We start from the raw sequence: 115,343 nt of genomic DNA on the forward strand, positions 1-115,343 counted from the left end.
TGCGGTGGATGCCCCCAGTGGTGCCATGGTGACGCTGCACAGCGCAACCACCACCAAGGCGGGCAACCACAGGTAGCCAAAGCTATGGTCAGGCAAGTTTTGCACACGTTGGCCGCTGACAATGTAACCCGCCACATTGGCCAGTGCAATCGGAAAACCCAGCGCTGCACTGGTGGCCACTGCGTTGTGAATGGCCACATTGCACCAGGTCATGAACGGCACGCTGATGAAGCCGCCACCAGCGCCCACCAAGCCGGAGAGCAGGCCAATCAGGCCACCGATGCCCAACTGACCCGAAAAGCCCGGCATTTGCCGCGTTGGCGCAGGCTTTTTGTCCAGAAACATCTGGGTCGCAGAAAAACCGACAAATGCCGCAAAAAAAAGTGCCAGCCATGACCCTTTGGCGAAAGCAAAAATAGCCAGACTGCCAATCAGGCTGCCGATCACGATGCCCGGTGCCAGCCCTTTGACCAGATCCCATCGAACGGCTTTTTTCTGGTGGTGTGCACGTACGCTGGAGACCGAGGTGAAGATGATGGTGGCCATGGACGTGGCAATCGCCATCTTCACGGCCAGATCAGGACTCACGCCTCGCTGACCGAGCAGATAGGTGATGACCGGCACCATGATCAGTCCACCGCCAATGCCAAGCAAGCCCGCCAGAAAGCCGGTGCACAAGCCAAGAACAGACAGTTGGGCCAGAAGCACAGGTTCGATGATCATGTGGGGGGGAGGTGTGAAAAAGGTGTCTGCGAGTGCCACCGGACCGGCATCCTGAACCGGGGGTTCAGGTGGGCGAGGGCAGACTGGCGTTGGGTTCATCTGACGCGAGATGATCACGCTCACCAGCCAATGTTCCAAGCCCGGGCTCTAAGAGCATTGGTTCAAGGAAATATAAAGCCCGGCATGCACCGCAGACAGGGCCATTGTAGGCGTTTTGTCATTGCGTGCTTGGCCCGGTGTTGCAAGCTTCAAATCAACTGACCATCACGCTTAATGACTTGATCAAGGCGCGCCAGCAACTTGGTCAAACGCTCTTGCGATGGCTGGGGCAGATCGGCAACAGATGCGCTGCTTGAATGAATGCTCGCGACCAGTTCAGCTTGGTCAAAAGCCAGGTTCAAAGCGGCCAGGACTGCAATGCGGTCGCGTGCCTTGATCTTGCCTGCATCGCGAATTTTGCACATGGCTGCATCCACTTTATGAACGGCAGTCAGCAGGCGCTCTTGACCATCAGCAGGACAGCCCAAAATGTAACTTTGGCCCATGATCTGGACCTCTAATTGCTCGGTACTCATGAGGATGTCTCTGAAGAGCTTGTCGCGCTGGATGTCGGTAAGCGCTCAATCAGCGCGTCGACACGGGCTCTGGCTGCCGCCAATCGTGACTTGAGTTGGTCGCGCTCTTGTGCGAGGGCTAGAACTTGCTGGGACAACAAGGCGTTGGTCCTTTGCAGCTCTTCGTGACGCAGCAGCAGGTGATCCACACGCTCGGCGATCTGATCGATGGTGTCGGAATGGGCCATGGCAAACGGTGAAAGTGATGGCCCGATTGTAGGCGGTGTACTGGTCTTTGTAGGCTTGAAGACAGTTTGCAGACAGTTTGCCCCATAGAATACAGCCCAGTTGGTGCTCGCGAAGACGGTTCACGGTTCGCAGTTCAACGGGAAGCAGGAGGGAAAAGCCACCACGGCCGACCTAACCTGCGCTGCCCCCGCAACGGTAAGCAGACGGGTCTTCATTTGCGTGAAGACCTCGCTTTCATCTGATGCCACTGGTCGCCCTGAAACAGGCGACCGGGAAGGTGATGAAGGTCGCATCTGCCAGCCCGGATACCGGCCAACAAGGTGACCTGTCGCAAGACGGGTTGTAAAGCCCATGCACTGTCGGGGAAGGCGGTGAGGGCGTATTTCTGTTGGTGTTGCATCATGAAAAAATCTTTTCGTTTACGTGCGCGTGCTTTTTCGCGTCTTTCAGTCCCAGCGATTTCTGTTTTGTCATTGACCATGACCTCTTGGGCGCAGGCTCAGACCATTGAAATCAATCCTGTGGTGATTTCTGCGACCAGAGTCGAGCAAAAGCTGTCAAACGTCATTCCTTCTGCGACAGTCATTACCCGCGCGGAAATTGAACGTGCGCAAGCCCCCACCTTAGTGGACTTGCTGCAGGGGCAGCCTGGTATTGAAATTGGCCGTAATGGCGGTCCTGGCACGTATTCCTCTATCTTTATGCGCGGCCAAAACAGCAACAACGTGGCTGTTTACATTGATGGTGTGCGTGTCCAGACAGACTCAATTGGTGCTTTGAGGTTAGTTGATATGCCACCGAATCAAATTGAAAAGGTAGAAATTCTGCGTGGCAATATGGGGGCAGTGTATGGCGATTCTGCTGTGGGCGGTGTGATCAATATCTTCACCCGTGCAGGTGCCGGCAGCTTCGGTCCAACGGCCTCAGTCTCGTATGGTTCTAGAAATACATCAGACGTTGGGTTAGGCTACAACACCAAAGGCGAAGATTTTCGCTTAGGTATATCGGTTCACAAATTTGATACTGACGGTTATTCAGCTATGCAGCACAGTCAGAATCCCACCACAGTCAATCCAGACAAAGATGCTTTTAAACGTCATTCAATATTTTTGAATGGCGAAAAAATGATTGGTAAAGATTTGGCCATTGGCTTTCAAATAAACAATATTGAAAGTAAGGCTGACTACGATAGCACTTCCAATCCTAAATGGGGTCCTGCATCGACCAACGATAAACAAAATAACAAGCAAAATTCATCTGATGTGACTGGCTACAGCAAGTTCAATCTGTCCACGGCTTGGTCGTCTCGCGTGGGACTTACTGAATCAAAATTTAAAAATAGTGATTTTTATAACGGCGCTGCAAATGGTCAATTTGATGGTGAGCAACGCAACATTCAATGGAGTAACGTTTACCGCCTTGGACATGGTAACGTTACGTTTGGTGCTGATGGCACAAACACTAACTTCAAAACGACCACTGAGTACAATCGAAAATCACTTGGATATTATGCAGGCTACAGCGGTTTGTATGAAAAGCTTGACTACCAAATTAATTTGAGACATGACCAAGTCAAGTCTAAATCCACCTCGACCTCTATCGACAAGTCAGCAAACACTTGGCTTTTGGGTTTGGGCTATCTGCTAACTGAAAAGTTCAAACTTACGGGTCTTGTATCAACGTCTTTTCGCGCTCCGAACACAGCCGAGCTGTTTGATGTTCCTGCGTGGGGGACAACGGGTAATCTCAATTTAAAACCTGAAGAGCACAAGGGTCTCGAGTTGGGAGCCAGTTATGCAACAGAGTTGGGCACTTTACGTCTGGTTCGATTTGAAAGTAAAACCACCAATGCGATTGCCTACAAGTCAGGAACGCCTTCCTATGAAAACATTGGCTTAGTTGAGAACAAGGGGTACGAAACCGGTTTCTCTGGCGTTAGCAATGGTTGGGTGTACAAACTCAGTGCTGTTCACCAAGATCCGATCAACGCCCAAACTGGCGCTCGACTTGCGCGTCGTGCCCGGGAATACGGCTCGATTTACGTTGGTAAAACTTTGCTCGGTATAGATTGGGGTACTCAAATCGTGGCTTCGGGTAATCGCGTAGATGAAACAAGATCGTTGGAGTCTTACACATTGGTTCATTTTTCTGCAGCGAAAAAGATGACACCCGAATGGACGGGGCGCATCAAAATTGAGAATGCTTTCGACCAAAAATACCAACTAGCATACGGTTATGACACACCTCCCCGTGGCGTGTTTGTGTCTATGCAATACCAGCCTAAGTGAACGTTATTGATGCGTCTGATGACTTCGTTCTTGCGAATGTTCAGTGTATGGGGCTTTTATCTGTGCGCGGAGGTTGTTGCGTTTACAAACCCCATGCCGCGCATCGTTTCGTTGGATTTGTGTTCCGACTGGCTACTGGCTCATCACGCGCCGGATAGCCAGTCGATTGTTTTTTCACCCATGGTGCGACGTTACCCTCTGCCAGTTGGTGCGGTTCAGCGGATGTCGCACGATGGTTCATTGGAGCAGGTGTTGGCACTTAAACCAGACGTAGTGCTTGTCGGTGAATTCAACGCGTTCATGTTGCGAAAGCGCTTGGCATCGCTAGGTGTTCGAGTGGTGATTACGCCTTTGCCGCAAACGCTGGTCGATTTGGAGTCGCTAGACCACGTTGTTCAAACTGTCCTAGAAAAATCTAATGCCCCCAACGGTATTTCTGTTTCACATACAAAGTTGAAACAACCGCATGGTCGATTGCTATTGATAGGTCCGAATGGCGAAGGGATGGGACGCAAAACCTTTGAAGACAACCTCATTACTCGCGCAGGGTGGGTCAATTACGTTGAGAGCATTGGTCGCGTGAAGCTAGACCTTGAGGCTATTGCCGTCAACCCGCCCGACGCTCTTGTTTTGTCGGTTCCTCGCCACGCGGCCTTGGCAAATCTATTTGTGCAACACCCGGTGCTCAAGCATGCGATACCGCCAGAAAGGTGGATCCAGACGGATTATTGGCGCTGGCAATGTCCCGGTCCGTGGATGCACGAACTGATTCAACAACTTCAACCATGAATGCCTGGCTTAGCCCTCTGCTCGCGTTACTGCTTTTGCTGTCTGTGAGCGTGTCTTTGACAATTGGGTCGGTGCCACTGGATGTATGGAGTGGTTTGCATGACTGGCTGATTCAAACGCCATCGCCTGAGGCCATTGTGGTGGGTGAGATTCGTCTGCCCCGTACATTGTTGGCCTTGTTGGTGGGGGCGTCACTAGGCTTAAGTGGCGCTGCGCTGCAGGGCTTGCTACGCAATCCGTTGGCGGATCCTGGCCTGACTGGGGCTAGCCAAGGTGCCGCCTTGGGTGCGGCGACGGTTTTCTATTTTGGTTTCTTTTCTGCCGCTGGGGTGCTGGCACCAGCTTTGGCTGGGTTTATGGGTGCGGTCATGGCTATGGTTTTCATGCTGTGGCTTGCTGGTACGGCACAAGCGTCGATGGTTTTGCTAGCAGGCTTGGCAATTTCCACCATCACTGGTGCATTGTTGGCTACCGTGCTTAACTTTGCGCCCAACCCCTTTGCCATGCAGGAGCTGGTGTTTTGGTTGTTAGGTTCGGTGTCAGACCGTGGCATGCAGCACGTGTTGCTCTTGTTGCCTTCGGTGGTTTTGGGCCTCGCCTTGCTGTGGCGTGAACGCCCTTTTTTAGCGGCCATTAGCTTGGGCGAGCAAGTGGCACATAGTTTGGGCTATCGTTTTGCAGTGCATAGCCGTTGGGTCGTGTTAGGCGCCGCACTGTTGGTCGGCTCGGCGGTCTCGGTTGCGGGGTCGGTTGGTTTTGTGGGTCTTATAGTCCCTCATTTGCTCAGGCGATGGGTGGGACACCGGCCTGATCGCTTGCTGATTCCCTCTGCACTGTTGGGCGCTTGTTTGGTGTGTGTGGCAGATACACTGGTTCGCCTTTTGCCCAGCGGGCCCGAAATTAAGCTGGGCGTCATAACCGCTCTGATCGGCTCGCCTTTGTTTATTCGGCTCATCTGGAATGATCGTAAGCAATGGCAGGGCTAAGCATTCTTCAGGCATTGGTACCGGGGCGTTTGCATAACGTATCGTTGCAAGCCCATGCTGGTCAAATGTTGGGCCTGATTGGCCCCAATGGTTCTGGTAAATCGAGCTTGCTGCACACCATGGCTGGTTTGCTGCCCAGCACTGGACAAGTGTGGCTGGGTAAACAAAGACTAGAACATATGCCCCTTGATGATCGGGCGCGCCGCTTGGGGTTGTTGCCCCAGCGCAACCAAAGCGCATGGGCTTTGCGCGTCCACGATGTAGTTAGCTTGGGTCGTTTACCTTGGCACGATGACAATCCAGAGGCCATCGACTGGGCGATGCGGCAAGTTGGAGTGCAGGCTTTCGCCGAAAAGTCTGTTGATCAACTGTCCGGTGGTGAACAGGCTCGCGTTTGGCTTGCCCGAGTGTTGGCGGGTTGCCCCGATGTATTGTTGGCCGATGAGCCGATGGCCAGTTTGGATTTGCTTTACCAACATCAGATTGCCCAAGCGCTGCAAGCTTATGCGCGGCAAGGTCACACTGTGGTGGTGGCTTTGCACGATTTGTCGTTAGCCGCTCGTTACTGCGACCAGTTGGCCTTAATGCAAGAGGGCCGCTTGGAGGTGATTGGCAGTGTGCACGAGGTGCTAAATGCCCAAGTGTTAAGCCGCATCTATGGCGTAGATGTGATGGTTGATTTGGCGGCCCAACCGCCTGTGGTTTTAGCGAGGTGATCAAATGAAACCAACACGCGATTTGGACGAGCTGTGTTACAGCTTTATTTACGAGACATCTTGGTTGTGTGATTATGAAGTCGCGACCGATGAGTTGTGCGGCCATGTAGGCATGGCCTGTGTTGCGCTTGCTCGCGACATGCCGGATCTTGCGGCCGATCTCGACTGGCTTCAACCGCTGGTGTTTCACCTCAATGGTTCAGTGCGGGGGAAAATGGCAGTGACTGAGGCTGATATCGATCAGCTGAAAGCCTGCTTGCAACGCTATCGTGTAGAAGTGGCGGGTGCAGTTAAAGGCTTTGTTTTGCCACGCGGTGAACCGCCCATTTCAAACCTGCACTTGGGGAGGTCGGCAGCCAAAAAGGCTATACGTGCATTGGTGAGGGTTGAACAAGAAGGGCGTGAAATTCCATCAATTGTTGTGCGGTTTTGCAATGTGATTTGCAATGTCTTATTTGCCATAACCTTAGTGATCAATCACCGACGTCAGGTGACAGAAATGCCGTTCGAGAGTCTTTCTTACACGATCAAACGACCTAAAACAGTGTATGGCAATGATGCACCCATCCACGAGTGACTCGATTTTGCAAGGATAGGCTAGATGACCACGGTTCACACACTACACCGGCTCGCATGTGAGCAAGGGGCCGATACTTACTGCGACCCTGCCACGGGCTATCGGGTCTTCACAGAGCACGCCTTGTTCAAAAAAGGCGACTGCTGCGGCAATGCCTGTAGACATTGCCCATACGGTCACATCAAGGTCAGCAAACCCGGACACGAGCCGAGCATCAAAAAACCAGTGGTATTGGGTCGGGACCTGATTGAAGATGCCCAAGATGGCTTGGATGTGCTGTTTTGGTCGGGGGGTAAGGACAGTTTTTTATGTTTGTCGTGCCTGCTTGAAAAGCGCAAAAACGTGGCATTGCTGACAACTTTTGACACCGTTACTAATCGCGTGCCCATCCAAAACATTCCGATCAAAGACATTGTTCATCAAGCCGCGTATTTGGAGGTCCCTGTGTGCTTGGTGCCGTTGTCACCTGATGTACGCTACCAAGACGCTGTATCGGCTGGGTTACTGACCCTTGAAGAGCAGCTGGGCTCACGCATCAACCGTATCTGTTTTGGAGATTTGCATCTTCAAGACTTGCGTAATTGGCGAGTCAAGGCCTGGCCTCAGTATGAAGTCTTTACTCCGCTCTTTGGGCAACCCTATGCTGCGTTGTTGGAACTGTTGTGGAAGAGCATCCATCGGTACGATGTCAGTGTCCATTTGTCGACCGAATTGCATTTGCCCGATGCCGTGTTGCCCATTGGCACACCCTACGACAAAACGTTGGTTGAGCGCTTACAACGCGCTGGTGTTGACGTCATGTTGGAGCTCGGTGAAGGTCATACGCGCGTGATGCCCCGTGCATCACGATCCCTCCAACCTATGTCCATTGAGGACGGAGGCTTGTCATGATGTCTTACGGCCCCCAACGCATCGTCTGCCTCACCGAAGAGGCCACGGAGTGGCTGTATCTGCTGGGGCAGGAGCAGCGCATCGTGGGCATCTCGGGCTACACGGTGCGTCCGCGCCGGGCTCGGGAGGAAAAGCCCAAGGTCAGTGCTTTTTTGAGCGCCAAGATTGACAAGATCCTGGCACTCAAGCCGGATTGTGTTTTTGGGTTTTCCGACCTGCAGGCCGAGATTGCGGCTTTGCTCATCAAGGCCGGCGTGCAGGTCACCATCTTCAACCAGCGCAGCGTGGACGAGATTTTTTCGATGCTCTACCAGGTGGCGGCCATGGTGGGGCAGGCTGAGCAGGGTTTGCAAAGGCTTTCGGCCATGCGTGCTGAACTGGACGCCATTGCGCTGAAGGCGGCGAGTTTCAAGCGCAGACCGAAAGTGTTTTTTGAAGAGTGGGACGAGCCGCACATCAGCGGCATCCGCTGGGTGTCGGAGTTGATGGGCATCGCAGGCGGTGACGACGTGTTCCCCGAATTGGCTGTGCAAGCGATGGGCAAGGATCGCATCATTGCCGACCCGCAGACCATCATTGACCGTGCACCCGACATCATCATCGGCTCATGGTGCGGCAAGAAGTTTCGTTCTGAAAAAGTGGCCGCCCGTGCGGGTTGGCAAGACGTGCCTGCAGTGCGCAACGGGCAGTTGTTTGAAATCAAGTCGGCCGACATCTTGCAACCCGGTCCTGCGGCGCTGACCGATGGCGTGGCGCAGTTGCACCGCATCATGAGCCAGTGGGAGGCTCAGCATGCGTGACGGTTGCTTGACAACTGCGCTGAAACAGACCGTGCGCCCAGCCGATGCCGCACATCTGAGCCTGCGTTCGCCTTGGGCTCAATCGGTGCTCGTGTTCATGGCCTTGCTGTTGTCGGCCACCTGTGCTTTGGCCGTGACGGTACAAGATGACCGCCAGCAAAAAATCGAGATGGCCAAACCGCCGCAGCGAATTGTGAGCTTGCTGCCTTCACTGACTGAAACTGTGTGCGCATTGGGTGCCTGCCAGCGTTTAGTCGGCCTGGACCGTTATTCCAACTGGCCCGCATCCATTGCGCAGTTGCCCCGCGTGGGCGGCGGCCTTGATCCGAACATTGAAAGCATCATCGCGCTCAAGCCCGACCTGGTGTTGGCGGCGGGCTCGACCCGTGGTGCAGACCGTTTACAAGCCCTGGGCCTGACGGTGTTGCGCCTGGAGCCGCGAACCCATGCCGACGCACAGCGTGTGCTGCGCACCGTGGGCGATGCCTTGTGGGTGTCCCCCGCCGAAAGCGAACGCGTTTGGCGCGGGATCGAGGCGGGCGTGCAAGCCGCCTCCCAATCGCTCAGTCCGCAGGCGCGCCAACAGCGGGTGTATTTTGAAGTCAGCTCTGCCCCATATGGTGCCAGCGAAGCGTCCTTCATTGGTGAAACGCTCACGCGCATGGGGGTGGGCAACATCCTGCCTGCGGCCATGGGGCCGTTTCCTCTGGTCAATCCCGAGTTTGTGGTGCGCGCTCAGCCTGATGTGATCATGGCTGGCGACAGCAGCCGCACCAGCATGGCGCAGCGCCCGGGCTGGTCCACTTTGCGCGCCATGCAGGCTCAACGCATTTGCGTGTTCAAACAGGCTGAATCCGAAGTGCTGGTGCGTGCGGGTCCGCGCATGGCCGAAGGTGCCAAGCTCATGGCCGATTGCCTGAACAAAGCCGCTGGGGCAGGGCGATGAGCGATCAGACCCGCGCGCACCGCTGGGTTGGGCTGTTGCTCTTGATCGGTGTGACGACGGTGCTGCTGGGCACCGTGGCGGGCAGCCAAGGCTGGCATGCCTGGTGGTGGTCTCAGGCCGATGAGGTGTCGCGCCAGATTGTGTTGGACATCCGGCTGCCACGCAGTCTGGGGGCCTGGTTGGGCGGTGGCTTGCTGGGCTTGGCTGGGGCCGTGGCGCAGGGGCTGTTTCGCAACCCTCTGGCCGATCCGTATTTGCTGGGCAGCGCTTCGGGGGCGTCATTGGGTGTGGGCACGTATTTCAGTTTGTTTGGCGGCAGCGCCTGGGTCATGACCTGGTGGCTGGGTCTGGGCCTCACGGGTGCAGCTTTTGTGGGGGCGGTGCTTGCTGTCATCTTGACTTTGCTCTTGGCGCGTGGCGTGCAGCAGACCCTGCGCTTGCTGCTGGCCGGTGTGGTGGTGGGTGTTGTGCTGGGTGCCGTCACGTCGATGATGTCTTTGCTGCAGCCGCAGGTGCTGCAAGCCATGCAAGGCTTCATGCTCGGTTCCACCGCTTTTGTCGGCTGGACGGCTTGCGCCACCATGGCCATGGTGTTGATCCTTTGCGTGGCCTTGGCCTGGACTTTTGCCCGCGTGCTGGATGCCTTGACACTGGGCGAGTCCACGGCTCAAACGCTGGGTGTGCCGCTGCGTTCAGCCCGACTCGTGTTGGTGGGCGTGATTTCTCTGGCCACGGGAGCTGCCGTGGCGCACATCGGGCTGGTGGCTTTTGTGGGTTTGGCTGCGCCGCATCTGGTGCGTTCGCTGGTCCGTTGCACCCATGCTTGGCGCTTGCTGCTGGCCGCGCTCATGGGCGGCGCTTTGTTGTCCTTGGCCGATGTGTTGGCCCGTGTGCTGTTTGCTCCGCAAGAGTTGCCGGTGGGGGTGCTCACGGCGGTCTTGGGTGGTGGCTATCTGTTGTGGCGCGTGTATCGGGACACGGATCAAAGCTCGGGTGCGGGAGCTGTGCGATGACCCCCGCCCTGGAAACCCGACAACTGCAGCTTGAACTCGGTGGCCGCACCGTGTTGAACGGCCTGGACCTTCAGATCGCCACGGGTCGCTGGACTTGCGTTGTCGGACCCAATGGAGCGGGAAAATCCACCTTGCTCAGGGCGCTGGCCGGTTTGTTGCCTTACAGCGGGCAGGTGCTCTGGCAGGGCCAGGCGCTCGAAGCCATCTCTCGCCGTGACCGTGGTTTGCTGCTGTCCTGGCTGGGCCAAGGCGAGGTGAGCACGCTCGATCTGCGCGTGTGGGACGTGGTCATGCTCGGCCGACTGCCTCATCAAGGCTGGCTGGGGGCTCCGAGTGAACTGGACCATCAAATGGTCGAAGCAGCCCTGAAAGCCACACAGGCCTGGGATTGGCGCGAACGCACGCTGGGTGAGCTCTCGGGCGGTGAGCGGCAGCGCGTGCTGCTGGCACGGGCCATGGCGGGCAATGCGCCACTCATGCTGATGGACGAACCACTGGCCAACCTCGACCCGCCGCACCAGGTGGACTGGCTGGAGCAGGTGCATTGCCTGATCGCGCAGGGCACCACGGTGGTCAGCGTGCTGCATGAAATCGGCATGGCGCTGCATGCGCACGAAGTGGTGGTCATGGATGCGGGGCGAGTCGTGCACCATGGTGCTTGCAGCGATACCGACACGCACGCGGCGATCGAATCCGTGTTTGACCACCGCATCCGCATTTGCGCGCTGGAGGGTCAATGGGTCGTGTTGCCGCGTTTGTGAACTCTTTTTTGCTTCATGCGGACCTGTCTGATCTTTCAGTTCGATCACAGAAGCTGGATTGCCACGCTTCGCTCGCAATGACGAAAATGGGATGCATTTCCACGCATCGCTCGCAACGCCCGATAAAGTATCTTGTCATTGCGAGGAGCTTGCGACGCGGCAATCCAGTTGGGGTGCTGTAAGAGGCTCAAGCGCTGTTTCGATCACAGAAGCTGGATTGCCACGCTTCGCTCGCAATGACGAAAATGGGATGCATTTCCGCGCTTCGCTCGCAATGACGGGAATCGGTTGGGGGATTGCCTCACGTCGCTCGCAATGACGGAAATGGGAGGGGCCACGCTTTGCTCCCCATGACGGAGTCTGGGGCTTGAAGGGGCGAGGGGGCCTGTGATCACGATAATTGCACATGCACACCCATCAGTTCATCCCTATGACCTCTCCAAAAAAAGCTGTCTGCATCATGGTGCTGGGCACGTCCAGCGGCGCTGGCAAGAGCTGGCTGACCACGGCGCTGTGCCGCCATTACGCCCGACAGGGGCTCAAGGTGGCCCCCTTCAAGGCACAAAACATGAGCAACAACGCCCGCGTGGTCGCCAGTGCCAAGGGGCTGGGCGAGATCGGCAGCGCCCAATACTTTCAGGCACTGGCCGCCCAAGCTGAACCTGATGTGCGCATGAACCCGCTGCTGCTCAAACCCGAAGCCGACACGCGCAGCCAAGTGGTGTTGCTCGGTCAGGTGAGTCAAGCCTTGAGTGACACGCCCTGGCGCGGTCGCAGCGAAAAAGTCTGGCCCCAGATTGCTGCCGCACTTGACGAGCTGATCGCCGAAAACGATGTGGTCGTGATCGAAGGCGCAGGCTCTCCCGCTGAGATCAACCTCATGGCCAGTGACATCGTCAACCTGCGCGTGGCACGGCATGCGCAGGCCCAATGTCTGCTCGTGACCGACATCGACAAAGGCGGCGCCTTTGCCCACTTGTATGGCACTTGGGCGCTTTTGCCGCCTGAAGACCAGCAGTGCATCAAAGGTTTTGTGCTCAACAAGTTCCGGGGCGATGCCAGCTTGCTGGCCCCCGCGCCCGATATGCTGCAAGCCTTGACCGGGGTGCCCACGGTGGCGGTGCTGCCCATGTGGTGGCAGCACGGTTTGCCCGAAGAAGATGGCGTTTTTGATGACCGCAGCCGCGCCACGGGCGCAGTCACCCAAACCGTCGCGGTGATTGCATATCCCCGTATCAGCAATCTGGATGAGTTTCAGTCGCTCAAAAACGTGCCCGGTGTGCGCCTGCTTTGGGCGCGCAGTCCGGCCGATTTGGCGGGCTTGCAAGCCCATGATTGGGTGATTCTGCCCGGCAGCAAGCACACCAGCAGTGACCTGGCCTGGCTGCGAGAACAAGGGCTGGATGCGGCCATTGCCGGGCATGCACGGCAGGGTGGGGCGGTGCTGGGGATATGCGGCGGTCTGCAAATGCTGGGCGAAGCCCTGATCGACACACATGGCATTGATGGCAATGCGCCCGGTTTGGGCTTGCTGCCTTTGGTGACCCGGTTTGCTCCGGTGAAAACCGTGATGAAAACGCAGGCCCGCTTCGGGCAGTTACGTGGCGCGTGGTCGTCCTTGGGTGGCGTGGAGGTGTCGGGCTACGAAATACATCACGGCCAGACGCAACTCCACAGCGACATGTTGGGGGCAGGTGCAGCGCTGCACGAAGTCATGCCTGGTCTGGCCTGGCAAAGTGGCGACGGACAGGTGTTGGGCACTTACCTGCATGGCCTGTTCGAGTGCCCGGCGGTGCTGCAAGCTTTATTTGGCGCGCAGGTGCCCACGCTGGAGACGGTGTTTGAGGGCCTGGCCGATTTCATTGCGCAACACATCCCTGCGGACGTGTTGCGACAACTGATGGCACCTGCTCCCTTCAGTGACCGCTGACGACCACAGGGATTTCTGTGGCAGGAGGCGTGTTGCGGCTGCGGCCGCAACGCACGATGCCGTCGATCATGACCATGCCAATGCCTGGAATGTCCCCCAACTGAACGCTCTCCAGCAAGGTCTTGCCCGCCGTGTGCTGTGCACGGTCCATGAAGACAAAATCGGCGGCACGCCCGACTTCGATCAGGCCGCAGTTGAGCTTGCGGATGCGTGCCGTGTTGCCGGTGGCAAAACAAAACACCAGCTCGGCAGGGATGTTGGCCAGGCTCGACAGCAGCGACACCATGCGCAGCATGCCCAGCGGTTGCACACCAGAGCCCGCCGGGCCATCGGTGCCCAAAATGATGCGGTGCGGGCACTTGAGTTCGAGTGCTGCACGCGCCGCCGCAATCGCCACCCGTTCATTGCCGTTGTGCACGATCTCGATGGCGCGCGAAGATTTTTCGCACAACTCACAAACGTGGGCTTCGGGCAGCGAGGTATGTCCGCCGTTGATGTGGCCGATGACGTCGGCGTCAGCTTCCAGCACCACATCCTTGTCGATCATGCCTGAGCCCGGAATGGAAGGGCCGCCCGTGTGGATCGTGCTCTGGATGCCATGCTTGCGCGCCCAGGCCACCATTTGCTGGGCCTCATACCCGGCCTTGACGGAACCCAAGCCCACCTCACCCAGCAGCGTCACGCCCGCATCGGCCATGTCCTTGAAGTCTTGCTCGGTCATGCCTTTTTCGATGATGGGTGCACCCGCAATCACCTTCACGCCACCGGGGCGGAAATTGTCAAAAGCGCGCTGCGCCGTGATGGCCAGGGCTTTAAGGCCCACGATGTCTTTGGGGCGGCCTGGCAAATGCACTTCACCGGCCGAGACCATGGTGGTCACGCCGCCGTTCATGGTGGAGTCGATCCAGCCGATCTGGTTTTGGCGCGGGGTCCAGTCACCAAACACCGGGTGCACATGGCTGTCGATCAGGCCGGGGCAAACGCAGGTCTGGCGTGCGTCGATCACGGTTTGCGCGCCTTCCAGATCGCAATCCTTTTCGCGGCCCACGGCGGTGATCAGACCATCGTGGATGACGAGGGTGTCCGCCTGCAAGATGGGCTGGTCCAGGTCGCCCGAAAGCAACAGGCCGATATTCTTGATAACGACTTTGCCGGATACACCGGAAGTGCTGATGTCTGCCATGTGAAGAGTCTCCTTATTGTGAGGATGAAAGGGGTGGGTTGACCACACGAAACACGGTGTCGATGACAAAGGCTTTCCACTGCGCCACTGCTTGCGGGGCGTCGATGTTTTCGCCCAGAAAAGCCGACAGCGTGTGGCGGTTGGACATGTAGAAGTAGCCTGTGGCGGCAATCAGCAGGTAGACATCGCGGGCCGATACATCCTGGCGGAACAGGCCTTGCGATACGCCTGCGCGCAAGATGTCGCCAATCACGGCAATGGCTGGAGAAGAATATTCACGCGCCCGCAGAGATTTGACGATGTGCTTGCCTTTGTGCAGGTTTTCGGTGTTGAGCAGGGTGACAAATTCCGGATGTGCCCGGTAATAGTCGAGCACGAAGTGAACCACCTGTTCCAGCGCGGCCTTGGGTTGGTTCACATCAAGAGCCAATTTCGACTCGGCATCGTTCATGCGCCGATAAATCGTCTCGAGCACTTCGATGAATAAGCCTTCCTTGCTGCCGAAGTAGTAATAAATCATGCGGTCATAAGACTTGGCCTGGCGCGAAATTTTTTCGACACTGCCGCCGTCATAACCATGCTTGGCAAACACCTTGATCGCTGCTCGCAAAATGCTCTCGCGCGTTTGTTGGGCAGCGTGTTCACGCACCCCCACGGCGCGGCGTGCACCAGGATTTATGGGCGTTGTTTTGGCTGGACGTGCAGTGCTCACCATGGGTGAATCATAGGTGGATGAATGACAAAGGTCTGTGACCACAGGGCGCTTGAAACGCGCACTTCATGAATTGCGCTCATGATCCATTCACATCGGGTTGACCACCATGCACGCCTTTCGGGCAAGTGGATGGCAGATGGGAAAAACACGCTTGCACAGCAAAACAGGATGCGCTATATTGATTTTCAATGTAGCAGATGCTACATTTTTGTTTGGTGAATGCTACACAGATTAAAACTGCCGTGCAAGCGCGTGTGCAGACTTTTTTGGGACACGGAATCCTGGATGACTGAACACTCCAAAACCGATGGACTTCCTGGCCTGCAAGCCCCTGCAATGCCAGCGGTTCTTGAGCGCGCCAAGCCACGCAACGACCGCATGGCTGGTGCCAAAATCGAATGCAATGCCTGCCCGGTGTTGTGCCAGATTTCCGAGGGGCGACTGGGCGCATGTGACCGCTACGCCAACCGCGACGGGCAACTCTTGCGGGTTGACCCGGTGGTGTTTCTGCGCCGCACGCTGGCGCAAGATGAACCTCGCTTGGTGCCGTTTGCGCCGAGCGGCGACAGCGATGCACCGCAGTGGAATGGTGATGTGCTGGGCACCGATCAGGTCTTCGTCACGGGCGTGGGCTCGTCCACCACCTATCCAGACTACAAGCCTGCACCTTTCATCGTGTCTTCTCAGGTGGATGGGGTGGACATGGTGACCGTGGTCACCGAGGGCATCTTCAGTTATTGCAGCTTCAAGGTGAAGATCGATACGGACCGATTCCTGGGGGCCGAGCAAGCCAATGTGCGCATGAGTGGCGAGGTGGTGGGGCATGTCAGCACCGCCGAATATGGCTCTCAAATGTTGTCACTGGGTGGGGTGCATCACTTGACCGGTGGCAGCAAAAAAGAAGGCCGTGTCACCGTGGAGATGATGGAAGCCTTGGGCAACAAGCAGGCTGTCGAGCTGACCATTGATGGCGGCGCGCAACTGGTGATCCAGGCCGGGCGTGCCCCCATCGTCAATGGCGTGCAGGAGCAACGCATGCGTGTGGGCTGTGGTTCTGCGGTGGTGGGTATTTTTGCCCGGCAGTTTTTGGGTTTGGCCGACGAGGTGGTGGTGCTCGATGACCACATCACCGGTGTGCTGACCGAGCACCAGGCGGGCCGGTGTCTGGACATGAAGCCCTCGGGCATTGACATGCGGGGGCGCAAATCGACGCCGGGGCGGTATTTTCAGGTCGCCAATCCGGGCAATGGCTGGGGCGGCACCGACATTGCCGATCCTTTGTCCATCATCGAAGGCTGGGACGCGCAGGTGGCCTGGCCGGGCTTGCGCCTGCTCATGACCTCGACCACCGGCGAGCATGCCGCCTGGTATGTGCTCAACGAGCAATTGCAGCCCGTGCCGCAAGACATGCCCCAAGCGGTGCGGGCCATTGTGGATCGCATTGGCGAGAACTGCGAGCCCTCGCTGTGCAGCGTGATGTTTCTGGCCGGTGCGGGTGGCAGCTTGCGGGCCGGCGTCACTGAAAACCCTGTCTTGCTCACCCGCGCCATCAAGCAGGCTTTGGTCAATGTGACGTGTGGCGGTGCGCCCGCATTTGTCTGGCCCGGTGGGGGTATCACCGTCATGTCCGATGTGCTGCGCATGCCAGATCGCAGCTTTGGCACCGTGCCCACACCCGCCATCATTGCCCCGATTGAATTCAGCATGCGCTTGTCTGACTATCAGGCACTGGGCGGGCACATGGCTTATGTGCGTTCGTTGCAAGAGGTCGTGAGCCAGGGTGCCTGGCACAAGGAAGGCGCACCCACTGCGCTGCAGTGGCAGGCCCAGCCCGATGCCAACTCCTGGCCGCTCGGGCAAGCCCCGATGCTCGGATGAGGTGCCCAGCGTGAGTGCATCCCGTCACCTTTTGCCCAATGGCCGCTGGCATTTTCAGCATGGCCCCATGGACATCGTGATCGGCGCTGATCCAGATGTCGGGGCGGGCGCTCAAGTTGCGGTGGACAGCGCGCATGAAGCAGCCTGGGCGCGCTTTGTGCCCATGCTGGCGCAGTTGATGCAGGAGTGGCCGGCGTTGCGCCTGCCGGTGCAGCCGGGTGCGGTCTGTCCCTTGCAAGGCGAAGTGGCGCGATGCATGTGGCAAGCGTGCGCGCCTTGGGCTGCGCAAACTTTCATCACCCCCATGGCGGCGGTGGCAGGCAGCGTGGCCCAGGCCTTGCTGGCCTGCTATGCCCGTGCCGGGGTGGCGCGGGCCTGGGTGAACAACGGCGGCGACATTGCCTTGCACTTGTTACCAGGTCAGTCGGTTCGGGTAGGCTTGTATGCTGACCTGGCGCGTTTGCAAGTGCAGGAGTTGATGCAGGGCTTGAAGCTCGATGGTGCATTCGAGATTGCCCACCCCATGCCGGTGCGCGGTGTGGCCACCAGTGGCTGGCGTGGGCGCAGTTTTTCCTTCGGCATTGCCGACAGCGTCACGGTTCTGGCCGCCACCGCAGCGCAGGCCGATGCCGCCGCCAGCATCATTGCCAATGCGGTGAATGTGGCGCACCCGGCCATCGTGCGCCAGCCCGCCAACAGCTTGCGCGATCACACCGATCTGGGCGATTTGGCGGTGACGGTGGATGTGCCCGCCTTGCCTGCCGAGATGGTGCAACAAGCCCTGCAAGCGGGGTTGCAACGTGCGAGAGAATGTCAGGAGCGAGGATTGATCGAGGCCGCCGCGCTGGTGTGCCAGGGTCAGTCCTTGCTGCTGCCGATGGCCTTTGGCGCTGACCCTGAACCTGTCCCCTTATGCTGTCCAGACCCCGTGGGGGTTTGGGCCTGAAAAATACTGATGGTGATGAAATGATTGAAATACGACGCGTGTTCACCCAGGTGGAAGAAATCTTCCATGAGTTTGGTCCGGCACCGGCCCAGCCGCTGCTGCGCGGAGCCATTGGCGCGGTGCTGACCAACCCCTATGCCGGACGCTACGAGCCCAACATCCTGCCCATGATGGATGCCTTGCAGGACGTGGGCATTGACATGGCGCGCCAGTTGCTCAGTGCCATGGCGGTGCCCGCCGAACGCATGGCCACGTACGGCAAGGGTGCGATTGTGGGCGAGTTCGGTGAACTGGAGCACGGAGCGCTGTGGCATGTGCCGGGAGGCTATGCCATGCGTGAATTACTCGGCTGGAAGGGCGACCGCGCCGCTTACAAAGCAGGCAAGGTCGATGACAAACCCACGGGTCAGCCAGGCAACGCGCTGGCCATCGTGCCCTCGACCAAAAAAGTGGGCCCGCCCGGTGCCACGCTGGATGTACCGTTGACCAACATCAACGCCTCTTATGTGCGCGGCCAGTTTGATGCCATCGAAGTGCGTGTGCCCGGTGCGCCGCTGCCCGACGAGATCGTCTTCATCCTGGCCATGAGCACCGGCTACCGCATCCATGATCGTGTGGGTGGTTTGCGTGCCGAAGACATCAGCCAGTGGAACGGCCTGCGCTGATTCCGCACGACCACCCTACAACCCCTCAAGGAGACGTCTTCGATGACCGCACACATTCGAAAAATCATTGTTCAAGTGGACGAGACACGCCTGGAAATGGGCCGTGCCGTCAATCCCCCGACACGCCGCGCCCTGGCCATGGCTGTGATTGCCAACCCCTATGCTGGGCGCTACAGCGAGAACCTGGACGAGCTGATCGCCATTGGCGAAGAGCTGGGGGCCTTGCTGGGGCAAAAATGCGTGCAGGCTTTGGGCATTGCGCCCGGCCAGGCGCAAAGTTACGGCAAAGCCGCCATAGTGGGTGAAGCCGGTGAGCTGGAACACGCCGCTGCCATCTTGCACCCCAAACTTGGTGCTCCGCTGCGTGCGGCGGTTGAAAAAGGCGCTGCACTGGTGCCTTCGGCCAAAAAGCGTGGCAGCATGGGCACCGCCATTGATGTGCCCTTGGGCCACAAGGATGCGGCTTTTGTGCGCAGCCATTTCGACGCCATGGAAGCGCGCGTGAGTGACGCCCCGCGTGCGCAGGAAATCGTGGTCGCCGTCGTGGTCACCGACAGCGGCCGTCCGCTGCCGCGCATCGGCGGCTTGCAAATGCATGAAATTCAAGGTCAAGACGGTTTGCGCTGAACGGCCAACCCTTTGTTTCGCGTTCGTTTTTTAACCCACCTCAGGAGATCTTTCATGAAAGCAGTCAATCCTTTGCGCCGCGCTGTGGCGCTGGCGGCCCTTGCCTGGGTCGCCGTCCCCGCGCAGGCCCAAAACACCTTCAAGATCGGGGAGCTCAACAGCTACAAAGCCCAACCCGCTTTCCTGGAGCCCTACAAAAAGGGCATGGAGCTGGCCATTGACGAGATCAATGCGGCCGGTGGCGTGATGGGCAAAAAGTTCGAGCTGGTCACACGCGACGACAACGCCAACCCGGGTGATGCCGTGCGCGTGGCCGAAGAGCTGATCTCACGTGAAAAGATCGATGTGCTGACAGGCACCTTCTTGTCCAACACCGGTTTGGCCGTGGCCGACTTTGCCAAGCAGAAAAAAGCCTTCTTCCTGGCCGGAGAGCCGCTGACCGACAAGCTCACCTGGCAGGGCGGCAACGCCTACACTTTCCGTCTGCGTCCGGGGACCTACATGCAGGCGGCCATGCTGGTGCCTGAGGCGGTCAAGCTCAAGAAAAAGCGCTGGGCCGTGGTCTACCCCAACTATGAATATGGCCAGTCGGCCGTTGCCGCATTCAAGACATTGCTCAAAGCTGCCCAGCCCGATGTGGAGTTTGTGGCCGAGCAGGCACCACCGCTGGGCAAGCTCGACGCGGGCAGCGTGGTGCAAGCCCTGGCCGATGCCAAGCCCGATGCGATCTACAACGTGTTGTTTGGTGCCGACCTGTCCAAGTTTGTGCGCGAAGGCAACACCCGTGGTTTGTTCCAAGGGCGTGAAGTCGTCAGCATGTTGACCGGCGAGCCCGAGTACCTGGACCCCCTCAAGGACGAAACCCCGAACGGCTGGATCGTGACGGGTTACCCCTGGAACAATCACAACACCCGAGAGCACAACGCGTTCTTGCAGGCTTATCAAGCCAAGTTCAAGGACTACCCCCGTTTGGGCTCCGTGGTGGGTTACGCCATGATCAAGTCGGTGGCCGCCGGTGTGGCCAAGGCCCAGAGCGCCGATTCTGAAAAACTGCGCGTGGCCTTCCGTGGCCTGCAGGTGGACACACCGTTTGGCAAGATCACCTACCGCGCTGAAGACCACCAGTCCACCATGGGCGCCTTTGTGGGCCGCACCAAGAACGAAGGTGGAAAAGGCGTGATGGTGGATGCACGTTACCTGGACGGTGCGCAGTTCCAGCCCTCGGCTGCCGAAGTCAAAAAATCGCGCAACGCCGATTGATCGATTAGATTCACGCTTGAGTGATGGACATCCCTTGGGGCCGTGCCCCATGGGATGCCACGACCGGGCTTTTCTTGAAATGATTCCCTCATGAGCTTTTCCGGATTTCTCGTTCAACTCCTCAATGGACTGGCCGCGGCGTCTTCGCTGTTTTTTGTGGCCGCCGGGCTGTCGCTGATTTTTGGCGTCACGCGCATTGTCAATTTTGCGCATGGCTCGTTTTTCATGGCAGGCATCTACATCGCCTACAGCGTGGTGGAGCGCTTCGCTGGCAGCATTGGCTTTTGGCCTTCGCTGGCGGTTGCTGCGCTGGCAGTGGGCGTGCTGGGAGCGCTGATCGAGATGCTGCTTTTGCGCCGCATCTACAAAGCCCCCGAGCTGTTCCAGTTGTTGGCCACATTCGCCTTGGTGCTGGTGCTCAAGGATGCGGTGCTGTGGCTGTGGGGCCCTGAAGAGTTGCTCGGGCCACGCGCGCCGGGCCTGGCTGGTTCGGTCTCCATTTTGGGGCGGCAGTTTCCCATGTACGACCTGTTTTTGATCGTGGCGGGGCCGGTGGTGCTGGCCTTGTTGTGGCTGCTGCTCACCCGCACCCGTTTTGGCACGCTGGTGCGTGCGGCCACGCAAGACCGCGAAATGGTCAGCGCCTTGGGCGTGAACCAGGCCTGGTTGTTCACCACCGTGTTTGCGCTGGGCGCTTTGCTGGCCGGACTGGGTGGCGCTTTGCAGTTGCCCCGCGAGCCCGCCAACCTGGAGATGGACCTGAACATCATTGGCGCGGCCTTTGTCGTGGTGGTGGTGGGCGGCATGGGCTCGATCCCCGGGGCGTATCTGGCAGCCTTGTTGATTGCCGAAGTCAAGGCCGTGTGCATTTGGCTGGGCGTGGTCGATGTGTTCGGGGTGTCCGTGTCGTTTTCCAAACTCACTTTGGTGGTGGACTTTTTGGTCATGGCGGTGGTGCTGGTGTGGCGGCCCTGGGGGTTGCTGGGTAGGCCGCAGGCTCCCAGCCGCTATGTGGGCATGCGTGAAGAGCCTTTGCGCCCCGCCAGCAAGGCCTACCTGGTGGCCGCATCGATTTTTGGTCTGTTGATGGTGGCCATGCCGCTGCTCACGGCCAGCTCGCCCTACACCACGGTGCTCTTGATTGACCTGCTGATTGCCGCTCTCTTTGCGGCCAGCTTGCACTTCATCATGGGGCCTGCGGGCATGCATTCCTTCGGGCATGCGGCTTACTTCGGGCTGGGGGCTTACGGCGCGGCACTGCTGGTGCGCGCTTTAGGCTTGCCCATGGAGGTGGCGCTGCTGGTGGCACCGCTGGTGGCGGCCTTCGGCGCTTTGATCTTTGGCTGGTTTGCCGTGCGTCTGTCAGGTGTTTACCTGGCCATGCTCACGCTGGCTTTTGCACAGATCACCTGGGCCATCACCTTCCAGTGGGACAGTTTCACCGGTGGCAGCAATGGCTTGACGGGTGTTTGGCCTTCCGAGTGGTTCAGCGACAAGCGCGTTTACTACTGGCTCACTTTGGGCCTGGTGGCTGCGGGTGTGCTCTGGCTGCGCCGTGTTTTGTTCTCGCCTTTTGGCTATGCCTTGCGCGCTGGGCGTGATTCTGAATTGAGGGCTGACGCCATTGGCATCAATGTCAAATACATGCAGTGGCGGGCCTTCATTCTGGCAGGCGGTGTGGCTGGTCTGGCGGGGGCGCTGTATGCCTTTTCCAAGGGCAGCATCTCGCCCGAATCCCTGAGCGTGGGCAAGTCGGTGGATGGTCTGGTCATGGTCTTGCTCGGGGGTATCCAGACCCTGGCAGGGCCGGTGGTTGGCGCTTTCACCTTCACCTGGTTGCATGACGTGGTGGCGCGCAACACCGATTATTGGCGCGCCATGCTGGGCAGCGTCATCCTGATTTTGGTGTTGTTGTTCCCCCAAGGCATTGCCGGTTCGGTGCAAGGGCTGTGGGAGCGTTGGCGGTCCAGATCGTCGGCCACATCTTCGGGGACATCTTCGACTGCAGGGGGGGCTGCATCATGAGCACACCTTTGCTGCAAGTGAACAATCTGGGCAAGTCCTTTGGCGGCGTCAAGGCCGTGGACGGCATCAGCTTTGATCTGTCCCCGGGCGAACTCTTGGCCCTGATCGGCCCCAACGGGGCAGGCAAGACCACCACCTTCAACATGGTCAACGGCCAGCTGCGCGCCGACCAGGGCTCCATCCTGCTCAAGGGCCAAGAGCTGTTGGGCCGAAAGCCCCGCGACATCTGGCGTCAGGGCGTGGGGCGGACCTTTCAGATTGCTGAAACCTTCGCCTCGCTCACGGTGGTGGAAAACGTGCAGATGGCCTTGCTCTCGCACGATGACCTGCTGATGTCCATGTGGCGTCGAGCTGCGAACCATCGCCGTGACGACGCACTGGCCTTGCTCGATCAGGTGGGCATGAAGGCGCAGGCCGACCGGCCTTGCAATGTGCTGGCCTATGGCGATGTCAAGCGGGTGGAGTTGGCGGTGGCCATGGCCAACAGCCCCAAGCTGTTGTTGATGGACGAGCCCACCGCAGGCATGGCACCCAAAGAGCGCAACGAACTCATGGCCTTGACCAAAGACCTTGTCATCCAGCGCGGCATGGCGGTGCTGTTCACCGAGCACAGCATGGACGTGGTGTTTGCCTATGCCGATCGCATGATCGTGCTGGCCCGGGGCCGCTTGATTGCCGAAGGCAAACCTCTGGAAATTCGCGACCACCCCAAGGTGCAGGAAGTCTATTTCGGCACCGGCAAGACATTTGAAAAGAGCAAGGCATGAGCACTTCAGACATTCTGCTCGACGCCAAAGGCCTGGCCGCCTGGTATGGCGCAGCGCAAATCTTGTACGACGTGGACCTGCAAGTCAGGCGTGGTGAGGTGGTGGCGCTCATGGGGCGCAATGGCGCGGGTAAATCCACCACGCTCAAGGCCTTGATTGGCATGCTCGCACGCAGACGCGGCCAGATCACCTTCATGGGGCATGACCTGTCGCACAGCGAACCTCACCATGCCGCCCGACTGGGCCTGGGCTTTGTGCCGGAAGACCGCCGGGTGTTCACCGATCTCACCGTCATGGAAAACCTGGAGGTTGGCCGCCAGCGCGTGCGCCAGTGGCCCGATGGCACGGTTGCCCCGCACTGGACGCCTGAACGCCTGTTTGAGCTGTTTCCCAACCTGGGCGAAATGCCCCAACGCCCGGGTGGCCGCATGAGCGGTGGCGAGCAACAAATGCTCACTGTGGCCCGCACCCTCATGGGCAATCCGTTTTTGGTGCTGCTGGACGAGCCGTCTGAAGGCGTGGCACCGGTCATCGTGGAGCAGATGGTGCAGATGATTCTGGCCCTTAAGGCCCAGGGCGTGAGCATTTTGCTGTCCGAACAAAACATGCATTTCGCCGAGCTGGTGTCTGACCGGGCCTATGTGCTCGAAAAAGGTCAGATCCGCTACCAAGCGAGCATGCAGGAATTGGCCGCCAATGAAGAGGTCCGGCGCTCTTACTTGAGCGTGTGAACCCAGACTGATGGTTTTTAACGCGGAGTAGCCAATGAGCACACATGCACGCAGACAATTTCTTCAAACCTCCGCAGCCCTGTTCGGGGCGGCCGCCTTGTCTCAGGCTTGGGCGCAAGCGGTCATCCGCCCGAATGAGCGCTCGGCGCTGATCGTGGTCGATGTGCAAAACTGCTTTGTGCCGGGCGGCACCTTGCCAGTCAACAACGGCCATGAGGTGGTGCCGGTGATCAACCGCATTGCCCCCGTTTTTGAAAACGTGGTGGTCACGCAAGACTGGCACACCCCTGGCCATGCCTCATTTGCCAGCAGCCATCCAGGCAAAAAACCGTTTGAAACCACCCAGCTGAGCTACGGCCAGCAGGTGCTGTGGCCGGACCATTGCGTGCAGGGCAGTGAGGACGCTGCGGTGCACAAAGACCTCAAAGTCCCCCAGGCGCAAGTGATTTTGCGCAAAGGCTTTCACAAGCACGTCGACAGTTACTCAGCGTTTGAAGAGGCCGACCGCAAGACCGCCACGGGCTTGGCGGGCTATTTGCGTCAGCGCGGCATCCGCCAGGTGTTTGTCACCGGCCTGGCCACGGATTTTTGTGTGGCCTGGACGGCGCTCGATGCCAAGCGCCTGGGCTTTGACACCTATGTGATTGAAGACGCCTGCCGAGGCATTGACCTCAATGGTTCGGTGGCTGCTGCTTGGAAGCAAATGCATGCCAAGGGCGTCAAACGCATCCAGTCCAGCGATCTGGCGCTGAGCTGATCTGATCTGGTCAGTGCATGCGTGCCGCCTACTCCTTGCAAGTCAACCAGGCATGGCATGCAGTGCCAGAGGCGGCAGCTCGTGCCACCTTGCTGCAGGTGCTGCGCAATGACTTGCAGCTCAACGGCCCCAAATACGGCTGTGGGCTGGGCGAGTGCGGAGCCTGCACCGTGTGGGTGGATGGGGTGGCTGCGCGGGCCTGCGTGATCCCCGCTCATGGGGTGGCTCGACGCAGCATCACCACGCTGGAAGGCTTGCCCGCATTGCACGGGCAAGCGGGCACCTTGCACCCTGTGCAGCAAGCCTTTGTCGATGCCCAGGCCGCTCAGTGCGGTTATTGCCTCAATGGCATGGTCATGATGGCGGCGGCCTTGCTGGCCCGAAATCCGAACCCGAGTGAGGCCGATGTGCGCAAAGAGTTGTCCGGAAATCTTTGCCGCTGCGGCACGCACCTTGAAATCATCCGGGCGGTGCTGTTGGCCGCCGACCGCATGCGCAAGGTGCCCGCATGACCCGGCGCGCCGAGGGGCCAAAACGCCGCGCTGATTTTCACGCCGCGCAAGGCGTGTTGCTGATCACGCGTGAGCCGCCACCGCCTGCGCCCCCCGTCAAAGGCCAGCCCATGGCCGTGCCCGGCAATCCGGCCGAGGGGGTGGAGATTTTGTTGGCGGTGTGGGACGACGGCAGCGTCACCGCGCTCAACGGCCATGTGGATTTGGGCACGGGCATTCGCACCGCACTGTCGCAGCTGGTGGCCGATGAGCTGGATGTGGCCCTGGCCGAGGTGCACATGGTGCTGGGCAGCACCACGCTGGCGCCCAACCAGGGGGCCACCATTGCCAGTGCAACGCTGCAGATTCATGCCCTGCCTTTGCGAGCTGCTGCGGCGCAGGCCCGCGCCTGGTTGCTGGTCCAGGCCGCAGGCAGGCTGGGTGTTTCGGTCGATGACCTGCAGGTGCAAGGCGGGGTGGTGTCCTCTCGCTCCGACCCATCACGGCAGTGCCCCTATGGTCAGTTGCTGCAGGCACAACACGTCGCGCTCACCCTGGAGCTGGCGACGCCGTTGAAGCCGGCCAGTGAGCACCGCCTCATTGGTCAGCCGGTACAGCGGGTGGACATTCCCGCCAAAGTCAGCGGTGAGCAGGTCTTTGTGCACGACATGCGTGTGCCCGGCATGCTGCACGGGCGCGTGGTGCGGCCACCTTATGCCGGGGCTGACCATGGTGACTTCATCGGCAACACGCTGGAGTCGGTGGACGAGTCTTCCATTGCGCACATCCCCGGTGTGCGTGCGGTGGTGGTGATCCGTGATTTTGTCGGGGTGGTCGCCGAACGCGAAGAACAGGCCGAGCAGGCCATGCGCGAATTGCGCGTGCAATGGAAAGACTGGCCTGGACTGCCTGCTCTGGACGATGTGCAGCAAGCCCTGCGCAACAACCCGTCCACCCAGCGCCGACTGGTGGACGAGGGCGATGTGGACGCTGCACTGGCCCAGGCTTCACAAAGTTTGTCGCGCACCTATGTGTGGCCCTACCAGTTGCATGGCTCGGTGGGCCCGTCTTGTGCCGTGGCACTGTGGCAGGGTGAGGCGACAGATTCTGCTGATGCGGCACCTTCAAACCAGCCGGGCCTCATCGTCTGGGCGGGCACGCAAAACCCGCATGTGCTGCGCGCCGACCTGGCCCGCCTCATGGGCCTGGCCGACACCGCCATTGATGTGGTCCGCATGGAAGCGGCCGGCTGCTATGGCCGCAACGGCGCTGACGATGTGGCCGCAGATGCCGCCTTGCTGGCCCGCGCCGTGGGGGTGCCTGTGCGGGTTCAACTCACCCGCGAACAGGAACATGCCTGGGAACCCAAGGGCGCAGCCCAGCTCATGGATGTGCGTGGCGGGCTGAACGCCGATGGTTCGGTGGCGGCCTATGATTTTGAAACCAGTTACCCCTCCAACGGCGCGCCCACTTTGGCGCTCTTGCTCACCCGCACGGTGGAGCCTTTGGCACAGGCCTACGAAATGGGTGACCGCACCGCCCGGCCGCCCTATGACTACAGCAACTTGCGCGTCAGTGTGAACGACATGGCCCCCATTTTGCGGGCCTCCTGGCTGCGCGGCGTGTCGGCCTTGCCCAACTCCTTTGCCCACGAAAGCTACATCGACGAGCTGGCGGCAGCCGCCGGGGTGGACCCGGTCGAATTCCGTTTGCAGTACCTCAAAGACCCGCGTGCCGCCGAGCTGCTGGCGACCACCGCCGAGCGCGCAGGCTGGCAGGTGCGCACAGGCCCCCGGCAGCAAGCGGTGCCGGGTACAAACGGTGACGTGGTACGGGGCCAGGGCGTGGCCTATGCGCGTTATGTGCACAGCAAATGGCCGGGTTTTGGTGCGGCCTGGGCGGCCTGGGTGGCCGATGTCGAGGTCAACCGGCGCACAGGCGAGGTGCATGTCAGCCGCGTGGTGGTGGGCCATGACGCCGGCATGATGATCAACCCTGCAGGCGTGGAGCACCAGATCCATGGCAACGTGTTGCAGACCACCAGCCGCGCATTGCATGAGCAAGTGCAAATCGAGCCGCTCAAAAACACCGTGGCCACACAAGAGTGGGGCAGTTACCCGATTTTGAGTTTCCGCAACGTGCCGGTGGTCGAAGTCGTCACCATGCCCCGCCAGCATGAAGCTCCCCTGGGCTCAGGGGAGTCTTCTTCGGTGCCCGGCACTGCGGCCATTGCGAATGCGATTTTTGACGCCACAGGCGTGCGCTTTCGTGAGCCACCATTCACCCCCGAGCGTGTGCGTGCGGCCTTGCACGGGGACGCACCCCCCACCGAAGCGCCAACGCCCCAGCCCGCACACGCGCCCACGGTGATGCCGCAAAACGTGCGCTGGCCAAAGCGCTGGCCTGTCTGGTCGCGTGCCGGTGCGGTTTTGGTGGGGGTTTTGGGCACCGCTTTTGCGCTGCTGGGCGGGCGTGCGGCCATTGCGCCGGTCAACTACAGCCCCGGCACTTTGTACACCGCTGAAACGATCGAGCGGGGCCGTCAGTTGGCGGCCGCAGGGGACTGCGTGGTGTGTCATACCGCACCGGGCGGCGTGCCCAATGCCGGGGGCCGTGCCATGAGCACGCCGTTTGGTACCGTGTTCAGCACCAACCTCACCCCTGACCCCGAGCACGGCATTGGCCAATGGTCGTTCAGCGCCTTTCAGCGGGCCATGCGCGAAGGCATCTCGCGTGATGGGCGGCATCTGTACCCGGCCTTTCCTTTCACCTCGTTTGCCAAAATGAGCGACGACGACCTGATGGCGCTGTATGGCTACCTGATGACCCAGCCTGCCGTGGCGTCGGCCCCGCCCACCACATCGCTGGCCTTTCCTTTCAACCAGCGCGCCTTCATGGCGACCTGGAACGGCCTGTTTCACGATGCACAGCCCTGGGTGCCCGCCCCGGACCGATCTGCCGAATGGAATCGCGGTGCTTATCTGGTCAATGGCGTAGGCCACTGCGGCGCTTGCCACACGCCGCGCAATGCGTTCGGCGCAGAGCGCATTGGCCAGGCGTTTTTGAGCGGTGCCATGGTGGACGGCTGGGAAGCCCCGGCCCTGACGGCTTTGTCGCGCGCGCCCGTGCCCTGGAGCGCCGAAGAGCTGTACCGCTACCTGCGCCATGGTCACACCGAACACCATGGCATGGCCGCAGGTCCCATGGCCCCGGTGGTGCAGCAACTGGCCCAGGTGCCTGACAGCGACATCCGCGCCATGGCCACTTACCTGGCCAGCTTCAACCCACCCGATACAGACAGTGCCAGCTTGGCCAGGCAGGTGGTGCAACAAGCGGCCGAGCAGCGCACCCGGCTGGTGGGCAGCACCGGTCAGCGACTGTTTGATGGGGCCTGCAGCGCCTGCCACCACGAAGGCGATGGCCCCAAGCTGCTGGGCGTGAACCGGCCGCTGGCGCTGAACACCAATCTGCACAGCGAACGGCCTGACAACCTGCTGCGCATCATTCTGGATGGCGTGCAAGACGTGCCCGGTCCCGAGCTCGGCTTCATGCCCGGTTTCCGGCATGCGCTCAATGACCAGCAGATCGCCGATCTGGCCCGCTACATGCGCCAGCGCTACGCCCCGGGCAAACCCGCCTGGCCCGACCTGGGGAGCGCCGTGGCTCGTGTGCGCGCCACGGCCAGCGGGCATTGAAAAAAGGTGTCCTTGGGGGCAGTTGCCCACGGTGACAACGTCGGAGTCTTCGACCACCGACCTACGCGATGCCATTTCCTGTAGGTCGACACTCGCAGAGTCCGACAAGGGACCACGGCGAAGGCGAGAGTGCCCATGGCACCGATGCGCCCCACATGGCTGGCTTCGGCACAGGCACCATGTCGAGGCTGAAGCCGCCGACCTGCGCATACAGCAAAGGCAAATTGCAAGGGGGTGTGCCTTGGCGTTTACTTTTTTGATTTCGCCGCAGCCGCTGATTTGCCGGGTGCGTGCTTGGCCTGACTTGCTTCGTCCAGACACAGCAAGGTGTCCACATAGAGCATGAAGCGGTTCAGGTAATCCGGGCAGATGTCACGCATCAGGCCCAGTGAGCGCAGCACCAGCATGTGTGAGTTGATAGGGCCTGCGTTTTGTGGGGCCTGGGCGATGGCCTGGGTCACCGACTTTTGCACGCTGATCTTGTGCAATTGCTGGCGAAACTGCTGAACCCGAAGGTTTTCCGGGCGGCTGCTTGGGGGCTTGTCGCCGGGGCCTGCCAAAGACGTGTGGCGGGCCATTTCGTTGAGCAAAGCGGACAGGGGCGAGCCACTGGTGGTGGCTTGGCTTTCGGGTTGTTCGTTTTGAAGCTTTTGAACATTGGCATGGCCCATCTGCGCCTGCATTCGTTCCAGCTCGTCACGCAGCTTGCGGTTCAGCAAGGGCTGCACGGCGGCGGACTGTGCGCCTTTCCGTTCGGCCAGGGTTTCGATGTAATGCCAGCCGATCGGGTCGACTCGCGCGGCGTCACGGCTGCGCAATGCGGCCATCAATACAGCCACGCAGTCGGTCTGAACGGCGGGTGTGTCGCTCATGGCTTTTGGTCGGGGACTACGCTGCTGCTGGCTTTGGGCACCGGGGCCATTTCCACGCGGCGGTTCTGGGCCCGGGCTTTTTCGTTGCTGTTGGGCACGAGCGGCTGTTCTTTACCGAAGGCGGCGGCAAACAGCATGGAGGACGGCATGCCTTCTTCGATCAGGGTGCGCGTCACGGTCAGGGCGCGTTGGGCCGAGAGTTCCCAGTTGTCTTCAAACTGGCGGTTGCGGCTTTTGATGGTCTGGTCGTCGGTGAAGCCGCTGACCATGAGCATTTCGTTGCGCGACTGCAGGTAGCTGCGCAGGGGCAGCACCAGGCTTTTGAGCAGCTTGCGGCCTTCGGGCTCGAGCTTGTCGGAGTTCAGTTGAAACAGCAGCTTGCCGCTGATGCCGATGCGGCCATTGTTCAAAGTGATGCGCCCGCTGGCCAAAGGAATGGCCAGGGCTTTTTCCAGTGACTGGCGTTTTTGTTCTTCGGCCTGGCGTTTGTGGACTTCGGTTTCGAGCTGCGAGGCCATGTCCAGTTGCGCCGCCATCACACCCACCAAGAGCAGCACAAAGGCGCCCAGAAGACCCGTCATGAGGTCGGCAAACGAGATCCAGGTCGGTGCGGTGGCTTCGACATCTGCGTCGTATTCGCGCATCAGACGGCCCCCTCGGTGGCTGCCACCGCGTGCTTGTGCAGCGTGTCGAGCACGTCTTTTTGCGAGGTGATGCTCAGGTCGATGATGTCGCGGGCCTGGGCCACGTAGTAGGCCAGTTGTTCGTCGCTGCGTGTCATGGACTTGTCCATCGCTTGCTCGATGCGCTGCAGGCTGGCCATGAGTTTTTCATTGCTGTCGTTGAATGAGCGCACCGCAAAGCCAAAGGTTTCTCCCAGGCTGGCCACGTCCACGGCGCTGGCGGTGACTTGTGCGGCGATGTCGCCCAGCTTGGCCGATTCGCTGCTGACGTGCGCGACGAACTGGTTGTTGGCTTTCTCGAGCGTGGCGGCAGACGCTGTCACCAGGCTGTCGATCACGCTGCGCTGCTCGGTCGATGCGTGGTTGATTGCATCCAGCAAGCTGCTGAGCGTTGCCATGATGCGGGTGCGCTCATCGAGCAGCGCGTTGTCGCGTGCTACGCTGACCGAGATTTCCTGGCGCAGCTGGCCAATGACTTCGGCCGCCGCCTTGGGCGCCTCGGAGGCGGTTTCGATCAGGCGCGTGATCGGCGCTTCCAGCGCGGTGCCCAGGGTGCTCAGGTGCATGGTCACAGCGGTCTGCAATTCGCTCAAGCGGGCCACGGCGGCTTGGCCGCGTGCGTCTTCGGCCTCGCGCAGGGCCGACAGCTCGCTGCGCAGCAAGGCGCTGAGTTCTTCGGCGCGCTGACTGTGCTGGGCGGCCCACTGCGCCTCAGAGGCGATGCGTGCTTGCATCAGCTCTTCGCTGCCGGCCATGAGGCGGGTCACTTCGGCCAAGGTCTGCTGGGTGTGGGTCTGGACCTGTTCGGTGACTTGGCGGGCGGTGTGGGCCAGCGTGTCGCAAATCGCTTGTTGCTGCGCCAGGGTTTGGTCGCCCGCTGTTTGCCACTGGTTGTGCAAGGAGGTGGCCACGCTGTCCAGGGCCGTTGTCCAGGCGTCCAGGCGCTGCTGGTCCGCAGCGCTTTGTAAGTCTTGCTGGCGCGTTTGGTCGGCCAGAGACTGGCTGGCGTGCACCTGCATTTGCTGGGTGATGGCTTGTGTGGTCTGGGTCAGGGTGTCGCAAATGGTTTGCTGCTGCGCCAGGGTCTGCGTGCCCGAGGCTTGCCATTGCTCGCCCAGCGAGGTGGCCACGCGGTCGAGTGCGCCTGTCCAGGCGTCCAGGCGCACTTGCTCGGCACTGCTGTGCTGCGCCTGCTGCTCAGCGTGCGCGTGGTGGAGGGTGGTGATCAGGTCCTGGCTTCGTGTTTCAAAGGTCTGGCTGAACGCGTCCAGCGTCTTGCCCATACCTTCGAGCAGGCCGGTGCTGGCGGCGTTGTTCTGGGTCAGGGCGCTGGTGTAGGTTTGGGCCATGCTGGCTGCGGTGGCGCTGAACTTCTCGTTCAGTGTGCCCAATTGCTGCTGTGTGTTTTGCAACAGCTGCGCGTTCATGCTGTGGGCCTGCTCGGCCAGCTGCGTCATGGTGGCCTGCACCACGGGGCGAATGCCGTCACTGGCCACTTGCATGCTTTGGCTCAGGCTGGTGCGCAGGGATTGGTCCACCGATTGCGCCAGTCCCATGTAAGCCGCATGCACTTCTTGGTGAAAGCTTTGCTGTTGGGTCAGCAACTGCGCCTGCGTCTGCTCGCTGTTCTGGGCCAGCTGCGCCATCAGGGTCTGAAGCTGTTGCACCACTTGCGGCAAGGCCTGCGTCTGTTGCTGCAGCGCCTTGAAGGCTTCCTGGCGCTGGTGCGTGAGCGAAAAGCCACGCAGGCTGGTGGCGATTTGGGTGTCCAGTGACTGGGCCGCTTGTGCGCGTTCGCGTCGGGCCAAGCTGCTCATGAGTCCCAGCATGGCCGAGGTGGCAACCCCGGCGACCGAGGTGCCAAAGGCCAGGCCCAGGCCTTTAATGGGTTCGGAAAACGCTGCCCGAATGCCCGCGAGGTTGCTGGAGCCTTCGAGTGCGAACACCGCGCCGTTGAGGGTGACCACCATGCCCAAAAACGTGCCCAGCATGCCCAGCATGACCAGAAGGCCCACCAGATAAGGCGTCAAAGCCGGGCCGGGCAGGCCCACGCGCTCGCCTTCGACGCGCTGGCGCACCGCGTTGTGCAGCGAGGCGGGCAGGGTGATCAGCCAGTCGTTCAGCACGATCAGGTCTTGCGGGATGCCCGCCAAGGCCTGTCGCAAGGCATCGGTGGTGGCCCGGTAGTGGCGCAACTCCAGGGCACCAAAGACATACACCCCGCCAATCAAGGCGGTCATCACCAGGACGAGCAGGTGGCTAGAGGCCACAGACGCTGCGACCCAAAGGACGGCCAATGCACCCAGCCCGAAGGCGGTTTCGAAGGAATAGCGTTTCATGGATTCAGGTGTTTTCTGCATTGAAGGCATCAAGAAGGCCCAGCGTGGGCTGCAAACGCGTGTCCAGCTCGGCCAGCAAAGCGCTGCGCAAGCCCTGGCGCAGTGGCATGAGCCAGGCCAGGGGCTGCACCGGCGTGGCCTCGTCGGCGGCGCTGTCGGCTTGTTTCTTGAGGTGTTGTTTGAGGGCTTGCGCAAAGCGTTTTTCAAGCAGCTTGGACACTTTGCCCAGCAAAACCGCTTCGCGCTCGCTCAGGATGTTTTCAAAAGCCGCGTCCAGCGTGGCCAGTTGCTGCAAGGCGCTGGAACTTTTGCTCAGTTGCCCGCGCACTTGCGAGCGCAAGCTGCGGATGACGGTTTCCATTTGTCTTTGGTGCGCCGCATAAAAGCGGCGATAGGGTTCATAAGCCGTTTTGGGGTCAGGCGGCTCGTCCAGTTCGGCCGGGGGCATGTCAATGCGCGTGAGGCCAGAGCCTGTGGGGGCACCTTGAGAGATGGATTGCACCAGCTGCAAGCGGACCTTGTCCACATGCCGCGTCAGTGCCTCTGCACTCAATACCGCCGTGCCTTGTGTGTGGGCCGCTTGTTCAACGGGGGCTTGCGGGTTGAGCACGCCGTGCAAGCTGATGGCCTGACGAAAGTCCAGCCAGTCGCCCAATCGCGGTGCCACATCACCGATGGCCACGGCCGTATCCACCATGCCTTGCTCGGCGAGCAAGCGCAAAAGTAATGATTGGTGCAAGTGGGCGTGCACTGGGGCTGGCGTCATGGATGGGGTCGGAGCATCCGCCTCAGGGGGCTGAGGGGCCGTGCTCCTTGGGGCAATCAAGTGGGCGGGGAAGTGGGCAGAAAATTGGTTCGGGACGACGTTCAGGAATGCGACGGAGAATAAAAAAAGCTGCCTGAGGCAGCACCGTCTTGGAGCATTTTAGCGGCTTGACAGGGTCAGCTAGCGCCCTATGAGACCGGCAAAAACTTGATCTTTTCTCAGGCCTCCAATGTATGCGCGCTGTGCGCAGCGTAACTTTCGATCAAATGGCTGGCGTTGGCCATTGAACGGCAGCAGGCAGTGAGCCCACCACAAGGCAACTTGCGAGTGTTTCAACCAGTACAAGGAAGTCCTTGTATTTTGGGTCGCTTAGCCGAAGCACTGAAGTGGACCCTGAACGTGGTTCATCGTCTCGGCTTTCATAAAAACCCATTTGTAAATGTACGGTCCTTCGTGTGTTCGTATAGATGTGTGAAGGCACACAGTTGTTGTTGGCGTGAAGCAAGGCGAATTTGTGTAATTTGTACCTCTGGAGTGTTAATTTCGCTCCTGAAGAGGACCTGTGTGCCTTTCAGGGCTCCAAGCTCCAGCCCAACCATCGCTGGGCTCCATGAAGACGATACCTTCGTGAAAACTTTTTGCATTTTCGGATTTGAATGAGAATGATTCTCGTTTACAATATTTTCCAAGATGAACTTTGACCCTCGATCACGGCGCAAAGAGCCACTTTTTTTGGGGGGGGCGTGTCAATGGCTGATCTTTTGTTGAGATACGCAGTGAAGTTTTCGAAGACAAGGACAACTGATTTCCCGTTAGCAGCATGGATAAAAAAATTGAACAGACATCAATGAAAAATGAATCAACATTTTTGAATTCTTGTTTGTCATTAAGGAAAAAAATGAACGCGATCTTGAAGTCCTTTGATGGGGCGACCTTTTCGGTCCCGACGCCTTGTGCTGAGCAATCGCTACACGAAGCCAGGAAGCGTGGACTGCAAAGAACCTTACAGGCTTTATTCAGAGAAAATTTATGCATCAAAGAGCATTTGATCGTGGAAGGGTCAATTGCCTGGCTACCACTTTGGTCGCAGCAAGCTCTTTTGCGTTTTGAAGGTCTTCAGATCGGACGCATCGGGAACTGCCTGCTATCAGGGTCTATTTCGTACTATAAAACAGGCGAAAGACCTCAATCAGTTTCAACAGCTTCCGCGCTCCTGCATTGCATTGCTGACTCCTTACCCGGTTGGACTCGAGATGACCTGCAACGGCTCATCAGTGAACTGGAAAACAGCATGCAAAACGATGTCCTCTGTCTGAATTACAGGCGGAACTGGGCGCAGCAAATCAGGTCCCAGCTCGGAGCAAAACGGACATGTTTCATCGCAGCGGTCAGGAGTGCTGCGCTAGCGAATCCGGCACTTTTTTTGGAGCAATGGGGGACGTTGGGACATCCTTGGCATCCGGCCTACAAGACCAAAATTGGTTTGAGTAAGGACGAGGTGATCGCGTACTCACCGGAATTTCAGCCCGTGCTTCAGGTTCCGATCGCAGCCATCAAGTCGGCTAAAGCACATGTCGCTTTTTCCGATGACTGCGGCAATTACCAGCATTGGTTTGCGACGACGTTCCCGCAGTCATGGTCCAAGTGGGAAGCTTCGCTGAATCAACGACAGCTAGATCCCCGCGTATGGCTGCCGTTGCCGCTGCATCCGTACCAAGTTCAGCATTTGATTGAACAAAAATTCTCTGCAGAAATTGCGGCGGGCGATTTGCTGTTGCTGCCCGATGTCTACCTGCCCGCATCGCCGACCATGTCTTTTCGCACCTTGGTCCCCGAAGGCTCTGCGCAGTTGCCGCACATGAAGCTGCCGGTTTCTTTGCGCTTGACCAGTGTCCAACGCACTCTATCCCCCAAGTCCGCAGTGATGGGGCCGCGGCTGACGCGGCTTCTCACAACAATGATTCATCGTGAAAGCGGGTTTGGCGGCACGCTTGACATCCTTGCAGAAGATGTCGGTTTGCACTATGTCGACTCTGACCGTAACGATGAACGTGCCAAGCACTTGGCAGTTTTGTTTCGGGCCAATCCGATGTCCAAATGCACGGATGCGCTATTTCCAGTGCCTGTAGGCAGTTTGTTCGCCGACTCGCCGCTGAATGGGCGACCTATTGTCACGGACCTGGTCAGTCTTTCTTTCGGCGATCACCCTCGGGGCGCTCAAGAGTTTTTTGAGCACTACGTCAGAACGGTCGTGACCGCGGCGCTGAGCGCCTATCTGTTGTACGGCATCGCTTTCGAGGCGCATCAGCAAAACAGTTTCATCATGCTCAATCAGCAATACGAGCCGACGCAGTTGTTGGTGCGGGACTTCGGTGACGTGCGGGCGCATGGACCGACCTTACGGCGAACTGGTCTGGAATTGGAGCTTTACCGGCCGGGGCATACAGTTTTTGAATGCGCTGAGCCAGTGCGAGACAAGTTGCTGCATGCAGTCATGTTGTGCCACCTTGCTGAGCTCGCACTGCTGTTGTCGCGAACCTATAACCATCCGGAGGCAGACTTTTGGCGTATTTTGAGGCGTGAGACCGAGTCTGTGTTCGACCGTCTGCAATCGCGCACAGAACTGCAGCGCTGGGACGTCGAACGCCGCGCGATCTTGGAAAACGATTGGCCAGCGAAGTCCTTTATGCGCATGCGACTGTCCAATACCTCTGACGATGTGCATGGCCAGATGCCCAACCCACTGAAAATGGCGGCACTCTGATGGCTGTTTCTGTCATCAGCAACCGCGCAGCGCTGCGCTCGTTGTTCGTTATCCAGTTGCTGTCGATGGGCGCAATGGAAATGAGTGCACCGTTTTGGCCCCAGCATCTGCGCGCACTTGGGCATTTGACTTCGCACGAGCTGGCATTGGCGAGCGGGATTGCATATGCCGGCCCGATGTGGATGGCGATGTGCTTGACACCTTGGTGGGGGCGTTTGGGTGACCGCATCGGTCATAAGCCGATGCTGCTGCGCGCATTGCTTGCATTGGCCGTGACGCAGCTATGGATCGCCAGTGCAGACGATACCGTGACCATTCTCGTTGCTCGGCTGGTGCAGGGTGCATTGGCCGGTTTCATCGCTGCGGCACAGGCTTACGGCGCGTGTCTGGTGCCAAGCGACAAGCGTGGCAGCTTGATGGCGAAATTACAGGTGGCGACAGCAGTCGGCGCAATGACGGGTCCGTTGGCAGGCGGGTGGATATTCGATGCACTGGGATTTCGCACACTGAATGTCGTGGCTGCGGCGATTTGCTTGGTCTGTGCGATCGTTGCTTCAAGGGTGCTGCCGACCGCATTGCCGCTTGCTTCCAATCCAAGTTTGGGCATGAGCCCGCAAAAGCCGTTTACCTTCGGCGCAGTGTATGGGCTTGTGTTCGCGATCGTTTTGGTGCAAACGGGAAAAATGATGCCGCAAACATTTTTCGGACTGTTTGCAGAGCAGGTCCTGCACACACCGGCATGGGTGACTGGCTTGTGTTACGGCGCACCAGCGTTGGGACTGTGCATCGCTGCACCGTTCTGGGCAAAAAGATTCGAAAACAAGCCCCGCGCAGTCATATTGAGCCAAGTGCAGTGGATTTGCTGGGCGTGCGCGGCAATCGTCGCCGTGCAAGCGACAAGCCGCGAGTTAAGCCTATTTGTGCTGGCGAGAGTGCTGTGGGGCGTTTGCATGGCAGCACTTCTACCCGTGTTTTTTGGATTGCTTTCGCGCGAAGCGGATACGCATCAACAAGGCCGTGTGCTGGGCGTCGGCAACAGCGCTGCAAAAGCTGGCGCATTGTTCGGGGCCATTGCTGGCAGCCTGATTCTGGCGTGGATTCCCATTCACTACGCCTTCTGGCCGGTTGTCGCGATTTATGCAATGGCCGCCATGGGTTTGCGTGCCATGAGAAAAAGACCAGGACCCATTCAACAGCAGCGCACAACTGGGCTGCACAAATCCAAGCTTTCTCCCATTCAACCCATCAACCAAGGAAAACAATGAAACCCAAGCTTCGCAAATTGTCATTTTTCGTCGCAGCGGCGTGTGCTGCAAACGCACAAGGCGCATATGCTGAAACTGTATTGAAGGAGGTCGTTGTCAAGGAACAAGCCGATCAGGGTGGTTCCTACGAGGCGATTGAATCTGCTGCCGCGACGAAGATCGCGGTGCCATTGCGTGATGTACCGCAGGCAGTCAACGTGGTTCCCAAGGCCGTCATGCGCGATCAAAACGCCTTGTCGGTGCAAGACGCGTTGCAAAACGTGCCTGGATTGAGCTTCAGCGTAGGCGATGGGCAGCGTGATCAAGTGACAATTCGTGGCTTCATGGCCATCAATGATCAATTTGTCGATGGCGTGCGTGACGATGCTTTGTACTTTCGTGATCTGTCGAACATTGAAAGAGTCGAAGTACTCAAAGGACCGGCTTCTGTGCTGTATGGACGCGGTTCTGCTGGCGGCCTGATCAACCGTGTGACCAAGAAGCCGTCGGAAAAACCGATCATGGAAGTGGGGGGGACCCTCGGATCACAGGGGCAAAAGCGTGGGGAGTTCGATATCGGCTCCACGAGTTCCGACAAGCAGACGCAGTTTCGTCTGACCGGCGCTTTGGAAGACTCGACGGGCTTTCGTCACCAGTATTTCCTTGAACGACAGGTTGTTGCGCCATCGGTCACTTTCAAGCTGAAACCGACAACAACCTTGACGTTGCAAGCGGATTATTTGAAAGACAAGCGATTGGCCGATCAGGGTGTTCCGAGTTTTCGCGGTCGACCGGTCGAGGTTCCGATAGAAACCTATTACGGTGCAGCAAATGGGCGAGAGCGCGCTTTTGTTCAATCCGAAGTTGCCAGCACCACCGTCACGCTGGACCATGCATTCCACTCGGGTCTGAAGCTGCACTCTGTATTGCGCGGCTACAACTATTCCCTCGATCGCAATTACACAACCATCAATAAAGTCACCGCAAATCCCACTGCGCGAGTGACTATCGCCCAAACACGTCGCTTGCGTGATGAAGATGGCTATTTCTTTCAAAACGAAATATCGCAGAAGGCGCAATGGGGCGGAACACAGCACCAAATTCTCTACGGTCTGGAGTTGGGTCAGCAGCACAAGAGCGAGTTGCTGTCTTCGCGCAACAATGCGGCGACTTACGACTTGTTTAATCCCGTCCTCGTGACCTTGCCACCGCTTCCTGCGACCATTATTCCAAGTGCCGACAACAAGAGTCGCATCAACATTGCGGCGCTGTACCTGCAAGACCTCGTGACGCTGAGTCCGCAATGGAAAGTGCTGGGCGGCCTTCGCTATGACCAGCTCAGACAGAAGCGGGACGATCGCACTGCGCGCAATGTCGATCTTGAACGTACAGACAACACCTTGTCGCCACGCCTCGGCGCGGTCTATCAACCCACTGAGCAAGTTTCTCTTTATACGGCCTATAGCCGTTCATTCCAACCCATCTCCGATTCATTCGTGTTCAATGCGAACAGCGACCAGTTCAAGCCGACGCAGACGCAAAACAAGGAAGTCGGCATCAAGCTGGACATAGGCGCCAAGGCGAGCTTGACCGCGGCCTTATTCGACATGTCGCAGACCAATATTCAGGTGGCCGATCCAGCCAATCCTGGCTTCGCACTGCCCGTTGGAAAACAGCGCACGCGCGGACTCGAACTGACTTTCACCGGTGAGATTGCCCCGCAGTGGGAGATGATCAGCGGTTATTCCTACATGGAAGGCCGCATCACCGAGTCAACCGAGCGCACATCTGCCGGTACACCATTCCAGGGCAATACGGCCGCATTAACGCCGCGACACAGCCTGAACCTGTGGGTCAAGCGCAAATTCAATGACGGGTATTACGTTGCGGCAGGCGGTCGTGCGGAGTCGGCGAGGTACGCCTCACCGGACAATCTGACCGTGCTGCCGGGTTATGGCGTGATCAATCTCGGTGCCGGCCACGAGGAAAAAAAATACGACGTTGCCATCACGCTGAAAAATCTCTTCAACCGCAAGTACTATGTTGCGGCGCACAGCGGTGCCAATGACTACAACATGCCCGGTGAACCGCGTTCACTGCTTGTCAGTGCACGTTACCGATTCTGAGCTGGGCTCTTGCAGAATGATTCGCTGGAAAACGCGCTCTGTCTTTCGACAGATCCACTTGTATGCCGGGCTGTGCTTCGGCAGCTTGTTGGTGTTGTCCGGACTCACAGGGAGCGCCATCACCTGGCTGCACGAGTTGGACCGTATGCTCAATCCAGACTTGTTTCATATCGCGCCTGCCCCCGGCGTCATCGCAGATCGTCCCGCATCGATCACGCCAGTGCAGGTCCAGGACATGTTTGAACGGCTATCAACCGATCCGCAATACGGAATACCCACGCAGATCACACTGGCGCCACATGCCAATGAGCCACTCATCGCGTGGTATCGCACAAAGCCATCCCACAAGGATTCGCCGTTGGCACTGCAAACCGCCCGTCAGGTGATGGTCAACCCATTGACGCTGGAGATCTCAGGTGAGCGAAACTGGGGAGAAATTGGGGTTTCAAGGCGTCTCTTGATGCCGACACTGCTGCATCTGCATCGGTATTTGCTTGCGGGTGATCTCGGCAAGACCGTGATTGGCATTTCCGGACTGGTCCTGCTCATCACGTCCATGACGGGTGTCGTGCTGTGGTGGCCCAAACGCAATTTCAAAGCGTTCAGGCAAGCGTTCACGATTTCCCATCAAGGCTCGTGGCCACGCTTTAACTACAGTCTTCATCGGACAGTCGGCTTTTTTTCCGCCCCTGTGTTGATAGTGCTTGGATTTTCGGGGTGGTATTTCAACATGCCCCATTGGGTGCTCCCAATTGTCAGCAGCGTAGCGACCGTGTCGGTGTCTGAAAAGAAAACCAACCAAGCGCCCATCCGAGGCACACCGATCTCGCCTGGACAGGCGATGCAAGCCGCTCTGGCGCATTACCCCCATGCCCGGGTCTCGCGCATCGCCTTACCTGCCAAGCCTTTGATGCCTTACGAAATCCGCGTACGGCAGCCAGGCGAAATACGCCAAGGCGACGGCGCGACACGCTTGACGATTGATGCCTACAGCAGTCAACTGCTGCAAGTGCGAGACCCTCTGCGCGCAAGGGGTGGCGATACGTTTTTGAATTGGTTGTTCCCCTTGCACAACGGCGAAGCGTTTGGATGGGCCGGCCGTATTTTCATCAGTTGTTTCGGTCTCGTGCCCTTGTTGTTCTTGATGACCGGTATGGGCATTTGGTTGAAGCGAAAAAATTAATGGGGAGTAAATATGTTTCATCGCATCGTTTCATGGCTGTCGACTCTTGTGCTGGCGCTGTCCGGCATGGCGCATGCCGCCGAGCCGACCCGCACTGTGCTGCACCTGCTCGACTACATTGCCGTGGATTACGCGGGTGCGGTCGAGGACGGCAAGATCAAGAATATCGATGAATACAAAGAGATGATCGAGTTCTCTGGTCAAGCGCAAGCATTGCTCAAAGGCTTGCCTGCCAACCCGGTGCAGACGGCGTTGATCGTCGAAGCAACGGCGCTCGCACGAGGGATTGAAGCCAAGGCCCCCGGTTCGGACATATCTGCCAAAGCCAATGCGCTGCGCTGGGCGGTCATTCGTGCTTACAAGGTCCCGGTGATCCCGAAGAGCACACCCGATCTGAAACGCGGCGCTGGGCTGTATGCCACGCAATGCGCCGCCTGTCATGGGCACACGGGAAGGGGCGATGGTCCGGCGGCAACAGGTCTTGACCCCAAGCCATCCGATTTTCACGATCTCAACCGTATGGCGCAACGCAGCGCTTATGGCCTGTACAACACAGTCACCTTGGGCGTAAGCGGCACAGCCATGGCACCCTTCGACCAACTGAGCGAAGAAGACCGCTGGGCGCTGGCCTTTTTTGTCGCTCAATTACCCGTAGATAAGGCGCTGCAGACAAAGGGAGCTTCGCTGTGGCACGAGGGCAAGGGGCGCGAGCTTTTCCCGGATTTGGTCAACGTGTCCACACTTTCCATGAATGAGGTGAAGGCGCGTTACGGTGATGAGGGTGTCGCATTGCAGGCTTTCCTGGCAAGTTCACCGCAAACGCTCACCGCCAGCAAACCCGCACCCATCGACTTTGCCGTGGCCACGCTCGCCCGGAGCCTGGAGGCTTATCGTCAAGGCAACCGGGAGCAGGCCTCGCAGCTGGCGATCGAGGCCTATCTCGAAGGTTTCGAACTGGTTGAAACCAGTTTGCAAAACATCGACGCCGCGCTCATGGCTAGGGTTGAGCGCGAGATGATGTCCTACCGCCGCGCGCTTGAGGCGCAAGCGCCGCTGAGCCAGATCGAACTGGAAGGCACCATCGTGTTGGCCTCACTCGAGCAGGCGCGTACAGCGCTGGCAGATACGCAACTGTCACCGGCGACGACCTTTGTCAGCGCACTGGTGATCCTTCTGCGTGAAGGTGTCGAAGCGATCCTGGTCGTGGCCGCGATTCTCGCCTTCACCGCTCGGGCCGGACGCAAGGATGCACGCCGATGGATTCATGTCGGCTGGGTCGCCGCGCTCGCGCTGGGTCTGGTCACTTGGGCAGTTTCCAACTATCTGATGGAGATTTCCGGTGCCAGCCGCGAGATTACCGAAGGTGTCACCGCGCTTGTCGCAGCAGCGATGTTGCTGTATGTTGGCTTCTGGCTGCACAGCAAATCGCACAGCCAAGCCTGGCAGCAATTCATCGGAAACCAAGTGACCGGCAAGCTTTCAAGTGGAAAGGTGTGGACGCTGGGCCTGGTTTCGTTTTTTGCAGTGTACCGAGAAGCGTTCGAGACGGTTCTTTTCTATCAAGCACTTTCGACCCAGGCCGGGCCGCAAGGTCACGCTGCACTGCTTGGGGGCCTGGCTGTTGGTGCGGCACTGCTGGTGGCCGTGGCTTGGGCAATTTTGCGCGCCAGCGTGAAGCTGCCGATGGGCTTATTCTTTTCGGCGTCGGGCATCTTGCTTGTGGTACTGGCCGTGATCTTCACGGGCCAGGGCATCGCCGCGTTGCAGGAAGCCGGCAAGATCGGAAGTGACGCCATCAGTTTCATCAGGTTGCCATTGCTCGGAATTTATCCCACGCTGCAAACGATGACCGCGCAAGCAGGGACCATCGTGGTAGGCGTTTTAGCCCTGTGGTGGGCTACACGAACAAGGAGGGCCGTTGTGGTCGACTCAAAGGGTGGAGGTGCCATCTGATGGCCAGCTTTTGCGGTTCTCACCTGTTTTGTTGGGCAACCCTGGCAGACCTTTATCGGCTGTCTCAATGACACGACTTAAGTTGGGATGAGGCATCCATGAAGTGCGTGACGTGCACTGCGACGTTGACATCCTGTTCGATCCCGAAGGCGCGCTGGAGCCGATCAAGCCACAGCACAAGTCCTCGCATGCGCCACCGATTGTCGATGGCTTGCATGTTCTCAATGCGATCGATGACTCCAGCAAAACACTGCTCGAAGATACCCACTTCCTGTCTGATCCGCGACCAGCTTTTTTGATTTGAAGCAGTAAAAACTAGACGCGGCGCTTGGGCGAGAGCACGCATCCCTTTGATGCATTTCCCCCGAGAGAATTAATCAATCAAAGTGACAGCGAACGTTCGGGCGTGCAGGCCAACCCGTACCAAGTTGGCAGACATGCAAGGAATCGAACCATGAATTCAAGAAGAAACAAGGCCATCTTGTTCAAGCGGGAAGCCGCAGCTTGGAACCCACTGAGTCGGGCGCTGCTGATGACCTTGACTGCAGCTTGCTTGGCTGCTGTGTGCGCATCACCTGCCTTGGCTGAACCCGACGAAGAAGCACTGGGCAAATCGCTGGGCTATCCCAACGGGCCGCGCTGGACGGCCATGGAAAACAGGGTAGGTGCCTGGTCAGCGCTTGACCGTGTGCCTGGCGTTTTGACTGAAGCTGTGGCGCGGGGCAACAGTGTCTTGCCTTTGCCACGGGCCAGCGTGCCTGCCTTGATCAAATACCGCTACCGCAACCTGGGCTATACCCTGGACGAGTACCTGGAGCGCCGTCGCATCACGGGTTTGCTGATCCTGAAAAATGGCGAGATCGTGGCCGAGCGTTACCGTTACGGACGCAGCGAAGACGCCCGGTTCTTGTCGTTTTCAATGGCCAAAAGCGTCACCTCGATGTTGATCGGGGCCGCCTTGCAACGGGGGCTGATCGCCTCGCTCGATGACCCGGCCGGCCAATACGCCAAAGACCTGCAGGGCAGCGCCTACGGCCAGACCCCGATCCGGCATTTGCTGCGCATGAGCTCTGGCCGGACATTCACCGAACGCTACGACGGGCAGGACGATGTCTCAAAACTCTCGCGAAGTTTCGCCACGGGAACCCCAACGGTTGCCAGCGTGCTGCGCTCGTTTTCAGACCGCCACAGCCTATCGGGGCAAAAATTTGTCTATGCCAGCTCCGAAACCGAAGTCTTGGGCCGCGTCCTGACGGGGGCCACGGGCCGCAGCATGGCCGAGTTGACCAGTGACTGGCTCTGGAAACCCATGGGGGCCGAACGTGATGCCTTTTGGTGCAACGGTCGGGACCGGCAAGCTGGGGCGTATTTTTGCTTCAACGCCAGCTTGCGCGACTGGGGGCGGCTGGGTGTCTTGATGGCCAACGACGGCAAGTTGGGTGAGCAGCAAATACTGCCCGCAGACTATTTACGCGAGGCCACTGATGCAGCGCTGCAGCCCGCCGCTTTTGCACCCTACAAGGCCACGCCTTACTTTGGCTACGGCTACCAGTTCTGGCTGCACCCCTTGAAAGAGCGCAGTTTTGCGTTCCAGGGTGTACATGGCCAATCGGTGTTTGTGCAGCCTGCCACGGGGATCGTGATGGTGCAAACCGCCGTCTATGCCCAAGCCAGCGGCCACCAGGACCCAGAGCCTTATGCGGAAAGAGCGGCATTCTGGATGGGGGTGCTTCAGTCGCTGGGCGGGCGCACTGAGCGGTATTGAACAGACATGAAGGGTTCGACCTTGTGAAGTATTGAAGGGGAAAATGTCTGCAGGTCGGCACTCTCAGCGTATGACGCTTACTGGCTTGGGCGCCGATCCTGGGGGGCAAAGTGTGAGGGCTTCACCGGGCCCACGTCGGGGTCTTCGACCACCGACCTACGAGGGGGCTGCCTTGTAGGTCGGTACTCGCAGGGTCCGACGTTGGCAGGCTTGGGCGCGGTTCGGGTGCAAAGGTTAGAGGGCTTCACCGGGCCCACGTCGGGGTCTTCGACCACCGACCTACGAGGGGGCTGCCTTGTAGGTCGGTACTCGCAGAGTCCGACGTTGGCAGGCTTGGGCGCGGTTCGGGTGCAAAGGTTAGAGGGCTTCACCGGGCCCACGTCGGGGTCTTCGACCACCGACCTACGAGAGCGCTGCCTTGTAGGTCGGCACTCGCAGAGTCCGACGTTGGTGCGCCATGTCCCATCATCTTGTTCAATGCGTGGAGGCACTCGTCTTGGGTTTGAAATCACAAAACGCGGCCACCGCGCACTGCCCACACAGCGGTTTGCGCGCCTGGCACACATAGCGCCCATGCAGGATCAGCCAATGGTGGGCATCGACCAGGTATTTGGATGGAATGCGCTTGAGCAGCTTTTGCTCCACTTCCAAAGGTGTTTTGCCCGGGGCCAGGCCCGTGCGGTTGCCCAGGCGAAAGATGTGGGTGTCTACCGCCATGGTCGGCTCGCCAAAAGCCGAATTGAGCACCACATTGGCCGTTTTGCGGCCCACACCGGGCAGAGCTTCGAGAGCTTCGCGGGTGCGGGGCACCAGGCCGCCGTGTTGCTCCACCAGAATCCGGCAGGTTTCCATCAAGTGTTTGGCTTTGCTTCGGTACAGGCCAATGGTCTTGATGTCATTCTCCAGCCCCTCCAAACCCAGATCCAGAATCTTTTGGGGCGTGCCCGCCACCGGGAACAGTTTGCGCGTGGCCTTGTTCACACCCACATCGGTGGCTTGGGCTGATAACAACACAGCGGCCAGCAGCTCAAAGACGCTGGTGTATTCCAGCTCGGTCACGGGCATGGGGTTGGCGGCTTGCAGGGTGGCAAAAAAAGATTCGATCTGTGCGGTCTTCATGGGGTGTAGATGTTGGCAAAATGGGGGCCAATTCAACCCGGGAAGATACACCATGCCTTTGCAATTTGCCGACCGCCTGAACAACGTCGAAACCTCCGCCATCCGCGAGCTGTTCAAGCTCCTGGGCAAACCCGGCATCATCAGCTTTGCGGGCGGCTTTCCTGACAGCGCCATGTTTGACGTGGAAGGCATCCGCGAAGCCAGCAATGCAGCCTTGAGCCAAGACCCGGGTGCAGCCCTGCAATACGGCGCGACGGAAGGCTATGGCCCGCTGCGCGATCAACTGGCTCAATTCATGCGCCAAAAGGGCGCCAAGGATGTGGCGTCTGACCAACTGATCGTGACCACCGGCAGCCAGCAGGCGCTCGATTTGATCGGCAAGACCATGATCAGCCCCGGCGACAAGGTGATCGTGGAAGGCCCGACCTTTTTGGCCACCATCCAGTGCTTTCGCTTGTATGGGGCTGAACTCATCAGCGCCCCGGTGGACGGCCACGGCGTGAAAACCGACGATCTGGAAAAGCTGATCGCCGCGCACAAGCCTAAGTTTGTGTACCTGATTCCCACCTTTGGCAACCCCAGCGGCGCTTTGCTCAGCGCCGAACGCCGCAAACAGGTGCTGGAGATGGCCGTCAAGCACCAGACCTTGATTGTCGAAGACGATCCTTATGGCGATTTGTATTTTGGCGAAGCCCCACCGCCCAGCCTGTTGGCCTTGAGCAGCACCGTGCCCGGCAGCCGTGAGCTGCTGGTGCATTGCGGCTCGCTGTCCAAAGTGCTGTCTCCCGGCCTGCGTGTGGGCTGGATGATCGCCCCGGCCGAATTGCTGGCCCGCGCCACCATGTGCAAACAGTTCAGCGACGCGCACACCAGCACCTTTGCCCAAGCCACGGCAGCGCAGTACCTGCTGGCCGGTCGCATGCCCGCCACGCTGGACAAAGTGCGTGCTGTCTATGCCCAGCGTGCCCAAATCATGGGCGATGCGCTGCGCCGTGAATTGGGCGATGCGGTCGAGTTTGTGCAGCCTCAGGGCGGCTTGTTCGTCTGGGCGCGCCTCACGGGTGCAGGCGGAAAGGTGAATGACGGCAATGTCTATGCCAAACGCGCCATCGAGCAGGGCGTGGCCTTTGTGCCGGGTACGCCGTTCTTTTGCGCCAACCCCGATCACGCCACCTTCCGCCTGAGCTTTGCCACCGTAGGCGAAGACAAGATCCTTGAAGGCGTGGAGCGATTGGCCAAGGCGGTTTGATCGGCAATCTATTTCGGGCGGTTGATCTAGGCTTTGTCGCCAGCTTGACCGCAGAAGCTGGATTGCCACGCTTCGCTCGCAATGACGGAAGTGTGGGCAATGACGGTGGTGTGGGTAATGACTGAGGTGGGTATGGGTGTCATTGCGAGGAGCTTGCGACGCGGCAATCCAGCTGGGGTGTTTGTTCGGGGCTTTGTTGCCAGCTTGACCGTTTAAGCTGGATTGCCACGCTTCGCTCGCAATGACGGAAGTGGGGGCAATGACTGAGGTGGGTATGGGTGTTATTGCGAGGAGCTTGCGACGCGGCAATCCAGCTGGGGCGGTTGATCTAGGCTTTGTCGCCAGCTTGACCGCAGAAGCTGGATTGCCACGCTTCGCTCGCAATGACGGAAGTGGGGGCAATGACTGATGTTGGGCGCAATGACTGAAGTGAGGGCGCAATGACGGGTGGATGATTCACAATGGAGAAATGGGATGACTTCGATTGATTCGTTTTACAGAGACCCCAAGATGTTGATTTCTGCTGAATACGCCATCACTGTCAACGGCACCGAAGTCTGGCTGCAAGGTGAGGGCGATGAGGTGATCCTCATGCTGCACGGATGGCCCGACACTCGAGCCCTTTGGGATGGCACCGTGGCTGCTTTGCAAGACCGTGCCACCTGCGCCCGACTGACGCTGCCAGGTTTTGAAACCGGCCCCTCTGCCACCAGCCTCGACGACATGTGCCGGTTGCTGCGCCAGATCGTGGACCGCATCAGCCCTCACAAGCCCGTGACCCTGATGCTGCACGATTGGGGCTGCATTTTTGGTTATGAATTTGCCATGCGCCACCCTGATCGTGTGGCCCGCGTGGTGGCGGTGGACGTGGGTGACCACAACTCGGGAGCCTTGTTGCGCAGTTGGAGCGCCAAGGAAAAACTGTCTGTGATGGGCTACCAGGTTTGGCTGGCCCTGGCCTGGAAGCTGGGCGGCCGCATCGGCACCCGCATGACCCGCGCCATGGCGCGTTGGTTGCGTTGTCCGGCCGTGCCAGAGCGCATCACCCACAAGATGAACTACCCCTACGCCATGCAGTGGTTCGGTACTGCGGGCGGCTTCAAAGGCGCGGCGCAAATTCAGTTGCCCATGCCACTGTTGTTTGTCTATGGCGAGCGCAAACCCTTCATGTTCCATTCTGCCAAGTGGCTGGAAAAAGTCGCCGCCTCGCCCGGCTGCGCGGTTCAAGGCCTGCCCTGCGGGCATTGGGTCATGATTTCGCGGCCTGAAGCTTTTCATGAGCGGGTGCGCAGCTGGCTGTGGGGCCAGGAGTGAGGGGCTGGGCATGAACCCCGAAGACCTGATGAAACTGGTCACCATGCCCATGCCATTTGGCAAGCACAAGGGTATGCTGATCGCCGACTTGCCCGGCAATTACCTCAACTGGTTTGCACGCGAGGGTTTCCCCAAAGGCGAGGTCGGCCGCTTGCTTCAGCTGATGCAAGAGATTGACCACAACGGTTTGAGCGATTTGCTCAAGCCCTTACGTCCTCAGTAGGTCGGCGGCTTCAGCCCCGATATGGGTCTGTTGCAAAGCATGCAGCGTTGGAGCTGAAGCTCCAATCTACAGTCATCCTTCAGGGCTTGACGACTTCCAGCAGGCGGTCCAGTCCACCCGTGTGAATGGCGACCATGGCCTGCTCGCGCACCTTGGGTTTGGCGTGGTAGGCCACCGACAGGCCACCCGCGTCTGAACACGCGCCCATCATGGGCAGGTCGTTCGCGCCGTCCCCCATGGCGATGCACTCGTGGGCCTCAATGCCCAACAGCGAAGCCACTTCCAACAAGGTGCGACGCTTCTCGGTGCCGTCGCAGATGTCGCCCCAGCTTTGCAAGACCAGGCCGCCCGTGAGTTCGCCATTGACGATCTCAAGCCGGTTGGAGCGGGCGAAGTCGATGTTCAGGCGGGCTTTGACGCGGTCCGCGAAGAAGGTGAAGCCGCCCGACACCAACAGCACCTTCATGCCCGCTTTCTGGCAAGCGGCAATCAGCTCGGCCGCGCCGGGGTTGATCTTCAGGCGCTCGGTGTAGACACGCTCCATGTCGGCCAGCGTCACGCCCTTGAGCAGTGCCAGGCGGCGGCGAAGGCTTTCCTTGAAGTCAGTGATCTCGCCGCGCATGGCCGCCTCGGTGATGGCCGCCACCTCGGCCTTGCGGCCCACGGCGTCGGCGATCTCGTCGATGCACTCGATGCTGATGAGCGTGGAGTCCATGTCAAACGCAATGAGTTTGAACTGGGACAGTGACAGGGGGGCGGTAAAGCCTTGAATGGCGAGGCCGGGGGCGAATTCGGTAGCGGTGGTCATGCGGAAATGGATGAAAGAAACGAAAGGGTCCCAAGCCTGTCGGCTTGGTGTGCTCAGGCCTGCGCGCCCATCAAATAATCGACCTTGCCCACTTCCACCCCGTTGTGGCGCAGGATGGTGTAGGCCGTGGTGATGTGGAAATACATATTGGGCAGCATCCAGCCCATGAGGTAGTCCTGACCCTTCAAGGTGCGGGTCTTGCCCGGGCCTGCGGGAAAGGTGATGTCCTTGGCTTCGGTGCCGTCCAGCGCAGCGGCGGGCACGGTGGCGATGAAGGCCAGGGTTTTCTGGATGCGTTCTTGCAGTTGGGCCAGGGTGGTTTCGGTGTCGTCGAATTTGGGCGCTTCTACACCAGACAGGCGGGCCACGCCGTTTTTCACCGCATCGCAGGCGATCAACACCTGTCGTGTGAACGGGAACATGTCAGGTGCCAGTCGGTAGGTGGTCAGCGCCGTGGGGTCGATTTTTTTGGCTTCGACAAACTGCTCGGCCTTGGCCAGGATGTGGCTCAGGTTGCTCAGCATGCGGGTGCACACGGGCAGGCTGGCGTTGGACATGGAAAGGGTCATGAAGGTCTCCGGTTGTTGTTGAAATTTCAGGCGTTGGCCACGGGCAGGGCACTCACCGGCTCGCCAATGGCATAAAAGTGGCCGCCCGCCACATGGTGCAGGCTGCGCAATTCGGGTGGGGCATTTTCAAAGTGCCAGCGGCCTGCTGTGAAGACACGTTCGTCAGCCCAGGCGGCGATCACTTCGGCCAATATCAAGTCGTGCGGCCCGGCCACATGGGTGGTGGCAGGCAACACGCGGCATTCGAGTTGCGCGATGCAGCCATGCACCAGCGGCACGCCGGTGTGTGCTGCGGCCTGGGTGCTGATCTTGCAGCGGGCCAGTTTGTCGGGGTGGTCCTTGCCGCTCATGCCGCCAGCGGCCATGACCTGGTCTTTCAGGGCCACGGTGGGCACGTTGATGCTGAGCACGCCCGAGGCGTCGATCAGCTCCCGAGTCAGTGTGGCCTTGTCGACAACGACTGCAATCTTGGGTGTGTCAAAGTCCAGCGGCATGGCCCAGGCAGCGGCCATCACATTGGTTTTGCCTGCATGTGCACTGCCCACCAGCACGGTGGGTCCGTGGTTGAGCAGGCGGTAGGCGTGTTTCAGTTCAACAGTTTGCATGCGGTGTTCAGCGGGTTTCAGGTGAGAGTGCAGAGCGCTCTTTTTGGTATTGATCGTAAGGCGGCAGCTTGCTGCCTGGTGCGCTGGCGCTGCCCACCGCCTTGGCTGTTTCCTGAGCACGGATTTCTTCGTAAACGGCCTGAGTCGACACCAGGCCGCAGCCCGAGATGGCGACCAGAAGCGGCAGAGTGACGACTGTCATGTTCATGCTTTGCGCTTGTTGAATTTTTGCCAGTACTGAAATTCGTCTTCGCGGATCTCGTATTCCAGGTCCTCCACGCGCCTGAGCATGCGCTCTTTGGCATCGCTCACAGCGCGGTTGTAGATGCTGGGGCCAATTTCTTCCAAAACAAAACCGAGCAAGGCACCGGCAGAAATGTTGCCGATCTTTTGCTCGAAGTTGACTTCAAAGTAGCGCTCGATGCTGGCAATGGCCTGAGCCCGGTCTTCTTTGCTCAGTTCAATGGGCATGGCCGCAGATCAGCCGATTTCGGCAATGAGTTCGATCTCGACGCAAGCGCCCATGGGAATTTGGGCCACGCCAAAGGCGCTGCGGGCGTGTGCCCCCGCTTGAGGGCCAAACACTTGACCCAGCAGTTCGCTGCAGCCGTTGGTGACCAGGTGTTGCTCGGTGAAGTCACCGGTGGAGTTGACCAGGCTCATCACCTTGACGATGCGCTTGACCTTGTTGAGGTCGCCCACGGCGGCGTGCAGCGTGCCCATCAGGTCAATCGCCACGGCGCGGGCCGCTTGCTGGCCTTCGGCGGTGCTGATGTTTTTGCCCAGCTGGCCTGCCCAGACTTTGCCGTCTTTTTTGGCGATGTGGCCAGAAAGGAAAACCAGATTGCCGGTCTGCACAAAGGGCACATAGGCCGCAGCGGGCACAGCCACCGGAGGCAGTTCGATGTTCAGGGATTTCAGGGTGTCGTAAACGCTCATGGCAAGGGCTTCGGTGATGGGTTTTCGAAATGATTGGCCACAGGCGCAGCCAAACAAGAGTGCAGATTGTCGCTGAAGAGTGAGGCGGCGTGTTTGCACAGCGGCACATGCAAAGTCTGTGATTTGACCTTGCGGCCCACCGTCTCCATGAGCGCCTGGTCGGTCAGTCAAGGCGTGTTGAAGCCTGCGCCCCCAACTGACAAAACCACCCGGATACACCCAACACAGCTGCAGGAGTGGGCAAGCTGTATCGACATTTTTCAGACTGCGCAACAGGGGCTGCACGCATGACAAGAGCCGCTTGGGCGTTTACAAGGTACAAAACACACGCCAACTTCAGCTGCCGCCGCTTGCGGTAAATCTGGGGTCAGGCACCAGCACAGCCAATTCAGGGAGGCTGCACAGGATGACCAAGCACCACGCGCCAAGATTGAGCGCCCCAGCAGGGCCGCTGGCATGCAGTCCATGAATTGGGCCCGTCGTTTATGGCTGGGCCTCCTGGCGGGGGGCGCAGGCCTGGCACTGCAACTGCATCAGGTGGCGCTGTGGCCAACGCAGGCCTATGGGTGGGCTTTGGCGGCTGCTTGTCTGGGGGCGGCAGGCCTGTCTGCCCGATGGGGCGGGGCCAGGGGTGGGCGCAGAACCACGCTGTGGACTGCTGCACGCTTAGGGGGCCTGCTGCTGGCCTGTGGCTTGTTCTCGTTTGCGGTCACTGGTTTGCATGCGTCCATTCAGGTCGGGCAACTGGACAGCGCGCTGGAAGGCCAGGACCTGGATGTGGTGGGCGTGGTACAGGCCATGCCGCAAAGGCAGGACTTGGGCTGGCGATTTCGCTTTCAGGTGGAAAGTGCCAAGCGGGCGGGCAAGCCGGTGTCTGTGCCTGAGCAGATCTATCTGGGCTGGTATGGGCAGGAGGGCCACGACAGTGGATGGCGCCTGACGGCCTTGCCCGAGCCGGTGCAAGCCGGTGAGCGCTGGCGGCTGCGGGTGCGCCTGAAGGCACCGCACGGCCACATGAACCCTCGCGGTTTTGACTATGAGCTCTGGCTGTTCGAGCAGGGTGTGGGGGCCACGGGCTATGTGCGCACGGGCGGGCGCGACCCATTGCCCCAGCGCTTGGCCCAAACCTGGGCGCATCCGGTGGAGTGGTGGCGGCAAACGGTGCGAGACCGATTGCTGGACCGCTTGGCACCCTGGGGCGACGGTGCTGCCCCGGGGCCGAATCTGGCGGGCATCGTCGCGGCTCTGGTCACCGGCGATCAGGCCGCCATTGACCGCAGTGACTGGGACGTCTTTCGGGCCACGGGCGTGGCCCACCTCATGAGCATTTCTGGCCTGCATGTGACCATGTTCGCCTGGTTGGCGACGCTGTGGGTGGGGTGGTGTTGGCGCATGTCGGCCTTGTGGGGTTTTCAGGGTGCCTTGCGTTGGCCTGCCGCCCATGTGGGGGCCTGGTCCGGCTTGGCCTTGGCGGCTTTGTATGCCGTGTTCAGTGGCTGGGGCGTGCCTGCGCAACGCACGCTGTGGATGTTGACCGTGGTGGTTGTGCTGCGGGTGTCAGCGCGGCAATGGCCGTTGGCCCTGATTTGGTTGTTGGCCGGGGCCGTGGTGTTGGTGATTGATCCATGGGCTTTTTTGCAGGCGGGGTTTTGGTTGAGCTTTGTGGCGGTGGGTGTGCTGATGGCCAGTTCGGGGCAGGGGCCAATCAAGGCGAGTCAGGCCATGAGCAGCCCATTCATGCCTGAGCGCCTTGATGCAGCCAATGACGGTGTCAAGGCGTTGCGCTTGGGGATGGGCTTGGGGTCGCTGCGCCTGCAGGGTGCTGGTGCTGGTGTTTTGGGCTTGTTCAAGACCTGGATCAGCGGCCCTTTTGGGGGGCGTGTGCTGGGCTTGTTGCGTGAGCAAGCGGTGGTCACCTTGGCCTTGGCACCCTTGACTTTGTTGTTCTTCGGTCAGTTGTCCGTGGTGGGGCTTTTGGCCAATTTGGTGGCCATTCCCTGGGTGACCCTGGTGGTCACACCCTTGGCACTGCTGGGGATGATTTGGTCGGAGGCCTGGGTTTGGGCCGCCTTGTGTTTGCAGCCCTTGGCCGCCTGGCTGTCCTGGCTGGCGTCTTGGCCGCTGGCCAGCCTGAGCACCGCCATGCCGCCCGTGGGCTTGGCGCTGCTGGCGCTGGTGGGGGCTGTGTGTTGGGTCTTGCCTGCACCACGGGCCCTGAAGGTGCTCAGCTTGCCTCTGCTCTGGCCAGTGCTGTTTTGGTCGCATCCCCGGCCGCCGCCAGGCACATTTGAGCTGCTGGCCGCCGACGTGGGGCAGGGCAACGCCGTGCTGGTGCGCACGGCCAGTCACAGTTTGCTGTACGACGCAGGCCCCCGTTATTCGGCCGAAAGTGATGCGGGTCATCGTGTGCTGGTGCCGCTGCTGGCGCAGATGGGTGAACGGCTGGATCGCCTGGTGCTGAGCCACCGCGACAGCGACCACACCGGCGGCGGCGCAGCCGTGTTGGCCATGCAACCTCAGGCCGATTTGTGGACCTCGCTCGAAGACGATCACCCCCTGCACCGCTTGCGCAGCCCCTGGACGCGCTGCCAGGCGGGTCAGTCATGGGTCTGGGATGGCGTGCGTTTTGAAGTGCTGCACCCTTTTGCAGATGGGCCCAATAAGTCGCCAGAAGCTGGACCGGGTGAGGCGAGTCGCCAGCGCCTGCCTCGGATCAAGCCCAATGCCGTGAGCTGCGTGCTGCGCATCTCTGATCAGAATGCGTCTGCCTTGCTGACAGGCGACATCGAAGCGCCTCAAGAGGCTCAGCTGGTGCAATCGGGTTTGTCACGCGTGGATGTGCTGCTGGTGCCGCATCATGGCAGCAAAACTTCGTCGAGTGCGCCTTTTTTGGAGGCCTTGCAACCCCGGCTGGCGCTGGTGCAAGCCGGTTACCGCAACCGTTTTGGCCACCCGGCCGCGCCTGTGCTGGCCCGCTATGAAGACATGAACATCACGGTGGTCGACAGCGCTCACTGCGGCGCTGCCACCTGGCGCAGCCAGGCGCCTGATCGGTGGGTGTGCGAACGCGAACGAGCCCGCCGCTATTGGCACCACGCGCCACCCTGAACTGCGCTTATTGATCCGGCCCTGTGAAGTTTGCAGGGTGACTTCAATCTTGTACTTTGTGGGCGCTGGCCCTGCTGGCGATCGGACGCTTGTGGACCGCAGGCTTTTCGCTTGGCTGGCAAGCTCCCACAAAATCCTCCCAACGGGCAACACACGGCTCAGACTCGCAGGTCGGCGATCGAAGACCCCGACATGGGGCCTGTGCCAAAGGCTGAAAACGTCGGACTCTGCGAGTGCCGACCTACGAGATGGCGGTGATTGGTAGGTCGGTGGTCGAAGACCCCGACGTTTGCGTGATTTGCCCGTACCGCCCTGACATGGGCATGTGCTTGTTCGGACAAATGTCGGACTCTGCGAGTGCCGACCTACGAGATGACATTTCTCACACATTTCAAACTTCAGCGTGCCGAATCAATAGGAATCCGGCACACTGAAGTTTGAAATGGTTGAGACATGTCAGTTATTGATCCGGCCCTTTGAAGTCTGCAGGGTGACTTCAACCTTGCACCTTGTGGGCGCTGGCCCTGCTGGCGATCGGACGCTTGTGGACCACAGGCTTTTCGCTTGCAAGGCAAGCTCCCACAAAATCCTCCCAACGGGCAACACACGGCTCAGACTTCATCGGGCCGAATAAATGGTCAGCAGCAGAGACGCCATCGTCTTTTGGGATCACCGACTCGAAAGCGTTTCGGCGGCGCGCTTGCAGGTCGGCACTCAAAGCGTCCGGGGGGCGCCTGATCAGGCCAGCGTCAACACCACAGGCGCGTGATCGCTGGGTCGTTCGTTTTTGCGCGGCGCACGGTCGATCACGCAGGCAGTGGCTCGGTCCTTGAGGTTCTCAGAAATCAGGATGTGGTCAATTCGCAGGCCCCGGTTACGGCGGAAGGCGAATTCGCGGTAATCCCACCAGCTGAAGCTTTTTTCTGGCTGCTCAAACAGGCGGAAGCTGTCGGTCAAGCCCAAGCTTGTCAGGGCTTGGAGTTTCTCGCGTTCGGCATCGGTGCAGTGAATCGTGCCGGCCAGGCCCACCGGGTCCCACATGTCCAACTCGTCATAAGTGATGTTGTAGTCGCCCATCAGCACCAGATGGGGGTGACGCGTCATCTCCGCTTTGACCCAATCGCGCAGTGCGTCGAGCCAGCGCATCTTGTAAACAAATTTGTCGCTGTCCGGCGCTTGGCCGTTCGGAAAGTAGGCCCCGATCACCCGCAATTGACCGCCTGTGCCATCGGGGTAGGTGGCTGCGATCACGCGGGACATGTCGTCTTCAAAACCGGGGATGTTCTTGACCACATCGGTACCGGGGGCTTGGGAGATCAGGGCCACACCGTTGTAGGTTTTTTGCCCGAACCATTGCGCCTGGTAACCCGCTTCGGCAAAGGCCGCAACGGGGAACTTGTCGTCGGTGAGCTTGAGTTCTTGCAGGGCCAGCACGTCGGTGGGGTTGGCTGCGAGCCAGTCCAGCACTTGGGGCAGGCGCACCGACAGCGAGTTCACATTCCAGGTGGCAATTTTCATGACGGTCCTTAAATGTGAGCTGCCGCCAGACCACCGATCACCAAGCCAACAGCGCCAGCACCGTACATGACGTATTCCAGCCATTTACGTTTGGACAGCAGTGCAATGGCCGCCATGGCAATGGCCACTTGAAGCACGGTGGTGGCTTGCGCCCAGCGGTGGTGTTGGTGAATTTGCTCGTCGGATTGCTGATCCCAGGCTTTGGCTTCGGCTTCGAGCTTTTCTGCGGCCAGCTTGATTTCGGCTTTTTCGCCTTTGTAGCGTTTGATCTCGTCGGTGTAGAAGTCTTTCTTGGTCGCTGGTGCCAATTCAATGGCCAGCTCGCTGAGGTTTTGTTTGTTGCTTTTGGCCTGGTAGTAATTCCATTGGTTGGAGGCTTCTGTTTTTTTCAAAGCAGCATTGTTTTTGTAAAGCCCGGCGTTGGATTGGGTGGCACCCCCCATGTATCCAAACAAGGCTCCCACCGTGGCGATCAAGGCGGTGAACATGGCGATGCTGTTGGTGTGGCTGCCGCCGTGGCCTTGCGCGGCGTGTTCCAGTTCGTGGTCGTGCGGGCCGTGGACGTGAAAACCGTGTCCTGACATGTGAGGATTCCTTAAAGAGTGTGGTGGTAAGTGACGAAACTGAAGGGCAAGCCCTGGGCCGAAACATGCGGTTCTCGCTGGACTTCATGCCACGAGGTGCCCAGTTCAGGGGCGAATGCATCCCCATCGTAATCGCGCTCAATTTCGGTGACGACGGCACTGCTGGCGTGCGGTTCGGCTTGGCGGTAGAGCTCTGCGCCGCCCATGATCCAGGCGTCGGGCACATCGCCGCACAGTCGCTTGGCCTCTTCGATCGAGCCGGCCCGCAAGGCACCCTCAGCTTGCCAGTCGTTTTGGCGGGTGACGACGATGTTCAGGCGGCCGGGCAGGGGGCGAAAGCGTGCAGGCAGCGAGTCCCATGTCTTGCGTCCCATGATGACGGGCTGGCCGAGCGTGACGCGCTTGAAGTGCGCCAGGTCTTCGGGCAGATGCCAGGGCATCTGATTGTCTTTGCCGATCACGCCATTTCGGGCTCGGGCGTAAATGAGGTGGAGTTTCATGTGGGAAGTGGTACTGAAAAGACGGCATGCGTTTGACTTGCCCCATCCAATGCACTGGAGGGCCAGGTCGCTGCGCTCCTCGCCATGACGGGCGAGATCACCGTCATGGCGAGCGAAGCGCGGCAATCCATGTTTATTTGGGGTTCAAACAGCCACCGGTGCCTTGATGGCGGGGTGGCATTCGTAGCCAACGACCTCGAAGTCCTCGAATTCGTAGTCAAAGATCGAAGCGGGTTTGCGTTTGATGTTCAGGGTCGGGTAAGCCATGGGCGAACGGCTCAACTGAAGCTCGACTTGCTCGTGGTGGTTGCTGTAAATGTGGCAATCACCACCCGTCCAGATGAAGTCGCCCACATCCATGTCGCACTGCTGGGCCACCATATGGGTCAGCAGCGCGTAGCTGGCGATGTTGAAGGGCACGCCCAGAAAAATGTCGGCGCTGCGCTGGTACAGCTGGCAGCTCAGGCGCGGCTTGTCACCCGCCTTTTGGGGCGGCGTCACATAGAACTGAAAGAAAGCATGGCAGGGCATGAGCGCCATCTGGTCGAGATCGGCCACGTTCCAGGCGCTCACGATGATGCGGCGCGAGTCGGGGGTGTTTTTCAGCGTGTCCATGACCTGCTGAATTTGGTCAATGTGGCCGCCGCCCGGGGTGGGCCAGTTGCGCCACTGCACGCCATACACCGGGCCCAGGTCACCGTCTTCTCGGGCCCATTCGTCCCAGATGGTGCAGCCGCGTTCTTGCAGCCATTTCACATTGCTGTCGCCGCGCAAAAACCACAGCAGCTCCACGATGATGGCCCGCAAAAACACCTTCTTGGTGGTGACCAGCGGAAAGCCCTCGTTCAGGTCAAAACGCATCTGGTGGCCAAACACGCTGCGCGTGCCAGTGCCGGTGCGGTCGCCTTTTTGCACGCCGGTCGTGTAGACGTGGCGCATGAAGTCTTCGTATTGGCTGCGGATGGGGCGGGGGGCTGCGGTACTCATGGGGTGTCAGTTTACGGCATTGGCAAAAGGAGCTTTCATTGTTCAGGCAAGGCTGTTGCGGCTTCTTTATAGATGTTTCTCTCATTAGGAAATGATTAATCAGTCGTTTGAGTTTTAAGCGTTCGATTTCAGAATCCGCTCCATCGTCAAAAAGACGAAGCCAATTCGGAGGCCGAACATGAAAAACCAACGCCCATTTTCCCGACTGATTTCGCCACTGATCGCCGCCGCCCTTCTGGGCCTGAGCGGTCTGGCCGCCCAGGCCCAGGTCAGCCTGCTCAATGTGTCCTACGACCCCACCCGCGAGCTGTATGTCGAATTTAACCAGGCCTTTGCCAAGCACTGGAAAGCCAAGACCGGTCAAGACCTGAGCTTCAAGCAGTCGCACGGCGGCTCGGGCAAACAAGCCCGATCCATCATTGACGGTCTGGATGCCGATGTGGCCACCCTGGCCCTGGCCGGTGACACCGACGCCCTGCACGACAACGGCAAACTGATCCCCAAAGACTGGCAAAAACGCCTGCCACACAACAGCTCGCCCTACACATCCACCATCGTGCTGGTGGTGCGCGAGGGCAACCCCAAAGGCATCAAAGACTGGGACGATCTGGTCAAACCCGGCATCAAGGTCATCACGCCCAACCCCAAAACCTCGGGCGGTGCCCGCTGGAGCTACCTGGCCGCCTGGGAGTTTGCCAAACGCAAATTGGGCGGTGACGTCAAGGCCAAAGACTTTGTGGCGGCGCTCTACAAAAACGTGCCCGTGCTCGACACCGGCGCCCGAGGTTCGACCATCACCTTTGCCCAGCGCAACCAGGGCGACGTGCTGATCGCCTGGGAGAACGAAGCCTACCTGCTGGAAAAAGAGTTCTCCGCCAAATTCGATGTGGTCTATCCCTCGCTGTCCATCCTGGCTGAGCCTGCGGTGACCGTGGTCGACAAAAACGTGGACAAGAAGGGCACCCGAGCTGTGGCCCAGGCCTATCTGGAGTACCTGTACACCGACGAAGGCCAGAACATTGCGGGCAAGAACTTCTACCGCCCCATCTCGCCCAAGGCCCAAGCCAAATACGCCAAGCAGTTCCCCAAGCTCAATCTGGTGACGATCGATCAGGCCTTTGGGGGCTGGACCAAAGCGGGCAAGGACCACTTTGCGGATGGTGCGAGCTTTGATCAGATCTACAGTGCGCGTTGATATGACCCAGAACGCAAAGATCGTCATCGTTCCCGGCTGGAAAGATTCTGGCCCCGGCCACTGGCAAAGCCTGTGGGCCCATCGCCTGCCGGGTGCGGTGCGTGTGGCCATGGCCGACGATGACTGGCAGCGCCCCAAGCAAGCGGTGTGGTTGCGTGCCATCGCGCAGACCCTCTTGGCGCAGCCGGGGCCTGTGGTGGTGGTGGCGCACAGTTTGGGCTGCATTGCCACCACACTGTTGCCGCCAGAGGTGGCCGGCCGCATCAACGGTGCATTGCTCGTGGCGCCGGTCGATCCGGAGCGCCGTGGCCCCTTGGCGGACTTTGCGCCTGTGCCTTACCAGCCATTGCCTTACCGCAGCATCGTGGTGGCCAGCACCAACGACCCCTTTTGCCCCGTGCGCACCGCAGGCGCTTATGCGCGTTCCTGGGGCAGCGAGGTGGTGCGTCTGCAAAACGCAGGGCACATCAACGCGGAGTCCGGCTTTGGCGATTGGCCGCTGGGCTTGGCGCTTTTGCAATCTTTGACGGCGTCGCTGCCATGGGCAACAGAGCCTCAGGCGCAAATGGAGCCGGCATGAAGTCACTGTCTTTGCGCCATTCATTCCTTCTTTAGAGATTTCGCACCCATGACCGCATTGCCCATTGCAGCGCCTGCCAAACGGCGGGTGCCAGCCAAAGTGTTGCCCGGGTTCAACCTGACCCTGGGGTTCACGATTTTTTACCTGAGCCTGATCGTGCTGATCCCTTTGTCGGCACTGGTGTTCAAAACCTTCACCCTGACGTGGGACCAGTTCTTGGCCGCCGTGACGGGGCCGCGCGTGATGGCGTCGTATCGCCTGACCTTTGGTGCATCGCTGATCGCAGCCTCCATCAATGTGGTGTTTGGCCTCTTGGTGGCCTGGGTGCTGGTGCGCTACAAATTCTTTGGCAAAAAGATCGTTGATGCGCTGGTGGACTTGCCTTTTGCGCTGCCCACGGCGGTGGCAGGCATTTCACTCACGGCCTTGCTGGCGGGCAACGGCTGGGTGGGGCAGTATTTGGAGCCGCTGGGCATTCAACTGGCCTTCAACCCCAACGGCGTGGTGATCGCGCTGATCTTCATTGGCTTACCCTTTGTGGTGCGCACGGTGCAGCCGGTGCTGGAAGACGCCGAAAAAGAACTGGAAGAAGCGGCCACCTGCCTGGGCGCGACGCGCTGGCAGATCTTCACCAGGGTGATTTTTCCGTCGATCGCGCCCGCATTGCTCACGGGCTTTGCCATGGCCTTTGCGCGGGCCATCGGTGAATATGGCTCGGTCATCTTCATTGCGGGCAACATGCCCATGGTGTCTGAGATCACACCGCTGATCATCATCGGCAAGCTCGAGCAATACGACTACGCCGGTGCCACCGCCGTGGCGCTGGTGATGTTGGTGTTCTCCTTCATCTTGCTGCTCATCATCAACGCGCTGCAAGCTTGGCAGCGCAAACACTCTGGAGCCCCGGCATGAGCGGCGGTCCTTCTCTCAAAGCCTCGGCTCGCCGCGCGCAAACGGGCACCACCGAGTCGTCCTGGGTGCGCTACAGCCTGATTGGCATTGCGCTGGTGTTCATGTTCTTGTTTCTGGTCTTGCCCTTGGCGGCGGTGTTCACCGAAGCCTTGCGCAAGGGTTTCGACGCGTACTTTGAAGCGCTCCAGGAGCCCGATGCCTGGTCGGCCATCCGATTGACCCTGATCACGGCGGCGATCGCGGTGCCGCTGAATTTGGTGTTTGGCGTGGCCGCCGCCTGGGCGATTGCCAAATACGAATTCAAAGGCAAAGCCTTTTTGACCACGCTGGTGGACTTGCCGTTTTCGGTCTCGCCCGTGGTGGCGGGTTTGATTTATGTGCTCATGTTTGGGGCGCATGGCTGGTTTGGCCCTTGGCTGCAGGCGCACGACATCCAGATCATTTTTGCGGTGCCAGGTATCGTGCTGGCCACGTTGTTTGTGACCTTTCCCTTCATTGCCCGTGAGCTGATCCCGCTCATGCAGGCGCAGGGCAACGACGAAGAGCAAGCCGCCATCGTGTTGGGCGCGACCGGCTGGCAGACATTTTGGTACGTCACGCTGCCCAACATCAAGTGGGGGTTGATTTACGGCGTGATCCTGTGCAATGCGCGGGCCATGGGCGAGTTTGGCGCGGTATCGGTGGTCTCGGGCCACATCCGTGGGCAGACCAACACCATGCCGCTGCACGTGGAGATCCTCTACAACGAGTACCAATCGGTGGCCGCCTTTGCCGTGGCTTCGCTCTTGGCCTTGCTGGCTTTGGTGACCTTGGTCATCAAGTCGGTGATTGAGTGGCGACACGAACAAGACACGAAAGCTGCGGCCGATAAGCCGCCCGAAAACCCCGCCATCGCCGCATGAGCGCATGAGCGAATTTTTGTAGGCGCTTGCCCTGCAAGCGATGCCCCGTGATGGGGCAAACATCGCCAGCAGGCTGACTCCCACAGGGGTCTCCCCCATCAACAGACACACCCAAGACACACCATGAGCATTGAAATTCGCAACGTCAACAAGCAGTTCGGTGACTTCACCGCGCTGAACAATGTCAGCCTCGACATCGAGTCGGGCGAACTGGTCGCGCTGCTGGGCCCGTCGGGTTGCGGCAAGACCACGCTGCTGCGCATCATCGCGGGGCTGGAGACGGCCGACAGCGGCACCATTGGCTTCAGCGGTGAAGACACCACCCATGTGCATGTGCGTGAACGCCAGGTGGGCTTTGTCTTCCAGCACTACGCCTTGTTCCGCCACATGACGGTGTTCGAGAACGTGGCCTTTGGCCTGCGCGTCAAACCGCGCAACCAGCGCCCCTCAGAGTCCGAGATCCAGCGCAAAGTGCACGAACTGCTGGGCCTGGTGCAGCTCGATTGGCTGGCCGATCGCTATCCCTCGCAGCTGTCGGGTGGGCAGCGTCAACGCATTGCGCTGGCCCGTGCCTTGGCCGTGGAGCCCAAAGTGCTCTTGCTCGACGAGCCCTTTGGCGCTCTGGATGCCAAGGTGCGCAAAGAGCTGCGCCGCTGGTTGCGCCGCCTGCACGACGAATTGCATGTGACCAGCATTTTTGTCACGCATGACCAGGAAGAAGCCCTGGAAGTGGCTGACCGGGTGGTGCTGATGAACAAGGGCAACATCGAGCAGATTGGCTCACCTCAGGACGTGTGGGAGCACCCCGCCAGCCCCTTTGTGTATGGCTTTTTGGGTGATGTGAACCTCTTTCACGGCCGCGCCCATGAAGGCGAGATGCTGATCGGTGCCGACCAGCACGCTGTGCGTCTGGACAGCCCCGAGCACGGTCTGGTGCAAGACGCCAAGGCCATGGCTTATGTGCGCCCGCACGATCTGGACGTGGCCCGTTACACGCCCGGCGGTGTCAATGCCGGCATCGTGGCCAAGCTGACCCGCGCCATTGTGGTCGGACCTGTGGCCCGCCTGGAGCTGGAGCCGGTAGAGAGCCACTTTGGCAAAGACGCCATCATCGAAGCGCAGCTGTCAGCCTCGCAATACCGCCAGCAAGACTTCAAAGAGGGCGAGACGCTGGTGCTGACACCGCGCAAGGCGCGGGTGTTTGTGGACGGCTAAAAAACGGCCTGAGCCTTGACGCCAGCGCCCATGAAGCGCAGCGGACGCCAGCCTTTATTGATCGGGCTCTGTGAAGTTTTCAATGCTCAAAGATGTTGTAGGTCGGCGGTCGAAGACCCCGACATGGGCCTGGTGCCAAAACCCATCATGTCGGACTTTGCGAGTGGCGAGCTACGAGGTGACAGTTCTTACACATTTCAAACATCAGCTCGCCGGATCCATAAGCCTCAGGGCAGGGGCAGGACGCGCCCCGGGTTGAGCAAATTCTGCGGGTCCAGCGCTTTTTTCACGGCCCGCATCATGGCCAGCGCCGTGGGGTCTTTGTAGAGCGGCAGCTTGTTCACTTTTTGCTCGCCCACGCCGTGTTCGGCGCTGATGGAGCCGCCAAAGCGTTTGACCTGGTCAAACACCAACGTGTTGACCTTGTCTTCGTTTCCGCGCAGAAAAGCTTTGCCGTCCACGCCCTCGGGTGCCTGCACGTTGTAGTGCAGGTTGCCGTCGCCCAGGTGCCCGAAGTCGACCATGCGCACGCCGGGCACTTCGCGGGCCAGCAGGGCGTCGGTCTCGGCCACAAAGGCCGGAATGCGCGAGACCGGGATGCTGATGTCGTGCTTGATGTTCAGGCCTTCAGTGGCCTGCGCCAGGGTGATGCTTTCACGGATGTGCCACAGGCCTTTGGCCTGAGTCAGCGTTTCTGCCACCACGGCGTCGGTCACGCAGCCGCTGTCCATGGCCGATTCAAGCAGGGTTTCAAACTGGTTGCGGGCGTGGCTTTCGCTTTCGCTGTCGGAGTTTTCCAGCAGCACGCACCAGGGGGTGTCTTTCCACAGCGGCACGCGCAGTTGGGGGTAGTGTTTGTCCACCAAGCTCAGCGCAAACTGGCCCATGACTTCAAAGCCCGTGAGGCCAGGCCCTAGGCGCTGGTGGGCGAGGCCCAGCAGTTGCACGGCAGATTCCATGCTGGGCACAGCGGCCCAGGCGGTCAGCTGCGCGGCGGGCTGGGGATAAAGCTTCATGGTGGCGGCGGTGATGATGCCCAGCGTGCCTTCGCTGCCGATCATCAAATTGCGCAGGTCATAACCCGTGTTGTCTTTGCGCAGGCCTGACAGGCCATGCCAGACCTCGCCTTGGGCGGTGACGACTTCCAGGCCCAGGCAGAGCTCTCGGGTGTTGCCATAGCGCACCACCTGAGTGCCGCCCGCGTTGGTGCCCAGGTTGCCGCCAATGGTGCAACTGCCTTCAGCACCCAAACTCAGTGGGAACAAAAATCCGGCGTTTTCAGCGGCGGCCTGCAGGTTTTGCAGCACGCAACCGGCTTCTACAGTGATGGTCAGGTTCGCCGGGTCGACGGCGCGCACCGCGTTCATGCGGGTCATGCTCAGCACGATTTGGGTGCCGGAGCCGTCTGGCACACCGCCGACCACCAGCCCGGTGTTGCCGCCTTGCGGCACGATTGATGTGCCGGTTGCAGCGCAGGCCTTGACCACAGCGGCCACTTGCGCCGTGTCGCCGGGCCGAACCACAGCCAGGGCGCGGCCGTGTACGCGTTTGCGCCAGTCTTGCTCCCAGGGGCTCAGGTCAGCGATGGTGTCTTCGTGGGTCAGCACGTTCGCCAGGCCACAAATTTGGCGCAATTGGGCGATCAGGGCAGCTTGGGCGTTGGACAAAGCGGTCATGGGCAAGGGGATGTAAGTGGTGGCTGTCGCGGAGGACGGCAAGGTTCAATCGCGGGGCACAGGCACAAAGTTGCCCGTGGCTTTGGCCGCCTTGAAGCGGATGCGCACATGCAAGGCGCAGGCCACAAACAAGGTGGTGCACAGCAGGGTTTGGACTCCAGCCAGAGCGTTCGCAGGCCAAGGGTCACCCCATGCGCGCACCACGCCCTCAATGAAGTAAAGCCAAACCAGCATGCTGACCCAGCGGTAGGTGTACATGCGGTTTTTGAGCAGGCCCGCCAGAGGAATGCACAGCGGCAAGACCTTGATGGCCCACCACGATCCACCTGGGCGCAAAGGGGCGAGCCAAAGTTCCCAGGCCAAGCCCAATACGATGAGGCCGAGCAAGCTACCCACGGCCATCCAGCGCGTCAATTCGACGCCAGCGGGGTTGTTTTCTGTATTCATGTTCATTGCGGTGGCATCATACCGGGCATGCAATCTTCCCTGTCCAAGTCCACTTTTTGGGCGCAAACCGCCCTTTGGTGGCAAGAGTTGTTGGTTTTCCCGTGGCGGCAGATGGCCGGCGTTTTGGCTGAGCGCTTTCGCGATGCCCGCTTGGGCGTGAGCGCCAGTTCGCTCACCTTCACCACCGTGCTGGCTTTGGTGCCCTTGTTTGCGGTGGGCCTGGCCGTGTTTGCGGCCTTTCCGGTGTTTGGCAAGTTCCAGGACACGATCCAGCGCTGGCTGGTTGAAAGCCTTGTGCCTGAGAGCATTGCCCGCCAGGTGCTGAGCTATTTGACGCAGTTTTCGCGCAAAGCCAGCCGCTTGGGTTCGGTGGGTTTGGTGGCGGTGTTGATGTCGGCCGTGTTTTTGATGGTCACGATCGAGCGCACCTTGGGCCAGATTTGGGGCCTGCAGCGCCAGCGGCCTTTGCCGCAAAGGGTCTTGCTGTACTGGTCGGCCATCACCTTGGGGCCCTTGTTTTTGGGTGCCAGTCTGGCCATTACCTCGTATGTGGTCACCGCCTCGCGGGATGTGGTGGATGTCTTGCCGGGTTCGATCCGTTGGCTGCTCGACAGTTTTGAGTTTGTGCTGCTCACGGCCTGTGTGAGTGGGCTGTATTTTTATGTGCCGTTTACCCGCGTGCGCTGGCGCCATGCCATCACAGCAGGTTTTTTGGTGGCGGCGTCGCTGGAGTTGGCCAAAAAAGCCATGGCCGTTTACCTGCTGCAGGTGCCCACCTATTCGCTGATTTATGGCGCATTTGCTGCGCTGCCCATTTTGTTGGTCTGGATTTACGTGACCTGGCTGCTGGTGCTGCTGGGCGCGGTGCTGGCCGCCAGCTTGCCCGAGTTGGGCCGTCAATCCTGGCGCAAACCAGAGGGCGCGGGCTGGTCCTTCAGACTGGCTCTCGAGGTCTTGGCCGAGTTGAACACTGCCAAGGCGTCTGAGCTGCGGGGTTTGAGCACCGATGAGCTGGCCGTGCGTTTGCGGGTGGAGACGCGTGAACTGCGGCAGGTGCTGGAAGTCTTGCAAACCCTGGATTGGGTGGGCCGCCTGACCGAGCAAAACGACCTGGGCCAAGCCCGGCAAATCTTGTTGATTGACCCTGCCCAAGTGCGTGTAGGGCCATTGGCCGACCGGCTTTTGGTGTCGCGGACCGGTGAGGACGATCCGGTTTGGTCGCAGTCTGGGCTCGATCGGATTCAGTTGGCACAGCTGTTGCCCAAACCTACCGCCTGATGCCATCAGGCCCCTTTTGTCCTACCCGGCTTGACCGGGTGTCCATCGCCACCGCAGGCATAGACTCCCGATCAGGACGGGGGTGACAAATCTTCAAAAGCTCACACGCCCGCGCCACATGTCGCGGTACATGACCCAGTCGCCCATGAAGCTGTAGAGCGGGCGCTTGAAGCTGGCGGGCTTGTTTTTCTCGAACACAAAATGCCCGATCCAGGCGCAGCCGTAGCCGCACAGCAAGGCATATAAAAAGTACTGTGGTTTGCCCGTCACGGCCAGCATGGCCAAACACATCAGGCTCAAAGTGCTGCCCACAAAATGCATTCGGCGGCAGGTGCGGTCGCTGTGCTCGCTCAAATAAAAGGGGTAGAACTCGGCAAAGCTGGCGTGCCGGGGCTCAGGTGTTTCAGCGGGGTTCATGGTGTGTCTCCTGGGGTGTTATGGGATTGAAAACGGTGCGTGCAAAAAGCCCCGAAACCGGGCGCGGCCGCCACGCACAGGCGCTTGCGTGAGCTGGTAATTTGGAAAGCGCTGCAAAAAGCGGCCAATCGCGATGCGGCCTTCCAAACGCGCCAGGCTCAGGCCCGCGCATTGGTGCACCCCAAAACCAAAAGCCAGGTGTTTGTTGCCGGTTCGGCGCAGGTCCAGCTGTTCAGGGTTGTTGTAAACGGCAGGGTCGCGGTTGGCCGCGCCAATGCACAGCGTGACCAAGGCCCCTGCCGGCAGGTCGACGCCGTTGACCTGAGTGGCCTGAACTGCGCGGCGGTTGCTCAGTTGGTTGGACGATTCAAAGCGTAAAAACTCGTCCACGGCCAGGCCCATGATTTGTTCCCGTTCTTCGTCGCTGGCCGCTTGTTTCAGGTCGGCCTTGAGCTGTTCGCGCTGCTTGGGCCATTCCTGCAGGCTGATGAGCGCGTTACCAATCAGGTTGGTGGTGGTTTCGTGCCCGGCGTTGAGGAGGAACACGCAGTTTTGCAGCAGCTCGACTTCGCTCAGGGCGTCGCCGTTTTCCTCGCCCTGGATCAGCCGTGTCAGCACATCGTGCTCCGGGTCGCCCGGATGCAATCGGCGATCTGCCACCAATTTGCGCAGGTAGGCCAGAAACTCGCTCACGCTGCGGTTGCCCAGCGATTCTTGTTCAGGGCTCAGGGCGGGCTCCAGCGCCCCCAATATGGCGAGTGACCAGCCGCGCAAAGGTTCGCGCTCGGCGTGCGGCACGCCCAGCAGGTTGCCGATGATCTCGACTGGAATGGCCGAGGCAAAGTCCTCGATCAGGTCCCCACCGCCTTGCGCCTCGATCTTGTCCAGCAGGCTGTCCACCAGCAGCACCAAGCCGGGCTCCATGGCTTCGATGGCCCGGCGGGTGAGCGCCCCCATGATCAAGCGGCGCACCCGGGTGTGCAGGGGCGGGTCGTTGAAGACCAGGCTGCTCGTGTGGTGCTCAAACAGCGGGGAGACGCCACTGCATGTGGCGTAGGGCGGCTGGTTGTAAGGCTCGTGGTTGTATTTGGGGCCGAATTCGACTTGCTTGTCAGAGCTGAAGACCTTGGCGTCGCGGTAGACCGCCACCAGATCGGCGTGACGCGTGAGGAAATACGAGCCATCGGGCATGCGCTTGAAAGGCTCGGCTTCGCGCAGCGCGACATAGACCGGGTACGGGTTGTCCAGAAAGTCGCGCGGCAAGGCCCGCAGGTCCAACGAGTGGGCTATTGTCTGGGCTCTGTCAGAGGACAGCGACGGGGTGATGTGGGCAGTCAATGAATTCATGGTTCAGGGGGCGTTGGCGAATGTTCTTCAAGCTCAAGGTTTCAAAAAATCCTTGAGCGCCTGCAATACGCCTTCGGGTGCCTCGGTCATGAGCGAATGGCCTGCGGGCAGCTTCACCACCTTAGGCTGCTTGCACAGGTCAATCAGGCTTTGTGCGGCTTTGGGCGGCGTCATCTGGTCGGCGCTGCCCAGCACAAACAGGACGGGGCAGGCCACTTGCGGCATGGCTGCTTCTGCACCTCGGTAATCGTCGCAGGCCTTGAATCCGGTGTGGAACACATTGACCTGTGTGTTGCTGGCCAGCACCCGTCGCATCAGCGCCTTGCTGCCGCCATACAGCCAGGTGCCGGGGCCCAAGGCCGAAGGTGGTGGGGCCAGTGTGGAATGCGAAAAGCTGTTGACCATGTCGATCGCCTTGAAGGGTGCGCTGACCGACTGATCGAGCAAGGCAGGCGACACGCGCATGGGGTAGGCCGTGCCCACCATCACCAGGTGGCTCACGCGCCCGGGGTGGACTTGCGCGTCGCGAGCCGCCGCTTCCAGGGCGATGAGCGAGCCAAAGCTGTGGCCGATCAGCGCGGCTATTTCAATCTTCAGTGCATCGAGCAGCGCGATGACGGTGTCGGCCGCTTCTTCCACGCTTTGTGGCGGCGTGCCTTCGCTTTTGCAGTGGCCGGGCAGGTCAATCGCCAGCACGTTCCAGCCGTGGTGGGCCATGTAGCGGGTTTGCAAAATCCAGACGCTGTGGTCGTTGAGCACGCCGTGTATGAACACGGCGGTGGGTTGCGCGGGGTTGAAGGGCTTGCCGCCTGTGTAGGCGTAGAGGTCATGGCCTTGAACGGAGATTTGCATGGTCAGGCTCCCGCTTTCTCGGCTGCTTTGAGCGCCTTTTTCAGGTCGTCAATCAAGTCTGCAGGGTCTTCCAGGCCAATCGACAAGCGGATGGTGCCGGGGCCGATGCCGCCTGCGGCCAGGGCTTCGTCCGTCATGCGGAAATGCGTGGTGCTGGCCGGGTGGATCACCAGGCTGCGGCAGTCGCCCACATTGGCCAGGTGGCTGAAGACTTTGAGGGTTTCAATGAACTTTTGGCCTTGTGCGCGGCTTCCCTTGATGTCGAAGCTGAACACCGAGCCCGCGCCGCGTGGCAAGAGCTTTTGCGCCAAGGCGTGAGACGGGTGGCTCTCCAGCAAGGGGTGGCCCACGCGGCTGACCAGCGGGTGCGCGGCCAAAAACTCGACCACCTTCGCGGTGTTTTCCATGTGCCGGGCCATGCGCAGGGGCAGGGTTTCGATGCCTTGCAAAATCAGCCAGGCGGTGTGCGGGCTCATGCACGCGCCAAAGTCACGCAGGCCCTCGCGCCGCGCCCTCAGCAAAAACGCGCCCACGGTGCTCTCTTCGCTGAAGACCATGTTGTGAAAGCCTTCATAGGCTTGGCTCAGCTCGGCAAACTTGCCCGATTGGTCCCAGTCAAAACTCCCACCATCGACCACCACACCGCCCACCACCGTGCCGTGGCCCGACAAGAACTTGGTGGCCGAGTGGTAGACCAGATCGGCCCCGTGGTCAAAAGGTTTGATGAGCCAGGGCGAGGTGAGGGTGGAGTCCACCAGCAATGGCACGCCCGCTTCGTGGGCGATGGCACTCACGGCTTCGATGTCGAGCACGTCCATGCCGGGGTTGCCCACGGTTTCGCCAAAAAAGAGTTTGGTGTCGGGCTGCACGGCGGCGCGCCAGGCGTCCAGGTCGCCGGGTTTGACAAAGGTGGTGCGGATGCCGAAGCGGCTCAAGGTGTAATGCAGCAGGTTGTGTGAGCCGCCGTACAAAGCGCTGGAGGCCACGATGTGCGAGCCCGCGCCCATGAGGGTGGCAATGGCCAGGTGCAAGGCCGCCTGGCCGCTGGATGTGGTGATCGCCCCGATGCCGCCTTCGAGCGCCGAGATGCGTTGCTCCAGCACCGCGTTGGTGGGGTTGCTGATGCGGCTGTAAACGTGGCCGGGACGCTCGAGGTTGAACAACGCTGCAGCTTGGTCTGAGGACTCAAAAACGAAGGAGGTGGTCAGGTGAATCGGCACGGCCCGGGCACCCGTGCTGGGGTCGGGCGCTGCACCCGCATGCAGGGCCAAAGTGTCAAAACCGGGGTCGCTGTAGCCAGCCATGGGGTGTCTCCGAAAAAGAAAGTGTTTGGCAAGCATCAATCGCTTCGCTCGGCTTTCATTGTGGGCTATATTGGAAACCAATTGAAATCTGCACTCGACCCCAAGGAGACACACCATGCAAGTCAACGACATCCTGCGCGTCAAAGGCGGCACGCTGTTCACAGTGCACCCCGATGAACCCCTGTCCCGCGCCATGAACGACATGGCCGAAAAAGACATCGGTTCACTGGTGGTCATGGCCCAAGGTGATCTGGTGGGCATGCTGACTTTCCGTGAGGTGATCCAGCAAATTGTCAAAAATGGCGGCCATGTAGGTGAAACCTCTGTGCGCGAGGCCATGGATGCCAAGCCATTGACCTGCACCGGGGAAACCGACATCGACAATGTGCGCCGCATGATGCTGGAGCACCATGCCCGCTACATGCCCGTCATGGACAACCGTGTGCTGATGGGCGTGATCAGTTTTTACGACGTAGCCAAGGCGGTGGTGGACAGTCAGAATTTCGAAAACAAGATGCTCAAGGCCTATATCCGCGACTGGCCAGCACAAGAGGATGCAGAGTCAGACGTCAAGCTTTAAATGGGACACGCGGCGCGTGTTGAGCGCGCCAGAGGTCTGTCCATTGCGCAAGCTGGGCGTCGATGTCCGTGACTTCTTCCCGCACGGGCAAATTCAGGGCTGACGCGGCCTGCCTCAGGGCATGCAGTGGGTCTTGCAAATCCAGCGCCTGAGCACCGTTTTGTTTGCTGAGTTTTTCGCCGTTGGTGCCCAGCACCAAGGCGGTGTGCAAGTAGTGCGGTGTGGGCACATCCAAGGCCCTTTGCAGCAGCATTTGCCGGGCCGTGTTGTCGGCCAGGTCTTCGCCACGCACCACATGGCTGATGCCTTGCGCGGCATCGTCCACCACCACGGCCAGTTGATAGGCCCACAAACCATCGGCGCGGCGCAATACGAAGTCGCCCACAGCCTCCAGCACATCTTGTTCCTGCCCTCCGAGCCTGCGGTCTTGCCATGGGGTGATGCGGGGCAGATGGAACGCGGCCTGAACCGCCTGCACATTCAGTCGCCATGCGCGGGCTGTTTTGCCACCCAGCCCATCCCGACAGGTGCCGGGGTACACCGCTGCATGGTGACGCAGCACGGACTGGGTTTGCGCAGATTCAATGTCTTTACGCGAGCAAGCGCAAGGGTAAGCCCAGCCCTGGGCGATCAAGGTGTCCAGCGCCGTTTGGTAGTCCAGGCCGCGTTGGCTTTGCCAAAGCACGGGGCCATCGGGCACCAAGTGGCAAAGCGCCAATTGCTGCAAGATGGCCTGGTCTGCACCGGGCACGCAGCGGGGCGTGTCCACGTCTTCCATCCGAACACGCCACTGGCCCTGATGAGCACGCGCATCGAGCCAGCTGGCCAGAGCGGCCACCAAAGAGCCCGCATGCAGCATGCCGGTAGGCGAGGGGGCAAAGCGCCCGATATAGCCTTGTTCGGCCTGCGAAGATGCCGGGCGCTTGCCTTGCGATCCCATGGATGGATCAGCGTTTTTTGAGCACCGACAAAGCCAATTCGAGGCCCGACACGAAAGCGTCTTCAACCCGATGACCTGTGCACCAGTCGCCACACAGTCCGATGCCTTGATCTTTGAACCACAAATGGCTCTGACCCAGAGGTTGTGACGTCTTGGCGTACAGCCAGCGGTGCACCTCAGCATGTGCGGGGGTGGCCCGGATGCCGGTGATTTCTGCAAAGGCCTTGAGCAGCTTGCCGGTGATGCGTTCGGGCGTGTCGTCCACATGTTCCGCAGACCAAGGGGCGCTGGCTTGCACGGTCCAGCGCTCGATGCGTTCGCGTGCAGGTTTGGACGATTCACGCGCCATCCAGGCGATGCGGTGGTGCGTGCTGCGGGCCGCGTTCCATTGAGGGCCAAGGGTGATCAGGCCCGGTTGCACGGCTTGCGGGTAGGCCACCATGAGCGTCCAGCAAGGCTCAACCCGCACATCTTTCAGCGGCAGCGCCAGATCGCTCAAACCCGAGCTTTGCAGCAATGAGGCCGCTTGCGCCGGGGGGATGGCCAGGACCACGCGGTCAAATCCCCCAAACACATGCTGACTGCCGTTCTCGCCCTCGGTGTGCAATTGCCAGCTGTTTTTCTTGAATGGATCGGCGCTGATCTGGGTCACGCATGTTTGCAACTGCACGTTGCCATCTTCCAGCAGCGGTTCGGCCCAGGCCTTGACCAGGCCATTCATGCCAGGCGTGGCCACCCAGTGACGCTCGCCACCGGGCAAGCCGGCTTCAATGACACGACCATTGGGATCGAGCACCCGCACGGCATTGGCGCTCCAGGGCTTGCACAGACCGGGTACGGTGCCCAAAGCCAACTCGAAACGCGGGTCACGCACGGTGAAGTATTGCGCACCGTGGTCAAAACTGCCGAAGGCACTGGCCCGTGTGGCCATGCGGCCACCGAGTCCCCGACTTTTTTCAAACAAGGTGACGGTGTGTCCAGCCTGGCGCAGGGTGCGTGCGCAAACCACGCCGGCCATGCCGACGCCAATGATGGCGATGTTGTGTTGCATAGAGTGACCTTTTGTCTCGAATGGAATGACTTTCCCCTTATACAGCATGTCATTGAAAGATTAAATTTGTACTTTATGCCGCATTAAAATGTTGAAAATGTTGAATTGATGATAAACAATTGATATTTAAGGATTTTTAATCGTTCTTCATTGATTTTATTTCCCAATATGATGAATATAAAATAATTAAGCTATAAACTTGGCTGACAGTTGCCTTTCGTGCCAATTCAATTTTCAATTTTGAGGGTCAACTTTTATCATGCTCAAGCATTATTGAGCCTCCTTCGGAGTATGAGAGTGTTTCATTTTTTGATTATATTTGGTGTTTTTGTGGGTTTTATGCCCATCGGTTCGGTCAGTGCTCAAAGCCCATCGGCCAGCGTGCCGCCCATCGTGGTGCTTTCTTCGAGTTCTTCTCTTGGCGAGCAGGAGGAAAACCGCCAGATTCCCTTCGCACTCGTGAAATATGTGCAGATGGCGCTGCAGCGCCATCCAGAACTCTTGCAAGCTGAAGCGCAAAGTCGTGCCCAGGAAGAACTCTTCAAAGAAGCCAAGGCGCAATTCAAGCCGCGTGTGGTGGTGGGTGGCAATACGGGGCAAGAAAATCAGCGCCTGACCACAGCGAATGTGTCCAACTCCTACAAGCAAGCCCAAGCCTATGTGCGCATGACCATGCCCTTGCTGGATCAGGGCTTGGTGGCGCAGGCCGAGCAGCGACGTCAATCTTCCATCGGTGCCGACTGGAAACTGGTTGACAAGCGCGAAGAGCTGATGCTCCGCACTTTGGAGGCCTATGTGGAAGTGCTCAGGGCTTCGCAGTTGCTGGTGTTGGCGCAAGACAATTTGTCCATGCACCGCGGCTATGTCAATCAAGTCAAGGGGATTGCCAAGCTGGATTTGGGCCGTGCCGCTGACTTGCCCGCTGCCATGAGCCGCGCATCTTTGGCCGAGTCGGTCACGACCTCACGTTTGATGCGACTGGAGCAGGCCCGGCTGGAGTTCCAAAGTTTGACCGGTTTGCCCAAGGCACACGATTTGCCTGAACTGCGTGCATTGCCCCCTGCTGCAAGTTTGGAAGAGGCCTATCAAAAAGCCCTGAATGCCAGTCCTGCCTTGCAGGTGGCGCGTGCCGATGTGGAGCAGGCGCTGCAAGGCATTGCATTGGCCAAAGCCCCTTATCGTCCCCGTTTGAATCTGGACGCCACGGGCAAGACTGGGCGCGACATCAACGGCATCCATGGCAACCAGTCTGATCTTTATTTGGGCGTTCAAGCCGAGTGGACGATCTGGGCAGGGGGTGCCGCCGGACATGCCTTGAATGCTGCCACCTCCACGCAGATGGCCACGCGATTTGCTTTTGAAAAAGCGCGTGACGAGTTGCAGCAACGCGTGGGTTCTGCCTGGTACGAGTTTTTGGCCCACACCCAGTCCTTGGCCTCATTTGATGATTACGTCAACCACGCCCAAGAAATGGTGTACGCCAACCGAAAGCAGTTCAAAGTGGGGCGTCGGAATTTGCTGGATGTGCTCAATGCAGAAAATGAATTGTTCACAGCCAGGTCCAACAAAATGTCATCGGAAATGGACCAGATCAAAGCGTCTTTTCGCTTGATTGGCTTGCAGGGTCTTCTTCCCACGGTGTTGCAGCTGTGAAGGGTTCCTCCATGCGTTTGAGTCTACAGTTTGCTGGGGCAATTCGATGAGCTTGCAGCCTTCTGTGTTTGAGGCGCTCAGTCATTTGGCGCTGCGTTTGGGGCAACGTGTTTCGGCACGCGAGTTGATGGCGCAAACGGCCGAATTTGGTGACGAAGACCTGACCTTGCTGGCCGCAGCTCAAACCCTGCAAAGTCATGGCCTGGAGGTTCAAATGGCGGCTTTGTCGCCTGCGCAATACGACAACCATCTGGGGCCCGTGGTGATTGGTCTGACCGGTGGCTTGGCCGCTGTTCTGCTCAGCCGTAAAGGCGATGCCTGTGAAGTGATCGCCCCCCACTTGAATGCCGCCCTGAACGCTGACAAGCCGCAGTGGGTGACGGTAGATCAATTGACGACCGACAGTGCAGGCTGGAGTTTGCACGCGCGCATTCGGCAGGATTCAACACAGCCGTCAGACCCTCCAAGTGCTCAGACACAAGGGGACGCCCCGCCACCCGCTGCGCATTGGTTCTGGAGTGTGTTTCGCACCTTGCGAGGTTTTTATCTGGACAGCACCTTGGCCGCGATGCTGATCAATTTGCTGGCATTGGCCACCTCCATGTTCTCGATGAATGTGTATGACCGCGTCATTCCCAATGCAGCCTTGCATTCGCTGTGGGTGCTGGCCTTGGGCGTCACGCTGGCGGGTCTGCTTGAATTGGGGCTGCGCACCATGCGGGGTTATCTGGTGGATGTGGCCGGTAAAAAGGCCGATTTGCTCTTGTCTTCGCGCATTTTCAAGCAGGCCCTGAATTTAAGGGCGCAGGACCGGCCGGCTTCAAGCGGTCAATTCGCAGGCCAGTTGCGCGAATTTGAATCAGTGAGAGACTTCGTCAGCTCGACCACCTTGGTCACCTTGAGCGATGTGCCTTTTGTCATCGTGTTTTTGTGTGTCATTGGCTTTTTTGGTGGTCCGCTGGTGTGGGTGCCCATCGTCGGTGCTGTGCTGGTGTTTTTGGCCGGCTGGGCCTCGCAATGGCCGATCCGTGAATCCATTGAGCGCTACCAATATGAAAGCGCGCAAAAACTCGGCTTTATGGTTGAAACCCTGGAGCGGCTGGAACAAATTCGCGCCATGGGTGCCGAGCCCCGCATGCAAAGCCGCTGGGAACGCATCAGCGCCACCACCGCCCGCAGCGCCATGAGCAGTCGCTTGGTGTCGGCCATCACCTTGAATTTCACCCAATTCGTGCAACAAGCGTGCAACACCGCCTTGATCGTTTGGGGTGTTTACCTGATTTTGGAAGGGCGCCTGACAGCCGGTGGTCTGATTGGTTGCACCATCCTGGCGGGGCGGGCCCTGGGGCCTTTGGCGCAAGTGGCGGGTTTGCTCACCCGCTACCAGCATGCCGTTGGGGCCTTTAAAACGCTGGACCGCATCATGCGTTTGCCAGGCCAATACGAGCCCGGGCGCAGTTACATGGGCTTGCAGCAAACCACAGGGCATTTGCAAGTGCGCCAACTTCAATTCAGCTACCCCCATACGGAACGCCCCGTGCTGCAGGTCCAGAATTTGGACTTTGCCGCTGGCGAGCATGTGGCCTTGATGGGGCCTGTGGGCAGCGGTAAATCCACACTGCTCAAGATGCTGGCCTGTTTGTACCCCCCCACCCAAGGGCAGGTATTGCTGGATGGGCTGGACATGGCCCACATCTCACCCGCCGATTTACGCGATCAACTGGCTTGGGTCAGTCAGGATGCGGTCTTGTTTCGGGGCAGTTTGCGTGACAACTTGCTCATGGCTGCGCCCCATGTGTCCGACGCACGCTTGCAGCATGTCTTGCAGCTCACCGGCATCCAGCCTTGGGTGGCTGGACATCCACAGGGTTTGGACATGCCTTTGGGCGAGGGCGGTGCCGCCTTGTCTGGCGGTCAGCGGCAGATGGTGGCTTTGGCCCGTGCCTTGCTGGCCAACTGCCCGGTGGTCTTGCTCGACGAGCCCACCAGCGCATTCGATGCCGCCAACGAACAGCGTTTGCTGGACAAACTTCAAACCGAGTTGGCCGGCAAAACCGTGGTCATTGCCACGCACCGCCCCGGGCCCCTGAGCCTGGCCACGCGGCTGGTCTTGCTCGACAGCGGTCAGGTTTTGGCCGATGGCCCCAAAGAGGCTGTGTTGCAAGCGGTGCAAGAAGGCCGCGTCAAGCGTGCCATTGGGAGGACTGCATGAGCGCGCCCCGTTTTCCAGTGCCGGGCGCAGCCTCCGGCATGCCGACGCCCATGTCACCCCAAGAGCGCCAGGCACTGACGCAAAAAATCATGCGGCTGCGTGAAAAAAACCAGATTCAGGCCGATCTCGATTTGCTGGACGATGTCTACGCCGCTTCCTTGCGTGAGCGTCAACCGGTGTTGCGCATCGGTTTGTATGCCAGCGCTGTGGTCTTGCTGGTGTTCATGCTCTGGGCGGGCTGGGCTCAGCTCGAAGAAGTCACCACCGGCATGGGCAAAGTCATTCCGACCAGCCGCGAACAAGTCATCCAGAGCCTGGAGTCGGGCGTTTTGGCCGAGCTGCTGGTGGCTGAAGGCGACACGGTCGAAGTCGATCAGCCCCTTTTGCGCATTGACGATGCACGCCAAGGTGCCACCGTGCGCGAAGGGCAGTCCAAGATCGACGCCTTGCAAGCCGCTGCGGTGCGCCTGCGTGCCGAGGCCCAAGGGAGCAGCCCGGTTTTTTCGCCCGACTTGCTGCGCCGAGCCCCGGAATTGACGCGCAATGAACGAGACACCTTTGAGGCCAGACGACGCAGCCTGGACAGCAGCATTGCATCGCAGCAACAAACCCTGAAGCTGGCCACCGATGAGTTGCGCATCACCGAGCCCATGGCCGCCAGCGGCTACGTGTCCGATCTGGAGGTGCTGCGCATCAAGCGCACCATTTCCGAGGCCAAAGGCCGTTTGAGTGAGTTGGCGGGCAAATTCAAGGCCGATGCGGCCACTGAGCTGGCCCGTGTCGAGGCTGAAATGGGCTCGCAGCGTCAGGGCCTCACGGGCAAGGAAGACAACTTCCGCCGCACGGTCTTGCGTGCGCCCAAGCGCGGCGTGGTCAAAAACATCCGCATCAACACTCTGGGCGGCGTGATCCAGATGGGGCAGGACTTGCTCGAAATCGTGCCCATGGACGACAAGCTGCTGATAGAGACCCGCATCCGCCCTTCGGACATCGCTTTTTTGCGACCTGGCATGGAGGCGGTGGTCAAAATCACGGCCTATGATTCCAGCGTGTATGGCTGGCTCAATGCCCGGCTGGTGCAAATCAGCCCCGACACCCTGCGCGATGAGGTGCGTCGAGAAGAAACCTATTACCGCGTCTTGGTTCGCACCGACAGCGCGAGTTTGAAAACGCCGGACGGCAAAAATTTGCCGATCATTCCGGGCATGTTGGCCCAAGTGGATATCAAGACCGGACAAAAATCGGTTCTGACCTATCTGTTCAAGCCTGTTATGCGCGCGAGAGAAGCGCTCAGAGAACGGTGATTGCCATGAAAAACATCCAGACCCACGCATCCCACATGACCCCACAGCGCCAGCAGGGGCCGGTCTTCCAGCCCGCCATGTTGTGCGCCGCTTTGGCTGCCTTGGTCTCGCACACTGGGGTGTGGGCACAGGCGGCGGCTGCCACTGCCACGTCAGCCGCAGAGATTGAACGCCAACGCCAAGTCACGCAAAGCATGGTCGAGCAAGTCACTGCCGATCAAGAAAAACCCACCGACCGTGCCAACAGCCTGGGGCAGGAATTGCCTGCCGCTTTGCAGGCGAAATTCAAGCCCTGGAAAGAAGCCGTTCGCGCCAAGGCACCGGTGGACACGGCCGCCAAGACGGGCCTGTCTTTGCCCGTTTTGGCCAAGCCCGAGCCCGCTGTGGTGCTGCGTCGCCCGGTCGACAACTCTCCCAAATCCAATCTGTCCACCCCTGACTTTTCACGCCAGAGCCTGACTTTTGCGCAATTGACGGGCAAAGCCGAGATCGATTTGCCCGAACCGGAAGGCGGTTTGGGCACGTCGGTGCTGACTCGCAAAACCACCGAATTTCAGCAAGTGGCTTTTTCATTGCCCGACCTGCTGCTGGCGGGTCTGGAGTTCAGCCCCGAGCTGACGGCCGTCAAGGCCCGCCAGGAAAGTTCACGCCTTCGCGTTTCAAAAAGCCGAGCTGATTTGCTGCCCTCTTTTTCAGCGCGTTATGCCAAGGGCAATGAAAAAAGCACCACGGCTACTTTGAGCAACCACGAGCACGATTACAAAAACACGTCCTTGCGTGTGACCCAGCCGCTGGTCAATTACCCCGCTTGGGAAACCTGGCAAGCCAGCGGATTGACGCTGGAGGCGGCCATGTTGCGCAGCGCTTCAATGGAGCAGGAAGTCGCCCTGAACCTGGTCAAAGCCGTGGTCAACCTCACGACCAGTCGCATCACGCTGAATTTTTCAGATGAGTTGTTGAGCAATTTGTCAAACATCCTGAATTACCAAGATCAGCGTTCTCAATCGGGTGCCAGCAGCCAAGCCGAGCTCGAACGTGCGCGTTCGCGCGTCCTGGCGGCGCGCCAGGCCCGGCTGGAGCAGCAGGCCAATTACAAAGGCGGCATGCTCGAGCTTGAGCGCCTCTTGGGCTTTGCACCGCAGTTGCTGAATCTGCCTTTTTTGAGTCAGTTGCCTGCCTTGCCCCGCACGCAAGCCGAAATCCGCGACCAGGCCTTGAAAGACAACGCCGAACTGACGGCACTGCGTGCCGAAGTGCAAGCCCAAAAATCCCAGGTGCGCGCCCAATACGGCCGCGCAGCGCCCACGGTGCTGGCGAGTCTGGAAGATGACCGCGCCACCAACAACGGTGGGGTGATGGGCTCGCGCCAGGACACCCGCGCGCTGGTGGTGGTCAACTGGGCGCTTTCTTTGGGGGGCAAGGAATACTTTTCAGGCAAGGAAGCATCGGCAGACTTGTCCGAGTTGCAAAGCAAGCTCGAACTCAACGAGCAGCGTCTGGCCCAAGCGGTGGACACCGACTTTGCCTTGCTCCAGGCGGCCACTTTGCGCATCAGCTTGGGGCAGCAAGAGCAAGAGGCCGCGCGGCGTGTGACCGAGGCCGTGCGCGAACAACTCAAGGTGGGGCGCATTACTTCACTGCTGGACGCCCTGGATGCGAGTCAAAGTCTTTACGATGCACGCTTGAAACTGACGCAAGCCTTGGGGCAACAAATGCTGGCCCAGGCGCAACTGCTCAAAAGCATGGGGCAACTCAGTGCCCTGCGCGAGCAGGCCCGCATCCAGTTGAAGTGATTTTTTTGAATTTTCATTTCCAAACAATCAAAAGGTTCATCCATGGCTGGTTCCTCTGAATCGAACGACGCATCCGATATTTTTTGGCCCGGGTATGTGGATGCCATCTCGAACCTGGCGATCAATTTGCTCTTCGTGATCGCGGTGATGTGCATCGTGATCCTGAGCTTTGTGCTGGAAGAAACCACCAAAGGCACGCCACGCCCAGGCACCATCCCGCAAGATGTGCAGTACGTCAACGACAACCCCAACACCCAAGCTGCGCAATTGCAGGAGTTGCAGCTGGAAAACGCCAAACTCAAGGAGAGCTTGCAGGCGTTGCAAAAAAACACAACCACGACTTCCAGCAGCACGGCAGCCCCCAGCACGGCCAAAACTGAGCAAGCAAGCAAATCTGAGCAAGCAAGCAAATCCGAGCAGCAAGCCAAAACAGAAAGCAGCACCACGTCCAACAATGTGCCCAACAACGCCACCAAGATGGAAGTGGTGCAAGCCCGTCAGGAAGTGGTGAAAGAGGCCAAAGGCTCATCGAGCGTCAACACAGTGGGGGCGGGCTTGATCGTCAACTTTGATCCCAAAGTGGTCACGCTGTCAGAAGAAGAGTCCAAGAGCGTTGTGTCGCGCTTGAACAGCTTTGGACCGGTCAAAACCACCCGATGGCAAATCACGGTCATCACACCCAAGGGCTTCAGCGAGTCCGCTCGCTTGGGGTACTACCGCGCAGTGGCCGTGCGCAATGTGCTGATTCAAGCCGGAACGCCCGGTGATTTGATCCAAATGCGGGTGATGGAAAGCGTCCAAGCCGGTGCAGACAGCGGCCGAGTCACCGTCAATGTGGCCCCTTGAATGCACAGAACCTGACACATGAAACTCCGCAAACTTTGGCAACACCTGCAGCAGCCTCCGAGTGAGGCTGCATTGCGTTTGTCGCTGTCTGAACGCCATGAACGGCGCTGGTTGCTCAGTTTGGCCTTGTTCTTGCTTGTCTTGCTCATTTGGGCGGCCTGGGCACCCGTGGACCGGGTGGTGCGTGCAGAAGGCCGCATCATCCCCTCCACGCGGGCGCAACTGGTGCAGCACCTCGAGGGTGGTATCGTGCGGGACATCCGTGTTCGCGAAGGTCAAAACGTCAAGGCGGGCGACATTTTGCTGAGCTTGTCCGGCACACAGGCCAACACCGATGTGGAGCAGGGCCGAAACCGCATCGTGACCCTCAAATCGCAGCAAGCGCGCCTCAAAGCCGAAGCGGTGGGTGCCGCATTGCCCGATTTTCCAGCGGATGTGCCCGATGCTCAAAAAGAGTTGGAGCGTGCTGCCTTTCGCGAGCGCGCTGACAAAATTCGGGCTGAGCAGGGGGCTTTGCGCCAGCAAATCAACCAGCGCCAATCGGAATTGAACGAGGCCCAAAACCGCCTGAAAAACATGGCCACCGAAGTCGATGTGGCGCGCAAGCAATTGGCGGTCATGGAAGGCCTTTACCGTAAGGGTGCGGGCTCTCAGCTCGAATGGCTTGACGCCCAGGGGCGCTTGCAGCGCTTGAGCACCGCGCAAGGCGACATCACCAGCTCCATTCCCCGGCTGCAGGCGGCCATCGAAGAACAATCGGCCCGATTGAATGAGTCAACCGCCCGCTTTCGCGCAGAAGCGCGGGCCGAGCTGGCCCAAATCAGCGCCGAGATCCAGCGCTTTGAGCTCAATGTGAACAACGACAGCGACCGCCAAGCCCGCAACGATGTGCGCGCCCCGGTGGCCGGTTTTGTGAATAAACTCAATTTCAACACCTTGGGTGGCGTGATTCGCCCCGGCGAGGTGGTGCTGGAAATCACCCCCAGCGAAGGCCCCTTGGCCGTGGAAGCCCGTGTGCGGCCCGACGACAGGGCGCGGCTGCGGGCTGGCCTGCCCACCCGCGTGCTGATTGGTGCTTATGACTACGCCATCTACGGTGCTTTGGAGGGGCAAGTGACTGAAGTCAGCGCCGACACCCTGGCCGACGAAAACGGACAGCGCTACTACCGCGTGGTGATCCAGACGGGACAGGCCAAAGGCGCTTTGGCCGAGCAAGTCATTTTGCCCGGCATGACTGCGCGCGCCGACATCGTGGCGGGCCAACGCAGTGTGCTCAGTTATGTGGTCTCGCCCTTGATGCGCTTTGCCTCGCAGGCCTTGCGCGAACCGTCCTGAACACCTCACCCATTCACCCTGAAACTTTGATTCCATCTATTCACTGAAGCAACCGAGGTCTCCATGAAACGACTCAAACCCTATTACTTTTTTGTCGGTGTGCCGATACTGCTGGTCCTGCTGGGCTTTGTCCTGTTTTCCAAAGAGGTGGCTGGCACCATGCAGGGCAACCCGCACCCGCAGATCAACTATCTGATTTTCCTCTTGATGGCCTTGGGCTCGGGGATGATGCTGCACGCCGTACACCGCATGAACAGAGAGGGTGAATTTATCCAGCGCTTTTTCCGGCAAGCGCGTGACGGTGCACCGCCAGAAACCTTGCGTCAGATGGTGCTGGGTGAGCGTTATGACGTCAGCACCGTGCTGGAAATGCTGGCCGAAACGCAAAATACGCCCATCAGCGATGTGCAGCATGCCGCGCTGGAGTCGGAGGCGCACCGCTTTGAATCTCGCCAGAACATGCGCCTGTATTTGCCGCAGTTCCTGTCGGGCGCCATGGTGGGCTTGGGCTTGCTGGGTACCTTCATTGGTCTGTTGGGCGCTCTGGAAGAGATCGGCAAGCTGATCTCTGCCTTCACCATGGTGGAGTCGGGCAATGCCGCCGCTGCCGTGCGGACCTTGGTGGATCGCTTGAGTTCGCCGATGAAATCCATGGGGGTGGCCTTCAGTGCATCTTTGTTCGGCGTGCTGGGCTCGCTCATCATGAGCGTGCTCATGGTCGGGGTGAAGCGTTGTTCCAGCGAATTGGTGGCAGCCATGCACTCGCGCCTGGTGTACCTGACCGACTTCACCACTCACGCGGCCCCAGAAAACAAGCAAGACCAGTTGACCGCCAGTTTGAACGTGGTGGCTGAGCAGTCGCCCATTTTGAAAGCACTGACCGTGGCCTTGGAGCAGTCCGAGCGCCGGGTGCGCGATCTGATCACCTCACTGGGCACCTTGTCGGCCCGCATTGAGCGTAACGAAGTTCAGCTTTGGGCTGAACTGAGCGAAGGCTTCAAACAAAACCAGCAAGGCCAAAACGCCATGCTCGACAACCTGAACCTGACGGTGCAGGCCGTCCGTGAAATTGCCCGCGAGGTCACGCCCGCCGCCTACCGCGAAAACGCCGTTGTGGCCGCCCTGGTGACCCAGCAAAACCGCTTGGAATCGGTTTTGCAGGTCATGGAGTCCAGCTACGGCCAGTTCAACAAGACCTTGAACCAGCAAAGCGAAGTCTTGCTGCGACAAGAGCAATCGGGTCAGGAACTGGTGCAACTGCGTCAAGCCATGGCCGATCAGCAACGTGGTATTCAGCAGGCACTCAACGCCCTGGGTAGCAGTTTTGCCAGCCTTGACAGTGTGATCCGCGAGCACCAGGAACTCATGGTGCACCAGCGGGCTACGGACGATGTGCACAGCTCGCAACTGGCATCGGCCTTGCGCGAAGAAGGTGAAATTTTGAACCGCCTGATTGGCCGCATCGAAGCTATGCAACATGAACAAGGTGCGCAGCACGAGCGCCATCTGAGCATGCTGTTGCAAGAGCTGCGTCAGCAGCCACCGGCTGCCAGCAGCTGAAGGCTGCCGACCTGGTTCTTGATGACTGCTTGATATTTGACTCTCAGGGAAAAACAAATGGACACCCCACTGACACCCAACGCCCCCATGTTGCCGATACTTTTGGCACAAGCGAGCACGCCCGGCCCCGTGAGGGATGGCGCTGTGGTCAGCGATGCGCCAGTGTCCACAGCGGTGAGCGTCCTGCAGGGGCCGCGCAATGTGAAGGTGGTGGAGAGCAAAGAAGTGGACGGCACCAGCAGCTTCGCGGTGCCTGTCACGAGCAGTCAGGTGAAATCCGTGCAGGTGCTGGATCTGGACATGCTGCTGCTGCTGGACAACGGTGACGGCATCTTGCTGCGTGAAGGGGCTTTTTTGGCGGCCACCAACGCCGTCCAAAAAGTCACTTTCAGCAATGGTTCGCAAATTCCGGTCTCTGAATTTCTTTCTCAAGTGGGGGTCATGAAACCCTCAGAGGCCGCCAGTTTTCGGATCAGCTCCACCGAGTTGACCCTGGTCAACAACGAGCCACGGGGCGGACAGGGCCTGAACTTGGGCAAGGGCGATGATGACGCGCAAAAGGGGCCAGCGGTCGAAGAAGTGACCCAGTTGCTGCAGTCCTTGCAAAACGCCAAGTTGTCCGACGCACCGGTGGCTGAGCAGCGCATCACCCCCCTGAAAATATCGGACAGCCTGGCCGAGCCTGTGGTGCTGCGCCCCGCTTCCTCTCCCGGCACCGAGTTCACCAGCAACAACCAAAACACCTCCAACCTGACGGCTTTGAAAACCCCCAGTCTGACGGGGGCCGTGGACCCCAAAGTCAGCGGTGTTGAATTGGTGGACAGCACCAAAACCTTTGCAAGCACCACCTTCGACAAGATGGTGGGCACGCAGCAGTTGGCGGTGAAAGTGCAAGCCAACGCCAATTCGGTGGCGCCGCCTGAAGCCAGCACCAATCCGGACAGGGCCTTTGCTTTGTTGAATCTGGATGCGCCCACCAACGCCACCCGCATGAAGGTTCAACTCAGCACCTTTGGGTCAGAAACTGCGACAGATTTGCCTGACAGCCTGGGATTCACGCTCAATGGCCAGAGCATCAACAAGGCCACCACAGTGACGGTATCCGTGCCGGTGGCCGACAACAAGATGCAATTGCCCGTGACCTGGAAACTGGCCGACGGGGACGTGACCCCCCACAAATTCCAGATGCTGGTGCAATACCTGGATGCCACTGGCGCAATCATCAGTGGGGTTGATCAGACCCTGACCTTTCAATACCGAAGCATCAACGAGGTCAACCAGGTTTATGAGCTGGACGACAATGGCAACCCCATTCTTCAACTGCCCGCGAATGGCTTCAACTACAACATCACGGGAAGAGACACCGACGACAAGATCCAGGCCTGGATGGGCAACGACGTCGTCAATGGCCAAGGTGGCAATGACTTCATCGAAGGCGGTCTAGGCCATGACAGCTTGTTTGGCGATGTCGGTAACGACAGCCTCTACGGTGGCGTTGGCAACGACCTGCTCGATGGCGGCGTTGGCAATGACCTGCTCAATGCAGGCGAAGGCATCAATGTGCTCAAAGGCGGTTCAGGTGATGACACCCTGAACAGCGGCGCAGGCTCTGACACGCAGGACGGCGGCGACGGCAACGACCTGCTCAACGCGGGCGAAGGCATCAATTTGCTCCATGGCGGTGCAGGTGATGACACCCTGAACAGTGGCGCTGCCAATGACACGCTGGAGGGGGGCAGCGGTAACGACCTGCTCAATGCAGGTCTGGGCGACAACTCGCTGACGGGCGGCCTGGGCCATGACACCTTGAACGCTGACAGCGGCAAAGACACGCTGGACGGCGGCGAGGGCAATGACGTGCTCAATGCCGGTGACGGCCAGAACAGCTTGCAAGGCGGCTTGGGTGATGACACTTTGAACGCTGGCAGCGGCAACGACACATTGGACGGCGGTGAGGGCAATGACTTGCTCAACGCCGGACTGGGGGACAACTCGTTGTTGGGGGGGCTGGGTCAGGACAGCTTGAAAGCTGGCAGCGGCAACGACCTGCTCGAAGGCGGCGAAGGCCATGACCTGCTCAATGCCGGTGATGGCCAGAACACGCTGCTGGGCGGCTTGGGTGATGACACCTTGATGTCTGGCGCAGGCCACGACCTGCTGATCGGCGGTGCGGGTGCTGACGTGATGGACGCCGGGGCGGGCAACAACACCGTGTCGTTTGCACTGGCGCAAGAAGCGGTCATCGTCAATTTGGCTTTGGGAACAGGTCAGGCAGGCGATGCCTTGGGCGACAGCTACACCCGTATTCAAAACGTGGTGGGTTCAAATTTTCATGACCAATTGTTGGGTGATGCACAAAACAACCTGATTTTGGGTGGCCAAGGCAACGACACCCTGGCGGGTGGCGGTGGGCTGGACACCCTTGTGGGAGGGCTTGCGCGTGATGGGCTGGATGTGCTGCCCACAGAGGAAAACACGGTCTCGTATGAAACCGCTGCTGTTAACGCCCTGGTTTCCCTGAGCGATTCAAACCAGAATGCAGGCGCTGCAGCAGGCAACGTCTTGATCGGGATTGCACACTTGCTGGGCGGACAGTTCAATGATCAACTGACAGGCGACACACAGGCCAACCGCCTAACGGGTGGCGCAGGAAACGACACCCTGATGGGTCTGGTCGGTCAGGACAGCCTGGACGGCGGGAACGGCGACGATGTGCTGCAAGGCGGTGTCGGAGACGATGCCTTGGTGGGCGGCTCTGGCCATGACCTGTTGGAAGGCGGGGACGGCAAAGACCAGTTGATGGGCGACGCAGGCGATGACACGCTCATTGGTGGCGTGGGCGCTGACCTCTTGTCCGGCGGCGATGGTTTGGACATTGCCTCTTACCAAACCGCACTGGGCTCAGTCACCGTCAACCTGGCAGAGGCCAGTTTGAATGCAGGTGATGATGGCCAAGGCGACACATTGACCAGCATTGAAGGGGTCATTGGCTCTCAATTCGATGACCAACTGACGGGCAATGAGCTGGTCAACAAACTCTACGGCGGTGGGGGCAATGACATCCTGACGGGTGGTGCGGGGGCAGACACTTTGAGCGGTGGCGAGGGCACTGATACAGCCGCTTATAAAGGTGCCATATCGGGGGTCAAAGCCAGTTTGACGCAACCGAGCGCCAACACCGGTGATGCACAGGGCGATGTCCTGCTCAGCATAGAAAACCTGACGGGCTCTGCCCTTGCTGACACCTTGGAAGGCAATGCCGGGTCGAACGTGTTGTCTGGTAGCGGCGGGGACGACGTTTTGGTGGGCCGTGGCGGTGGAGACCACTACCACGGTGGCGATGGCAGTGACACAGCCGATTACACCGATGCCCTGGACAAGGTGGTGATCAATCTGGCTTATCAGGAAAACAATGCGGGTGCGGCTGCGGGTGACAGCCTGCAGTCGATCGAGCGCGTGGTGGGCAGCCGATACAACGACGAGTTGACGGGCGACACGGGCAACAACGCCCTGGCCGGTGGCGAGGGCAGCGACACGCTCAATGGCGGCGCGGGCCAGGACGCGCTGGACGGCGGTGATGGCACAGACACGGCCACCTATGCCTTTGCGACAGCCAAGGTCGAAGTCAGCCTTTTAACAGGTGGCACGGCTGGCGATGCCGAAGGCGACACCTTCATCAACATCGAAAACCTGGTCGGCACCAACTTTGAAGACAAGCTCGAAGGCAATGGGGCCAACAACGTCATCTCAGGCCTTTCAGGCAGTGACACCTTGGTGGGCGGTGGCGGCAGCGATGTGTTTTATGGCGGCGAAGGCGATGACGTCATGCGCAACACCGGCAACGGGGTGAACCAGTATTTTGGTGGCAGCGCCGAGGCCGACAGCGGCGTGGATGTCGTCTCCTATGAGGGCATCAATACGCCTGTGCGGGTGAGTCTGTTCACGGGCGGCACCAACAACGCCACCGCAGGTCAGCAAGGCAGTACCGAGACGTTTTCAGGCATTGAAAACCTGGTGGGCGGCACCGGCAATGACTGGCTCGAAGGTGACCTCAAAGACAACCAACTGACAGGCGGCACCGGTGACGATAGCCTGTATGGCATGGCAGGCTCCGACATCTTGCAAGGCGGCAGCGGCAACGACTTCTTGGTGGGCGGGGCGGGCAGCGACCTGCTCAACGGAGGCGATGGCACAGACACGGTCAGTTATCAGAATTCAGACCAAGCCGTGACCATTGACATGGCCAGAACTGAGCGCGCCACCAGTGGCTCGACTGATGCTGTGGGTGATGCGTTTGCGTCCGTCGAGGTCTTCGTGGGCAGTCAATGGAGTGACACATTTTTGGCGTCAACGGCCAGCACCTGGATTCGAGGTGGGGACACAGGGGCCACCCGCGTGACCGACACCGTGGACTACAGCGCCTCTGAAATCTCAGGCGACGGCTCGGGTGCAGACGTGGATTTGGCGCGTGACAACCAAACCAGTGCCTCCGTGACTGTGGCAGGTGGACGTGGCGTGGGCGGCGGCAGCTGGGAAGGCGGCATGTCCAAGGGCGACAGCTACGACAGCATCGAAAACATCATCGGCACCAAAGGCCATGATGTGCTTGCAGGCGACGCACAAGCCAACAAGCTCGAAGGTGGGGTTGGCAATGACACACTGATCGGGCGCGCTGGCAATGACACGCTCGACGGTGGTGACGGCATCAACACCGTGAACTATGCAGAGAGAACCAGCGCTTTGTTGGTGAATTTGGACGTGGTCGATGGCAACGGCTTTGTCAGCGTCACCCTGGCCACAGGGGCCAGCGCAGAAGTGGACCTGATCAAAAACATCCAGAATTTGGTGGGCGGCACCGGCAACGACAGCTTGACCGGCAGCGCGGCAGACAACTGGCTCAGTGGGGGCACCGGCAACGACAGCTTGATGGGATTGGGGGGGGCAGACACCTTGCAAGGCGATGCGGGCAATGATTTGCTCAATGGGGGTGATGGCAACGATTCGCTGATCGGGGGCGCGGGCCTTGACACCCTGATCGGTGGTGCCGGAGCGGACGCCTTGATCGGGGGCGCAGCCACTGACGGCTCGGACACCTTGAACGTGGTCAGTTATGAGACGGCGACTGTGGGTGTGACGGCTTCCTTGATCATGCCCTCATCCAATACGGGTGATGCACAGGGGGATGTGTACCAGTCCATCTCGGGCTTGGTGGGGTCTGCACTCAACGATCAGCTCACGGGCAATGCGCAGGACAACACCCTTGACGGTGGTTCTGGCAACGATGTGCTCGATGGCGGCGAGGGCCGTGACAACATGCTGGGGGGGGCAGGCAACGACACCCTCATGGGCGGCGACGGCGCTGATTTGATGGACGGCGGCGTGTCGGACACCACGGTTCCATCGGTGGATGTGGTCACTTATGCCAACTACGACGGCGCCACGGGTTTGGTGATCGACCTGACGAACATGGTGCTGGGTCAAGGTCAGGGCACGCTGTGGGCCAAGGGCGATGTGTTTTCCAACCTCCAAAAAGTCATTGGCACCGCCAAAGACGACACTTTCTGGGCAGGCGGCGCGCCCATGGCCATTGACGGGGGGGCTGACACGCTGTCTGGCAGCAACACGGTCAGTTTTGAGGCCTCCACCAGCGCGGGTGTTTCGGCTTCTTTGATGTCGTCGCCTGGCATCACGCTGACCGGCTGGGCCGTCAACAAAACCTACACCAACATCCAGAATTTGACGGGCACAACGCTGGCCGATGTGCTGGAAGGGGATGCTAAAAACAACGTGCTGAGCGGTGGCGCAGGCGATGATGTGTTCAAGGGCACGTTGGGGCTGGACACCTTGATCGGTGGCGCAGGCAACGACACGGCAGATTTCTCCAGCGTGACCACAGCCCTGAACATGAGTTTGGCCAACGGCACGGTGACAGGCACTGACATCAGCACCAGTTTGCAAAGCATTGAATGGTTGGTCGGCGGCAGCGCAGCTGACACCTTGATCGGCGGTGCAGGCAACGACATCTTGACCGGGGCCGGGGGCGCTGACAGCTATGTGGGCGGGGATGGTGCAGATTTTGTCAACTATGAACGCGCTGGCTTGACGCAGGGTTTGACCATTCGCATGGACAGCGTCGTTGGTGCGACCTTTGATGCAGCTGGCGACACTTTTGCCGCAGACATCGAAGGCGTGATCGGAACCCGCTTTGCCGACAGCTTGTATGGCCGTTCCACCTTCGAATTTTTGCAAGGTGGCGCGGGCGATGACACGCTGTATGGCAGTCTGGGGGCCGATATTCTGGAAGGCAATGCGGGCACCAATACTGCGGACTACAGCGCATCCACGGCGGTCACCATCAATTTGTTGGACGGCACTGCCGAACTGGGTGGTTTTGCGGAAGGTGATCTCCTGCTCAATATTCAACACATTGTGGGCAGCGATTTAGGCGATGCCATGACGGCGGGTACCACGTCCATGCGCTTTGATGGACGCGCTGGCAACGACACCTTGATGGGCGGCGCTGCCGCAGACCGGCTTGATGGTGGTGCAGGGAATGACAGCCTGACAGGCAACGCTGGCAACGACAACTTGTTGGCGGGTACGGGCTTGGACACGATGAGTGGCGGTGATGGTGATGACTGGTTGAATTTTTCGGGTAAGACCTTGACTTCCGACCGGGGCTTGGGGGGTGCTGGTGATGACACCTTTGTCTTGGAGAACACCACCGGTGACAGCTTTGTGATGGACGCAGGCTCAGGCACTGACACCCTGAAGCTGCTGGCCCTTGGCAGCAGTTGGACGCTGGACACGTCCACCATTGTGGACAGCAAATTTGTGGGGTTTGAAAAACTGGACCTCAGTGGCAATGGCAGCCAAAACCTGATTTTGACTGCTCAGGGCATCCAGGCTTTGGTGGACCCGGGAAGCAGCGCGTTGAGGTTGACCCTGATTTTGGACAGCGGAGATACCTACAGCGCGGGGACGAGTAACTCACTGGCTCAGGGCGCAGGCAATTTCACCTTGACGGGTGGTGGTTTCTCCGCTTCTGTGAACATTGTGTATGTCAGTGGCACCTGAAAACCTTCACCGCCGCTTGTCCATGACCGCCACATTCACGGCCCAGCACGCTTGCCGTTGGCTTGAGCAAGAAGCGAAGCGTCAGGGCGCATCTCCTGCATCGCGCTGGGCAGAGCTGCTGCAAGACTGGCTGGAGCAAGGCACCGCGCAAGAGGGCATGAGCTGGACCGCCTTGCGCCAAAGCTTGGCCGAGTCTGGCTTGCAGTTGCGTGTGCTGCCGCAAGGCCTGCCTGCTGATGGGCTTGTGGAAGGTTTTTGGCTGTGGCCCCTGGCCTCCGGGCAGTGGACTGCATGCCGGGTGGACGCGGCGGGGCAGGCCCATGATCCGCTGAACGCTGTGCCGTCGGTTGCGGCCATGGCGGACAGGTCTGGCCCGGCCTATCTGATCCAGTCGGTGGGCTTGCCACACCAGCGCGACGGCCACCGCAGCTATTGGCAATGGGTAGCCCAGATTCTGCAGGGTCGTCTGCAAGGTCTCGTGCTGTCGAGCATGCTGATCAATCTGGGCGTGATCAGCTTGCCGCTGTTTTCCATGCTGGTGTATGACAAGGTCATGCACAACGGCATTTTTGAAACCCTGTGGGCCTTGGCCATCGGCGTGTTGTTGGCATTGGCGCTGGAGGTGATGCTGCGCTGGCTGCGTGCCCGCCAGGTCGAGCGCCTGGCCCAGGTGCTCGACCAGCGTGTGGATGCGGTGCTGTTCCAGTCCCTGCTTCAGCCCAGCGGCCGTGCGGGCAGTCAGCCGGGCATGACGGCACGCTTTGTTTCGCTTTACCGCGATTTGTACAGTGCACGCGATTTTTTCTCGGCCCACTATTTGCTGGCCCTGGCCGATGTGCCCTTCATCTTCATCCTGTGGGCGGTGATTGGCTGGATCGCCTGGCCACTGCTTTTGATGCTCATGGTCTGGACGGCCGTTTATGTGGTCTGGGGCACTTGGATCAAGAACCGATCCAAACACATTGGCAGCCATGCCAGCCAGTTGCAAACCGGCAAATTCGCTTTGCTGGCTGATGCCCTGTCCTCCATGGACGCTTTGCGCACCAGCCATGTGGGTCAGCGCTTTCAGGCCCGCTTTGCCAGCCTGTCGCAAGACCACGCCGACTTTCAGGCCTTGCAGCGTCACGAGATGACGCGCCAGATGCTGCTGAGCCAGGCGGTCTACATTGGCTGCTCGGTGAGCTTGCTGGTGTTGGGGGCGTATTTGGTGTTTGACCAGTACATCACCCAGGGTGCCATGGTGGCGGTGGGTATGCTGGCCGGGCGCACCTTGGCTTCCGTGGGGCAGGCCCTGCTGACGCTGGGGCGTTGGCGCGAGCTGCAAGATGCCCTGGCTGCGCTCAATCCGTTTTTGCACGCGCCATCGCCCGATGCCGATCCCGTGGCCGACGCGCCTGCGCGGGCGGTCGAGGGGGACATCAAGCTCTTGCAGGTCGGCCATGGTTATGGCGGGCAAGCCCAAGCGCTCAAGGACATCACGCTGCACATCGGTGCTGCCGAACGCGTGGCATTGCTGGGCCGTCCGGGCTCGGGCAAGTCCACCTTGGCCAGAGTCCTGGCCCGTGCCATTGATCCGACGGCAGGTGAGGTGCGGGTGGACGATGTGGCACTGGCGGCTTACCCGCTGCACAGCCGCGCCAACTGGCTGAGCTTCAAACCACAAGAAGCCACCTTGGTGGCGGGTACGGTCGAGAGCAACATCCTGGCCGGTCTGGCCTTGGCTGCCAGCCCCGAGCAGCGCCTGCAGGCCTTGAAGCGCGGCTTGTACCTGTCGGGACTGGATGTCGATCTGGGCAATGGCAGCTTGAGCCTGAGCCAGGCGGTGGAAGAGTACGGCAGCAACCTGTCCGGTGGACAGCGCCAAAAGGTGGCGCTGGCGCGAGCCTTGGCTGTGGACGCGAAAGTGTTGATCCTGGACGAACCGACCAATGGCCTGGACCCTGAATCCGAGAAATTGCTGGTGCAGCGCCTGGCGCAACTCAAGGGCACGACCTTGATTTTGGTCACCCACAGTGCGCGTGCCCTGGCCCTGTGCCCCCGCGTGGTGGCGCTGGACCGTGGCCGCGTGGTGGCCGATGGGGCCACGCGTGAATTGGTCAAAGTGGACCCGGTGCCCGGCGCTTGACGCCAGGGCCAGATATCAATAATTGGGAGTTTTTCAATGAATACCGTCACCCTGCGTGTGCCCCACATCACCCAAGCCATTGAACGCGGTCAAGTGCTGGCTTTGCAAGACGTGCTGCGCCTAGAGCGGGCAGGCGATGATCTGCTGGTTTGGGTGCAGCAGGTGGACGGCTCGGTGCAGTTGCTGCGCTTGACGGGTTTTTACGAGGCGGGGCGGGATGCGGTGGTGGAGGTGACTGAGGCCAATGCTTCTGGCGGCACGGTACTGCGCGTGACGGCTCAGACGACGGTGCCCCCCACGGTGCTCGATAAACAGTCGGCCCTCGGCCCCTCTGCGCAAGAGGTCGAAGAAGGTCATGGCGATGTCTTGTGGTTGCAGTTGCTGGCCCGCGACGGGCTGACCCAGGATGCGCTTTGGGGCGATCTGCTCGGTGCTGTGGATGCCGGCAGCAATGTGCTGGCGGGCGTTTACCAGCCTGTGGCACAGCCAGAAGCGCTGCTCAAATTTTCTGATTTGCTCGATACCACGGCGCGGGACTTGATTGACTTGAGCGCGCCTTCCTTGACCATGATCGCGCCGCCACAGCTGAAAGATGGAACGGTCAATCTGAATGATGCCTCGGCAGGCATCGATCTGCGGGGTCAAACAGAGCCGAATCTGAGTGTCACGGTGACGCTGCAACAAGGCGCGCAAGTGTGGACCTTTCAGACCTCCGCGAATGGGCAAGGTGCCTGGGCCTTGAGCCTGAGCTCTGCCGATTGGGTCCGTTTGCAAGATGGCCCGGCGACCCTGAGCGCCCGCACCCAGGATGGGGTAGGCAATGCGACATCGGCCACTTTGCCCGGCTTTGAGGTGCATTTGACACCGCCTGCCGCGCCCACGGCGGTGATGGAAAAAACCGGCACCAGCGCCGTGCAAACCAATGACAGCACGCCAGGCTTCACCGGCACAGGCCCTGCGGGGGGCAAGGTGCGCTGGGTGCTCGATGCCAACAAAGACGGCCAGGTCGACGCCCTTGAAAGTGTGTTTGAGGTGGGCGTTGGGGCCAACGGCCGGTACAGCACCACTTTGGCCAACTTGCCTGCGGATGGCACCTACCAATGGTTGCTGCAAAGCGTGGACACCTACGGCAACGTCTCGGCCACCACCACCACGGTGGCGCTGACGCTGGACACTTCTCCCCCCATGCTGAGCCTGAACAGACCGGCGGCGTTGGATGACCAGCAGATCTCTGCGGCCGATGCCGCCGCTGGCACCCCGTTCAGCGGCAGGGCAGAGCCGAATCTTGCGGTGACGCTCACGCTCACACAAGGCACAAATGTCTGGACATTTCAAACCCAGGCCAATGCACAAGGCGACTGGACTTACACCCTGAGTCAGGCCGACTGGGCCAGGCTGCAAACAGGCTCTGCCACCTTGAGTGCCCGCAGTCAGGACGTTGCGGGCAATGTGGGGCAGGCCAGCTTGGCGGAATTTGCCGTGCGCATCATCCCCCCCGCTGCGCCCACGGCGGTGATGGTCAAAACCGGCACCAGTGACCTGCAGACGAACGACAGCACCCCGGGCTTCACAGGCACAGGCCCGGCAGGCGGCAAAGTGCGCTGGGTCCCGGACGACAACCGCAACGGGGTGATTGACGGCAATGAAAGTGCCGACCTGTTTGAAGTGAGCGTGGATGCCAACGGCCAATACAGCACCCAGCTGCCGGCGTTGCCCGAAGACGGTTCCTACCAATGGGTGCTGCAAAGTGTGGACATTTACGGCAACCTCTCGACCACCACCACCACGGTGTCGCTGGAGTTGGACAGGCAAGCCCCTGTGCTGACCCTGAATGCAGTCACAGCCGATGACAAGATCGGGTATCAGGAGTTTGTAGCCACTACGGGCATTGTGTTGTCCGGCACGGGCGAAGCCAAAGGGTCGGTGGTGCTGAGCTTGTCTCAAGGCAGCGTCAGCGCCACCCTCGATCCTGTGCAGGTGGATGCCGCAGGCCGCTGGTCGGTCACGGTGAGCAAAGCGCAGTGGGCGGCATTCAGCACAGGGCAGGTGCTGGTCGGCGTGGCCCATACGGACGCCGCAGGCAATGTGGCGACAGCGCTTACTCACAGCGTGCCCATTCGGACCACCGCTGTGACTCCCGTGAGTACCATCGCGCTGGCCGACAACCAGGACACCGGGCGCGACGCCACGGATGGCGTGACCTCCATAGCCGCGCCGCAAATCAAGGTGTCCGCGGCCCCTAACAGCTGGGTGCGTTTGCTGCGAGATGCCAACACCGACGGCATTTTGCAAGCCGGTGATGCGGTCTTGGCCGAGTTGCAAACCGATGCCTCAGGGCAGGTGTTGTGGACGCCCAGCTCAGCGCTGAGCGAGGGGGTGCAACACATTCTGGCCTTGGGCTGGGACCCGCAGACGGGCAGTTATTCCAATGTGGACCCTGCGACAGGTCAGGTGTCTCAAACTTTGCCCCGCTTGATGCTGACCATCGACACGCAAGCACCGGGTTCGCCACAGGTCAATGCAGTGGCCTTTGACAACATCATCATCCCGGCTGAAAGCCAAACAAACCAAACCATCAGCGGCACCGCAGAAGCATCGGCCGATGTGTCGCTCACCTGGAGCCGGGGTTTTAACCCGGTCACCGTGCGTGCCGACACCGCGGGCAACTGGCAATACACCCTGACGCCCGAATTGATGACGGCTTTGGGTGCTGGCGAGGTGACCCTGACCGTGAGCCAAACCGATCTGGCGGGCAACGTGGGCACCGGGACAGGCTCGCTGCAGTTCACCGTCGACACGGCGGATTTGCCAGCCCCTTATGCACTGGCCCTGGCCGCAGGCCTGGACACCGGCCGCAGCCCCACAGACCATGTGACCCAAACCCAGGCGCTCACGGTGACGGGGCGCAGCGGGGCGGGCGATGCCATTGATGTGTTCAATGATGTCAACAACAACGGGGTGATGGACGCTGGCGAGACGCTGGGCAGCACCACGGCCGATGGCCAAGGTCTTTTCAGCGTGAGCCATACCTTTTTGGTGGATGGCAGTTTCAAGCTGCGAGCCATCGCCAAAGACAGCTCTGGCAAAGAAAGTGGTGCCAGTCAGGCCTTGACTGTGACGGTGGACACCCAGGTCAACCCGGTCACCGATCTCAAGGTGTCTGACAACGACGTGATCAATCTGGCCAAACAAAGCAGTGGCGTCAACATCAGCGGCAAGGGCGAAGCCATGGCCGATCTTGCACTCGTGTTCAAGGGCACGGGCAACCAGGTCTTGTCCACTGCCACGGGCAGGGTCGATGCACAAGGCAATTGGTCGGTGACCCTGAGCGCGGCACTGATTGACCAGCTGGGACAAGGCACGGTGCGTGTCGAGGTCACGCAGACCGATGCAGCGGGCAACCTCTCTGTGGTGCAAACGCGCGACTTTGATGTGGACACCGTGCCACCCGATGCCCCTGCTTCGGGCAGTGTCCAAACTGCGCAGGACTTGAATGCCCAAAGCGAGCTCGAAGGCGGTCTCCAATGGCAAGAGCTGGCAGATGGCACCTCAGTGGCCGTGGCCTTGCCTGCCAATTTGGGGGCAGACGGTGTGGTGGTCTTGACCTGGGGCAACCAGGTGTTGCGTTACCAGGTCACGTCCGACGATTTGGCGGCCGGTGTGGCGCAAGTGGCGGTGTCCGCCGAAACCATTGTGGCGGCTGGGGACAACGTCGCTTTGAGTGTGAGCGCCGTGTTTGAAGATTCGGCGGGCAACTTCGGCCCCTGGACGGGCAGTCAGGTTCAACCCTTGCAGGTGCTCAGTGGCCTGGCGGTCAGTTTTTCCGAGCGCCCCCCGGGCCTGGTTCCCTTGGTCGACGACTATGGCCGCATCATGAGTGGCACTTATTACACCCAGAAGACAGAAGATTTTCGGGTGCAGCTGTCAGGTGCTGCGGGCAGCAATGTGGTCATTTATGAAGACACCAATGGCAACTCACAGTTTGACAACGACGAGCGTTTGGCCCGTGTGCAGCTGGACAGTTCAGGCCAGGGTCTGGCCATCCTCGCATTGACCGAGGGCCTCCATCGGCTGCAGAGTTTTGCCACTTTTCAAGGCCTGGAACAACCTACTTTTCAAAGCGAGTTGCTGGTGGTGGTGGACACCGGCGTGCCTGCACAGCCCCGCGTGACGATCTACGACGACAAGGTCAACGCTGCCGAGCGCGATGCGGGTGTCCTGGTCAGTGGAACTGCCGAGGCCCATGCCGAGCTGAAAGTCAGCCTGTTCAACACGCGCACAGGGGTTGCAGGACAGCCCTTTACTGTCTTGGCCAACAGTGCGGGGCAGTGGTCAAGTCGCATCTCGCTCGGACAATGGGCCGAAGTGGGCGATGGCCCCTTGCAGTTGTCGCTCACGCAAACAGACCTGGCGGGCAACACCAGTGCGGCCCAGTCGGTGGCCATTTCTCTGGACACCACCATCTTGGCACCTACGCTCAACAGCGTGTCCACCAATGACTGGGTCAACGCCCAGGAAATCAGCGATGGGTCGGTGACCGTGAGCGGTGGCGCTGAAGCCTTGGCTTGGGTATCGGTCACACTCTTGGGGTCTTCAGGCAGCTATGGCACATCCGTGCAGGCTGATGCCAACGGCTATTGGTCTTTGCCTTTGACTTCCACCGTGTTGCGCACCCAATTGGGTGAAGGAACGGTGGCCGTGAGTGCCCGCCAGACCGATGCGGCAGGCAATGTGTCCGAGTCGGTCAGCCGCACATTCAAAATTGACACCCTGGTGGATGCGCCTGTGCTGGACACCATCAGCGGCAACAACAGAGTTAATGCTGTCGAGGCTGACCAAGGCGTGCAGCTGACCGGCTCAGGCGAGCCTGGTGCCACGGTCATGGTGGTGTGCACTCTGGGTGCGCAGTCTTTGGCCCCCCGCACGGCGGTGGTGGGCAGTGGCGGCCGCTGGCAATTGAGCCTGAACAGCGAAGCCTTTGAAACTTTGGGCGATGGCAATTGGGTCGTGTCGGTGTCGGAAGTTGATCAGGCCGGCAATGTCTCAACGGCCACCTTGGGCGCACTGACGGTGGACCGCAGCCCGATTGCAGGGTCGGTGCGCGTCAACCCGCTGAGCACGGACGATGTGGTGAGCTTTGCCGAGCAAGGCAGTCAGCTGGTGATCTCGGGCACCGGCCCCATTGGCACGCAGGTGTCTTTGAGTTTGCAAGGCAGTTTGGGAAGCGTGAAACTGCAAGCCTTGGCGTTGGTCGATGCCCAGGGCCAATGGCAAGCCACGCTCACAAGTCAGCAGATGCGCGGGATTTTGGGCAGCGGCACTGTGCAGGTTCAGGCCTGGGCGGTGGACCCGGCGAGCGACCGATCCACCGCCGTCAACACCGTGGTGGAACACAGCTTTGAGCTTGAAGCCGCTGTGCCTGCGCCCACCCTGAATCAGACGAGTGGCGATGGCTTCATCAATGCCGTGGAAGCGGCCAATGGCGCTGTTGTCTCCGGCACGGGTGTGGCGGGCAACTTTGTCACCCTGAGCCTGACCGGGACAGCAGGCAACATCACCCGTGTGGTGCAGGTGGGGCAAGACAACACCTGGCAAGTCAGTCTGGGTTTTTCGGACGTGCAGACCTTGGGTCAAGGCGCTGTTCAGGTCCAGGCGATTCAGCGCAATGGTTTGAGTGCTTCAGCCATCAGCTCTGTGGCTGCTGCGCAGCAGTTCATCATCGACACCGAGATCCCCAATGCTGCGCTGCCCAGCGATCAAAGCGCCGCCAATGACTATAACGCCAGTCACGAACTCGCTTCGGGCGTCACCCCTGAAGAGGCCGCCGCAGGCGTCAAAGTGGCGGTGCCCTTGCCTGCCAATGCCCGTGCAGGTGACATCCTGCAGTTGTTCTGGGGCGATCAGCAGGTGGTGCATGTGCTCACAGCCGCGCAACTGGCGGCCTTCTCCGGCAATGATGCCCGGCTGATGGTCATCACGGTGCCCGGCAACACCATTGCCCGCCAGGGCGATGGGGCGGTCGATGTGCGTGTGCGGGTCACCGACCTGGCGGGCAATGTGGGTGAAATGTCTACGCTGGTGTCGCAAGTGGCGGTGGATGCGCCGCCTTTGGCGCCGCAAATGGATACCGTGATGGTCGACGGGTATGTGAACCTGGCCGAATTCACCGCAGACCAAACCACGCCGGGTAGTCTCTCGATTTCCGGCACCACATCGACCGATGGGGCGGTGTCGGTGGTGTTGAGCCGCACGGTGGGCGGGACCCCGATCACCATCACCCTCTCGGGCACCGCAGTGGGTGGCATCTGGAAGGTGCTGCTCAGCCATACCCAGCTGAGCACCTTGGGTGAAGGCACGATTGAGGTCGCCGCCCAACTGACCGATGGCGGCGGCGTCAAGTCCGCCTGGAGCAGTGGCAGCTTTGTGTTCGATAAAACCCTACCGGAACCAGTGACCCTTGCCCATGACCAGGCTGCTCAGGCGCAAAACGCCCGGGGCGAGTTGGCCGGTGGTTTGATCGTCATGCCCGACAACCGGAACCTGACCGAAGCCACCGATGGCACCGTGGTGCATGTGGGCTTGGCGGGCGATGCGCAATCGGGCGATGAAGTCCTCTTGTACTGGGGTAGCGCCACGGGAAGCGGGGGTGTCGAAGTGCGCACCCGCTTGACGCAATCCGATGTGAACCAGGGTTTTGTGGCGGTGACCGTGGCCGAGTCGGTCATCACCCAGGTGGGCGATGCCAGCAGCCTGCGCGTGGAGGCGCGGTCGGTGGACCGGGCGGGTAACGAGGGTGCGCGATTTTTGGTCTGGCAAGGCACAGTCGATGCCTTGCCAGAGGCACCCACGATTGTGGCCGTGTCTGCAGACGGACAGGTCAACCAGCAAGAAAGCCTGTCCAACGTCTTGATTGAAGGTGCGGCCACCTTGGAGCAGGTCGTCACGGTCAAGATTTTGGTAGGGAATGCCACCAAGTTTGAGAAGACTGCCACCACCTCTGAGCGCAATGGTCAGCCCCACTGGTGGGTGTCCTTGACGCCCTCTGAGCTGGCCACACTGGGCCAGGGCGCGGTCGATGTCCAGGCCTATCAGACCGACGGCACAGGCAACCCTTCCCGCTTGGCCAGCAGCCGTTTTGTGATCGACACCTTGCCGCCAGCAGCGCCCACCGTGGATGCGGTGACGGCCGACAACCGCGTCAGCTTTGCCGAGTCACAGGCCGGGGTGAGGGTCAGCGGCACAGGAGAGCCGGGGGCTTCGGTCAGCTGGGTGCTGACCGATGGGGCTGGGCACCTGGTCAGCAGGACCAGCATTTTGGTCAACCCCCAGGGTGTATGGTCCGCGCCTGTGCTCGCGGCCGATTTTGCGCAGCTGGTGCAGGGCACACTGAAAGTGACCGTGCTGCAATCTGACGCAGCGGGCAACGTTTCGCCATCCACGGAAAAGACCTTCACCTATGTGTCCGAACCTGTGAGTGTGCCCACCATCACCAGCGTCAGCGGGGTCAGCAGCAGCGACATTTATTTCAATGCCCAGGATCAAATCACCTCAGGCGACCAACTGGTGGTGAGCGGCTCGGGTGTATCGGGCCATCAGTTGCGTCTGGATGTGCGTGTGGCCGGTGTGTCTTATGTCATTCCTGCCGTGACTGTAAGCAACAATGGCAGCTGGACAGTCACCCTGACGGCTGAGGATTTGAGCCGCATCGGTCAAGGCGTGACGCAAATCCAGGCGGTGCAGATCAACGCGGCGGGGGATGAATCCTTGCCTCGGGTTTTTGACACCTTTGTCATCGACACGGTCTTGCCACAACTCAATGTGGCGCAGCTGTCTGCCAATGGACTCAATGGCAACGCCAAAGAGGGGGATGTCATCACCGTGACGGTGCAATTGTCCGAGACGGTGAACGTGACCCTGAACGGTGCCGCTTTGCCCAAAGTGGGGCTGCTATTGGGGAGCCAAACGGTGTACGCCCATTACAACGCCACTGCCAGCCAGCTGGCGGGCGGCAATCGGGCGGTATTCACCTACACCGTTCAGCCTGGCGATACCGACAGTTCGGGCGGTGTGGAATGGGTGACTTCTGCCGGTCAGGTGGCGGTGGACTGGAACGGTGCGGTGGTCCAGGACGCCGCCGGCAATCCGGCAGGCTCCACCATTGCCCAGGGCATGTCCAACACGGTGCGGGTTGACACCTCGGCGCCCAGTGCGCCCAGCATCGGTGGTTTGGTGACGCCTTCGGGTGACGTGAATGGGGCCGTGGCCGCTTCTTCCCTGGGGGGCGACTACATCAACAAAGTGGAGGCCAACCAGAACCAGGTGGTGGTCAAGGTCAATCTGTCCGGCACCGGGGCTTTGGCGGGGGACCGTTTGCAGCTGTCTTGGGGCAGCCAGCAGCTCAGCCCGAAAGTCTTGTCTGACGCCGAAATCACGCAGGGGTTTGCCTCGGTCACGGTGCCTGCCAGCACCATTGGCAATGTGGAGGGCAACATCGCCATCACCGCCAAATTGGTGGATGCCGCAGGCAACGTCTCGTCCAATTCTTTGCCGCTGGAGGTCAAGGTGGACACCATCGCGCCTGCGGCCTTGTCCGTGGACGCGGTGCTGGCAGACGACCGGGTGTCCTTTGCAGAGGCGCAAGCACTGCTGGCCTTGGGTGCAGGTGTCTCTTCGGCGCTGGATGTGAAGGGCTCAGGGGTGGTTGCAGGGGCCACGCTGCATGTGGTGCTTCGTCAGGCGGGCCTGGCCAGCGACATCGTGTTGACACCTGTCATCAGCGGCACGTCTTGGTCCATCAAGGCGGGCGACCTGGGGCAAGCCCTGGCCCTGCTGCAAGATGGTTCCTGGGACTTGGTGGTCTACCAGACCGATGCCGCAGGCAACGACAGCACGCAGACGGTGCGCAGTGTGTTGCTGGACCGCGATGTGCCCGCAGCACCCACCATCTTGAGCCTGCCCCAGGCGGGCGACGGCTGGATCAATCTGGCCGATGCCACCCTGGGGGTGAGCGTGAACGTGTCCCTGGCAGGAACGCGGGCCAAGGCGGGTGATGCCTTGGTGGTAACGGGCTTTCCCTCCGAGCATCGCGTGATCTTGAAAACGGCGGATTTGGTGGCGCAAACCATCACCGTGCTGGTGCCTCAAGCGCTCATCATGCAATCAGCGGGCACAGCCCCCCAGTCACTGAACATCGCGACCTACATCGAGGATTCCGGGGGCAACAAATCCTTGCCTTCCAATGTCATCCCGGTCGAGCTGGACACCCTCATCTTGCCGCCTGTGGTGGTGGCGACCACTTTTGCTGATGGCATCACTTCGGCAGAGGCCAGTCTGCCCACGGGGCAGGTGTTCACGGGCAGGGGCGTCGAAGCGGGCGCTGCGGTGGTGGTGGTCATGCAAGGCGCTTTGGGCGACAGCCTGCGCTTTCCCACCACAGGACGCGACGATGGCACGTTTGCCGTCACCGTCATGCCTTCGGATTTTCGTATTTTGGGCTCCGGGTCGGTGTCATATACCGTGATTCAGACCGACAAGGCGGGCAACGTGTCGACGGCGACATCCGGCTCTTATAACGTGACCCTGACCCTGTCTTCGCCGACCTTGTTTGACCTGACAGGGGATAACCTGATCAATGCGCTAGAAGCCGCGACCACACAAACACTGAGCGGTTTGGCCCAGGCAGGCGCACAGGTCAAGCTCCGGTTTTTCAATGCAGTGACCAATGTCGAATTCTTGCCCGAGAAGACGGTGACGGCGACAACAGCTGGGACCTGGTCTGTGCCATTGACAGCGCAAGAACTCCAGAGCCTGTCTCCTTCTGGTGCGGCAACTGTTCTTGTCAAGGCACAGCAGAGTATCAACGGTCAGACTTCGGACTCCAGCACCTTGAGTTTTCTGATCGATCGTGTTCCTCCTGCGGTCTCGGGTGCGGTCACCTTGTTTGATGCGAATTTGGATGGTGCCAAAAACGATGGCCTGGTGCTGACCTTCTCTGAACCTGTGCTTTTCAGTTCGTTGAATGCCCTGTCGAGTTTCACCTTGCCTTCCGGGCGCACATGGGGCACGGGCGCGCGCATTGAGTCCTTTCAATCTCAAACCCTCAATGGCGCTGAATACACCTCCACCCTGAAGATTTTTCTGGGTACAGGGGCCAATTTGGTGGCGGGCAACACCATCACCTTGGCCAGAGCCCAGGTGACCGATGTGGTGGGCAACACCGCTGTGTCCAATGCCGTATTCACCGTGCCCAGTCTCACGATTCCGGGCACGCCCGTACCCCCGGTGACGATTGCCACGGACAACCGCATCAATGCCACCGAGTTGACCCAATCCACGGCCGTGGCATTCAGCCATGCAGCCGCCACTGCGGGGACACAATTGGTGGTGTATCTGGACGGCACCGAGGTCAAGCGGCAGAACATGAGCATCAATGCCACCAGCACATCGGTGTCCCTGACCGTGGCAGAGTGGGGTGCGGTGTCGGGGCAGAAGTCTTTGGTGGCACAAATTGTCAACCCGACCACCGGAGCCACAGGCGCCTTTTCCACGCCCAAACCGATTGCCCTGGATTTCGCGGTGGAGAGCGCCGTGCAATTGGCAGTGGCATCCGACACGGGCACGCTGGGGGTGTTTAACAGCGGGGACAAGGTCAGTCTGGTCTTCAAAGAGGCTGTGAATCTGACCACAGCCGCCTTGCCCGCAGGACTGAAAGCAAGCGGTCTGGTGGCGGTGGACGGCATCAAGCAAGTGGGCGATACCAACACCTATGCCACGACTTGGCAGGTGACCCTGGGAACAGGCACGACTTTGCAAGCCGGGCAGATCGTGAACCTGAGTGCCGTTCGTGACATGGCGGGCAACACGGCCAACCTCAGCACCACCGTCAGGGCGGATGTGTTCACGCCCAACCCCACGCTGGTGATTGACACCGTGGCGAGTAACAACGTGCTCGATGCCAGCAAGAAGGCTGCCGGTGTGGCGGTGAACATTCAGTTGACGGGTGCCCAGGCAGGCGATGTCATCCAATTGACCATGGATGGCGAGGTGGTGGGCACCTCCACAGTTCTGAGCAATGGTCAGACCAGCGCGGCCTTCAACTTGTCATCCAGCACCTGGGGTGGAGATGGGGAGCACGTGCTGCGCGCCAATCTGCTGCGTGCAGGGCAAACCACCAGTTCATTGAACCGCTCGGTGTATGTGGCCGCAGAGCAAAAGCATTGGTCAACCGTCTATGCCGATACCTTGTGGTTTGACCCGGACACCTTGATGAGCCTCAAGGATGGCAGCCAGGTCACGAGCTGGAAGTCCAGCAATGGCACGGTTACGCTGGTGCCACGCATGGGCTCTGTCCCCAAGCTCACAGATGCCTCGGGGCATGTGGCTTTGTATTTCAACGGGGCCTCGTCGTTGTACACAACGCAGAAAACGGCCGCCCCCAGGCTGGATGTGACCGGCTATTCGGACTTTTCCATGCTCAAGTTGCTGGGCTATCCCCCTGCATGGGGCTACACCATGACACGCGAGGTCGACAGCAGTGTCTCGGGCACGGTGTATGCATTCCGCCATCATTTTGGGGGGGTCAACACATCCTTGTCGTCACATTTTGCAGGCAAAGGGGTCAACGTGGTCACCAATGCTGCGACAGTCAGTTCATGGATGGTCATGAATGGTTTCAATGACACCGTTTCAGGTTCCATTGCCGTGAATAACCGCGTGCTGAGCACAACCTTGGACACCACCATGGTTCAAACCGGGATGAAGTCGTCTCCTGGCAGCGTGGGCACGTTGGCGGTTGGAGCCTCAGGGTGGACGACTTCGGGTGGCGCAGAATTTGTCACCGGGGTCATGGGTGACCAGATTGCTTTCAATCAAAACTTGACTGCAGCCATGCGAGGCGAGGTCTCGACTTATCTGGCCGCCAAGTACCAGACCGTGGGGCGCCTGGTGGCGGCCACCGGGACGGCGCAGACCTATGACTTGTCCCTCAGCCAGAATGCCACGCCCATTCTGGATGATCTCTTGCAGCTCAACGCTTCCGATTGGGGTGCAGGCAAGGACCTCGTGATCACGGCTGGCGCAGACTATGTCAACACCAGCGCGGGCGATGACCGCATTGAAATCAAGGATGCCATGTTCCGGCACATTGATGGCGGCAAGGGCTTTGACACCTTGGCCTGGTCGAATGCCTACAGCGGCAGCTCCAGACTGACTTTGTCGGATTTTGTGTCCAATTTCCGGGGCGACTCGGGCACTTCGGCAGACAACACCCGTGTCAATGCAGCTGGCTATCACCGTTTGTTGGGCATTGAACGACTTGAATTGACGCAGTCTGCACTGGCATCAGGGGCTACGGGCAAGCAAGTGCTGACCATAGCGGCGGCTGATGTTGGTCAATTGTCTGACAACAATTCGCTGGAAGTCGTCTTGGGCGGTCAGGATGTCTTGTTGACGAATGGCTTCACAAGCCGGGTGGCTGGCAACTTCTTGAGCAATGGCATTCACTTCGACACGCGCTATCAAAGCAGCGTCAATGGTGAAGAGGTCAGCTTGCTCGTCAAGGGTGGCTCGGGTGACCCTGATCCGAGTGATGTGACTTTGATGGGCAGTGCCTTTCAGCTGAATTTTTCTGCAGCCATGTATGGGGCTGCGCCAGTGGTGGGGGATTTTTCGATCAAGGCCTGGTCCAATGGAACGTTGCCTGGATTGACGTCGGTCGATTCGGTCAATGTGAAGCAAGGCCTGTATTTCGGCTTCAACGCGGCGGTGACCGAGTCCTTGCGCATCGACTATACGGGGACCTTGGCCGATGAAACAGGGCGCGGTTTTCTGCACAAAACCTGGGGCGTGGGAACGGATAGCAACGATACCCTGGATGCCAGCTCCTGGACGGTGGCTGCGGCCATTTTGGGTGGTGGCGGCAACGACGCCATCACGGGAGGGGCCAACGCTGATTTGCTGATTGGGGGGCTGGGGTCCGATCGCTTGACAGGCGGTCTGGGTTCTGACCGGTTTGTTTACAAAACCGTTTACCAAGGCGTCGGCGGTGCCGGGGGGCTGGGCGGTCTCACCGGGGACGTCATCACCGACTTCAACACCTCTTTGGGCAAAGATGCCGATGTGCTGGACATGTCGGACCTGTTTGCCAGCAGTCTGGGTGCCACGGGGCAAGCCTCAAGCGATGCTACCAAGCTCATTCAAGGCGGCTACATCGATTTGGTCAAAACCAATACCGGCAAGGACTTGCAGGTCTTTGTGGACCGCGACGGTGGCGGTGCCATGGGTTTGCTGGTCACGCTGCAAAACGTGGACAGTTACATGACCTCCACGGGCGAAACCACCGAGCAGCTGCTGCAACGCTTGTTGACTGAAGGGCGCATGCAAGTCACACACGCCTGATGGCGGGCGCTAATGCGCGCTCAGCAGCGCTTGGCGAGTGGTTGGTTTGTCCAGTTGCGAAGTCCACCACAGCAGGGCATGGCCTGCGGGACTCAGGCGGCTGTCGCGCCATGCCGCTTGCACCGTGCCAGTGCGAAAGCGGTCGGTGCGCTTGACCACCAGCAGGCCTTGCTGCACCGAGGCCGCAACCAGGCTTTGCGGCAAAAAACCCACGCCCAAACCGCGCAGCTGTGCCTGCAGCTTGCTGTGCACGTCGGGCACGGTGAACACGTCCTGTCCGCCTTGCAGGCCAATGGTCATACCGCTGCCACGCTGCACCGAATCGGCCACGGCCACCATGCGGTGCTGCGCCAGCTGTGCGTCGCTCAGGGGTTCCGGGGCGGTGGCCAGCGGGTGGTGCGGTGCCACGGCAAACACAAAGGGCACCTCGCCCAGAACCCGATGCTGGATGTCGGCACTCAGGTGGTGTTCAATGGCCACCCCCAAGACCAGATCGGCCTGGCCTGAAGTCAAGGCCGCCATCGTCCCTGATAGGGCTTCGTGGCGGATGCGCAGTCGTGTCGGACTGTTCAGGGCCAAAAAGGCCTCGCACAAATCCATGACCACAGGGCGCGAAACGATGCTGTCCACCGCCACGGTGAGCACGGCTTCCCAGCCTGTGGCTACGCGCTTGACCCGGTTGGCTACGGCGTCAATGTCTTGCAGCAGTCGTCCCGCTTCGCGCAGCAGTTCCTGACCGGCTGCCGTTGGGCGAGCCTGACGTGCGCTGCGGTCAAACAACAGCACATCCAGTGCATCTTCCAATTGCCTCACTCTGTAGGTCAGGGCGCTGGGCACCAGGTTCAGCGCACGGGCAGCCGCTGCAAAACTGCCTTTTTCTTCGATGGTTTGCAGCATGAACAACGCATCTGGCGTGAGCCAATCTTTTGGACTTTGCATGATGCAGGCATTTTATTTCAAATAATTTGAATGTTGACGGCAAATGGATTGCACCGTTCTGACGTGTTCAGTCCTTACAGTCAAGGCCATGCCCTTAAGGAGAACCCCATGCTGACACTGCGCAAATCTGCCGAACGCGGCTACGCCGACCACGGCTGGCTCAAGTCGTTTCACAGCTTTTCTTTTGCCAACTACTTTGACCCGGCCCACATGGGCTTTGGCAATCTGCGGGTCATCAACGAAGACCGCATCGCCCCCGGCACCGGCTTTGGCACCCACGGCCACCGCGACATGGAGATCATCAGCTACGTGCTCTCGGGCAATCTGGCCCACCAAGACAGCATGGGCAATGTCAAGGGCATTCCGCCCGGTGATGTGCAGCGCATGAGCGCGGGCAGTGGCGTGCGCCACAGCGAGTTCAACCACGCCCAAGGTGAAGAAACGCATTTTTTACAAATCTGGATCGAGCCCAATGTGACCGGCATTGAACCCGGCTACGAGCAAAAAACCATTCCTGAGGCGATCAAGCGTGGCCAGCTGGCCTTGGTGGCTGCGCCCGAGGCGGCTGAACACACGGTCACCATCCACGCGGACGCACGCATGTATGCGGGCTTGTTTGAGGGTGCAGAACAGGCCACCTTGGCCCTCCATCCCGAGCGCAAAGCCTATGTGTTTCTGGTGCGTGGCACCTTGCAGGTCAATGGCCAACGGTTGACTGCGGGTGATGCCGCGCTGCTGCAGGCCGAGTCTTCATTGGTGCTCAGTCAGGGGCAGGACGCCGAAGTTCTGGTGTTTGACCTGGCGGCCTGATTCTTTTTTCTCTCTCTTTTTCCACTTGTCTATTTAAGGAGCTTTTCTCATGGCAAAAACGGTTGTTGTTTACCACTCTGGCTACGGCCACACCCAACGCGTGGCCCAATTCGTGGCCCAGGGCGCCAATGCCCAAGTCATCGCCATTGATGCCGACGGCAACATCACCGAGGCCGACTGGGCCGCGCTGGACGCGGCCGACGCCATCATCTTTGGCTCGCCCACCTACATGGGCATGGCTTCGTGGCAGTTCAAAAAGTTCGCCGACGCCTCGTCCAAGCGCTGGTTCACCAGTGCCTGGAAAGACAAGGTCGCGGGCGGCTTCACCATCTCGGCCAGCCCCAGCGGCGACAAGCTGTCCACCATCCAGTACTTCATCACCCTGGCCATGCAGCAAGGCATGGTGTGGGTCGGTCAGCCCGCCATGAACGACGGCACCATCAACCGCATCGGCTCCAATTCCGGCCTGATGGCCCAGGTCGGCCCCACCAGCCCGGCTGAAGACATCCCCCAAGGTGATCTGGACACCGCCAAAGCCTACGGCGAACGCGTAGCCGCCGTGGCCACCAAGCTGCGCGGCTGAAGATTGTTGCAGGTCAGCACGCGCAGAGTCCGACCTTGTGGGTTTTGGCACAGGCCCATGTCGGGGCTGAAGCCGCCGACCTGCAAAAACTTCCCCGTAGGTCGGCACTCGAAGAGTCCGACGTTGTGGGTTTTGGCACAGGCCCATGTCGGGGCTGAAGCCACCGACCTACAAAAACCTCCAAGTAGGTCGGCACTCGCAGAGTCCGACGTTGTGGGTTTCGGCACAGGCCCATGTCGGGGCTGAAGCCGCCAACCTGCAAAAACCTCCCCGCAGGTCGGCACTCGAAGAGTCCGACGTTGTGGGTTTCGGCACAGGCCCATGTCGGGGCTGAAGCCGCCGACCTACAAAAACCTCCAAGTAGGTCGGCACTCGAAGAGTCCGACGTTGTGGGTTTTGGCACAGGCCCATGTCTGGGCTGAAGCCACCGAACTGCAAAAACCTCCCCGTAGGTCGGCACGCGCAGAGTCCGACCTTGTGGGTTTTGGCACAGGCCCATGTCGGGGCTGAAGCCGCCGACCTACAAAAACCTCCAAGTAGGTCGGCACTCGAAGAGTCCGACGATGTGGGTTTTGGCGAAGGCCCATGTCGGGGTCTTCAACCCCCCTACCTCCAAAAACCTCCTCGTAGGTCGGAACCTTCAGGTCCGACTCGGTTCGACTTTTTCTTGTTGGATGATCGAAGGCACCCTGTGTCTTGCTAGGATAGGTCCATGAAAATCATTTCCATCTTGCCCTGGGTCGATTGGTTGGCGCTGGTGGCTTTTTTTGGTTTTTGGGTGGGGTATGCCTGGTTTGCCAAGGTGCGTGGCAAGCGTGACCAAAGTCTGATTGCCACCACCAATTTGTACCGTCAAAAATGGATGCTGCAGGCCACCGCACGCGACCCGCGCATGCTGGACGGCCTGATCACCCAGAACCTGTCGCAAACCCCGGCGTTTTTCTCGTCCACCACCATCATCATCATCGGTGGCTTGTTTGCTTTGCTGGGCACGACCGACAAGGCTGCCGAACTGGTGCGCGAGATCCCGTTTGCGCAACCCACGCCCATGCTGGTCTTCGAGTTCAAAGTGTTGGTGTTGGTCGGCATTTTTGTGTATGCGTTTTTCCGCTTTTCGTGGTCCATGCGCCAGTACACCTTTGTGGCCTTGGTGATTGGGGCCATGCCCCCTCCTGAAGAGTTCGATTCGGGTCGTCAGGATCGTCAGTCTTTGGCGCAAAGGGCGGGGCGTCTGGTCGGTGCTGCCGCAGAGACCTTCAATGACGGTTTGCGGGCGTATTACTTTTCTTTTGCAGCCATGGCCTGGTTTTTTTCGCCGATGGCTTTGGTCTTGGCCACAGCCTTGGTGGTCTTGATTCTTTATGGTCGCGAGTTCCGCTCGGATGTACTGCTTGTCCTGCGGGACTGAGTTCTTGGCGGGGCATGGCTTGCTGCCCTTGAGGTTCTGATGCATCGAGCTTGAACCAAGAGAAGAGTCAGATGGCGTCCACACTCAGACGCAGTTCGGTCGCGAATTGTTTTTTGAAATTTTGATGATTATTTTTGGAAATTTTAGTCATTTAGCATTTTTTTCATGAGGAGTACCCCAATTAGAGGTTTTTGATTTTCACGATTTATTGAATAATTTTTATCAAATTTTCCATTTAAATCAAAAAAATTCAGTTAAAAGTAAATTGTTTACTTTTGATGGAATTTTTTGAAAATCAGAAAAATCATGAAGTCAATCAAAATGTTGGATGCCCAAGGGCGCGTGGTTCAGAGTGCGGAGACCATCAACCGCAATCTGCTCGCCATCCAGTCTGGCCCCGTCAGTCTTGATGCCGTTGCTTCAACCAAACTGATGGTGCTGACTTTGAGAGACAAGGTCTTGCCCGAAGTCGCTCATCCCCAGAAGATCCACGTTCGGCGTGTCGCCAAAAATTTGGAATTGGTGTTGGATGGCGATTTTTCTGAAGGCGCAGATTTCATCATCAACAATTATTTTGATGTTTGCAATTCCAATGACTGCCGAATTTATGGTTATGACCCAACTGGAAAGGTCCTGGAATACCAAGTGGCTGATGGTGTCGCTTACAGTTCATGGACCGCAGATTTGTTTGGCCAGGCGCAAGTGCACGCCGTGCCTTTGGTGCCCAGTGCAGTGGCTGCCGGAGGCGGGGGGATTTTTGGACTGTGGGGCTTGGTGGGCGCAGGTGGTTTGCTGGCTGCAGTGGCGCTGGCGTCCAAAGGGGAGTCTGAACCGGCACCCAGTTCACCACAGTTAGCATTGGCGGCGGACACCGGGCTTGCAGGCGACGCGCTCACTCAGGATGCGCGGATCAACGTCAGTGGTGCACCGTCTGACGTCACGGTTTATTACAGCTTGGACCAGGGCAAAACCTGGACCACCAAGTACAGTCCTGTCGAGGGCCTCAACACTGTATGGGTTCAGGCTGAAAAAGGCGGTGTGCGCAGTCCCACATCGACCATGGTCTTCACTTTGGACACCAAAGGACCCGAGGCCACCATCACGATGGATAAATCCATCCTGAAAGTGGGTGACACGGCCACCGTGACCATCACCTTCAATGAAAAAGTCACAGGTTTCAGCAAAGACGATGTCATTGCCCAGCAGGGCAGCTTGGGTGATTTCGTATCCGATGCGAGTGGGCTGGTCTGGAAGGCGACCTTCACGCCAGAAGCGGGTTCCGAAAATCTGGACCTGAAGTTGAGTCTGCAATCGACTTACACCGATCTGGCGGGTAACGCAGGTCAAACTGCTGCAGCGTCTTATGGCGTGGACACTCAACTTCCGAGTTTCACGGTCAAGCTCGATGCCACCAGTGACAGCGGCGTTGTGGGGGATGCAGGCACCAACGATGACACGCCAACCCTCAGTGGCACGGGCTCGGCAGGTGACATCATCCGCGTGACCATGCCCGGCACCGGCGAGGTCATCAGCACCACCGTGGACGGCAGTGGTCAGTGGCTTGTGACGCCCACCCAGCCGATCGTCAGCGGCAGCGTGAGTGTGGTCGCTCGCGATTCGTCAGGCAACACCAGTCCAGCGCAAACTTTGCAATTGACGATTGACAAGAGCATCTCTGTGCCTGTGGTGAGCCTGAGTTGCGACAGCGGAGTGAGTGCGACAGACAAAGTCACCAACAGCGGTGCCCTGAGCGTTGTTGCTGACAGCGGCGCTCAAATCGAATACAGCACAGATGGCAGCAGTTGGGCGAGCACCTTCACCGCCACAGAAGGGGCCAACACAGTCTACGTGCGTGCCACCGACGCTGCTGGCAACACGGCCACATCGCAGCCGCTGACCTTCACTTTGGACACCATTGTCCCGGTCTATCAAGTGGCACTGAACTGTGACACCGCTGTGCCTACAGACAGGATCACGCAAGAAGCCTCTTTGGCTCTGGCAGATGTCGAGACATCCACCGCTTTGAGTTTCAGTTCTCAGGGGGACTCTTCCTGGTCAAGCACATTTGTGCCGACCGAAGGACACAACCTGGTGACCGTGCGGGTCGCAGACATCGCTGGGAATGAGCGCCCCCAGGACTTTTCTTTCACCCTGGACAGCGTGCGTCCTTCCGCGCCCGTCATCAGCTTGGTCAATGACAGTGGATGGCGCGACAACGATCAGATCACGCTGGATGGGCGGATCAATATTGCTTTCGATGTGGGCACCACGGTGGAGTTAAGTCTGGATGGTCAGACTTGGGTCACCACGTTCACTGCACAAGAGGGGTTCAATACGGTCTCTGCCCGTGCCACAGATGCCGCTGGCAACGTCAGTGAAATCAGCAGTCTGAATTTTTGGATGGATACCGAGGTGCCTGATGCACCGATTGTGAGTTTGGTCTGTGACACAGGCAGCAACACCCAGGATCAATTGACCGCTCAGGCCTTGCTGCGTCTCAATACCCAAGAGGTTGACAGTCAAATCCAGTACAGCACCAATGGTGGTATTTGGACGACCACCTTCACGGCGCATGAAGGCTTGAATCAAGTCCAGATCCGGGTCGTGGACGGCGCAGGCAATGTGGGTGCTGCGACCTTTTTTGATTTCACTCTCGACACGCAAGGCCCTGACGCGCCCACCGTGTTTTTGGTTTGTGATTCGGGCATCTTTGAAACCGACAACATCAGTCAAGATGGCGCTTTGCGTGTCGGCTCTGTCGAGCCCGGCAGCATTTTGCAGTACAGCACCGATGGCATTGGGTGGGCATCCACTTTCGCTGCTGGTGAAGGTCTCAACACCGTCAAAGTCCGCAGTGTGGATGCAGCAGGCAATGCAGGCACTGTCGAAACGCTGGTGTTCACGGTCAATAATCAGATCAGCCAGCCGCTGCTGACTTTGGCTTGTGATACCGAAGTCTTTGGTGACAACTTGACCCATGAGGGGGCGGTGATCGTTTCAGGGCCAGACAGTGATGCACGTCTTGAATACAGCACCAACGGTACAGACTGGTTCAACAGTTTCATTGCGGTCGAAGGTGAAAACACCGTGCAAGTGCGCGCCACCGACGCCGCAGGCAACACGGCCACCTCTGAGGCCATGGTGTTCACGCTGGTCAGCCAGATCCCCGCTTTCACCGTTGCTTTGAACTGCGACAGCGGGCAATCGGCAGACCTTGTCAGTCGTGATGACACCTTGCTGCTCGGTGATGTCGATGCGGATGCACAAGTCAGCTACAGCACCAATGGCAGCACCTGGACCAGCACCTACACCGCAGCCGAAGGCCTGAACAACGTCAAAGTGCGTGTCATGGACGCCGCAGGCAACCAGCGCACCCAAGACTACAGCTTCACCCTGGACAGCACAGCGCCCACCCCGGCCGTGCTCACCCTGGTGTGCGACAGCGGCAGCCAAGGCGCTGACAAACTCACGAACAACGGCGCGATCAACGTGGCCGCCGAAGCCGGTGCCACCCTCGAATACAGCACCAACGGCACCACTTGGGGCAGCACGTTTGCCGCCAGCGAAGGCGCTAACACCGTCAGCGTGCGCGTCACCGACCAAGCAGGCAACGTCAGCAGCACCTCCAGTCTGAGCTTCACCCTGGACAGCGCAGCCCCTGTGGCCCCCACCGTGGGCCTGGTGTGCGACAGCGGCAGCATCACGGGCTCTGGCACAGACAAGATCACCAACACAGGCACTCTGAGCCTGAGCAGCGTAGAAGCAGGCGGTCAGCTTGAATACAGCACCAACGGCGTCAACTGGGCCACCACCTTTGCAGCGGCAGAGGGCTCCAACAACGTGCAAGTGCGCGTGACAGACGCCGCAGGCAACTTGGGCGCAGTTACGAACTACAGCTTCACCCTGGACACCCAAGCGCCCGATGCGCCCGTGTTGGTCCTGGTGTGCGACAGCGGTGCACTCGGCACCGACAAGATCACCAGCGATGGCCGCTACAGCGTCACGACCTTGGAAGTGGGCACCACGCTGCAATACAGCACAGACGGCGTCGGATGGGGCACGACCTTCACAGCCGCCGAAGGCAGCAACACCGTCAAGGCGCGGGTCATTGATGCTGCGGGTAATGCAGGCGCAGCCAGCACCCTGAGCTTCACGCTGGACACGGTCATCAACAAACCCACCGTGGCGCTGGCCTGCGACAGCGGCACCAGCAACAGCGACGGCATCACCCGCAACGGCGGGCTGAACCTGAACAGCATCGACAGCGACGCACAGGTGCAGTACAGCACCGACGGCCAAACCTGGACCAGCAGCTTCACGGCGGTGGAGGGCACCAACAGCGTGACCCTCAAAGTGACAGACGCAGCGGGCAACGTGGCCACGTCAGACACGCTGAGCTTCACACTGAACGCAGCAGACGCGGTCTTCACTGCCCAACTGGATCTGTCCAGCAACAGCGGCAGCCAGACCGACTTATTGACCCAGGACCTGACCCCCACGATCAGTGGCACCGGCACAGAGGGTGACATCATCCAAGTCACCATGCCCGGCACAGGCGAGATCCTGAGCATCACGGTGGCTGCAGATGGCAAGTGGAGCGTGACCGCCAGCACCGACATCGCCAGCGGCACCGTGAGCGTGACCGCAAGCAACGCCGCAGGCGTGGTGAGTGCGGCAAAAACACTGACGCTGCAAATCGACGCCAGAATCGCCACCCCCGTGATCAGCCTGATCAGCGACAGCGGATCGAGCGCAACCGACAAAGTCACCAGCAACAGCGCCTTCAGTGTCAGCGCAGACAGCGACAGCCTGCTGGCATACAGCACCAACGGCACAACGTGGGCCACCACCTTCACCCCCGCAGAGGGTGCCAACACGGTTCAAGTGCGCGCCACCGATGCCGCAGGCAATGTGGCCACATCCAGCGCCTTCAGCTTCACCCTGGACAGCCAAACCAGCGCCTTCACGGTAGCGCTCAGCTGCGACAGCGGCACGGCCAGCGACAAACTCAGCCGAGACGCCACCTTGGTCATCACCGGCGCAGAAGCCGGTGCCAGTATCGAATACAGCACCAACGGCAGCACCTGGACCAGCACCTACACAGCAGCCGAAGGGCTGAACAACCTCAAAGTGCGCGTCATGGACGCCGCTGGCAACCAGCGCACCCAAGACTACAGCTTCACCCTGGACAGCACCGCGCCCACCCCGGCGGTGCTCACCCTGGTGTGCGACAGCGGCAGCCAAGGCGCAGACAAGCTCAGCAACAATGGCAACATCAACATTGCCGCCGAAGCCGGTGCCACCCTCGAATACAGCACCAACGGCACCACTTGGGGCAGCACCTTTGCCGCCAGCGAAGGCGCTAACACGGTCAGCGTGCGCGTCACCGACCAAGCAGGCAACGTCAGCAGCACCTCCAGCCTGAG

General features: G+C 59.7%; 83 protein-coding genes, 1 other RNA gene and 1 riboswitch (2 of these 85 running past the window's edge). Of the genes, 54 read left to right on the forward strand and 30 right to left on the reverse strand.

The window, feature by feature from the left end; translation table 11 throughout:
• The 4 genes from H663_RS25265 to H663_RS25275 all read right to left on the reverse strand — a co-directional run.
• Positions 1-723: the 5' portion of a sulfite exporter TauE/SafE family protein gene (locus tag H663_RS25265; RefSeq protein WP_053169606.1), read on the reverse strand. It extends 93 nt beyond the left edge of the window; the window shows 723 of its 816 coding nt (coding positions 1-723); its start codon is at positions 721-723; its stop codon lies off the left edge, out of view.
• A 19-nt stretch (positions 724-742) separates the two neighbouring features.
• A non-coding RNA gene (gene ssrS, locus H663_RS42570) (6S RNA) lies at positions 743-923 on the reverse strand.
• Between the two features lie 48 nt (positions 924-971).
• On the reverse strand, positions 972-1,298 hold the full coding sequence (locus H663_RS25270; RefSeq protein ID WP_053169604.1) for a cell division protein ZapA: 327 nt from the start codon (positions 1,296-1,298) through the stop codon (positions 972-974).
• Positions 1,295-1,525: a hypothetical protein gene (locus H663_RS25275; protein WP_053169600.1), complete on the reverse strand. Its 231-nt coding sequence runs from the start codon at positions 1,523-1,525 to the stop codon at positions 1,295-1,297. Before H663_RS25275 ends, H663_RS25270 begins: the two co-directional genes overlap by 4 nt.
• An 84-nt stretch (positions 1,526-1,609) precedes the next feature.
• Positions 1,610-1,857, forward strand: a riboswitch (cobalamin riboswitch).
• A 70-nt stretch (positions 1,858-1,927) separates the two neighbouring features.
• Here H663_RS25275 and H663_RS25280 point away from each other — a divergent pair.
• From H663_RS25280 to H663_RS25330, 11 genes are all read left to right on the forward strand, one after another.
• Positions 1,928-3,814, forward strand: a complete 1,887-nt coding sequence (locus H663_RS25280; RefSeq protein ID WP_083451034.1) for a TonB-dependent receptor domain-containing protein — start codon at positions 1,928-1,930, stop codon at positions 3,812-3,814.
• A gap of 93 nt (positions 3,815-3,907) precedes the next feature.
• Entirely contained in the window at positions 3,908-4,603 is a 696-nt protein-coding gene (locus tag H663_RS25285; RefSeq protein ID WP_133239968.1) for an ABC transporter substrate-binding protein, read from the forward strand.
• Complete coding sequence (locus H663_RS25290; protein WP_053169592.1) at positions 4,600-5,589, forward strand: FecCD family ABC transporter permease; 990 nt, start codon at positions 4,600-4,602, stop codon at positions 5,587-5,589. The genes H663_RS25285 and H663_RS25290 overlap by 4 nt, the downstream gene beginning before the upstream one ends.
• Positions 5,577-6,305 carry an ABC transporter ATP-binding protein gene (locus H663_RS25295; protein WP_053169590.1) on the forward strand — a complete coding sequence of 243 codons (729 nt, stop codon included), beginning with the start codon at positions 5,577-5,579 and terminating at the stop codon, positions 6,303-6,305. The genes H663_RS25290 and H663_RS25295 overlap by 13 nt, the downstream gene beginning before the upstream one ends.
• A 4-nt stretch (positions 6,306-6,309) precedes the next feature.
• A complete protein-coding gene (locus tag H663_RS25300) occupies positions 6,310-6,882 on the forward strand; it encodes a hypothetical protein (protein WP_053169588.1) in 573 nt (190 codons plus the stop codon).
• A gap of 24 nt (positions 6,883-6,906) precedes the next feature.
• Positions 6,907-7,773, forward strand: a complete 867-nt coding sequence (locus H663_RS25305; protein WP_053169586.1) for a DUF5522 domain-containing protein — start codon at positions 6,907-6,909, stop codon at positions 7,771-7,773.
• Positions 7,770-8,573, forward strand: a complete 804-nt coding sequence (locus tag H663_RS25310; RefSeq protein WP_053169584.1) for a cobalamin-binding protein — start codon at positions 7,770-7,772, stop codon at positions 8,571-8,573. The genes H663_RS25305 and H663_RS25310 overlap by 4 nt, the downstream gene beginning before the upstream one ends.
• A 97-nt stretch (positions 8,574-8,670) precedes the next feature.
• Positions 8,671-9,519, forward strand: a complete 849-nt coding sequence (locus tag H663_RS25315) for an ABC transporter substrate-binding protein (protein ID WP_053171418.1) — start codon at positions 8,671-8,673, stop codon at positions 9,517-9,519.
• Positions 9,516-10,532 carry a FecCD family ABC transporter permease gene (locus H663_RS25320; RefSeq protein WP_053169582.1) on the forward strand — a complete coding sequence of 339 codons (1,017 nt, stop codon included), beginning with the start codon at positions 9,516-9,518 and terminating at the stop codon, positions 10,530-10,532. Before H663_RS25315 ends, H663_RS25320 begins: the two co-directional genes overlap by 4 nt.
• The gene (locus tag H663_RS25325) at positions 10,529-11,293 is read left to right on the forward strand and encodes an ABC transporter ATP-binding protein (RefSeq protein ID WP_053169579.1); all 765 of its coding nucleotides are present in this window, start codon (positions 10,529-10,531) and stop codon (positions 11,291-11,293) included. Before H663_RS25320 ends, H663_RS25325 begins: the two co-directional genes overlap by 4 nt.
• 430 nt (positions 11,294-11,723) lie before the next feature.
• Entirely contained in the window at positions 11,724-13,223 is a 1,500-nt protein-coding gene (locus H663_RS25330) for a cobyric acid synthase (protein ID WP_053171416.1), read from the forward strand.
• Here H663_RS25330 and H663_RS25335 read toward each other — a convergent pair.
• Both H663_RS25335 and H663_RS25340 read right to left on the reverse strand, forming a co-directional pair.
• Complete coding sequence (locus H663_RS25335; RefSeq protein ID WP_053169578.1) at positions 13,210-14,406, reverse strand: amidohydrolase family protein; 1,197 nt, start codon at positions 14,404-14,406, stop codon at positions 13,210-13,212. The two genes, H663_RS25330 and H663_RS25335, sit on opposite strands and share 14 nt — an antisense overlap.
• A gap of 13 nt (positions 14,407-14,419) precedes the next feature.
• Positions 14,420-15,121 (reverse strand): TetR/AcrR family transcriptional regulator, encoded by a 702-nt coding sequence (locus H663_RS25340; RefSeq protein WP_053169577.1) that lies wholly within the window; start codon positions 15,119-15,121, stop codon positions 14,420-14,422.
• A 285-nt stretch (positions 15,122-15,406) separates the two neighbouring features.
• Between H663_RS25340 and H663_RS25345 the strand changes: the two genes are divergently transcribed.
• The 11 genes from H663_RS25345 to H663_RS25395 all read left to right on the forward strand — a co-directional run bounded on the left by H663_RS25345 (position 15,407) and on the right by H663_RS25395 (position 28,963).
• Positions 15,407-16,999 (forward strand): 6-hydroxynicotinate reductase, encoded by a 1,593-nt coding sequence (locus H663_RS25345; RefSeq protein ID WP_053169576.1) that lies wholly within the window; start codon positions 15,407-15,409, stop codon positions 16,997-16,999.
• 10 nt (positions 17,000-17,009) lie between these two features.
• Positions 17,010-17,945: a UPF0280 family protein gene (locus H663_RS25350; protein WP_083451108.1), complete on the forward strand. Its 936-nt coding sequence runs from the start codon at positions 17,010-17,012 to the stop codon at positions 17,943-17,945.
• A gap of 20 nt (positions 17,946-17,965) precedes the next feature.
• The gene (locus tag H663_RS25355; protein ID WP_053171414.1) at positions 17,966-18,610 is read left to right on the forward strand and encodes an amino acid synthesis family protein; all 645 of its coding nucleotides are present in this window, start codon (positions 17,966-17,968) and stop codon (positions 18,608-18,610) included.
• Between the two features lie 42 nt (positions 18,611-18,652).
• The gene (locus H663_RS25360; protein ID WP_053169575.1) at positions 18,653-19,237 is read left to right on the forward strand and encodes an amino acid synthesis family protein; all 585 of its coding nucleotides are present in this window, start codon (positions 18,653-18,655) and stop codon (positions 19,235-19,237) included.
• Positions 19,238-19,291: 54 nt separating this feature from the next.
• Positions 19,292-20,497, forward strand: a complete 1,206-nt coding sequence (locus tag H663_RS25365; RefSeq protein ID WP_053169574.1) for an ABC transporter substrate-binding protein — start codon at positions 19,292-19,294, stop codon at positions 20,495-20,497.
• Between the two features lie 90 nt (positions 20,498-20,587).
• On the forward strand, positions 20,588-22,522 hold the full coding sequence (locus H663_RS25370; RefSeq protein WP_053169572.1) for an ABC transporter permease: 1,935 nt from the start codon (positions 20,588-20,590) through the stop codon (positions 22,520-22,522).
• The gene (locus H663_RS25375) at positions 22,519-23,289 is read left to right on the forward strand and encodes an ABC transporter ATP-binding protein (protein WP_053169570.1); all 771 of its coding nucleotides are present in this window, start codon (positions 22,519-22,521) and stop codon (positions 23,287-23,289) included. The genes H663_RS25370 and H663_RS25375 overlap by 4 nt, the downstream gene beginning before the upstream one ends.
• On the forward strand, positions 23,286-24,020 hold the full coding sequence (locus H663_RS25380) for an ABC transporter ATP-binding protein (RefSeq protein WP_053169568.1): 735 nt from the start codon (positions 23,286-23,288) through the stop codon (positions 24,018-24,020). Before H663_RS25375 ends, H663_RS25380 begins: the two co-directional genes overlap by 4 nt.
• Before the next feature lie 34 nt (positions 24,021-24,054).
• On the forward strand, positions 24,055-24,777 hold the full coding sequence (gene pncA, locus H663_RS25385) for a bifunctional nicotinamidase/pyrazinamidase (RefSeq protein WP_053169566.1): 723 nt from the start codon (positions 24,055-24,057) through the stop codon (positions 24,775-24,777).
• 17 nt (positions 24,778-24,794) lie between these two features.
• Positions 24,795-25,289, forward strand: a complete 495-nt coding sequence (locus tag H663_RS25390) for a (2Fe-2S)-binding protein (RefSeq protein WP_053169564.1) — start codon at positions 24,795-24,797, stop codon at positions 25,287-25,289.
• A complete protein-coding gene (locus H663_RS25395) occupies positions 25,286-28,963 on the forward strand; it encodes a molybdopterin cofactor-binding domain-containing protein (RefSeq protein ID WP_053169562.1) in 3,678 nt (1,225 codons plus the stop codon). Before H663_RS25390 ends, H663_RS25395 begins: the two co-directional genes overlap by 4 nt.
• 248 nt (positions 28,964-29,211) lie before the next feature.
• Here H663_RS25395 and H663_RS25400 read toward each other — a convergent pair whose 3' ends face one another.
• Genes H663_RS25400 through H663_RS25415 form a run of 4 tightly spaced genes read right to left on the reverse strand, consistent with a single transcriptional unit; the run spans position 29,212 to position 33,623 of the window.
• Entirely contained in the window at positions 29,212-29,835 is a 624-nt protein-coding gene (locus H663_RS25400; RefSeq protein WP_083451032.1) for a DUF2894 domain-containing protein, read from the reverse strand.
• A complete protein-coding gene (locus H663_RS25405) occupies positions 29,832-30,479 on the reverse strand; it encodes an OmpA family protein (RefSeq protein WP_053169558.1) in 648 nt (215 codons plus the stop codon). Before H663_RS25405 ends, H663_RS25400 begins: the two co-directional genes overlap by 4 nt.
• Positions 30,479-32,857, reverse strand: coding sequence for a DUF802 domain-containing protein (locus tag H663_RS25410; RefSeq protein ID WP_053171411.1), 2,379 nt, complete (start codon positions 32,855-32,857; stop codon positions 30,479-30,481). Before H663_RS25410 ends, H663_RS25405 begins: the two co-directional genes overlap by 1 nt.
• A gap of 4 nt (positions 32,858-32,861) precedes the next feature.
• Positions 32,862-33,623, reverse strand: coding sequence for a DUF3348 family protein (locus H663_RS25415; protein ID WP_053169555.1), 762 nt, complete (start codon positions 33,621-33,623; stop codon positions 32,862-32,864).
• Between the two features lie 820 nt (positions 33,624-34,443).
• Here H663_RS25415 and H663_RS25420 point away from each other — a divergent pair.
• From H663_RS25420 to H663_RS25450, 7 genes are all read left to right on the forward strand, one after another.
• Positions 34,444-36,387, forward strand: coding sequence for an IucA/IucC family protein (locus tag H663_RS25420; protein ID WP_083451031.1), 1,944 nt, complete (start codon positions 34,444-34,446; stop codon positions 36,385-36,387).
• Entirely contained in the window at positions 36,387-37,652 is a 1,266-nt protein-coding gene (locus H663_RS25425; RefSeq protein WP_053169551.1) for an MFS transporter, read from the forward strand. The genes H663_RS25420 and H663_RS25425 overlap by 1 nt, the downstream gene beginning before the upstream one ends.
• Positions 37,649-39,757, forward strand: a complete 2,109-nt coding sequence (locus tag H663_RS25430; RefSeq protein WP_053169549.1) for a TonB-dependent receptor — start codon at positions 37,649-37,651, stop codon at positions 39,755-39,757. The genes H663_RS25425 and H663_RS25430 overlap by 4 nt, the downstream gene beginning before the upstream one ends.
• A 16-nt stretch (positions 39,758-39,773) precedes the next feature.
• Positions 39,774-40,940: a PepSY-associated TM helix domain-containing protein gene (locus H663_RS25435; RefSeq protein WP_053169547.1), complete on the forward strand. Its 1,167-nt coding sequence runs from the start codon at positions 39,774-39,776 to the stop codon at positions 40,938-40,940.
• 12 nt (positions 40,941-40,952) lie between these two features.
• Positions 40,953-42,893 carry a cytochrome c/FTR1 family iron permease gene (locus H663_RS25440; protein WP_053169545.1) on the forward strand — a complete coding sequence of 647 codons (1,941 nt, stop codon included), beginning with the start codon at positions 40,953-40,955 and terminating at the stop codon, positions 42,891-42,893.
• A 103-nt stretch (positions 42,894-42,996) separates the two neighbouring features.
• Positions 42,997-43,197 carry a hypothetical protein gene (locus H663_RS41260; protein WP_133239969.1) on the forward strand — a complete coding sequence of 67 codons (201 nt, stop codon included), beginning with the start codon at positions 42,997-42,999 and terminating at the stop codon, positions 43,195-43,197.
• A 150-nt stretch (positions 43,198-43,347) separates the two neighbouring features.
• On the forward strand, positions 43,348-44,658 hold the full coding sequence (locus H663_RS25450) for a serine hydrolase domain-containing protein (protein ID WP_083451030.1): 1,311 nt from the start codon (positions 43,348-43,350) through the stop codon (positions 44,656-44,658).
• A gap of 474 nt (positions 44,659-45,132) precedes the next feature.
• Here the strand turns inward: H663_RS25450 and nth are convergent, their stop codons facing one another.
• Complete coding sequence (gene nth, locus H663_RS25455; RefSeq protein WP_053169539.1) at positions 45,133-45,777, reverse strand: endonuclease III; 645 nt, start codon at positions 45,775-45,777, stop codon at positions 45,133-45,135.
• A 52-nt stretch (positions 45,778-45,829) separates the two neighbouring features.
• On the opposite strand from nth, the gene H663_RS25460 reads away from it, so the two are divergent.
• From H663_RS25460 to H663_RS25470, 3 genes are all read left to right on the forward strand, one after another.
• Complete coding sequence (locus tag H663_RS25460) at positions 45,830-47,026, forward strand: aminotransferase-like domain-containing protein (protein ID WP_053169537.1); 1,197 nt, start codon at positions 45,830-45,832, stop codon at positions 47,024-47,026.
• Positions 47,027-47,536: 510 nt separating this feature from the next.
• Positions 47,537-48,340: an alpha/beta fold hydrolase gene (locus tag H663_RS25465; RefSeq protein ID WP_053169535.1), complete on the forward strand. Its 804-nt coding sequence runs from the start codon at positions 47,537-47,539 to the stop codon at positions 48,338-48,340.
• 10 nt (positions 48,341-48,350) lie between these two features.
• A complete protein-coding gene (locus H663_RS25470; RefSeq protein ID WP_053169532.1) occupies positions 48,351-48,563 on the forward strand; it encodes a DUF3820 family protein in 213 nt (70 codons plus the stop codon).
• Positions 48,564-48,642: 79 nt separating this feature from the next.
• On the opposite strand, the gene serB is transcribed toward H663_RS25470, so the two are convergent.
• Genes serB through H663_RS25500 form a run of 6 tightly spaced genes read right to left on the reverse strand, consistent with a single transcriptional unit; the run spans position 48,643 to position 51,484 of the window.
• On the reverse strand, positions 48,643-49,371 hold the full coding sequence (serB, locus tag H663_RS25475) for a phosphoserine phosphatase SerB (protein ID WP_053169529.1): 729 nt from the start codon (positions 49,369-49,371) through the stop codon (positions 48,643-48,645).
• Between the two features lie 53 nt (positions 49,372-49,424).
• Positions 49,425-49,940, reverse strand: a complete 516-nt coding sequence (locus H663_RS25480) for a DUF1993 domain-containing protein (protein WP_053169527.1) — start codon at positions 49,938-49,940, stop codon at positions 49,425-49,427.
• Positions 49,941-49,966: 26 nt separating this feature from the next.
• The gene (locus H663_RS25485; protein WP_053169525.1) at positions 49,967-50,545 is read right to left on the reverse strand and encodes a flavin reductase family protein; all 579 of its coding nucleotides are present in this window, start codon (positions 50,543-50,545) and stop codon (positions 49,967-49,969) included.
• Positions 50,546-50,552: 7 nt separating this feature from the next.
• Positions 50,553-50,753: a hypothetical protein gene (locus H663_RS25490; RefSeq protein ID WP_053169523.1), complete on the reverse strand. Its 201-nt coding sequence runs from the start codon at positions 50,751-50,753 to the stop codon at positions 50,553-50,555.
• A complete protein-coding gene (locus tag H663_RS25495) occupies positions 50,750-51,016 on the reverse strand; it encodes a DUF2164 domain-containing protein (RefSeq protein WP_053169522.1) in 267 nt (88 codons plus the stop codon). The genes H663_RS25490 and H663_RS25495 overlap by 4 nt, the downstream gene beginning before the upstream one ends.
• 9 nt (positions 51,017-51,025) lie before the next feature.
• Entirely contained in the window at positions 51,026-51,484 is a 459-nt protein-coding gene (locus H663_RS25500) for a RidA family protein (RefSeq protein ID WP_026036555.1), read from the reverse strand.
• 456 nt (positions 51,485-51,940) lie between these two features.
• Here H663_RS25500 and H663_RS25505 point away from each other — a divergent pair, with 456 nt between their 5' ends.
• On the forward strand, positions 51,941-54,592 hold the full coding sequence (locus H663_RS25505; RefSeq protein ID WP_053169520.1) for a DNA internalization-related competence protein ComEC/Rec2: 2,652 nt from the start codon (positions 51,941-51,943) through the stop codon (positions 54,590-54,592).
• Positions 54,593-55,330: 738 nt separating this feature from the next.
• Here H663_RS25505 and xth read toward each other — a convergent pair.
• The 4 genes from xth to H663_RS25525 form a co-directional block, all read right to left on the reverse strand.
• Positions 55,331-56,110, reverse strand: a complete 780-nt coding sequence (gene xth / locus H663_RS25510) for an exodeoxyribonuclease III (RefSeq protein WP_053169518.1) — start codon at positions 56,108-56,110, stop codon at positions 55,331-55,333.
• An 8-nt stretch (positions 56,111-56,118) separates the two neighbouring features.
• Positions 56,119-56,694, reverse strand: coding sequence for a DUF4337 domain-containing protein (locus H663_RS25515; RefSeq protein WP_053169515.1), 576 nt, complete (start codon positions 56,692-56,694; stop codon positions 56,119-56,121).
• An 11-nt stretch (positions 56,695-56,705) separates the two neighbouring features.
• Positions 56,706-57,194, reverse strand: a complete 489-nt coding sequence (locus H663_RS25520; RefSeq protein WP_053169513.1) for a dihydrofolate reductase — start codon at positions 57,192-57,194, stop codon at positions 56,706-56,708.
• A gap of 144 nt (positions 57,195-57,338) precedes the next feature.
• Positions 57,339-58,181, reverse strand: coding sequence for a thymidylate synthase (locus H663_RS25525; RefSeq protein WP_053169511.1), 843 nt, complete (start codon positions 58,179-58,181; stop codon positions 57,339-57,341).
• 178 nt (positions 58,182-58,359) lie between these two features.
• Here H663_RS25525 and H663_RS25530 point away from each other — a divergent pair, with 178 nt between their 5' ends.
• The 5 genes from H663_RS25530 (at position 58,360) to H663_RS25550 (ending at position 62,985) form a co-directional block, all read left to right on the forward strand.
• Complete coding sequence (locus tag H663_RS25530) at positions 58,360-59,376, forward strand: sulfate ABC transporter substrate-binding protein (protein ID WP_053169509.1); 1,017 nt, start codon at positions 58,360-58,362, stop codon at positions 59,374-59,376.
• A 1-nt stretch (position 59,377) separates the two neighbouring features.
• Entirely contained in the window at positions 59,378-59,956 is a 579-nt protein-coding gene (locus H663_RS25535; RefSeq protein ID WP_053169507.1) for an RBBP9/YdeN family alpha/beta hydrolase, read from the forward strand.
• A 48-nt stretch (positions 59,957-60,004) separates the two neighbouring features.
• Positions 60,005-60,868: a sulfate ABC transporter permease subunit CysT gene (cysT, locus tag H663_RS25540; RefSeq protein ID WP_053169505.1), complete on the forward strand. Its 864-nt coding sequence runs from the start codon at positions 60,005-60,007 to the stop codon at positions 60,866-60,868.
• Positions 60,865-61,770 carry a sulfate ABC transporter permease subunit CysW gene (gene cysW, locus H663_RS25545; protein ID WP_053169503.1) on the forward strand — a complete coding sequence of 302 codons (906 nt, stop codon included), beginning with the start codon at positions 60,865-60,867 and terminating at the stop codon, positions 61,768-61,770. Before cysT ends, cysW begins: the two co-directional genes overlap by 4 nt.
• A gap of 123 nt (positions 61,771-61,893) precedes the next feature.
• Positions 61,894-62,985, forward strand: a complete 1,092-nt coding sequence (locus H663_RS25550; protein WP_053169500.1) for a sulfate/molybdate ABC transporter ATP-binding protein — start codon at positions 61,894-61,896, stop codon at positions 62,983-62,985.
• Positions 62,986-63,212: 227 nt separating this feature from the next.
• On the opposite strand, the gene H663_RS25555 is transcribed toward H663_RS25550, so the two are convergent.
• Both H663_RS25555 and H663_RS25560 read right to left on the reverse strand, forming a co-directional pair.
• A complete protein-coding gene (locus tag H663_RS25555) occupies positions 63,213-64,661 on the reverse strand; it encodes an FAD-binding oxidoreductase (RefSeq protein WP_053171407.1) in 1,449 nt (482 codons plus the stop codon).
• Between the two features lie 45 nt (positions 64,662-64,706).
• Positions 64,707-65,114, reverse strand: coding sequence for a DUF2069 domain-containing protein (locus H663_RS25560; RefSeq protein WP_116695808.1), 408 nt, complete (start codon positions 65,112-65,114; stop codon positions 64,707-64,709).
• A 21-nt stretch (positions 65,115-65,135) separates the two neighbouring features.
• On the opposite strand from H663_RS25560, the gene H663_RS25565 reads away from it, so the two are divergent.
• On the forward strand, positions 65,136-66,386 hold the full coding sequence (locus tag H663_RS25565; RefSeq protein ID WP_053169498.1) for a YihY family inner membrane protein: 1,251 nt from the start codon (positions 65,136-65,138) through the stop codon (positions 66,384-66,386).
• Positions 66,387-66,479: 93 nt separating this feature from the next.
• Here H663_RS25565 and H663_RS25570 read toward each other — a convergent pair whose 3' ends face one another.
• The 4 genes from H663_RS25570 to H663_RS25585 are packed head-to-tail and all read right to left on the reverse strand — an operon-like array spanning position 66,480 to position 70,306.
• Positions 66,480-66,803, reverse strand: a complete 324-nt coding sequence (locus tag H663_RS25570; RefSeq protein ID WP_053169496.1) for an Mpo1-like protein — start codon at positions 66,801-66,803, stop codon at positions 66,480-66,482.
• An 18-nt stretch (positions 66,804-66,821) separates the two neighbouring features.
• Positions 66,822-68,150, reverse strand: a complete 1,329-nt coding sequence (locus H663_RS25575; protein ID WP_083451029.1) for a cytochrome P450 — start codon at positions 68,148-68,150, stop codon at positions 66,822-66,824.
• 33 nt (positions 68,151-68,183) lie between these two features.
• Complete coding sequence (locus tag H663_RS25580) at positions 68,184-69,002, reverse strand: alpha/beta fold hydrolase (protein WP_053169494.1); 819 nt, start codon at positions 69,000-69,002, stop codon at positions 68,184-68,186.
• A gap of 2 nt (positions 69,003-69,004) precedes the next feature.
• Positions 69,005-70,306 (reverse strand): O-acetylhomoserine aminocarboxypropyltransferase, encoded by a 1,302-nt coding sequence (locus tag H663_RS25585; RefSeq protein WP_053169492.1) that lies wholly within the window; start codon positions 70,304-70,306, stop codon positions 69,005-69,007.
• A gap of 115 nt (positions 70,307-70,421) precedes the next feature.
• Here H663_RS25585 and H663_RS25590 point away from each other — a divergent pair, with 115 nt between their 5' ends.
• Positions 70,422-70,886, forward strand: a complete 465-nt coding sequence (locus H663_RS25590; RefSeq protein WP_053169490.1) for a CBS domain-containing protein — start codon at positions 70,422-70,424, stop codon at positions 70,884-70,886.
• Here the strand turns inward: H663_RS25590 and gluQRS are convergent.
• On the reverse strand, positions 70,876-71,826 hold the full coding sequence (gene gluQRS / locus H663_RS25595; protein WP_053169488.1) for a tRNA glutamyl-Q(34) synthetase GluQRS: 951 nt from the start codon (positions 71,824-71,826) through the stop codon (positions 70,876-70,878). The two genes, H663_RS25590 and gluQRS, sit on opposite strands and share 11 nt — an antisense overlap.
• A 7-nt stretch (positions 71,827-71,833) precedes the next feature.
• Positions 71,834-72,877, reverse strand: coding sequence for an NAD(P)/FAD-dependent oxidoreductase (locus tag H663_RS25600; protein ID WP_116695809.1), 1,044 nt, complete (start codon positions 72,875-72,877; stop codon positions 71,834-71,836).
• Between the two features lie 339 nt (positions 72,878-73,216).
• Here H663_RS25600 and H663_RS25605 point away from each other — a divergent pair, with 339 nt between their 5' ends.
• The 10 genes from H663_RS25605 to H663_RS25650 all read left to right on the forward strand — a co-directional run bounded on the left by H663_RS25605 (position 73,217) and on the right by H663_RS25650 (position 106,177).
• A complete protein-coding gene (locus tag H663_RS25605; protein ID WP_053169486.1) occupies positions 73,217-74,530 on the forward strand; it encodes a TolC family protein in 1,314 nt (437 codons plus the stop codon).
• 46 nt (positions 74,531-74,576) lie between these two features.
• Positions 74,577-76,742 carry a type I secretion system permease/ATPase gene (locus H663_RS25610; RefSeq protein ID WP_053169483.1) on the forward strand — a complete coding sequence of 722 codons (2,166 nt, stop codon included), beginning with the start codon at positions 74,577-74,579 and terminating at the stop codon, positions 76,740-76,742.
• Complete coding sequence (locus H663_RS25615) at positions 76,739-78,046, forward strand: beta-barrel domain-containing protein (protein WP_083451027.1); 1,308 nt, start codon at positions 76,739-76,741, stop codon at positions 78,044-78,046. The genes H663_RS25610 and H663_RS25615 overlap by 4 nt, the downstream gene beginning before the upstream one ends.
• A 5-nt stretch (positions 78,047-78,051) precedes the next feature.
• Positions 78,052-79,839 carry a TolC family protein gene (locus H663_RS25620; RefSeq protein WP_053169479.1) on the forward strand — a complete coding sequence of 596 codons (1,788 nt, stop codon included), beginning with the start codon at positions 78,052-78,054 and terminating at the stop codon, positions 79,837-79,839.
• A 42-nt stretch (positions 79,840-79,881) separates the two neighbouring features.
• Positions 79,882-80,685: a hypothetical protein gene (locus H663_RS25625; protein ID WP_053169477.1), complete on the forward strand. Its 804-nt coding sequence runs from the start codon at positions 79,882-79,884 to the stop codon at positions 80,683-80,685.
• Between the two features lie 18 nt (positions 80,686-80,703).
• Positions 80,704-82,020: an HlyD family type I secretion periplasmic adaptor subunit gene (locus H663_RS25630; protein ID WP_053169475.1), complete on the forward strand. Its 1,317-nt coding sequence runs from the start codon at positions 80,704-80,706 to the stop codon at positions 82,018-82,020.
• A gap of 63 nt (positions 82,021-82,083) precedes the next feature.
• Positions 82,084-83,580, forward strand: a complete 1,497-nt coding sequence (locus tag H663_RS25635) for a coiled-coil domain-containing protein (RefSeq protein WP_053169473.1) — start codon at positions 82,084-82,086, stop codon at positions 83,578-83,580.
• Between the two features lie 57 nt (positions 83,581-83,637).
• The gene (locus tag H663_RS25640; protein ID WP_053169471.1) at positions 83,638-90,657 is read left to right on the forward strand and encodes a calcium-binding protein; all 7,020 of its coding nucleotides are present in this window, start codon (positions 83,638-83,640) and stop codon (positions 90,655-90,657) included.
• Positions 90,641-92,782, forward strand: coding sequence for a peptidase domain-containing ABC transporter (locus tag H663_RS25645; protein ID WP_053169470.1), 2,142 nt, complete (start codon positions 90,641-90,643; stop codon positions 92,780-92,782). Before H663_RS25640 ends, H663_RS25645 begins: the two co-directional genes overlap by 17 nt.
• A 36-nt stretch (positions 92,783-92,818) precedes the next feature.
• On the forward strand, positions 92,819-106,177 hold the full coding sequence (locus tag H663_RS25650; RefSeq protein WP_053169468.1) for an Ig-like domain repeat protein: 13,359 nt from the start codon (positions 92,819-92,821) through the stop codon (positions 106,175-106,177).
• 9 nt (positions 106,178-106,186) lie between these two features.
• Here H663_RS25650 and H663_RS25655 read toward each other — a convergent pair whose 3' ends face one another.
• Positions 106,187-107,116, reverse strand: a complete 930-nt coding sequence (locus tag H663_RS25655) for a LysR family transcriptional regulator (RefSeq protein WP_053169466.1) — start codon at positions 107,114-107,116, stop codon at positions 106,187-106,189.
• 108 nt (positions 107,117-107,224) lie between these two features.
• Between H663_RS25655 and H663_RS25660 the strand changes: the two genes are divergently transcribed.
• The 4 genes from H663_RS25660 to H663_RS25675 all read left to right on the forward strand — a co-directional run.
• The gene (locus tag H663_RS25660) at positions 107,225-107,926 is read left to right on the forward strand and encodes a pirin family protein (protein WP_053171394.1); all 702 of its coding nucleotides are present in this window, start codon (positions 107,225-107,227) and stop codon (positions 107,924-107,926) included.
• Between the two features lie 49 nt (positions 107,927-107,975).
• Positions 107,976-108,509 carry a flavodoxin family protein gene (locus tag H663_RS25665; protein WP_053169464.1) on the forward strand — a complete coding sequence of 178 codons (534 nt, stop codon included), beginning with the start codon at positions 107,976-107,978 and terminating at the stop codon, positions 108,507-108,509.
• Positions 108,510-109,221: 712 nt separating this feature from the next.
• Complete coding sequence (locus tag H663_RS25670; RefSeq protein WP_053169460.1) at positions 109,222-109,917, forward strand: DUF599 domain-containing protein; 696 nt, start codon at positions 109,222-109,224, stop codon at positions 109,915-109,917.
• 306 nt (positions 109,918-110,223) lie between these two features.
• Positions 110,224-115,343, forward strand: part of the annotated coding region (locus H663_RS25675; RefSeq protein ID WP_116695810.1) for an Ig-like domain-containing protein (this coding region is incomplete at its 3' end). 6,924 nt of the annotated region lie beyond the right edge of the window; 5,120 of its 12,044 annotated nt are in view.

The organism is Limnohabitans planktonicus II-D5 (assembly GCF_001270065.2).
Classification (GTDB): Bacteria; Pseudomonadota; Gammaproteobacteria; order Burkholderiales; family Burkholderiaceae_C; genus Limnohabitans_A; species Limnohabitans_A planktonicus.

What these genes read in the sequence shown, in the direction of transcription:
- H663_RS25420 (WP_083451031.1), top strand. Translation starts at nt 34,444, where the DNA reads ATGGATAAAAAAATTGAACAGACATCAATGAAAAATGAATCAACATTT.
- H663_RS25655 (WP_053169466.1), bottom strand. Translation starts at nt 107,116, where the DNA reads ATGCAAAGTCCAAAAGATTGGCTCACGCCAGATGCGTTGTTCATGCTG.
- gluQRS (WP_053169488.1), bottom strand. Translation starts at nt 71,826, where the DNA reads ATGGGATCGCAAGGCAAGCGCCCGGCATCTTCGCAGGCCGAACAAGGC.
- H663_RS25400 (WP_083451032.1), bottom strand. Translation starts at nt 29,835, where the DNA reads ATGAGCGACACACCCGCCGTTCAGACCGACTGCGTGGCTGTATTGATG.
- H663_RS25315 (WP_053171418.1), top strand. Translation starts at nt 8,671, where the DNA reads ATGGCCTTGCTGTTGTCGGCCACCTGTGCTTTGGCCGTGACGGTACAA.
- H663_RS25340 (WP_053169577.1), bottom strand. Translation starts at nt 15,121, where the DNA reads ATGGTGAGCACTGCACGTCCAGCCAAAACAACGCCCATAAATCCTGGT.
- H663_RS25425 (WP_053169551.1), top strand. Translation starts at nt 36,387, where the DNA reads ATGGCTGTTTCTGTCATCAGCAACCGCGCAGCGCTGCGCTCGTTGTTC.
- H663_RS25525 (WP_053169511.1), bottom strand. Translation starts at nt 58,181, where the DNA reads ATGAGTACCGCAGCCCCCCGCCCCATCCGCAGCCAATACGAAGACTTC.
- H663_RS25370 (WP_053169572.1), top strand. Translation starts at nt 20,588, where the DNA reads ATGAGCTTTTCCGGATTTCTCGTTCAACTCCTCAATGGACTGGCCGCG.
- H663_RS25345 (WP_053169576.1), top strand. Translation starts at nt 15,407, where the DNA reads ATGACTGAACACTCCAAAACCGATGGACTTCCTGGCCTGCAAGCCCCT.
- H663_RS25280 (WP_083451034.1), top strand. Translation starts at nt 1,928, where the DNA reads ATGAAAAAATCTTTTCGTTTACGTGCGCGTGCTTTTTCGCGTCTTTCA.
- H663_RS25390 (WP_053169564.1), top strand. Translation starts at nt 24,795, where the DNA reads ATGCGTGCCGCCTACTCCTTGCAAGTCAACCAGGCATGGCATGCAGTG.
- H663_RS25610 (WP_053169483.1), top strand. Translation starts at nt 74,577, where the DNA reads ATGAGCTTGCAGCCTTCTGTGTTTGAGGCGCTCAGTCATTTGGCGCTG.
- H663_RS25305 (WP_053169586.1), top strand. Translation starts at nt 6,907, where the DNA reads ATGACCACGGTTCACACACTACACCGGCTCGCATGTGAGCAAGGGGCC.
- cysW (WP_053169503.1), top strand. Translation starts at nt 60,865, where the DNA reads ATGAGCGGCGGTCCTTCTCTCAAAGCCTCGGCTCGCCGCGCGCAAACG.
- H663_RS25415 (WP_053169555.1), bottom strand. Translation starts at nt 33,623, where the DNA reads ATGACGCCAGCCCCAGTGCACGCCCACTTGCACCAATCATTACTTTTG.
- H663_RS25485 (WP_053169525.1), bottom strand. Translation starts at nt 50,545, where the DNA reads ATGCAAACTGTTGAACTGAAACACGCCTACCGCCTGCTCAACCACGGA.
- H663_RS25505 (WP_053169520.1), top strand. Translation starts at nt 51,941, where the DNA reads ATGCAGTCCATGAATTGGGCCCGTCGTTTATGGCTGGGCCTCCTGGCG.
- H663_RS25520 (WP_053169513.1), bottom strand. Translation starts at nt 57,194, where the DNA reads ATGAAACTCCACCTCATTTACGCCCGAGCCCGAAATGGCGTGATCGGC.
- H663_RS25325 (WP_053169579.1), top strand. Translation starts at nt 10,529, where the DNA reads ATGACCCCCGCCCTGGAAACCCGACAACTGCAGCTTGAACTCGGTGGC.
- H663_RS25465 (WP_053169535.1), top strand. Translation starts at nt 47,537, where the DNA reads ATGTTGATTTCTGCTGAATACGCCATCACTGTCAACGGCACCGAAGTC.
- H663_RS25550 (WP_053169500.1), top strand. Translation starts at nt 61,894, where the DNA reads ATGAGCATTGAAATTCGCAACGTCAACAAGCAGTTCGGTGACTTCACC.
- H663_RS25565 (WP_053169498.1), top strand. Translation starts at nt 65,136, where the DNA reads ATGCAATCTTCCCTGTCCAAGTCCACTTTTTGGGCGCAAACCGCCCTT.
- H663_RS25560 (WP_116695808.1), bottom strand. Translation starts at nt 65,114, where the DNA reads ATGAACATGAATACAGAAAACAACCCCGCTGGCGTCGAATTGACGCGC.
- H663_RS25530 (WP_053169509.1), top strand. Translation starts at nt 58,360, where the DNA reads ATGAAAAACCAACGCCCATTTTCCCGACTGATTTCGCCACTGATCGCC.
- xth (WP_053169518.1), bottom strand. Translation starts at nt 56,110, where the DNA reads ATGAAAATTGCCACCTGGAATGTGAACTCGCTGTCGGTGCGCCTGCCC.
- H663_RS25365 (WP_053169574.1), top strand. Translation starts at nt 19,292, where the DNA reads ATGAAAGCAGTCAATCCTTTGCGCCGCGCTGTGGCGCTGGCGGCCCTT.
- H663_RS25605 (WP_053169486.1), top strand. Translation starts at nt 73,217, where the DNA reads ATGCCCATCGGTTCGGTCAGTGCTCAAAGCCCATCGGCCAGCGTGCCG.
- H663_RS25555 (WP_053171407.1), bottom strand. Translation starts at nt 64,661, where the DNA reads ATGACCGCTTTGTCCAACGCCCAAGCTGCCCTGATCGCCCAATTGCGC.
- pncA (WP_053169566.1), top strand. Translation starts at nt 24,055, where the DNA reads ATGAGCACACATGCACGCAGACAATTTCTTCAAACCTCCGCAGCCCTG.
- H663_RS25335 (WP_053169578.1), bottom strand. Translation starts at nt 14,406, where the DNA reads ATGGCAGACATCAGCACTTCCGGTGTATCCGGCAAAGTCGTTATCAAG.
- H663_RS25440 (WP_053169545.1), top strand. Translation starts at nt 40,953, where the DNA reads ATGTTTCATCGCATCGTTTCATGGCTGTCGACTCTTGTGCTGGCGCTG.
- H663_RS25330 (WP_053171416.1), top strand. Translation starts at nt 11,724, where the DNA reads ATGACCTCTCCAAAAAAAGCTGTCTGCATCATGGTGCTGGGCACGTCC.
- H663_RS25310 (WP_053169584.1), top strand. Translation starts at nt 7,770, where the DNA reads ATGATGTCTTACGGCCCCCAACGCATCGTCTGCCTCACCGAAGAGGCC.
- H663_RS25375 (WP_053169570.1), top strand. Translation starts at nt 22,519, where the DNA reads ATGAGCACACCTTTGCTGCAAGTGAACAATCTGGGCAAGTCCTTTGGC.
- H663_RS25630 (WP_053169475.1), top strand. Translation starts at nt 80,704, where the DNA reads ATGAAACTCCGCAAACTTTGGCAACACCTGCAGCAGCCTCCGAGTGAG.
- H663_RS25535 (WP_053169507.1), top strand. Translation starts at nt 59,378, where the DNA reads ATGACCCAGAACGCAAAGATCGTCATCGTTCCCGGCTGGAAAGATTCT.
- nth (WP_053169539.1), bottom strand. Translation starts at nt 45,777, where the DNA reads ATGAAGACCGCACAGATCGAATCTTTTTTTGCCACCCTGCAAGCCGCC.
- H663_RS25625 (WP_053169477.1), top strand. Translation starts at nt 79,882, where the DNA reads ATGGCTGGTTCCTCTGAATCGAACGACGCATCCGATATTTTTTGGCCC.
- H663_RS25490 (WP_053169523.1), bottom strand. Translation starts at nt 50,753, where the DNA reads ATGAACATGACAGTCGTCACTCTGCCGCTTCTGGTCGCCATCTCGGGC.
- H663_RS25495 (WP_053169522.1), bottom strand. Translation starts at nt 51,016, where the DNA reads ATGCCCATTGAACTGAGCAAAGAAGACCGGGCTCAGGCCATTGCCAGC.
- H663_RS25405 (WP_053169558.1), bottom strand. Translation starts at nt 30,479, where the DNA reads ATGCGCGAATACGACGCAGATGTCGAAGCCACCGCACCGACCTGGATC.
- H663_RS25360 (WP_053169575.1), top strand. Translation starts at nt 18,653, where the DNA reads ATGACCGCACACATTCGAAAAATCATTGTTCAAGTGGACGAGACACGC.
- H663_RS25270 (WP_053169604.1), bottom strand. Translation starts at nt 1,298, where the DNA reads ATGAGTACCGAGCAATTAGAGGTCCAGATCATGGGCCAAAGTTACATT.
- H663_RS25395 (WP_053169562.1), top strand. Translation starts at nt 25,286, where the DNA reads ATGACCCGGCGCGCCGAGGGGCCAAAACGCCGCGCTGATTTTCACGCC.
- H663_RS25480 (WP_053169527.1), bottom strand. Translation starts at nt 49,940, where the DNA reads ATGACCCTTTCCATGTCCAACGCCAGCCTGCCCGTGTGCACCCGCATG.
- H663_RS25645 (WP_053169470.1), top strand. Translation starts at nt 90,641, where the DNA reads ATGTCAGTGGCACCTGAAAACCTTCACCGCCGCTTGTCCATGACCGCC.
- H663_RS25635 (WP_053169473.1), top strand. Translation starts at nt 82,084, where the DNA reads ATGAAACGACTCAAACCCTATTACTTTTTTGTCGGTGTGCCGATACTG.
- H663_RS25600 (WP_116695809.1), bottom strand. Translation starts at nt 72,877, where the DNA reads ATGCAACACAACATCGCCATCATTGGCGTCGGCATGGCCGGCGTGGTT.
- H663_RS25290 (WP_053169592.1), top strand. Translation starts at nt 4,600, where the DNA reads ATGAATGCCTGGCTTAGCCCTCTGCTCGCGTTACTGCTTTTGCTGTCT.
- H663_RS25575 (WP_083451029.1), bottom strand. Translation starts at nt 68,150, where the DNA reads ATGAATTCATTGACTGCCCACATCACCCCGTCGCTGTCCTCTGACAGA.
- H663_RS25570 (WP_053169496.1), bottom strand. Translation starts at nt 66,803, where the DNA reads ATGAACCCCGCTGAAACACCTGAGCCCCGGCACGCCAGCTTTGCCGAG.
- H663_RS25410 (WP_053171411.1), bottom strand. Translation starts at nt 32,857, where the DNA reads ATGAAACGCTATTCCTTCGAAACCGCCTTCGGGCTGGGTGCATTGGCC.
- H663_RS25450 (WP_083451030.1), top strand. Translation starts at nt 43,348, where the DNA reads ATGAATTCAAGAAGAAACAAGGCCATCTTGTTCAAGCGGGAAGCCGCA.
- H663_RS25300 (WP_053169588.1), top strand. Translation starts at nt 6,310, where the DNA reads ATGAAACCAACACGCGATTTGGACGAGCTGTGTTACAGCTTTATTTAC.
- H663_RS25275 (WP_053169600.1), bottom strand. Translation starts at nt 1,525, where the DNA reads ATGGCCCATTCCGACACCATCGATCAGATCGCCGAGCGTGTGGATCAC.
- H663_RS25650 (WP_053169468.1), top strand. Translation starts at nt 92,819, where the DNA reads ATGAATACCGTCACCCTGCGTGTGCCCCACATCACCCAAGCCATTGAA.
- H663_RS25615 (WP_083451027.1), top strand. Translation starts at nt 76,739, where the DNA reads ATGAGCGCGCCCCGTTTTCCAGTGCCGGGCGCAGCCTCCGGCATGCCG.
- H663_RS25460 (WP_053169537.1), top strand. Translation starts at nt 45,830, where the DNA reads ATGCCTTTGCAATTTGCCGACCGCCTGAACAACGTCGAAACCTCCGCC.
- H663_RS25670 (WP_053169460.1), top strand. Translation starts at nt 109,222, where the DNA reads ATGAAAATCATTTCCATCTTGCCCTGGGTCGATTGGTTGGCGCTGGTG.
- H663_RS25640 (WP_053169471.1), top strand. Translation starts at nt 83,638, where the DNA reads ATGGACACCCCACTGACACCCAACGCCCCCATGTTGCCGATACTTTTG.
- H663_RS25380 (WP_053169568.1), top strand. Translation starts at nt 23,286, where the DNA reads ATGAGCACTTCAGACATTCTGCTCGACGCCAAAGGCCTGGCCGCCTGG.
- H663_RS25620 (WP_053169479.1), top strand. Translation starts at nt 78,052, where the DNA reads ATGAAAAACATCCAGACCCACGCATCCCACATGACCCCACAGCGCCAG.
- cysT (WP_053169505.1), top strand. Translation starts at nt 60,005, where the DNA reads ATGACCGCATTGCCCATTGCAGCGCCTGCCAAACGGCGGGTGCCAGCC.
- H663_RS25500 (WP_026036555.1), bottom strand. Translation starts at nt 51,484, where the DNA reads ATGAGCGTTTACGACACCCTGAAATCCCTGAACATCGAACTGCCTCCG.
- H663_RS25470 (WP_053169532.1), top strand. Translation starts at nt 48,351, where the DNA reads ATGAACCCCGAAGACCTGATGAAACTGGTCACCATGCCCATGCCATTT.
- H663_RS25355 (WP_053171414.1), top strand. Translation starts at nt 17,966, where the DNA reads ATGATTGAAATACGACGCGTGTTCACCCAGGTGGAAGAAATCTTCCAT.
- H663_RS25585 (WP_053169492.1), bottom strand. Translation starts at nt 70,306, where the DNA reads ATGGCTGGCTACAGCGACCCCGGTTTTGACACTTTGGCCCTGCATGCG.
- H663_RS25660 (WP_053171394.1), top strand. Translation starts at nt 107,225, where the DNA reads ATGCTGACACTGCGCAAATCTGCCGAACGCGGCTACGCCGACCACGGC.
- H663_RS25285 (WP_133239968.1), top strand. Translation starts at nt 3,908, where the DNA reads ATGCCGCGCATCGTTTCGTTGGATTTGTGTTCCGACTGGCTACTGGCT.
- H663_RS25320 (WP_053169582.1), top strand. Translation starts at nt 9,516, where the DNA reads ATGAGCGATCAGACCCGCGCGCACCGCTGGGTTGGGCTGTTGCTCTTG.
- H663_RS25580 (WP_053169494.1), bottom strand. Translation starts at nt 69,002, where the DNA reads ATGCAAATCTCCGTTCAAGGCCATGACCTCTACGCCTACACAGGCGGC.
- serB (WP_053169529.1), bottom strand. Translation starts at nt 49,371, where the DNA reads ATGACCACCGCTACCGAATTCGCCCCCGGCCTCGCCATTCAAGGCTTT.
- H663_RS25435 (WP_053169547.1), top strand. Translation starts at nt 39,774, where the DNA reads ATGATTCGCTGGAAAACGCGCTCTGTCTTTCGACAGATCCACTTGTAT.
- H663_RS25515 (WP_053169515.1), bottom strand. Translation starts at nt 56,694, where the DNA reads ATGTCAGGACACGGTTTTCACGTCCACGGCCCGCACGACCACGAACTG.
- H663_RS25295 (WP_053169590.1), top strand. Translation starts at nt 5,577, where the DNA reads ATGGCAGGGCTAAGCATTCTTCAGGCATTGGTACCGGGGCGTTTGCAT.
- H663_RS25430 (WP_053169549.1), top strand. Translation starts at nt 37,649, where the DNA reads ATGAAACCCAAGCTTCGCAAATTGTCATTTTTCGTCGCAGCGGCGTGT.
- H663_RS25665 (WP_053169464.1), top strand. Translation starts at nt 107,976, where the DNA reads ATGGCAAAAACGGTTGTTGTTTACCACTCTGGCTACGGCCACACCCAA.
- H663_RS25590 (WP_053169490.1), top strand. Translation starts at nt 70,422, where the DNA reads ATGCAAGTCAACGACATCCTGCGCGTCAAAGGCGGCACGCTGTTCACA.